The 114,137-nt window shown below is 71.5% G+C and carries 98 protein-coding genes and 2 tRNA genes (2 of these 100 cut by a window edge); 43 read left to right on the top strand and 57 right to left on the bottom strand.

Features of this window, described 5'->3' with window-relative positions; translation table 11 throughout:
- The 4 genes in view from ehuA to ehuB are tightly spaced (at most 47 nt apart) and all read right to left on the bottom strand, a layout consistent with a single transcriptional unit that may run on beyond the window.
- Positions 1-726: the 5' portion of an ectoine/hydroxyectoine ABC transporter ATP-binding protein EhuA gene (gene ehuA / locus EOT10_RS15295; RefSeq protein ID WP_389863554.1), read on the bottom strand. 45 nt of this gene lie to the left of the window's left edge; the window shows 726 of its 771 coding nt (coding positions 1-726); it begins with the start codon at positions 724-726; its stop codon lies beyond the left edge, outside the window.
- Positions 727-760: 34 nt separating this feature from the next.
- Positions 761-1,378 (bottom strand): ectoine/hydroxyectoine ABC transporter permease subunit EhuD, encoded by a 618-nt coding sequence (gene ehuD / locus EOT10_RS15290; protein WP_127828929.1) that lies wholly within the window; start codon positions 1,376-1,378, stop codon positions 761-763.
- A 47-nt stretch (positions 1,379-1,425) separates the two neighbouring features.
- The gene (gene ehuC, locus EOT10_RS15285; protein WP_127828740.1) at positions 1,426-2,169 is read right to left on the bottom strand and encodes an ectoine/hydroxyectoine ABC transporter permease subunit EhuC; all 744 of its coding nucleotides are present in this window, start codon (positions 2,167-2,169) and stop codon (positions 1,426-1,428) included.
- Positions 2,166-3,083 carry an ectoine/hydroxyectoine ABC transporter substrate-binding protein EhuB gene (ehuB, locus tag EOT10_RS15280; protein ID WP_127828739.1) on the bottom strand — a complete coding sequence of 306 codons (918 nt, stop codon included), beginning with the start codon at positions 3,081-3,083 and terminating at the stop codon, positions 2,166-2,168. Before ehuB ends, ehuC begins: the two co-directional genes overlap by 4 nt.
- 109 nt (positions 3,084-3,192) lie before the next feature.
- Between ehuB and EOT10_RS15275 the strand changes: the two genes are divergently transcribed.
- The gene (locus EOT10_RS15275; RefSeq protein ID WP_189491577.1) at positions 3,193-3,693 is read left to right on the top strand and encodes a DUF3830 family protein; all 501 of its coding nucleotides are present in this window, start codon (positions 3,193-3,195) and stop codon (positions 3,691-3,693) included.
- 54 nt (positions 3,694-3,747) lie between these two features.
- Here EOT10_RS15275 and EOT10_RS15270 read toward each other — a convergent pair whose 3' ends face one another.
- Positions 3,748-5,157, bottom strand: a complete 1,410-nt coding sequence (locus EOT10_RS15270; RefSeq protein ID WP_127828737.1) for an amidase — start codon at positions 5,155-5,157, stop codon at positions 3,748-3,750.
- A gap of 43 nt (positions 5,158-5,200) precedes the next feature.
- Positions 5,201-6,148, bottom strand: coding sequence for a D-2-hydroxyacid dehydrogenase (locus EOT10_RS15265; RefSeq protein WP_127828736.1), 948 nt, complete (start codon positions 6,146-6,148; stop codon positions 5,201-5,203).
- A 286-nt stretch (positions 6,149-6,434) separates the two neighbouring features.
- On the opposite strand from EOT10_RS15265, the gene EOT10_RS15260 reads away from it, so the two are divergent.
- From EOT10_RS15260 to EOT10_RS15250, 3 genes are all read left to right on the top strand, one after another.
- Positions 6,435-7,253, top strand: a complete 819-nt coding sequence (locus EOT10_RS15260; protein WP_127828735.1) for a maleate cis-trans isomerase family protein — start codon at positions 6,435-6,437, stop codon at positions 7,251-7,253.
- On the top strand, positions 7,250-7,984 hold the full coding sequence (locus EOT10_RS15255) for a maleate cis-trans isomerase family protein (protein ID WP_127828734.1): 735 nt from the start codon (positions 7,250-7,252) through the stop codon (positions 7,982-7,984). The genes EOT10_RS15260 and EOT10_RS15255 overlap by 4 nt, the downstream gene beginning before the upstream one ends.
- Before the next feature lie 124 nt (positions 7,985-8,108).
- Positions 8,109-9,197: an LLM class flavin-dependent oxidoreductase gene (locus EOT10_RS15250; RefSeq protein WP_127828733.1), complete on the top strand. Its 1,089-nt coding sequence runs from the start codon at positions 8,109-8,111 to the stop codon at positions 9,195-9,197.
- A gap of 40 nt (positions 9,198-9,237) precedes the next feature.
- On the opposite strand, the gene EOT10_RS15245 is transcribed toward EOT10_RS15250, so the two are convergent.
- Positions 9,238-10,989, bottom strand: coding sequence for a putative bifunctional diguanylate cyclase/phosphodiesterase (locus EOT10_RS15245; RefSeq protein WP_127828732.1), 1,752 nt, complete (start codon positions 10,987-10,989; stop codon positions 9,238-9,240).
- A 687-nt stretch (positions 10,990-11,676) separates the two neighbouring features.
- Here EOT10_RS15245 and EOT10_RS15235 point away from each other — a divergent pair.
- Entirely contained in the window at positions 11,677-12,927 is a 1,251-nt protein-coding gene (locus tag EOT10_RS15235) for a M6 family metalloprotease domain-containing protein (RefSeq protein ID WP_127828730.1), read from the top strand.
- A 270-nt stretch (positions 12,928-13,197) separates the two neighbouring features.
- Here EOT10_RS15235 and EOT10_RS15230 read toward each other — a convergent pair.
- From EOT10_RS15230 to EOT10_RS15200, 7 genes are all read right to left on the bottom strand, one after another.
- A tRNA-Lys gene (locus tag EOT10_RS15230) sits at positions 13,198-13,271 on the bottom strand.
- The gene (locus tag EOT10_RS15225) at positions 13,262-13,888 is read right to left on the bottom strand and encodes a bifunctional DNA primase/polymerase (RefSeq protein ID WP_127828729.1); all 627 of its coding nucleotides are present in this window, start codon (positions 13,886-13,888) and stop codon (positions 13,262-13,264) included. The genes EOT10_RS15230 and EOT10_RS15225 overlap by 10 nt, the downstream gene beginning before the upstream one ends.
- A gap of 119 nt (positions 13,889-14,007) precedes the next feature.
- Positions 14,008-14,361: a hypothetical protein gene (locus tag EOT10_RS15220; protein WP_127828728.1), complete on the bottom strand. Its 354-nt coding sequence runs from the start codon at positions 14,359-14,361 to the stop codon at positions 14,008-14,010.
- A 298-nt stretch (positions 14,362-14,659) separates the two neighbouring features.
- Positions 14,660-15,970, bottom strand: a complete 1,311-nt coding sequence (locus EOT10_RS15215) for an AAA family ATPase (protein WP_127828928.1) — start codon at positions 15,968-15,970, stop codon at positions 14,660-14,662.
- 122 nt (positions 15,971-16,092) lie between these two features.
- A complete protein-coding gene (locus tag EOT10_RS15210; protein ID WP_127828727.1) occupies positions 16,093-17,691 on the bottom strand; it encodes a hypothetical protein in 1,599 nt (532 codons plus the stop codon).
- Positions 17,682-18,884 carry a hypothetical protein gene (locus EOT10_RS15205; protein WP_127828927.1) on the bottom strand — a complete coding sequence of 401 codons (1,203 nt, stop codon included), beginning with the start codon at positions 18,882-18,884 and terminating at the stop codon, positions 17,682-17,684. Before EOT10_RS15205 ends, EOT10_RS15210 begins: the two co-directional genes overlap by 10 nt.
- Positions 18,811-19,821, bottom strand: coding sequence for a phosphatase PAP2 family protein (locus EOT10_RS15200; protein WP_127828726.1), 1,011 nt, complete (start codon positions 19,819-19,821; stop codon positions 18,811-18,813). The genes EOT10_RS15205 and EOT10_RS15200 overlap by 74 nt, the downstream gene beginning before the upstream one ends.
- A gap of 282 nt (positions 19,822-20,103) precedes the next feature.
- Between EOT10_RS15200 and EOT10_RS15195 the strand changes: the two genes are divergently transcribed.
- Positions 20,104-20,709, top strand: coding sequence for a histidine phosphatase family protein (locus tag EOT10_RS15195; RefSeq protein ID WP_127828725.1), 606 nt, complete (start codon positions 20,104-20,106; stop codon positions 20,707-20,709).
- A gap of 89 nt (positions 20,710-20,798) precedes the next feature.
- Here EOT10_RS15195 and EOT10_RS15190 read toward each other — a convergent pair whose 3' ends face one another.
- A complete protein-coding gene (locus EOT10_RS15190; RefSeq protein ID WP_127828724.1) occupies positions 20,799-22,196 on the bottom strand; it encodes an NsdA family TPR-like regulatory protein in 1,398 nt (465 codons plus the stop codon).
- Between the two features lie 297 nt (positions 22,197-22,493).
- On the opposite strand from EOT10_RS15190, the gene EOT10_RS15185 reads away from it, so the two are divergent.
- Both EOT10_RS15185 and EOT10_RS15180 read left to right on the top strand, forming a co-directional pair.
- A complete protein-coding gene (locus EOT10_RS15185; protein WP_189491574.1) occupies positions 22,494-22,922 on the top strand; it encodes a hypothetical protein in 429 nt (142 codons plus the stop codon).
- 304 nt (positions 22,923-23,226) lie between these two features.
- Complete coding sequence (locus tag EOT10_RS15180; protein ID WP_127828723.1) at positions 23,227-24,102, top strand: spermidine synthase; 876 nt, start codon at positions 23,227-23,229, stop codon at positions 24,100-24,102.
- Between the two features lie 22 nt (positions 24,103-24,124).
- On the opposite strand, the gene EOT10_RS15175 is transcribed toward EOT10_RS15180, so the two are convergent.
- A complete protein-coding gene (locus EOT10_RS15175; protein WP_431313291.1) occupies positions 24,125-24,664 on the bottom strand; it encodes a hypothetical protein in 540 nt (179 codons plus the stop codon).
- A gap of 132 nt (positions 24,665-24,796) precedes the next feature.
- Between EOT10_RS15175 and EOT10_RS15170 the strand changes: the two genes are divergently transcribed.
- The 3 genes from EOT10_RS15170 (at position 24,797) to EOT10_RS15160 (ending at position 28,522) form a co-directional block, all read left to right on the top strand.
- On the top strand, positions 24,797-25,504 hold the full coding sequence (locus EOT10_RS15170; RefSeq protein ID WP_189491572.1) for a response regulator transcription factor: 708 nt from the start codon (positions 24,797-24,799) through the stop codon (positions 25,502-25,504).
- Positions 25,501-26,910, top strand: coding sequence for a sensor histidine kinase (locus EOT10_RS15165; protein ID WP_127828721.1), 1,410 nt, complete (start codon positions 25,501-25,503; stop codon positions 26,908-26,910). Before EOT10_RS15170 ends, EOT10_RS15165 begins: the two co-directional genes overlap by 4 nt.
- A 130-nt stretch (positions 26,911-27,040) precedes the next feature.
- A complete protein-coding gene (locus EOT10_RS15160) occupies positions 27,041-28,522 on the top strand; it encodes a glycoside hydrolase family 18 protein (protein WP_127828720.1) in 1,482 nt (493 codons plus the stop codon).
- A gap of 17 nt (positions 28,523-28,539) precedes the next feature.
- Here the strand turns inward: EOT10_RS15160 and EOT10_RS15155 are convergent, their stop codons facing one another.
- From EOT10_RS15155 to EOT10_RS15140, 4 genes are all read right to left on the bottom strand, one after another.
- On the bottom strand, positions 28,540-29,955 hold the full coding sequence (locus EOT10_RS15155; protein ID WP_127828719.1) for a GH1 family beta-glucosidase: 1,416 nt from the start codon (positions 29,953-29,955) through the stop codon (positions 28,540-28,542).
- A 99-nt stretch (positions 29,956-30,054) separates the two neighbouring features.
- Entirely contained in the window at positions 30,055-30,918 is an 864-nt protein-coding gene (locus EOT10_RS15150; RefSeq protein WP_127828718.1) for a carbohydrate ABC transporter permease, read from the bottom strand.
- Positions 30,915-31,904: a carbohydrate ABC transporter permease gene (locus EOT10_RS15145; RefSeq protein ID WP_127828717.1), complete on the bottom strand. Its 990-nt coding sequence runs from the start codon at positions 31,902-31,904 to the stop codon at positions 30,915-30,917. The genes EOT10_RS15150 and EOT10_RS15145 overlap by 4 nt, the downstream gene beginning before the upstream one ends.
- 5 nt (positions 31,905-31,909) lie before the next feature.
- Positions 31,910-33,235: an ABC transporter substrate-binding protein gene (locus tag EOT10_RS15140; RefSeq protein ID WP_127828716.1), complete on the bottom strand. Its 1,326-nt coding sequence runs from the start codon at positions 33,233-33,235 to the stop codon at positions 31,910-31,912.
- 299 nt (positions 33,236-33,534) lie between these two features.
- Between EOT10_RS15140 and EOT10_RS15135 the strand changes: the two genes are divergently transcribed.
- Positions 33,535-34,590 carry a LacI family DNA-binding transcriptional regulator gene (locus EOT10_RS15135; RefSeq protein WP_127828715.1) on the top strand — a complete coding sequence of 352 codons (1,056 nt, stop codon included), beginning with the start codon at positions 33,535-33,537 and terminating at the stop codon, positions 34,588-34,590.
- A gap of 64 nt (positions 34,591-34,654) precedes the next feature.
- On the opposite strand, the gene EOT10_RS15130 is transcribed toward EOT10_RS15135, so the two are convergent.
- The 4 genes from EOT10_RS15130 to EOT10_RS42855 form a co-directional block, all read right to left on the bottom strand.
- A tRNA-His gene (locus EOT10_RS15130) sits at positions 34,655-34,727 on the bottom strand.
- A gap of 121 nt (positions 34,728-34,848) precedes the next feature.
- Positions 34,849-35,451, bottom strand: coding sequence for an oligoribonuclease (gene orn, locus EOT10_RS15125; RefSeq protein WP_127828714.1), 603 nt, complete (start codon positions 35,449-35,451; stop codon positions 34,849-34,851).
- Positions 35,452-35,461: 10 nt separating this feature from the next.
- The gene (locus tag EOT10_RS15120) at positions 35,462-36,673 is read right to left on the bottom strand and encodes a helix-turn-helix domain-containing protein (RefSeq protein ID WP_127828713.1); all 1,212 of its coding nucleotides are present in this window, start codon (positions 36,671-36,673) and stop codon (positions 35,462-35,464) included.
- Between the two features lie 389 nt (positions 36,674-37,062).
- Positions 37,063-37,494: a hypothetical protein gene (locus tag EOT10_RS42855; RefSeq protein WP_317617343.1), complete on the bottom strand. Its 432-nt coding sequence runs from the start codon at positions 37,492-37,494 to the stop codon at positions 37,063-37,065.
- A 330-nt stretch (positions 37,495-37,824) separates the two neighbouring features.
- Between EOT10_RS42855 and EOT10_RS15110 the strand changes: the two genes are divergently transcribed.
- Entirely contained in the window at positions 37,825-38,349 is a 525-nt protein-coding gene (locus tag EOT10_RS15110; protein ID WP_127828712.1) for a universal stress protein, read from the top strand.
- 150 nt (positions 38,350-38,499) lie between these two features.
- The gene (locus tag EOT10_RS15105; protein ID WP_127828711.1) at positions 38,500-39,069 is read left to right on the top strand and encodes a GPR1/FUN34/YaaH family transporter; all 570 of its coding nucleotides are present in this window, start codon (positions 38,500-38,502) and stop codon (positions 39,067-39,069) included.
- A 186-nt stretch (positions 39,070-39,255) separates the two neighbouring features.
- Here EOT10_RS15105 and glmS read toward each other — a convergent pair whose 3' ends face one another.
- Complete coding sequence (gene glmS, locus EOT10_RS15100; RefSeq protein ID WP_127828710.1) at positions 39,256-41,073, bottom strand: glutamine--fructose-6-phosphate transaminase (isomerizing); 1,818 nt, start codon at positions 41,071-41,073, stop codon at positions 39,256-39,258.
- Positions 41,074-41,089: 16 nt separating this feature from the next.
- Positions 41,090-41,347 carry a hypothetical protein gene (locus EOT10_RS15095; protein WP_100594082.1) on the bottom strand — a complete coding sequence of 86 codons (258 nt, stop codon included), beginning with the start codon at positions 41,345-41,347 and terminating at the stop codon, positions 41,090-41,092.
- A gap of 212 nt (positions 41,348-41,559) precedes the next feature.
- Between EOT10_RS15095 and EOT10_RS15090 the strand changes: the two genes are divergently transcribed.
- Together EOT10_RS15090 and EOT10_RS15085 are read left to right on the top strand one after the other, a co-directional pair.
- A complete protein-coding gene (locus EOT10_RS15090) occupies positions 41,560-43,143 on the top strand; it encodes a purple acid phosphatase family protein (protein WP_127828923.1) in 1,584 nt (527 codons plus the stop codon).
- A gap of 134 nt (positions 43,144-43,277) precedes the next feature.
- On the top strand, positions 43,278-44,900 hold the full coding sequence (locus EOT10_RS15085) for a beta-N-acetylhexosaminidase (RefSeq protein WP_127828709.1): 1,623 nt from the start codon (positions 43,278-43,280) through the stop codon (positions 44,898-44,900).
- 67 nt (positions 44,901-44,967) lie between these two features.
- On the opposite strand, the gene EOT10_RS15080 is transcribed toward EOT10_RS15085, so the two are convergent.
- From EOT10_RS15080 to EOT10_RS15035, 10 genes are all read right to left on the bottom strand, one after another.
- Positions 44,968-46,740 (bottom strand): IucA/IucC family protein, encoded by a 1,773-nt coding sequence (locus EOT10_RS15080; protein ID WP_127828708.1) that lies wholly within the window; start codon positions 46,738-46,740, stop codon positions 44,968-44,970.
- Positions 46,737-47,312, bottom strand: a complete 576-nt coding sequence (locus EOT10_RS15075) for a GNAT family N-acetyltransferase (RefSeq protein ID WP_127828707.1) — start codon at positions 47,310-47,312, stop codon at positions 46,737-46,739. Before EOT10_RS15075 ends, EOT10_RS15080 begins: the two co-directional genes overlap by 4 nt.
- Entirely contained in the window at positions 47,309-48,571 is a 1,263-nt protein-coding gene (locus EOT10_RS15070; protein ID WP_127828706.1) for a lysine N(6)-hydroxylase/L-ornithine N(5)-oxygenase family protein, read from the bottom strand. The genes EOT10_RS15075 and EOT10_RS15070 overlap by 4 nt, the downstream gene beginning before the upstream one ends.
- Positions 48,555-50,015: a lysine decarboxylase DesA gene (gene desA, locus EOT10_RS15065; RefSeq protein ID WP_127828705.1), complete on the bottom strand. Its 1,461-nt coding sequence runs from the start codon at positions 50,013-50,015 to the stop codon at positions 48,555-48,557. Before desA ends, EOT10_RS15070 begins: the two co-directional genes overlap by 17 nt.
- Before the next feature lie 162 nt (positions 50,016-50,177).
- Positions 50,178-51,047, bottom strand: coding sequence for a siderophore-interacting protein (locus tag EOT10_RS15060; protein ID WP_127828704.1), 870 nt, complete (start codon positions 51,045-51,047; stop codon positions 50,178-50,180).
- A 4-nt stretch (positions 51,048-51,051) separates the two neighbouring features.
- Positions 51,052-52,119, bottom strand: a complete 1,068-nt coding sequence (locus tag EOT10_RS15055) for an ABC transporter substrate-binding protein (RefSeq protein WP_127828703.1) — start codon at positions 52,117-52,119, stop codon at positions 51,052-51,054.
- 169 nt (positions 52,120-52,288) lie between these two features.
- A complete protein-coding gene (locus EOT10_RS15050) occupies positions 52,289-53,449 on the bottom strand; it encodes an acyl-CoA dehydrogenase family protein (RefSeq protein WP_127828702.1) in 1,161 nt (386 codons plus the stop codon).
- 4 nt (positions 53,450-53,453) lie between these two features.
- Positions 53,454-54,410: a hydroxymethylglutaryl-CoA lyase gene (locus EOT10_RS15045; RefSeq protein WP_127828701.1), complete on the bottom strand. Its 957-nt coding sequence runs from the start codon at positions 54,408-54,410 to the stop codon at positions 53,454-53,456.
- On the bottom strand, positions 54,407-56,344 hold the full coding sequence (locus EOT10_RS15040) for an acetyl/propionyl/methylcrotonyl-CoA carboxylase subunit alpha (RefSeq protein WP_127828922.1): 1,938 nt from the start codon (positions 56,342-56,344) through the stop codon (positions 54,407-54,409). Before EOT10_RS15040 ends, EOT10_RS15045 begins: the two co-directional genes overlap by 4 nt.
- Before the next feature lie 68 nt (positions 56,345-56,412).
- A complete protein-coding gene (locus EOT10_RS15035) occupies positions 56,413-58,035 on the bottom strand; it encodes a carboxyl transferase domain-containing protein (RefSeq protein ID WP_127828700.1) in 1,623 nt (540 codons plus the stop codon).
- A 121-nt stretch (positions 58,036-58,156) separates the two neighbouring features.
- Here EOT10_RS15035 and EOT10_RS15030 point away from each other — a divergent pair, with 121 nt between their 5' ends.
- The 4 genes from EOT10_RS15030 (at position 58,157) to EOT10_RS15015 (ending at position 61,990) form a co-directional block, all read left to right on the top strand.
- A complete protein-coding gene (locus EOT10_RS15030) occupies positions 58,157-58,744 on the top strand; it encodes an SACE_7040 family transcriptional regulator (RefSeq protein ID WP_127828699.1) in 588 nt (195 codons plus the stop codon).
- Positions 58,745-58,866: 122 nt separating this feature from the next.
- Positions 58,867-60,024 carry an acyl-CoA dehydrogenase family protein gene (locus EOT10_RS15025; RefSeq protein ID WP_127828698.1) on the top strand — a complete coding sequence of 386 codons (1,158 nt, stop codon included), beginning with the start codon at positions 58,867-58,869 and terminating at the stop codon, positions 60,022-60,024.
- 36 nt (positions 60,025-60,060) lie between these two features.
- Entirely contained in the window at positions 60,061-60,942 is an 882-nt protein-coding gene (locus EOT10_RS15020) for an acyl-CoA thioesterase (protein ID WP_127828697.1), read from the top strand.
- A gap of 46 nt (positions 60,943-60,988) precedes the next feature.
- Entirely contained in the window at positions 60,989-61,990 is a 1,002-nt protein-coding gene (locus tag EOT10_RS15015) for a cation diffusion facilitator family transporter (RefSeq protein ID WP_127828696.1), read from the top strand.
- On the opposite strand, the gene EOT10_RS15010 is transcribed toward EOT10_RS15015, so the two are convergent.
- Both EOT10_RS15010 and EOT10_RS15005 read right to left on the bottom strand, forming a co-directional pair.
- Positions 61,974-62,771, bottom strand: coding sequence for a phosphatase (locus EOT10_RS15010; RefSeq protein ID WP_127828695.1), 798 nt, complete (start codon positions 62,769-62,771; stop codon positions 61,974-61,976). The two genes, EOT10_RS15015 and EOT10_RS15010, sit on opposite strands and share 17 nt — an antisense overlap.
- Before the next feature lie 62 nt (positions 62,772-62,833).
- Positions 62,834-64,351, bottom strand: a complete 1,518-nt coding sequence (locus EOT10_RS15005) for a PucR family transcriptional regulator (protein ID WP_223280980.1) — start codon at positions 64,349-64,351, stop codon at positions 62,834-62,836.
- 189 nt (positions 64,352-64,540) lie between these two features.
- Here EOT10_RS15005 and EOT10_RS15000 point away from each other — a divergent pair, with 189 nt between their 5' ends.
- The 3 genes from EOT10_RS15000 (at position 64,541) to EOT10_RS14990 (ending at position 68,874) form a co-directional block, all read left to right on the top strand.
- Positions 64,541-66,016: a sodium:solute symporter family protein gene (locus tag EOT10_RS15000; RefSeq protein WP_127828693.1), complete on the top strand. Its 1,476-nt coding sequence runs from the start codon at positions 64,541-64,543 to the stop codon at positions 66,014-66,016.
- 76 nt (positions 66,017-66,092) lie between these two features.
- Positions 66,093-67,064, top strand: coding sequence for an agmatinase (gene speB, locus EOT10_RS14995; protein ID WP_127828692.1), 972 nt, complete (start codon positions 66,093-66,095; stop codon positions 67,062-67,064).
- Between the two features lie 136 nt (positions 67,065-67,200).
- Positions 67,201-68,874 carry a thiamine pyrophosphate-binding protein gene (locus tag EOT10_RS14990; RefSeq protein ID WP_127828691.1) on the top strand — a complete coding sequence of 558 codons (1,674 nt, stop codon included), beginning with the start codon at positions 67,201-67,203 and terminating at the stop codon, positions 68,872-68,874.
- A gap of 62 nt (positions 68,875-68,936) precedes the next feature.
- Here the strand turns inward: EOT10_RS14990 and EOT10_RS14985 are convergent, their stop codons facing one another.
- Positions 68,937-69,158 (bottom strand): DUF397 domain-containing protein, encoded by a 222-nt coding sequence (locus EOT10_RS14985; RefSeq protein ID WP_127828690.1) that lies wholly within the window; start codon positions 69,156-69,158, stop codon positions 68,937-68,939.
- Positions 69,151-69,945 (bottom strand): helix-turn-helix domain-containing protein, encoded by a 795-nt coding sequence (locus tag EOT10_RS14980; RefSeq protein WP_127828689.1) that lies wholly within the window; start codon positions 69,943-69,945, stop codon positions 69,151-69,153. Before EOT10_RS14980 ends, EOT10_RS14985 begins: the two co-directional genes overlap by 8 nt.
- A gap of 272 nt (positions 69,946-70,217) precedes the next feature.
- On the opposite strand from EOT10_RS14980, the gene EOT10_RS41930 reads away from it, so the two are divergent.
- Together EOT10_RS41930 and EOT10_RS14970 are read left to right on the top strand one after the other, a co-directional pair.
- On the top strand, positions 70,218-70,397 hold the full coding sequence (locus EOT10_RS41930; protein ID WP_223280979.1) for a hypothetical protein: 180 nt from the start codon (positions 70,218-70,220) through the stop codon (positions 70,395-70,397).
- Entirely contained in the window at positions 70,394-70,768 is a 375-nt protein-coding gene (locus tag EOT10_RS14970; protein ID WP_127828687.1) for a hypothetical protein, read from the top strand. The genes EOT10_RS41930 and EOT10_RS14970 overlap by 4 nt, the downstream gene beginning before the upstream one ends.
- 16 nt (positions 70,769-70,784) lie before the next feature.
- On the opposite strand, the gene EOT10_RS14965 is transcribed toward EOT10_RS14970, so the two are convergent.
- Positions 70,785-71,297, bottom strand: coding sequence for a nucleotidyltransferase domain-containing protein (locus EOT10_RS14965; RefSeq protein ID WP_127828921.1), 513 nt, complete (start codon positions 71,295-71,297; stop codon positions 70,785-70,787).
- Positions 71,298-71,521: 224 nt separating this feature from the next.
- On the opposite strand from EOT10_RS14965, the gene EOT10_RS14960 reads away from it, so the two are divergent.
- The 7 genes from EOT10_RS14960 (at position 71,522) to EOT10_RS14930 (ending at position 79,235) form a co-directional block, all read left to right on the top strand.
- A complete protein-coding gene (locus EOT10_RS14960) occupies positions 71,522-72,031 on the top strand; it encodes a sigma-70 family RNA polymerase sigma factor (protein WP_127828686.1) in 510 nt (169 codons plus the stop codon).
- A complete protein-coding gene (locus EOT10_RS14955; protein WP_127828685.1) occupies positions 72,028-72,759 on the top strand; it encodes an anti-sigma factor family protein in 732 nt (243 codons plus the stop codon). Before EOT10_RS14960 ends, EOT10_RS14955 begins: the two co-directional genes overlap by 4 nt.
- A gap of 101 nt (positions 72,760-72,860) precedes the next feature.
- Entirely contained in the window at positions 72,861-74,393 is a 1,533-nt protein-coding gene (locus EOT10_RS14950) for a YncE family protein (RefSeq protein ID WP_127828684.1), read from the top strand.
- 51 nt (positions 74,394-74,444) lie between these two features.
- Positions 74,445-75,149: a hypothetical protein gene (locus EOT10_RS14945; protein ID WP_127828683.1), complete on the top strand. Its 705-nt coding sequence runs from the start codon at positions 74,445-74,447 to the stop codon at positions 75,147-75,149.
- Between the two features lie 107 nt (positions 75,150-75,256).
- On the top strand, positions 75,257-75,946 hold the full coding sequence (locus tag EOT10_RS14940; protein WP_127828682.1) for a DUF6445 family protein: 690 nt from the start codon (positions 75,257-75,259) through the stop codon (positions 75,944-75,946).
- A 431-nt stretch (positions 75,947-76,377) separates the two neighbouring features.
- The gene (locus EOT10_RS14935) at positions 76,378-77,730 is read left to right on the top strand and encodes an MFS transporter (protein WP_127828681.1); all 1,353 of its coding nucleotides are present in this window, start codon (positions 76,378-76,380) and stop codon (positions 77,728-77,730) included.
- Entirely contained in the window at positions 77,730-79,235 is a 1,506-nt protein-coding gene (locus EOT10_RS14930; RefSeq protein WP_127828680.1) for an aromatic amino acid ammonia-lyase, read from the top strand. Before EOT10_RS14935 ends, EOT10_RS14930 begins: the two co-directional genes overlap by 1 nt.
- A gap of 30 nt (positions 79,236-79,265) precedes the next feature.
- On the opposite strand, the gene EOT10_RS14925 is transcribed toward EOT10_RS14930, so the two are convergent.
- Positions 79,266-80,282 (bottom strand): LacI family DNA-binding transcriptional regulator, encoded by a 1,017-nt coding sequence (locus tag EOT10_RS14925; protein ID WP_127828679.1) that lies wholly within the window; start codon positions 80,280-80,282, stop codon positions 79,266-79,268.
- A gap of 219 nt (positions 80,283-80,501) precedes the next feature.
- Here EOT10_RS14925 and EOT10_RS14920 point away from each other — a divergent pair, with 219 nt between their 5' ends.
- From EOT10_RS14920 to EOT10_RS14905, 4 genes are all read left to right on the top strand, one after another.
- A complete protein-coding gene (locus EOT10_RS14920; RefSeq protein WP_431313290.1) occupies positions 80,502-81,368 on the top strand; it encodes a serine hydrolase in 867 nt (288 codons plus the stop codon).
- A 139-nt stretch (positions 81,369-81,507) separates the two neighbouring features.
- Positions 81,508-85,248, top strand: coding sequence for an ABC transporter ATP-binding protein (locus EOT10_RS14915; protein WP_127828677.1), 3,741 nt, complete (start codon positions 81,508-81,510; stop codon positions 85,246-85,248).
- Positions 85,249-85,346: 98 nt separating this feature from the next.
- Positions 85,347-85,739, top strand: coding sequence for a hypothetical protein (locus EOT10_RS14910; RefSeq protein ID WP_127828920.1), 393 nt, complete (start codon positions 85,347-85,349; stop codon positions 85,737-85,739).
- 109 nt (positions 85,740-85,848) lie between these two features.
- Positions 85,849-87,276, top strand: a complete 1,428-nt coding sequence (locus EOT10_RS14905; protein WP_127828676.1) for a S28 family serine protease — start codon at positions 85,849-85,851, stop codon at positions 87,274-87,276.
- Between the two features lie 89 nt (positions 87,277-87,365).
- Here EOT10_RS14905 and EOT10_RS14900 read toward each other — a convergent pair whose 3' ends face one another.
- The 3 genes from EOT10_RS14900 to EOT10_RS14890 all read right to left on the bottom strand — a co-directional run bounded on the left by EOT10_RS14900 (position 87,366) and on the right by EOT10_RS14890 (position 91,857).
- Complete coding sequence (locus tag EOT10_RS14900) at positions 87,366-89,177, bottom strand: glycoside hydrolase family 3 protein (protein WP_127828675.1); 1,812 nt, start codon at positions 89,175-89,177, stop codon at positions 87,366-87,368.
- A 265-nt stretch (positions 89,178-89,442) separates the two neighbouring features.
- Complete coding sequence (locus EOT10_RS14895; RefSeq protein WP_127828674.1) at positions 89,443-90,243, bottom strand: sugar phosphate isomerase/epimerase family protein; 801 nt, start codon at positions 90,241-90,243, stop codon at positions 89,443-89,445.
- 555 nt (positions 90,244-90,798) lie between these two features.
- The gene (locus EOT10_RS14890) at positions 90,799-91,857 is read right to left on the bottom strand and encodes a LacI family DNA-binding transcriptional regulator (RefSeq protein WP_127828673.1); all 1,059 of its coding nucleotides are present in this window, start codon (positions 91,855-91,857) and stop codon (positions 90,799-90,801) included.
- Positions 91,858-92,043: 186 nt separating this feature from the next.
- On the opposite strand from EOT10_RS14890, the gene EOT10_RS14885 reads away from it, so the two are divergent.
- The 3 genes from EOT10_RS14885 to EOT10_RS14875 are packed head-to-tail and all read left to right on the top strand — an operon-like array spanning position 92,044 to position 95,197.
- Positions 92,044-93,201, top strand: coding sequence for a Gfo/Idh/MocA family protein (locus EOT10_RS14885; protein ID WP_127828672.1), 1,158 nt, complete (start codon positions 92,044-92,046; stop codon positions 93,199-93,201).
- Positions 93,198-94,355 (top strand): dihydrodipicolinate synthase family protein, encoded by a 1,158-nt coding sequence (locus EOT10_RS14880; RefSeq protein ID WP_223280978.1) that lies wholly within the window; start codon positions 93,198-93,200, stop codon positions 94,353-94,355. The genes EOT10_RS14885 and EOT10_RS14880 overlap by 4 nt, the downstream gene beginning before the upstream one ends.
- A gap of 44 nt (positions 94,356-94,399) precedes the next feature.
- Entirely contained in the window at positions 94,400-95,197 is a 798-nt protein-coding gene (locus EOT10_RS14875; protein ID WP_127828918.1) for a sugar phosphate isomerase/epimerase family protein, read from the top strand.
- A gap of 178 nt (positions 95,198-95,375) precedes the next feature.
- On the opposite strand, the gene rbsD is transcribed toward EOT10_RS14875, so the two are convergent.
- Genes rbsD through EOT10_RS14850 form a run of 5 tightly spaced genes read right to left on the bottom strand, consistent with a single transcriptional unit; the run spans position 95,376 to position 101,420 of the window.
- Positions 95,376-95,765 carry a D-ribose pyranase gene (rbsD, locus tag EOT10_RS14870; protein ID WP_127828671.1) on the bottom strand — a complete coding sequence of 130 codons (390 nt, stop codon included), beginning with the start codon at positions 95,763-95,765 and terminating at the stop codon, positions 95,376-95,378.
- The gene (locus EOT10_RS14865) at positions 95,762-96,766 is read right to left on the bottom strand and encodes a ribokinase (RefSeq protein ID WP_127828670.1); all 1,005 of its coding nucleotides are present in this window, start codon (positions 96,764-96,766) and stop codon (positions 95,762-95,764) included. The genes rbsD and EOT10_RS14865 overlap by 4 nt, the downstream gene beginning before the upstream one ends.
- 52 nt (positions 96,767-96,818) lie before the next feature.
- Positions 96,819-98,768: an ABC transporter permease/substrate-binding protein gene (locus tag EOT10_RS14860; RefSeq protein WP_127828669.1), complete on the bottom strand. Its 1,950-nt coding sequence runs from the start codon at positions 98,766-98,768 to the stop codon at positions 96,819-96,821.
- A complete protein-coding gene (locus EOT10_RS14855) occupies positions 98,758-100,356 on the bottom strand; it encodes a sugar ABC transporter ATP-binding protein (RefSeq protein ID WP_127828668.1) in 1,599 nt (532 codons plus the stop codon). Before EOT10_RS14855 ends, EOT10_RS14860 begins: the two co-directional genes overlap by 11 nt.
- Positions 100,353-101,420 carry a LacI family DNA-binding transcriptional regulator gene (locus EOT10_RS14850; protein ID WP_127828667.1) on the bottom strand — a complete coding sequence of 356 codons (1,068 nt, stop codon included), beginning with the start codon at positions 101,418-101,420 and terminating at the stop codon, positions 100,353-100,355. The genes EOT10_RS14855 and EOT10_RS14850 overlap by 4 nt, the downstream gene beginning before the upstream one ends.
- A 253-nt stretch (positions 101,421-101,673) precedes the next feature.
- Here EOT10_RS14850 and EOT10_RS14845 point away from each other — a divergent pair, with 253 nt between their 5' ends.
- Positions 101,674-102,264, top strand: a complete 591-nt coding sequence (locus tag EOT10_RS14845; protein ID WP_127828666.1) for a hypothetical protein — start codon at positions 101,674-101,676, stop codon at positions 102,262-102,264.
- Between the two features lie 22 nt (positions 102,265-102,286).
- On the opposite strand, the gene EOT10_RS14840 is transcribed toward EOT10_RS14845, so the two are convergent.
- Positions 102,287-102,496 carry a DUF4287 domain-containing protein gene (locus EOT10_RS14840; RefSeq protein ID WP_127828665.1) on the bottom strand — a complete coding sequence of 70 codons (210 nt, stop codon included), beginning with the start codon at positions 102,494-102,496 and terminating at the stop codon, positions 102,287-102,289.
- 164 nt (positions 102,497-102,660) lie between these two features.
- Here EOT10_RS14840 and recD2 point away from each other — a divergent pair, with 164 nt between their 5' ends.
- The gene (recD2, locus tag EOT10_RS14835; protein ID WP_223280977.1) at positions 102,661-104,982 is read left to right on the top strand and encodes an SF1B family DNA helicase RecD2; all 2,322 of its coding nucleotides are present in this window, start codon (positions 102,661-102,663) and stop codon (positions 104,980-104,982) included.
- Between the two features lie 116 nt (positions 104,983-105,098).
- A complete protein-coding gene (locus EOT10_RS14830) occupies positions 105,099-106,388 on the top strand; it encodes a citrate synthase (protein ID WP_127828664.1) in 1,290 nt (429 codons plus the stop codon).
- 563 nt (positions 106,389-106,951) lie between these two features.
- Here EOT10_RS14830 and EOT10_RS14825 read toward each other — a convergent pair.
- The 3 genes from EOT10_RS14825 to EOT10_RS14815 form a co-directional block, all read right to left on the bottom strand.
- Entirely contained in the window at positions 106,952-109,288 is a 2,337-nt protein-coding gene (locus EOT10_RS14825; protein ID WP_127828663.1) for a heavy metal translocating P-type ATPase, read from the bottom strand.
- A gap of 108 nt (positions 109,289-109,396) precedes the next feature.
- Positions 109,397-109,714: a heavy-metal-associated domain-containing protein gene (locus tag EOT10_RS14820; protein ID WP_127828662.1), complete on the bottom strand. Its 318-nt coding sequence runs from the start codon at positions 109,712-109,714 to the stop codon at positions 109,397-109,399.
- A gap of 116 nt (positions 109,715-109,830) precedes the next feature.
- Positions 109,831-110,781 (bottom strand): PrsW family intramembrane metalloprotease, encoded by a 951-nt coding sequence (locus EOT10_RS14815; protein WP_127828661.1) that lies wholly within the window; start codon positions 110,779-110,781, stop codon positions 109,831-109,833.
- Positions 110,782-110,951: 170 nt separating this feature from the next.
- On the opposite strand from EOT10_RS14815, the gene EOT10_RS14810 reads away from it, so the two are divergent.
- Positions 110,952-111,986: a zinc-dependent alcohol dehydrogenase family protein gene (locus tag EOT10_RS14810; RefSeq protein ID WP_127828660.1), complete on the top strand. Its 1,035-nt coding sequence runs from the start codon at positions 110,952-110,954 to the stop codon at positions 111,984-111,986.
- Between the two features lie 111 nt (positions 111,987-112,097).
- Here EOT10_RS14810 and EOT10_RS14805 read toward each other — a convergent pair whose 3' ends face one another.
- The 3 genes from EOT10_RS14805 to EOT10_RS14795 all read right to left on the bottom strand — a co-directional run.
- Positions 112,098-112,688 carry a GNAT family N-acetyltransferase gene (locus tag EOT10_RS14805; protein ID WP_127828659.1) on the bottom strand — a complete coding sequence of 197 codons (591 nt, stop codon included), beginning with the start codon at positions 112,686-112,688 and terminating at the stop codon, positions 112,098-112,100.
- A 125-nt stretch (positions 112,689-112,813) separates the two neighbouring features.
- On the bottom strand, positions 112,814-113,011 hold the full coding sequence (locus EOT10_RS14800; protein WP_127828658.1) for a helix-turn-helix transcriptional regulator: 198 nt from the start codon (positions 113,009-113,011) through the stop codon (positions 112,814-112,816).
- 234 nt (positions 113,012-113,245) lie between these two features.
- Positions 113,246-114,137: the 3' portion of a sugar phosphate isomerase/epimerase family protein gene (locus EOT10_RS14795; RefSeq protein WP_127828657.1), read on the bottom strand. It continues 11 nt past the right edge of the window; only the last 892 of its 903 coding nucleotides appear in the window; the start codon falls outside the window, past its right edge — the gene reads right to left on this strand; its stop codon occupies positions 113,246-113,248.

Below are 114,137 nucleotides of genomic sequence, written 5' to 3'. Positions count from 1 at the left end.
GTCGCTGAAGATCTTCTCCGGCGGACCCGACTCGATGACCCGGCCCGCGTCGAACATCAGGACCTGGTCCGAGATGTCCCGGGCGAAGTTCATCTCGTGGGTCACGCAGAGCATGGTGATGTCGGTGGTGTGCGCGATGTCGCGCAGCACGTCCAGGACACCGGCCACCAGCTCCGGGTCGAGCGCCGAGGTCACCTCGTCGAGGAGCAGCACCTGCGGGCGCATGGCGAGCGCCCGCGCGATGGCGACCCGCTGCTGCTGGCCGCCCGAGAGCTGCGTCGGGTACGCGTCGCAGCGGTCGCCGAGCCCGACCATCTCGAGCAGCTCGCGGGCCCGCTCCTCCGCCTCGTCCTTGGACAGACCGAGGACGGTGACCGGCGCCTCCGTGATGTTTCTGAGCACCTTCATGTTCGGGAAGAGGTTGAACTGCTGGAACACCATCCCGATGTTCTTGCGGACCTCACGGATGTGCTTCTCGCCGGCCGGGACCAGGCTGCCGTTCTTCTGCTCGTGCGTGAGGTAGTCCCCGTTGACCTTGATCGTGCCCTCGTCCGGCTTGATCAGGGTCATCAGGAGCCGCAGGATCGTCGTCTTGCCGGAGCCCGACGGGCCGATCAGCGTGACGTGCTTGCCGGAGGCGACGGAGAAGTCGAGCTCGTCGAGGACGGTGTTCCCGCCGAAGCGCTTGACGACCTTGTCGAAGCGGATCAGCTCGCTGCCGTCCACCTTGGGGTTGGGCTGGTCTTTGGTGAGGTTCGGGTCAGCGGACAAGACGTCGCTCCAGGGCTCGGAGGAGGAGGGAGGAGGGGTAGGCGATGACGATGAAGGCGATGCCGACGACCGTCAGGGCCTCCGTGTACTGGAAGGTCTGGGCCGCCTCCAGACGGGACCGCTGCAGCAGTTCGAGCACGCCGATCCCGGCGAGCAGCGGGGTGTCCTTCAGCATCGCGATCACGTAGTTGCCGAGCGCGGGGATCACGCGGCGGATCGCCTGCGGCAGGATCACCGCCGTCCACGTCCTGCGGTACGGCAGGCTCAGCGCGCGCGCCGCCTCCCACTGGCCGGTGGGCACGGCCTCGATGCCGGCGCGGTAGACCTGCGCGGTGTACGTCGAGTAGTGCAGGCCGATGGCGACGATGCCGGTGGTCAGGGCGGAGAACTGGATGCCCCACTCCGGCAGCACGAAGTACAGGAAGAAGAGCTGCACGAGCAGCGGGGTGTTGCGGATGAACTCGGTGACGACACCCACCGGCCAGCGCACGAAGCGCGTCGGGGCGCGGAAGGCGAGGGCCCAGACGAGGCCGACGCTGAAGGAGATCAGCGAGCCGAGGACCAGGATCTTCAGGGTCTCCACGACCCCGTCCCAGAAGTGCGGCATGAAGTCGGCGACGGCCGACCAGTCCCAGGAGCTCGATGCGGTGGTGATCACGCGCCGCCACCTCCCGCGCTGGTGGGAACGGCTGTCTCCGTCGTCCGGCGGATGTCGAGCTTGCGCATGATGCCGATTCCCGGGTCGGGTCGCCGGCCGATGCCGGCCTTGGTCTTGCGTTCGAGCGCGCGCATCCCGCGGGTGAGCAGGAAGGCGATCACGAAGTAGATGACGAGGGTGATCGCGTAGATCTCGGCGCTCGACTGGGTGGCGAGACGCACCAGGTACGCGGCGAACGACACGTCACCGATGCCGAGCAGCGACACCAGGGCGGTGCCCTTGAGCAGCTCGATCAGCAGGTTCGAGAACGGCGGGATCATCTCCGGCACGGCCTGCGGCAGCAGGATCAGCCGCATCCGCTGCCAGGGGGTGAAGCTCAGCGCGACCCCCGCCTCGCGCTGAGCGGGTGCCACGGCGTTCAGCGCGCCCCGCACCACCTCGGCGCCGTACGCGCCGTAGGACAGGCCGAGCGCCAGGACCGCGGCCCACATCGGGACCAGGGACCAGCCGGCGATCTGCGGCAGGACGAAGAAGATCCAGAACATCAGGACGAGCGCCGAGGTCCCGCGGAACACCTCGACGTAGAAGCCGGCGACGAAGCGCACGCTCTTCAGCCGGTGGGTGCGGGCGACGCCCGCGACGAAGGCGACGACGGTCGCGAGGGCCGCGCTGTACACGGTCAGCTGGAGGGTGATCCAGATGCCGGGAAGGACCCAGTGTTGCCACAGTCCCGCTGTCATTTGCACAGCTCCTCTGCGGTCAGTTTCGTCATCTCGGCCTGCGTGAAGCCGAACGGCCGCAGGATGCGGAAGAGTTCACCGTTCGCCTTCATCTTGTGGATCTCCTTGTTGAAGGAGTCGCGCAGCGCGGTGTCGTTCGAGCGGAACGTGAATCCGCCGCCGTCGACGTGCTTCTTGCCTCCGACCAGAGGGGCGAACGGCTCGGTGTGCTCGGCCTTGCGGCTCTTCTTCGTCACCTCACGGGTGGTGAGGGCGGTGCCGGCGAACACGTCGATGCGGCCCGCCTCCACGGCGTTCAGGCCCGCGACCTGGTCCTGGAGGATGACGATCTCGGACTCCTTGTAGCCCGCCTCGACCGCGTACCCGATCTCCGCGTAGCCGGTGCCCGTGCCGATCCGGGCCTTCGCCTTCACGCAGTCCGCGTAGTCGTGCAGGTTCTTCGGATTGCCCTTGCGGACGATGAAGGAGTCGAGCATCTGGTACTCGGGGTCGGCGAAGATGACCTGCTGACAGCGCTCCTTGTTGATGTACATCCCGGCCGACACCACGTCGAACTGCTGGGTCTGCAGGCCGGGGATCAGGGAGCTGAAGTCGGTGGCGACGGGCTGGACATGGCCGACACCGAGCCGTTTGAAGATGACCTTGGCGAGTTCCACGGCCTCACCGGTGAACGCGCCGTTGTCGTCGATGTAGCCGTACGGCACCTCGCCCGCGATGCCGAGGCGCACCGTGCCCGCGCCCTGGAGCCGGGCGAGGGTGTCGCCGTTCGGTACGCGGCTGCACCCGGCGGCGCCGAGAGCGCCCGCCGCGCCGAGAGCGGTGGCGCCGAAGAGCAGAGAGCGTCGGCGTATGCCCCTTCTGTCGCTTGCCTGGCTTCGTGTTCCTTCTGTGACATTCCCTTTAGGTGGAGCCATGGGCGCGCGGCTACCCGGCTCGACACAACCTATGCCCGTCAGTTCAAGCCCCTGTTGCGGGCGGGGCGCCCTTGACCCGAGGGGGAGCAAGGGGTCGAACATGGAGGGCATGGCCGACCGATACATCGAAGTCTCCCTCGCCAAGCGGGGAGTTCAGTGCACGGCAAAGCTGCTCGACGACCGCGCTCCGCTGACCTGTGCGGCGGTGTGGGAGGCGCTTCCGCTGGGCTCGGACGTCTACCACGCGAAGTACGCGCGCAACGAGATCTACGCCCTCTTCCAGGCGTTCGCGGACCGTGAACCGCCCCTGGAGAACCCGACGATCACCCCCATCCCCGGCGACCTCTGCTACTTCTCCTTCAACGGGACACAGCTCGGCACGCCGTCCTACGGCTACGAGGAAGGGGCCGACCTGCGGGCCGGGGCCACCGTGGTCGACCTGGCGCTCTTCTACGAGCGCAACAACCTGCTGCTCAACGGCGACGTGGGCTGGGTCCCCGGCATCGTCTGGGGCCAGGTCGTGGAAGGCCTCGACCGGATGGCCGAGGCCTGCCAGGACCTGTGGCGCGCGGGCGCGCTGGGGGAAACGCTCAATTTCAGGCGAGCTTAGGCGCGACGGCAATGCCCGGGTTCAGGCGAGCGCAGGCCCCGGGGATGCCCGGGTTCAGCCGAGCGTAGGCCCGGGAATTCCCGCGATCCCCGCCTCGTACAGGGTGTGCGCGGCGCGCAGGACCAGCGCGTCCGCGTGCCGCGCACCCACGATCTGCAGGCCGATCGGCAGCCCGTCCGCGTCCGTGCCCACGGGCACGGTGGCCGCCGGCTGCTGCGTCATGTTGAACGGGTACGTGAACGGGGTCCAGCCCGTCCAGCGCCGGAGCCCCGACCCCGCCGGCACCTCGGCCCCCGCCTCGAACGCGGTCAGCGGCAGCGTCGGCGTCACCAGCAGGTCGTACGCCGTGTGGAACCGGCCCATCCGCCGCCCGAGCTCCGCCCGCACGTCGACCGCCGCGAGATAGGCGAGCGCGCTGTACCCGGACCCCTGCGCGCAGATCTCGCGCAGCCCCGGATCGAGCAGGGCGCGCTGCGCGGGCGAGAGATGCTGCGTCACCCGCGCCGCCCCGCTGAACCACAGCGTGTGGAACGCCTCCACCGGATCCGTGACGTCCGGATCGGCCTCCTCGACGTACGCCCCGAGCCCCGCAAGGCCCTCCACCGCCCTGCGGACCGCCGCCGCGACCGCCGGCCGCACCGCGACCTGCCCGCCGAACGACGGCGAGAAGGCGACCCGAAGGCCCCGCACGCCGCCCCGAAGGCCGTCCCGGAAACTGCCCTCGACCGGCCCGAGCTGCGACCAGTCACGCCAGTCCGCCCCGGTGATCACGTCCATCATCAGCGCCGCGTCGGCCGCGTTCCGCGTCATCGGCCCCACGTGCGAGAGCGTCCCGAACGCCGACGCCGGAAAGAGCGGCACCCGCCCGTACGTCGGCTTGAGCCCGAAGATCCCGCAGAAGGACGCCGGGATCCGCACCGAGCCGCCGCCGTCCGTGCCGAGCGATAGAGGCCCCGCACCGAGCGCCACCGCCGCCGCGCTGCCGCCGCTCGACCCGCCCGAGGTGCGCGAGACGTCGTACGGATTGCGGGTCACGCCCGACAGCGGCGAGTCCGTGACGCCCTTCCAGCCGAACTCCGGTGTCGTCGTACGGCCCACGAACACCGCGCCGTGCTCGCGCAGGCGCGCCACGGACGGCGCGTCCTCGTCCCACGCGCCCTCGGCCCGCACCGTGCGCGAGCCGCGCAGCGTCGGCCCCCCGCGCAGCAGCAGGATGTCCTTCACCGACACCGGGACCCCGTCCACCAGGCCCTGCGGCTCACCTCTGCGCCAGCGCCCCGCGCTCGCCTCCGCCTGCCCGAGGGCGGACGCGGCGTCGGTGGCCAGCCGCACGAACGCGTTGACCGCGGGGTCCACCTCCTCGATGCGGCGCAGGACGGCCCGCGTGGCGTCGACCGGGCTGAACTCGCCCTTGCGATAGCCGTCGACGAGCGCTTCCGCGGTCAGCTCGGTGAGGTCGGTCATCCGCTCTCCTCAGGTCGATCCGGGACGTGATCGTGCAGATGGGTCAGTGTCCGGGGACATACCCACGTTTCTTGTCGACCACGTTCGGAAGCGGCTCACCGGACTCCCATTTCTCGAAGAACTCCACGAACTGGCGCGACAGTTCGTCCCGCCAGCCGACGATGTCGCCACTCATGTGGGGGGACACGATCAGCCCAGGCGCGTCCCACAGGGCACTCTCGGCGGGCAGCGGCTCGTGCTCGAAGACGTCCAGTGCCGCCCCCGCGATCCACCGCTTGGCCAGCGCCTCGGCGAGATCGTCCTCGACGACGAGCTGTCCCCGGCCCACGTTGATGAAGCGGGCGGACGGCTGCATCATCCCGAAGAGCCGCGCGTCGAACATGCCCCGCGTGTCGTCGGTCAGCGGCGCCGCGCACACCACCCAGTCCGCGCGGGCCATCAGCCGGCCGAGGTCCGCGGGTCCGTGGACACCGGCCCGCGCGGTGCGGCCGACAAGGGCCGTCGTGATCCCGAGCGCCTTCAGCGTCGCCGCGATCGCCCGCCCGATCGGCCCCGAACCCACCACACAGGCCCGGGTGCCCGCCACACGCTGCGTCTCCCGGTGGCGCCACACCCGCTCGCTCTGCAGTGCGAGCGTGCGCGGCAGGTCCTTGGCCATGGCCAGGACGAGCGCGCCGACGTATTCGGCGATCGGCTGGTCGAAGACGCCCCGCGCGTTCGTCACGACCGTGTCCGACGCGGCGAGTTCCGGGCACATCAGCCGGTCGACGCCCGCGCTCGCGGTGTGCACCCAGCGCGGCCGGGGTCCCTCGCCCGGCCACGCGAGGCGCACCGCGTCGGACAGGAAGTCCCAGACGAGGAGCACGTCGGCGGAGGGGAGCAGTCCGGCGAGCGTCGACTCGTCGGCGTGCACGACGCGCGCCCGTCCGGTGAGTCTGCCGAGGCGCGGCGGGGGGTCGTCGTCGAGTACCAGCAGGGTCACTTCGGGCACGTTCGCTCCGGTCGTCGGGCCGGGTGCAGGGCCGGGAGGGCGGGACTTCGGCTGGTCACGGGGCCGGTCATCGGCAGAAACCGGTTCGCAACAAGTGTCCGCTTCAGTAGTCGGAAAAAGTGCGGATTGACCACGCTGGCACCCGAACCTACCTTCGTCAACAGAGGCACGTTTTCGTCGCCCGCAGAGGCACGTTTCCGTCGCCCGCCCCTGTCCCGACGTCCCGGCCGCCGGCCGGCTCTCCGCTGCATCGTCTCGTACGTCCTCAGAGACTTGGGGCCTGCCCATGGACGTCTCCTTCCTTGGCGGACCGCACCCTCAACGCGGTGTCGGTGTCGTCGCACCCTTCGACTTCGCCCTCGACCGCGAGCTGTGGCGCTGGGTCCCCGACGAGGTGTCGCTGCACCTCACCCGTACTCCGTACGTGCCCGTCGAGGTCAGCCTCGACCTGGCCCGTCTGGTGAGTGAGCACGAGACCCTGGGGGAGGCGGTACGCGCGCTCGGCGCCGCCGAACCCGAGGTCATCGCGTACGCCTGCACCTCGGGCAGCTTCGTCGGCGGCATCGCCGGTGAACGCGCCATGTGCGAGGCCATGTTCCGTTCCGGCGAGCGCCCCTCCGTCACCACGTCGGGCGCGCTCCTGGAAGCCCTCGAAGAGCTGGGCGCCCGCCGGATCGCCCTGGTCACCCCGTACACGCGGTCGGTGACCGAGTCCCTCGAGGAGTATCTGGCCGAGGCGGGCATCACCGTCACGGGCCGGGCCTTCCTCGGACTGACCCGGCACATCTGGAAGGTCCCGTACCGGGACGTGGCAGACATGGCCAGGGACGCAGCGCGCCGGCACGCCGACGCGCTGTTCATCAGCTGCACCAACCTGCCGACGTACGACGTCATCCCGCAGCTGGAGGCCGAGCTGCGGATGCCGGTGATCTCGGCCAATCAGGTCACCGTGTGGGCGGCGCTGCGCAGGGTGGGTACCCGTGCCGTGGGGCCCTATCAGGCGCTGCTCGACGAATCGGCCCGGCACTGGCCGGCCCGTGAGCTGCCGGGGCCGCCGCAGGAACCGGTCGGTGAACTGCCGGAAGAACAGGAAGGGTGGGCATGACCGCAGTCGGATTTCTCTACCCGGGACACTCGGCCGAGGACGACTATCCACGTATCGAAATGCTGATCGACAGCGACGTCAGGCTGCCGCTCGTCCACACCGACATCGGTGAGGACGCGCACCGCGTGGACGCGCTGATCGAGATGGGCTCCCCGGAGCGGCTCGCCGCCGGGGTCGAGGAGCTGCGGCTCTCCGGCGCCGAGGCGGTCGTCTGGGCGTGCACCAGCGGCAGCTTCGTCCGGGGCTGGGAGGGCGCGCACGAACAGGTGCGGGAGCTGGCCAGGGCCGCGGGCCTGCCGGCCTCCAGCACGTCGTTCGCCTTCGCCCACGCCGTACGGGAGGTCGGAGCGAGTGGGGTCGCGATCGCGGCGACGTACCCGGAGGACGTCGCGGCCCACTTCTGCGCGTTCCTGAAGGCCGCGGGCGTCGAGGTCGTCTCGGTGCGCGGCAGCGGCATCATCACGGCGGCCGAGGTCGGTACGTGGGGGTGGCCCGAGGTGCGGGCGCTGGCCGAGGCGGGTGACCACCCGGACGCGCAGGCGGTACTCCTCCCGGACACGGCCCTGCACACGGCGGCCTACGTCCGTGACCTGGAGGAGGAACTCGGCAAGCCGGTCCTGACGGCCAACCAGGTCACCGTGTGGGAGGCGCTGCGGCTCGCGGGGCGGCGGGTGAACGCGCCGGCCCTCGGCGCGCTCTTCACGAAGGAGCCGATCGTGCAGGTGCGATGAGTGCAGGTGCGATGAGTGACGGTGCGACGGGTCCCTCCGGCGGGGGAGTAAAGCGGGGGAATAAAGCGGAGCCATCCTCCGTTAAGTCTCGACGCACACAGCACCGTACTTACAGGAGGACTCCGTGGCCGGTAACGACGAGATCCGGGCAGCCGCCCAGGGCACCGCCCCCGTGCCCCTCTCGGTCCTCGACCTGGTGACCGTGGGCGCCGGCCGGACCGCCACCGACGCCCTCCGCACCAGCGTGGAGATCGCCAAGCTCGCCGAGAATCGCGGCTTCCACCGCTACTGGGTCGCCGAACACCACTCCATGCCCGGCGTGGCCTCCTCGTCCCCGGCCGTGATCCTCGCCCATCTCGCCGCCCACACCGAGCGCATCCGCCTCGGCTCGGGCGGCGTCATGCTGCCCAACCACGCGCCCCTCGTCATCGCCGAACAGTTCGGCACCCTGGAGGCCATGGCCCCGGGCCGTATCGACCTCGGCCTCGGCCGCGCCCCCGGCACCGACGGCGCCACCGCCGCCGCCCTGCGCCGGACGGACCGGCTCAACGAAGGCGCCGACGACTTCCCCCAGCAGCTCGCCGAGCTGACCCGCTTCCTCGACGACGACTTCCCCGACGGCCACCCCTACGCCCGTATCCACGCGGTCCCGGGCCCGATCCAGTCGACGTCCCCCGGCGGCGTGCAGTCCCCGCACCGCCCGCCGGTCTGGCTCCTCGGCTCCTCCGGCTTCAGCGCCCGCCTCGCCGGCGTCCTCGGGCTCCCCTTCGCGTTCGCGCACCACTTCTCCGCGCAGAACACCGTCCCGGCCCTCGACCTCTACCGCGAGTCCTTCAAGCCGTCCGCGGTCCTCGACGCGCCCTATGCCCTCATCGGCGTCTCCGCGCTCGCCGCCGACGAAGAGAAGGAGGCCCGCCGCCAGGTGCTCGCCGCCGCCCTCAACATGGTCCGCCTGCGCTCCGGCCGCCCCGGCCTGGTCCCGACCCCCGAGGAGGCGGAGGCGTACGCGTTCAGCCCGATGGAGCGGGAGTTCGTCGACAACTGGAACTCCAACGTCATCCACGGCACCCCGGACGAGGTCCGCTCCGGACTCGACGACCTCCAGAAGCGCACCGGCGCCGACGAGCTGATGCTCACCGCCAACGCCCACACGGCCGAGATCCGCCTGCGCAGTTACGAACTCGTCGCCGACGCGTACGGGCTTCCTTCCTGAGCCGTCGGGAAGCAGCCGTCAGGCAGCCATCGGCAAGCCGTCAGGAAGTCGTCAGCAGCGCGGAGATACGATCCGGCGCCACCGGCCGCGAGTACAGCCAGCCCTGGCCCGTGTCGCAGCCGATCTGGCGCAGCCGCGCCGCCTGCGCCGCCGTCTCCACGCACTCGGCGGTCACTGTGAGCCCGAGCCGGTGTGCGAGCTGCACCATCGCCTCGACGATCACGGCGTCCGCGGGCGTCGCGTGCTCGCCCCCGTCGTCGTACTGGAAGCCGCGCACGAACGAGCCGTCCAGCTTCAGGACCGACACCGGGAGCCGGCTCAGGTAGGCGAGGTTCGAGTAGCCGGTGCCGAAGTCGTCGATGGCGATGTGCACGCCCATGTCGCTCAGCGACTGCAGGGCCTGGAGAGGGCGGCCCGCCGAGCCCATCACCGCCGACTCGGTCAGCTCCAACTGGAGGAGTTCCGGCGGGAGTCCGGTCTCCGCGAGGACCTCGGCGACATCCGCCACCAGGTCCGAGTCCCACACCTGGCGCACCGCCACGTTCACGCTCACGTAGACCGGCGGCGCCTCCGGGTGCTGCAGCTGCCAGGCCCTCGCCTGCCGGCACGCCGTGCGCAGGATCCACCGGCCCAGCTGCACGATCGAGCCGTCCTCCTCCGCCAGTCCGATGAACCGATTCGGCGACAGCATGCCGAACTGCGGGTGGTCCCAGCGCACCAGCGCCTCGACGCCGCGCAGCACCCCGTCGCCCAGATTCACCAGCGGCTGGTACTCCAGGACGAACTCGCCCCGCTCCACCGCCGGACGCAGGCCGGACGACAGGGCCTGCCGGGTCATCCGGTGCGCGTTGCGCTCCGGGTCGAAGAGCGTCCAGCGCGCCTTGCCGTCGGCCTTCGCCCAGTACAGCGTGGTGTCCGCGGCCTGCATCAGACCCGTCGCCGTCGTGCCCTCCATGTGCCGCTCCACGACCCCGATGGACGCCGACACGGCGAGCCGCTGCCCCGACAGGTCGAACGGTTCCTGGAGCGTGCGCAGCACCGAGTCGGCGAGGCCCGCGAGCTGTTCCGTACCCGCCGAGTCCTCCACGAGCAGCGCGAACTCGTCGCCGCCGAGCCGGGCGACCAGCGGGGCCACCGCGCCCCTGTCGTAGCCGATCCGGTCCGCGCAGCGCGTGAGGCGCTCGGCGACGGCGGCGAGCAGCCGGTCCCCGACGCCGTGCCCGAGCGTGTCGTTGACCGCCTTGAACCCGTCCAGGTCGAGATAGCAGAGGCCGATCCGGCCGGTGCCCGCCCCGTCGTACGCGCCCGCTTCAAGGGCGGCGGAGAGCCGCTCGAAGAACAGCGTGCGGTTCGGCAGCCGGGTCACCGGGTCGTGCATCTGCAAGTGGCGCAGCCGCGCCTGGAGTTCACGGCGGGCGCTGATGTCGGTGAGGGAGAGCAGCACCGTACGGCCGCCGGGCACGGGCGAGACGGTGACCTGGATCCACAGCGAGTGCCCGTCGGGGTGCTTGATCCGGCGGGTGCACGTCAGCCGGGCCTGCCGGCCGCGCAGCACCTCGCGGTAGCTGTGCCAGGTGCGGGAGTCGGAGGCCAGGTCCACCAGCTCGGCCGCGGTGCGCCCTTCGAGCGCGGCGGGTTCGTCGGCGCCGAGCATCGCGCTGAGCGCCGCGTTGGCGGTGACGACCTGGCCCCGGCGGTCCACGACGGCGAGGGCGAGGGGCGCGGCGAGGAAGGCCGAGAGGTAGGGAGCGGGTGGGGCGGCCGGCGGGGGAGGGGGCTCGACACCGAGCACGTCGTGGGGGCGGGTGTCGTGGGGGTGAGGATCGTGGGGGTGGGCGTCCTGGGGGCGGGCGTCCTGAGGGCGAGCCTCGTGGGGGCGGGCGTCCTGGGGCAGGGCTTCGTGGGGTCGGGCATCTTGGCCGGTGCGCGCGCTGTCGGGGGTGGGTGCGTGCGGGGGCGCCGCCACCGCTGCGGAACTCACCGCTGCGGAACTCACCGCTCCGGAACTCTCCGTGACCGCACGGCAGGTGGATTCGGGTGCCGCGCCGGCCGCTGTCGTCGGCCCTTCGGACATTCCGCTCACCGCTCGCTCCCGCAGGTGCAGTCGTTCCGGGGGTCCGGGAGGGTTGCTCCCGGGTCATCACAGTCTGGGTGGCGAACGGCTTTCGCAGCCGGGCCCGCGCAGGAAAGTGTGCCGATCATAGAGCCAGCCCCGAGGCGCGATCCAGCCTTGGCCGCCCGATCCGCCGGTTCGGCGGCACCCAGGGCCATCCGGCAGATCGTTTCTGCTCATGCCTTGCACCGCTTGTGGTGCGCCGCGATCGCAAGTGACGTTCTGTGACCGACCGGGGTGTCGCCGCCTCACTCGCCCGGGTCAGATAAACAGGGCGTAGTACCGCAAATCCCCACACTCTGGGTTGGGTGTCCCGCGTTACCCATCCCGGAGGTCGACTTGCCGCGTCCGCTGCCACTCGGGGGAGTGGAGAGAGACCGCCTGCGTTCCGCCGGCGCGGCCCTCACCGCACTCGCCGCTCTGGCCGCCACATCCCTGGTCGCGGGCCCCGCGGTCGCCGCCCCCTATGCGGGCCCCTGCGCGCTGGAGCGCACGTCCGCCCACCACTCGGAGGGTCTCGACACCTGGAACGGCGCGTATTCGCGTCCGCTCAGGACCCTCAACGCGGTGATGGTCTTCCTCTCCTTCCCGGACTCCCGGCCGATCACCACCCCCGACGAACTCACCGCGGACTACTTCCCCGCCACCACCCAGTTCTACGACCGGGCCTCCTACGGGAAGTTCCACCTGGTCCCGCACCCGCAGCGCCGCTGGCTCCGCATGCCGCACGCCTCGACCTCGTACGCCATACAGCGTGACTGGGACACCGAGCACCGCAGCGCCTATCTGCGCGACGCCCTCGCCACGGCCGACCCGCACATCGACTTCCGCAAGTACGACATCGTGTACTTCGTCGCCGACCCCGACGCCCCCGGCGTCGACTCGGACGCGACGAAGGTGGTCAACTTCGACCAGCCGATGCAGGCCGACGGCACGGACATCCGGCGCGTCGTCACCGTCTTCGAGCGGCACCCGCCCGACCGCAACGTCCTGGCCCACGAGACGGGCCACGTCTTCGACCTGCCGGACCTGTACCACCGGCCCGCCGACGGCAAGGGTGACTGGGACACCTACGTCGGCGACTGGGACGTCATGGGCAGCCAGTTCGGGCTCGCGCCGGACTTCTTCGGCTGGCACAAGTGGAAGCTGGGGTGGCTGGGCCGGCGGCAGGTCAGATGCGTGACGGGTATCGGCAGCCGGCGGCTGACGCTGGAACCCCTGAGCACCGCGCCCGCGCGAGCCGGCGCGACGCCGGGTGCGCCCCGGGCGGCCTTCGGTACGGGGGACGGCGCGAAGCTCGCCGTCGTCCGCACCGGGCGTGACAGCGCGATCGCCCTGGAGGCCCGCGGCGCCGACGGCAACGACGCGGCGACGTGCTCCGAGGGGGTGCTCGTCTACCGGGTCCGCAGCGATTCCGCCTCCGGCGACGGCCCGGTCCAGGTGCTCGACGCGCACCCCCATACGGAGGCGTGCGCGGGCGACTCGGTCTACGCACCGCTCGCGGACGCGCCGGTACGGGTGGGCGAGACGTTCACGGTGCCCGGCGAGAACGTCCGCGTCGAGGTCGAGGGCCGCACGAAATCGGGCTCCTGGACGATCAAAGTCGTCACGGGCTGACCCCGACGGGAACGCAAGAAGCCGCCCGCTCGCGCGCAGGGCCTTGAGCGGGGCGCCGGGGGAGTGCGTCTGCCGCATGCGAAAGGCCCCCCGCTTCCACGGAGGGCCTTCCACTGTCTGTGCGCCGCCAGGGACTCGAACCCCGGACCCGCTGATGCTGCGTCTCCCGGGGGACGACCCCCGGACCCCCGGCCGCCATCGGGGTGCCGGCGAGTGTGCTTGCCGCATGCGAAAGGCCCCCCGCTTCCACGGAGGGCCTTTCACTGTCTGTGCGCCGCCAGGGACTCGAACCCCGGACCCGCTGATTAAGAGTCAGCTGCTCTAACCAACTGAGCTAGCGGCGCCTGCTGACGTCGTAGACCTTAGCATCCTGATCGGCGCCAGGAAAAATCGATATCCGCACCGAGGGTTTGGCGCTCGCGCGGGCCGCGCGGACGCAGGCCCAGAGCATGACCTCGGGCCCCGGCAGCCACGGGTGGCGGGTGTCGGGGGCGACCACCCAGCGTGAGTCGGTGCGCGGTCCGGCGGGCTCGTCGGTGCCGCCGGCCGGGGGCGGGACGGTCACCGCGTCACCGGTGCCGTGACACAGCAGGGGCGGCACGGCGGGGCCCCACTCCTCCCACTCCAGGAGCGACGGCAGCCGGTGGGCGGTGCCGGGGGCCGTGAACAGGAGCATGCGGCCGCGGTGCGCGGCGACCGGGCCCGAGCCGGGCCCGTCCTCCCAGAGGCTGTCTAACATCCGGCGTCCGAACATCGACGGGACGTTCACCACGTCGAAGGTGGTGCCGCACGGCAGCACCACCGGGGCGCCGGGCCGTGACTCCCAGAGCGCGAGGGTGCTGCGCGGGTACGGGCCCGCCGACGCCAGCCACGCGGCGCCCTCCCGGGTGGCGCCCGCGATGTCGAATCGGTCGTACCGGCTCAGCTGTCCGGTGCCGCTGTGGGGGTGTGTGCCGCTCATGGCACCTACATCTACCCGGGGTGAGCGTCCGGCTTCTCAGGGTTGCCAGAAATCGGGACAGGGAGGGGCGGGGTGGAGTATCTTGCCCGGCTGGCATATGCCGTTTGCCCATTCGATCTTTACGGGCGGTTCTCCGCCGGACCGCGCATCAGGTCGCGGCCGAACTCGACCATCTTCTTCGCGTAGTCCTCGGTCCACTGCGCCTGCTCGGCGATCGCCGCGGCCGTCAGGCGGTCGAAGCGGCGCGGGTCGGCGAGCTGGGCCGCCGCGATGGCCTGGAACTCCATGGACCGGTCGGTCGCGGCACGGAACGCGTGGGTCAGCTCCGTGGCGCGGCTGAGCAGCTCGCGCGGGTCCTCGATCGACTCCAGATCGAAGAAGTGCTCGGGGTCGGCGGCGGCCTCCGCCGGCTCGAAGAGCAGCGGGGCCGGGCGCATCCGCCTCTCGGTGGGGGCCCGCTCGGGCTCCGCCATGATGTGTCCTCCTCGTACGGTGTGCAGCCCGGCGTCGCCGCCGGGACCACCTTCCATTCTCCCCGGGCCCGCAAGACCGCCCTCCCCCCTGAGGTCGCCGGACCCGCAAGGGTGCCCCCGATATTCAAGGCGTCCAGGTCACCCGGTGTTCCGCGAGGCGGGCCAGGACCGCGTGATTCGCCTCCCAGCCGTCCGGGGCTGTAGCCCTTGGCCGCCTCCGGCGGCGTGCCGGACTCCGTCCGGCGGATCGGGCGGCGCTGCTGATCGTCCGCCGGACCCGCAAGGGTGTCCCCGATATTCAAGGCGTCCAGGTCACCCGGTGTTCCGCGAGGCGGGCCAGGACCGCGTGATTCGCCTCCCAGCCGTCCGGGAACTTCACCGTCACGCCGAGCTGGACCGGTTCCGTGGAGGGGTGGTCGTCCAGGAGGTCGCTCACGCCCGCGCGGCAGACCACGATGCATGCGTGCCGGTGGCGGGACGCCAGGACGCACAGGCGGCCCGTCTCCAGGTGGAACGCCGTCGCGTCGGGGCGGCCCGACAGCGGGTGCAGGACGACCGTGACGTCGAACTCGCGGCCCTGCAGCCGGTTCGCCGTGTCCACGGTGACGTCCGTGACCCCGAGGTCCGCGAGCGCCGCGCGCACCGCCGCGGCCTGGTCGCGATGCGCCGTGCCGACCGCGATCCGGTCCGGTGTGAGGGGCGTGGGCTCCGGGCCGCGCTCCGAGACCGTGACACCGTCGCGGTCGAGCAGCCGCCGCACCACCAGGGCCAGCGCCCGTACGGCCTCCGGGTCCGTGCGGGGCGTGTGTCCGGCCGGGAGTTCCAGCAGGCCCCAGCCCGCGTCCGCCGCCTCGTCGATCACCCGGTCCGGGCCCGAGCCGTCGGACGCGGCCTTGAAGGAGAGCCGCCGGTCGCCGTGGTCCGTGCCGCTGCGGAACGGCGTGTACGGATAGAACGCGCCGGACACCAGGGGCGCGGCGGAGGCCGGGAGGCGCCAGGACACCGGGAGCCGGTGCTGCGGCAGCTCGGGGTTGTGCGCGAGCAGCGTCGTCACCGCGGACGCCGACGGGTCGTACGACAGGCCCGCCCACTGCTCGGCCCCGACGATCGCGAACGGGTCCAGCTGGCCCGGGTCGCCCACGAACAGGGCTCGCTCGAACAGGCCCGCCACGGCGAGCAGCGCGTCCGAGCGCATCTGGTACGCCTCGTCGACGATGGCGTGCTGCCAGGGGTCGACGTCCTTGACGTGCGCCCACTTCGCGGCGGTCGAGATGACGACCGGGAGCGGGGCGAGGTCGCCGGCCTTGGTCGACTTGCGCACGTTTGCCAGGTCGTCGAGCGCCTTGTCGTACGGGTCGGCGTCGCTGCTGTGCAGACGACCGACCGGCAGTTCGGGGTTCTTCTCGGCGAGCCGCAGGACGAGGTCGTCGACCTGCGCGTTCGTCTGCGCGATGACCATCAACGGGCGGCCCGCGTCCGCCAGTTCGAGCGCGGCGCGCACGACGAGCGTCGACTTCCCGGCGCCGGGCGGCGAGTCGACCACGGTGCCGCGCGCGCTGCCGCGCAGGGTGTCGCGGAGGATGGCGTCGGTGGCGGTGGCTGCCGCCACGGAGGGGGGTTCGCCGTCCGTCGCGCTGAGTCTGCGGGCCGTCGCCGGCTGGTCGCGCCCACGCGGCGGAGCCGCAGATGTCACAGCCCCGCGCTCCTGGAGGGGCGCGTTCTGAACGTCCGTCACAGTAGATCCTCCGAGGTCATGGCATCCGGCGCCTCCGGTACCGGAGCCCCCGCCTCGTCCGTCCGTGGTGGCCCCCCGTGCGTCCACGGCGTCTCCTCCGGGTCCGGGAGTTTCGGGCCGCCCCGCTGCTCGTGCTCGAAGAGCGTGAAACAGACCGTGTCGCCCTTCTCCGGGACGGAACCCGGCTCCGGTTCCTTGCCCCGGCCCATCTTGTCCAGGACGCGCAGGACGACCCCGCCCTCTTCGTCGTAGGACACGAACTCCGCGGCCTGCGGCTTGCCGTCGAGCGAGCGGTACACCATCGTGCGCTCGCCGAGATGCGGGGCGTCGTCGGTGCGGACGGTGATCAGGGGGCGCGGCCGGTTCTTCTCGTTGTACGCCGGCACCGACTCGGTCACCTCGCCCGCGAACGCCTCACCGGTCAGCCGGCGCCCGGCCATGACCAGTGGGTCGTCCAGCGCCTCCTGCGCGTCCAGCCTGGCCTGTTCGCGCTCGCGCGTCGCCAGCTTGTTGGCCGCCGTCACCGCGTCGTCGCGGCGCGGCTGCGGGGGCTCGCCCGCGGCGACGCGGTCCCGGTGACCGGTGAACGACCAGCGGTCGCGCGTCCAGCGCTCCGTGGCGCGCGGCCCCTCGGGGAGCGTGCACAGGGCGTCGAGGCCGCGCCACACCGCGTCCCAGGTGGGCCGGGTCCGGCTCTCGACGAGCGCGTGGACCGCGCGCTCGGCCGCCGCGAGCTCACCCATCCTGATGTCCGCCTCGACGGCGTCCTCGGCGGCGGAGACCGCGGCGCGCGCCTTGTCGTAGCGCTCGATCGCGGGCGCGAGCAGCTGGTTGTCGAAGGCGGGGTCGGTGGCCGGTCCTGCGGGCGGGCAGACGAGCTGGCCGGCCGCGTCCCGCGACAGCTCGGCACGGAGCGCGGCCTCGGCGCCCGACGTGCCGTCCGGGGCCTCGATCCAGGCGAGCAGCGCGCCCAGGTGCTGGTCCTCCAGGGTGGACTGGCCCGTCGCCCAGTGCCGGGACAGCAGGTCCGTCATGGCGAGCAGGAGCGCCGAGCCGGGCACCCTGGCCCGCTCCCCGAAGTGCGTCAGCCAGCGGCCGAGGAGCGGGACGTGCGGCGGCGCGGGATAGGGCGCCTCCGGGTCCTGCTCGGCGGTACGGCGGAAGCGCATCGAGCGCCCGAGGAGCCGGACGAACTCGATGCCGGAACGGCTCGGCACGATCAGCTGCGGCGCGTCCGCGCACAGCTCGACCTCGACCTTGACCCGCTTGCCGGTCCCGGGATCCGTCTCGGCGCGCTCGGCGGTCTCCACCTCGGACGCGAACCCGTCCACGTACGGCAGGACGACCCCGGCGAGCTCGGCGAGGAACGCGAAGCGGAGGTCGCGGTCGCGGGGCTGGGGCACGACCAGGAGCCGGGGCGAGGTCCGCTCCGTGCCGACGAGCGCGCCGAGCGGGGCACCCGCCTCACCCGCGGTGATGAGCGGGACGAGGACGAGGGGGCGCTGCGACAGATGACGGTGCCGGACCGTCGCGACGGCTTGCGCCCGCCCGCTCTGTACGGCTTCGAGGCGGGCCAGATCGGTGATCAGCGACATGCCGGCGCCTCCTCTGCCGACGCCACGTGCCCGAGGCCCGGACCCGGCAACCCCAGTGCCTCCGCCCGTAGTTGAGCCGCTCTGCGCAGGGCGATGACCGCCGGGTCGTGCGGGTCCCCGGCGTGGCCGTGGGCCGCCGCCAGGACCTCGTCGACCGTGGTCAGGCCGCCCAACTCGGCCCGCAGGCCCCGGCCCAGAGACGTCACCGCCCCGGCCGCGCGGGCCCGGTCGCGGCAGTGGAACGCCAGCTCGCACGCGGCCAGGCACTCTGGCGCGTACGTCGCCGGGACCGACTCGACCGCCTCCGTCAGCGCGTCCGCGGAGTGCGTGACGTCGAAGCACGTGCCCTCGGGGAGCGCGTCCGCGATGTCCTCGATGCGGGTGAGCCGGTCCAGCTGCCGCCGCGTCACCGACACCTGCTTGCGTACGTCGACGGCGGACGCCGCCGGAAGGTTGCTGAAGTCCTTGGGGCAGACGAGCAGGATGCGGTGCCCGATGCGCGGCGGCGGGTCGAGGTGCCCGGCCACCCGTTCGAGCGCGAGCACATACACCGCCGCCTGGCGGGCCGCCGCGCCGACCTTCGCCGCGTCCGCGCTGCCGTCGATCATCGGGAAGGACTTGATCTCGACGACCGTCCACGTCCCGTCGGGGTGCACCACCACCGCGTCCGGTTCGAGGAACGCCGGGGTGCCCGCGACGTCCAGGGCGAGCATCGGGTGCTCAAGGAACGTCCACGCGCCCGCGCCGGCCGCCTCCGCCGTCGCCTCGCGCAGCGCCAGTGCCGTACGGGCCGTGCGGCCCTCGGGCCCGGCCGCCGTCAGATCCGGCGTTCGCGCCTCGCCCGGCACCGGCTCCGGGCCGCCGCCGAGGCGCTCGCGCACGAGCCGCAGCAGCTCCGCGCCCCCGTCGGCCTTGACCTTCGCCTCGAACGCGTTCCCCCGCGTCAGCGCGAACTGCGACTGGCCGAACCCGGACGGGGAGCCGAGCGCGTCCGCGAGCTTCGCCTTGTCGACGCCCGCCCCGTCGAGCAGCGCGCGCCGCCGGCACCCCGGGTTCGCCGCGAGCGCGGCCAGCGCCCGCGCGTCGAGCGGACGCGGCGGGGTGTCGGGGCCGCGCAGCTCAGCCAACTGGTGCCGGAGCGCCGTCCCCCGCGTCCGCGGGACGGGCTCCGGGGCCGCCGCCCGGTGCCGCACTGGCCTTGCGCTGTCGGGGAATTCGCTCACCCGTCGAAGTCTGGCACTCTCCACTGACAATCGAGGACGCCACCGGGAAAGACGCCACCGGGAAAGGGGAGGTGGAAGGGGCGTGCCCGTACCCATGTGACCCCGGCGACCCCGGCGCGAACGCGCCCCGCATCCGGTTCCGCAGCATCCCCGCGACCCGCAGCACCGGCCGGCTGACCGCGAATCCGAGGCCGATCACGGCCGCCCCGGCGAGCGCGTCGAAGAGGTAGTGGTTCGCCGTCCCCATCACCACGAACGTCGTGATCAGCGGGTACGCGATCCCGGCCGCCCGGGTCAGCGGCGTACGGCCGTGGCGCCACAGCACGACCCCGCACCACACCGCCCAGCCGACGTGCAGGCTCGGCATCGCCGCGTACTGGTTCGTCATGCCGCCGAGGCCGCGCGGCGCGCTGGCCTCCGAACCCCACCAGCCCCACGAGCTGTACTGCGCCATGGTGTCGACGAAGCCGTGGCCGGGGGCGAGGAGGCGCGGCGGGCAGGTCGGCAGCAGCGTGAAGCCGATCAGACCGATCAGGGTGGAGGTCATCAGCCAGGTCCTGGCGGCGCGGAAGTGGCCGGCGCGGCTGCGGAAGAGCCAGATCAGGATGCCCGGAGTGACGAGGTAGTGCAGGGAGGCGTACCAGAAGTCGGCGGGGACGCCGATCCAGGCCTCGGAGGTGAAGAGACGGTTCAGCGGGTGTTCGAGGTTGAGATGGAGTGCCTTCTCGGCCCGGAGTATCGCGAGGCCGTGGCCGACCGCGCTCGCCGTGTCCCCGCGGACGAGGAGCCGGCCCATGGAGTAGGCGGCGTAGACCACCAGGATCAGTGGGAGCTCGGTCCACCAGCGCAGCCGGTCGCCCGCTGTCGCCGCTGTCGCCGCGGTGGGCGGTGCCTCGGTCTGCGACATCCCGCCGCTCCCCCTTAACCCCTCGTACGGCTGTCCGTGGCCACGTGGCCCACTTCACGGTGTATGTGATCGCCGGGAAGGGGGCTTCTCCGATCCACCAAGACGCCGTGATCGCCCGGTGGGTTGCCTGAACGCGGGGTGAGCGATGATGGAACGAGCGGGCACGCCTGGCCTGACTTGTCGGCACATGGCGTCCCATTTCGCCCGCCGTCGTTCGCCCGTACTCGTTCACCCGCCCTCGTTCGCCCTCCTTCGTTCACCCGCCCTCGGAAAGGCCCCCCCATGGCACCGCGCATCCTGTTGGCCCGGCATGGACAGACGGAATGGTCACTGTCCGGGCGGCACACCGGCAGGACCGACATCCCCCTCCTCGAAGAGGGGCGGCGCGGCGCGAAGCTCCTCGGCGAACGGCTGCACCGGTCCCCGCTCGACGGGCTCCCCGACGCGGAGGTGCGCACCAGCCCGCTCTCCCGCGCGCGCGAGACCTGCGACCTGACCGGCTTCGGGGACCGGGCCACGGAGTGGGACGCGCTCATGGAGTGGGACTACGGCGCGTACGAGGGCCTGACCCCCGCGCAGATCCAGGAGCGGCGCCCCGGCTGGTTCATCTGGCGCGACGGCGTGCCCGAGGGGGAGACCCTGGAGCAGCTGACCGCGCGGGCCGACGAGGTCGTCGCCTGGGCCAGGTCGGCGGACCGGGACGCCCTCGTGTTCGCGCACGGCCACATCCTGCGCTCCATCGGCGCGCGCTGGCTCGGCCTCCCGCTCGACTTCGCGGCCCGCATCCGCCTCAACCCGACCTCCCTTTCGGTCCTCGGCTGGGCCTACGGGGAACCCGCGATCGAGTCCTGGAACGACCTCGGCCACCTCGCGGGCCAGGAGGACTGAGGGCGGGCCAGGAGGGCTGAGGACCAGGAGGACTGAGGGCGGGCCAGGAGGACTGAGTGCGGGCCAGGAGGACTGAGGACCAGGAGATCTCAGTACGCGCGTGGGGCGGAGGCGTGCTGCTCCAGGAACGCCGAGACGCCCGACGCCCTGCGGTGCGGAAGGAGCACGCGCGCGGTGGTCGCCAGCATCGACTGGATGCGGGACGACTGCACCTCCGTCAGCAGGTGCAGGACCCGCATCCCCGCCGACGCGGCCTCGTCCGGGTGGCCCGCGCGTGCCAGGTCGTCGGCGAGTTCCGCCGTGTACAGGGCGATGTTCCGCGTGAAGTGCGGGTCCTGGAGGGCGGCGGCGCGGCGCGCGTGCCGGGCGGCGCGGGCCCAGTCGCCGAGCGCCGAGTAGCACTGCGCCTCCAGGCCCTCGAGCTCCGCCTCGCCGTAGAAACTCATCCACTCCGGGTCGCCGTCCGACGCCCCGCGCGCGAAGAGCGCCTGCGCACGGGCAAGCGCCCGCTCGCAGCCCGTACGGTCCCCGAGCCCCGCCCAGCCGCCGGCCTCGCGCAGCGCAAGCAGGGACAGCAGCCGCGGTGACGCCAGCTGGGCCGCGATCCGCGTGGCCGCCTGCGCCGCCCGCACCGCCTCCCTCGGCCGCCCCGCGTCGCGCGCGAGGAACGCCGTGTTGCAGAACGCGTGCGCCTCCAGGGCCGGGTCGCCCGCCACGCGCGCGGTGGCCAGGGCCTCCGCGTAGTGCGAGCGCGCGTCGTCGAAGCGCCCCGAGTCGTGCGCCAACCAGCCCACGGAGATGGCGAGTTCACCGGCCCCGGCCTGGAGCCGCTCGGCCGTGCCGGGCGCCGCGGTCCCCGCGTCGAGCAGGGCGAACGCGGTCCGCAGCGGGGCGGCGGCCCGCTTGTAGAGCCCGTCGGCGCCGTGCCGGTCGTCGAGCAGCCGGATCCGGCGGATGGCCTCCTCGACCGCGCCGACACCGGCCTCGGGCGCCGTGCGCCCGCCGCGGGCCGCCGCCGGATGTGCCGACGTGTGACCGGCCGGACCGTCGGACGCCAGGCCGAAGGGTGTGAGGGACGCGAGGGCCACGGTGGCCGTCCCTCCCGTCATGAATGCGCGACGCCGCACGTCGCTCTCCTCGTCGTGGTGCGGGAACTCGAACTCGGTGCGCGCGAGGGGTACGGGCTCCGCGGGACATGCCGCTCGGCCGCGGACGGCCGAGCGGGGCGCGAACCCCAGATCCGTGAGCGAGCGGCCCGGGAACATGTGCAGGAACACCCGCTCGTACGCGTAGTTGGGGCAGCGGATCTCGCCTGCCTCCACCCGCCCGATGTACCGCGCGTCGCAGCTGACCCGCTCGCCGATCTCCCGGGCGGCCCGTCGTACCGAGGCCGCGAACTCGCCCGGTGAGCGCTGCCCCCGCAGCCGCCTGAAGGCGAGATTCGGCCGCGGGGACTGCGTTGACGATGCCACCGGTGACGGCGTCATGACCGGGCCCTCTCGTGCGAACCGTGCCGGATCACCGGGGAGTTGGGTGCCATGCGACCCAAGGGCAACCCCTGTTCCGACGGGGCACGAAGGTACCTGCTGTAACGAGTCCGACACGCAGTGTTTGGCTACAAACCGGATATCTCACCCAGCATCTGCCATGAAGTGCCATCCTTTGCGGCGGTGTTCCGCCGTAGCCGTTGACGCTTACGGCCGTTGAACCTTGCGGGGCCGGAGCGGTCGCGTTCCGGTCGTGCCATTCGTGCAACCCGTACGCGAGAGCGAGGAGGGGCTGACGTGTTGGAGGCATCACTTTCCACGGCGCGGCACCGGCCGACTCAGGATCACAGCGCGCCGCCCCGTGACGGCGCTTCCTGCGACGTGGTGACCGTCCCGGCCCGGCAGGGCCTCGAAGCGGTCGACATCCTGCGCCGGGGCGCCACCGAGGCCGTCGGCCCGGTCCTGCACGACGGGGACTGCGACACCCTCGGGTTCCTCGTGCCGCCCGGCACCGCCGACGCCTGGGACGTCCCCGGCAGCGCCTGCACCCACACCCCGCCCGCACCGGGCCGCCCCGGCGCGGGACCCGTGCCGCCCGCCCCGGTCGAGGGCGGCGGCTGGCTCCTCCCGCCCGGCGAGGCCGAGCTGGTCACCGACCCGGCCGTCCTGCGGGCGGCGCTCGACGAGGCGGCCCGCACGATCGAGGCCGCGGACAACTGCCGCTGAAGCCTCCGCCGGGCCTTTCGCCGTACGGTCGCTGAAGCCTCCGCCGGGCCTTTCCCTGTACGTTGCCGAGGCCTCCCCGCTGGGCCTTTCGCCGTACGTCGCCGAAGCCGTCCGGAAGGGCCCTGCGCTGCCGAATCCTCCGGCCGGGCCCGTCGCCATACGGCCGCCGAGACCTCCGACCGGGCCCTTCGCCGTACCGTCGCCGAGGCCGTCCGCCGGGACTCTGCGGCGCTGAGGCGGGCCCCCGGACCCCTCGTCGTACGGCCGCTGCGCCGAGCCGCGCCACCGCGCCGATAATGGACGGATGGCAAGGGCGAAGAGCGGGCGGGACAGGGCGGCACGTGGCGGCCGGGAGGCGGTCGTCGAGGCCGTCGACGGCGGGCTCGCCGAGCTGATCCCCGACCGGGACAGGCCGCGCGGCTGGACGCTGCTCGTGGACGGCGCCCCGCAGTCCCACGTCGACCTCGACGACCCCGGGCACCTCGACTTCGAGTACCAGCGCAGGATCGGTCACGTCATCGATCTCGCCGTGGACAAGGGCCGCCCCGTGCACGCCGTGCACCTGGGAGGCGGCGCCCTCACCCTCGCCCGCTACGTCGCCGCGACCCGCCCCCGCTCCACCCAGCAGGTCATCGAACGCGACGAGGCGCTCGTCCAACTGGTGCGCCGCGAGCTGCCGTTGGACCCGGGTGCCCGCATACGTGTCCGCGCCCTCGACGCCCGCGACGGCTTGGCGAAACTTCCCGACGGGTGGGCGGACCTCCTGATAGCCGACGTGTTCAGCGGAGCCCGTACGCCCGCGCACCTCACCAGCACCGAGTTCCTGGGCGAGGTCCGCCGCGTGGTCAAGCCCGGCGGGGCGTACGTGGCCAACCTCGCCGACGGGCCGCCCCTCGCCCACCTGCGGGGCCAGATCGCCACCGCCGCCGCCGTGTTCCCCGAACTCGCCCTCGTCGCCGACCCGGCCGTCCTGCGCGGCAAGCGGTTCGGCAACGCGGTGCTCGTCGCCTCCGACCGTCCCCTGCCCGTCGCCGAACTGACCCGGCGCGCGGCGAGCGACCCGCACCCCGCCCGCGTCGAACACGGCAGGTCCCTCGCGGACTTCACCGGCGGAGCGACCGCCGTCACCGACGCGGGCGCGGTCGCCTCACCCGCGCCCCCACCGTCCGTCTTCCGGTAGCACCGGAGGAGCCCGCGGGGCGTCAGTACCTGGCGACTTCCACGCTCGGTGCGTGGTCGTGCCACGTGCAGAACACCGACACCTTGTCCGTGCCCGCCGTGAACTCGACGCGGATCCACGTCGAGTCCTTCCACACCTGCACCGACCAGCCCGCGGCCGGCGTCGCCGAGACCAGCGTCGCCGAGTCCTTGCCCAGGTCGAACACGGCCCGGCCGCCGTCCGTCGTATAGCCCTTCACGGTGCCGGACGGCGACGGTCCGGACGGCGACGGTCCGGACGGCGACGGTGACGCGGGCGGCTTCGGCGTGCGGCTCGGGGGCGGCGGGGTGGCCGTGCCCGGCGCGTGGGACGGCTCGCGGGTGCGGGACGGCGAAGGCGACGGGCGGTGCGTGGCGGAGGGCCGCGCGTCGGCGGCGCCCGCCGCGACCGGCACCGCGCGCGGCGGGTCGTAGGCCGTGCCCGCCATCACCGTGTGCACGCCCCACCACGACAGCGTGACGGCCGCGCCGGTGGCCAGCAGCCAGGCCGCCGTGTGAACGAGTCCTCTGCGCAGGCGGTGCATCGCGGCCATACTGCCGCACCCGCCCCACCCGTGTCCCACAGGGACCGGACCAGCCTCGGACCTGGGCGGAAGCGGTACCGGACCTGGGCGGAATCAGGACCGGCGTCGCCCGTATGGCGTACGGTGCCGCCCATGGCAAGTGTGCTCGTGGTCGAGGACGACCAGTTCGTGCGCTCGGCCCTCATCCGGCACCTGACCGAGGCCTCCCACACCGTACGGAGCGTCGGCACGGCCCTGGAGGCGCTGCGCGAGGTCGCCCATTTCCGGTTCGACGTCGTGATCCTCGACCTCGGCCTGCCCGATCTGGACGGCTCCGAGGCGCTCAAGATGCTGCGGGGGATCACCGACGTACCCGTGATCATCGCCACCGCGCGCGACGACGAGACCGAGATCGTACGGCTGCTCAACGACGGGGCCGACGACTACCTCACCAAGCCGTTCTCGCCCGAGCACCTGGCGGCGCGGATGGCCGCCGTGCTGCGCCGGTCCCGCGCCAGCGGCGCCGCCGAACCGCCCTCCCGCCTCCTCCAGGTCGGCGGCCTCGCCATCGACCCGCTGCGCCGCCAGGCCGCGCTGGACGGCGCGCGGCTCGACCTGACCCGGCGCGAGTTCGACCTGCTCGCCTTCCTCGCGGGCCGGCCGGGCGTCGTCGTCCCGCGCAAGGAACTCCTCGCCGAGGTGTGGCAGCAGTCGTACGGGGACGATCAGACCATCGACGTCCATCTGTCGTGGCTCAGACGGAAACTGGGCGAGACCGCCGCCCGGCCGCGCTATCTGCACACCCTGCGCGGAGTCGGCGTGAAGCTGGAGCCGCCGCAGCCGGAGGGCGGGACGGCGTGAGGTGGGCCCTGGTCAAGGTGTGCCTCGCGGTCACCGCCATGGTCGTCGTCGCCTTCGCGGTTCCGCTCGGGCTCGTCGTCAAGGAGATGGCCAGGGACCGCGCTTTCTCCAACGCCGAGCGGACGGCCGCCGCGCTCGGGCCCACCCTCTCCATCACCACCGACCGGGACGAGCTCGCCCGCGCCCTCGCCACCGTGCAGACCGGCGGCGAGGGCCGGATGTCCGTGTACGTCCCGCCCGACAGTGCCCACCCCGCGATCCGGCTCGGCGAGCAGCGCGTCGACGCGAGCGAGCTGGACATCCAGCGGGCGCGGTCCCTCGACGTACCGGGCGGCTCGGTGTGGCTCCAGCCGATCGCCGTGAGCACCGCGAAGATCGCCGTCGTCGAGGTGTACGTCCCCGAGTCCGAGGTCACCAACGGCGTCACGACCGCGTGGCTCGTCCTCGCGGGCGTCGGCATCGCGCTCGTCATCGGCTCGGTCGCGGTCGCCGACCGGCTCGGCGTACGCATGGTGCAGCCCGCCCGGCGCCTGGTGGGCGCCGCGCACGACCTGGGCGAGGGCAAGCTCGGCGCGCGCGTCCCCGAGGACGGGCCGACCGAACTGCGCCTGGCCGCCGTCGCGTTCAACTCCATGGCCGACCAGGTCGTCCAACTCCTCGCCAACGAGAGGGAGTTGGCGGCCGATCTCTCGCATCGCCTGCGCACTCCGCTCACCGTGCTCCGGCTCAACGCCGCCTCGCTCGGGAACGGGCCCGCCGCCGAGCAGACGCGGGCGGCCGTCGAGCAGCTGGAGCGCGAGGTCGACACCATCATCCGCACCGCCCGCGACGCCAAGCCGCAGACCGCCGCCGCCGGGCCCGGCGCCGGGTGCGACGCCGCCGAGGTGATCCGCGAGCGCATGGACTTCTGGTCGGCGCTCGCCGAGGACGAGGGGCGCAAGGTGCGCGTCGCCGGGGTCGAACGGCCCGTACGCATCCCGGTGGCGCGCGGCGAGCTGGCCGCCGCCCTCGACGCACTCCTCGGCAACGTCTTCCGGCACACCCCGGAGGGCACGGCCTTCGCCGTCGACGTGCACAGCGGCGAGGACGCCGTGATCGTGCTCGTCTCCGACGCGGGCCCGGGCATCCTCGACCCGGACGCGGCGATGGCGCGCGGGCGCGGGTCGGGCAGCGACGGCTCCACCGGGCTCGGGCTCGACATCGTGCGGCGCCTCGCGGAGTCGACGGGCGGCGACGTGCGGATCGGGTCCTCGGTGCTCGGGGGGACCGAGGTGCGGATCTGGGTGCAGCTGGACGGGCGCGGGCCCGTGGAGGGGCGGCGGGGGCACCGGGGAGGGACCCGGCGGCGCGTGCCTCTGCGTAACCGGTCGGACCGGCTCCGTTCCGGGATTGGTCTCGACCTTTAATCGGTCCCGATCTCTCCCTTAAGCCCACCCTAAGAACCTCAACGCCCCACCCTGGTACCCCATTTGCCGGGTTCCAGGTCGCTAGCGTGCTGCCGCACCCCCACCCCCGTACAGCTAAGGCAGGCACGCGATGAGCAGCACGCACCGGCGCAGGGTCAGCGGCAGGAACAAGGCGATAGGCGGGCTCGTCGCCGCGGCGGTCGTGGGCGGCGGCGCCCTCCTGTTCTCCGGCACCGCACAGGCCGCGGGCGTCGGCGCCGCGTACACGAAGACCAGCGCGTGGTCGGGCGGGTACACCGCCCAGTACGTCGTCAAGAACGACACCGGCACGCCCCAGAGCGGCTGGAAGCTCGAGTTCGACCTGCCGGCCGGCACTCGGCTCGGATCGCTGTGGAACGCGGAGTCGACCGTGTCCGGGCAGCACGTCACCGTGAAGCCCGCCTCCTGGGACAGCGCGGGCCTCGCCGCCGGGAAGTCCGTGACCGTCGGCTTCGTCGTGAACGGCGACGCCGACCCGACGGACTGCCTCATCAACGGCGCCAAGTGCTCGGTGGACGACGGCGCCACGCCTCAGCCGAGCGGGCGCCCGACGGAGACGGCGAAGCCCACGCCCACGCCCACGTCCAGCGCGACACCGAAGCCGACCGGCACCGCCACCACCTCGCCCGCGCCCACCCCCACGCCCACCGGGACGTCCGGCACCGGTTCCGGCTCCGCCGCCGCGGCCGGCTTCGCCCCGTACGTCGACACGTCGCTCTACCCGAAGTTCGACCTGGTTGCCTCCTCCAAGGCCACCGGCGTCAAGGAGTACAACCTCGCCTTCATCACCTCCGGCGGCGACTGCACCCCGAAGTGGGGCGGCGTCACCGACCTCGGCAGTGATCAGGTCGCCGCGCAGATCGGTGACTTGAGGGCAGCGGGCGGCGACGTCCGGGTCTCCTTCGGCGGCGCCTCCGGCACCGAACTGGCGCAGGCGTGTTCGTCCGCGGGCGACCTGGCGGCGGCGTACCAGAAGGTCATCGACCAGTTCGGGCTCACCAAGGTCGACTTCGACGTCGAGGGCGGCGCCCTGCCCGACACGGCCGCCAACACCAAGCGCGCCCAGGCCATCGCCACGCTCCAGAAGAACAACCCGAAGCTGAACGTCTCCTTCACGCTCCCGGTCATGCCAGAAGGGCTCACCGGGGACGGCGTGAACTTCCTGAAGAACGCCAAGTCCAACGGTGTCTCGACCGGCCTCGTCAACATCATGGCGATGGACTACGGGGCCTCGTACAGCGGCGACATGGGCACCTACGCCGAGCAGGCCGCGACCGCCACACAGGCGCAGATCAAGAGCGCGCTCGGGCTCTCCGACGCGGCCGCCTGGCAGGCCGTGGCCGTCACCCCGATGATCGGCGTCAACGACGTCTCGTCCGAGATCTTCAAGGTCGACGACGCCGCACAACTGGTCGCCTTCGCCGAGGAGAAGGGCCTGGGCGGCCTGTCGATGTGGTCCGCCACCCGCGACAAGGCGTGCGAGGGCGGGGCGTCCAACTCGGCCCAGCCGACGTGCTCCTCGATCGACCAGTCGCCCAACGCCTTCCAGAAGGCCTTCGCCGCCTTCAAGTAAGACGTACAGGTAAGCCATCAGCGCTCCGTGCGGGCGGGCAGCGCGTTCGTGCGGGCCGCCCGCGCGTACCAGCGCGCGCTCGACTTCGGGGTGCGCTCCTGGGTCGCGTAGTCCACGTACACCGCCCCGAACCGCTTCGCGTAGCCGTACGCCCACTCGAAGTTGTCCAGGAGCGACCAGAGGTAGTAGCCGCGTACGTCCGCCCCGTCCGTGATCGCGCGGCGCACGGCGGACAGATGGCCGTGGAGATAGGCGATGCGCTGCGGGTCGTGGACCCGGCCGTCCGCGTCCGGCTTGTCGTCGTACGCCGCGCCGTTCTCCGTGACGTACAGGGGCAGGCCCGGCGCCTCCCGGGTGTAGCGCATGAGCAGGTCGTGCAGGCCTGTCGGGTCGACGCTCCAGCCCATCTCGGTGCGCTCGCCCGGTGACTGGACGAAGGCGACGTCGTCCGCGCCCGGCCAGGGCGAGTGAGCGCCGGCGCCGTGACCGTCGGCCCGGGTCGTCGGTGAGTCCGGGGCCGAGGACACCAGGGACGGGGTGTAGTAGTTCAGGCCCAGGGCGTCCAGGGGCTGATGGGCGGTGACCAGGTCCCCGTCGCGCACGAACGACCAGTCGGTGACCCGGGCGGTGTCCGTGAACAGGTCCGCCGGGTATGCCCCGTGCAGCATCGGACCGTGGAACACCCCGTTGGCCAGACGGTCGATGCGGCGGCGGGCGTCCTCGTCGGCCGGGTCGGCGGAAAGCGCCCTGACCACCGAGGAGTTGAGGCTCACCGCCACGCGCGCGCGGGCCGGCAGGGCGGTGCGCAGCCGCTGCGTGGCCAGGCCGTGCGCGAGGTTGAGGTGGTGGGCCGCACGCAGGGCGGCGACCGGGTCGGTCCGGCCCGGGGCGTGCACCCCGGAGCCGTAGCCGAGAAACGCGCTGCACCAGGGCTCGTTGAGCGTGATCCACAGGTCGACGCGGTCGCCGAGCGCCTCGCCGACGATGCCCGCGTACTCGGCGAAGCGGTGGGCGGTGTCGCGCTCCGGCCAGCCGCCCGCGTCCTCCAGCTCCTGCGGCAGGTCCCAGTGGTAGAGGGTCAGGGCGGGCTGGATGCCCCGGCTCAGGAGCTCGTCCGTCAGACGCCGGTAGAAGTCGAGGCCCCGCTGGACCGCCGGGCCCCGGCCGGTGGGCTGCACCCTCGGCCACGACACAGAGAAGCGGTACGAGCCGAGGCCGAGGTCCCTCATCAGGGCCACGTCCTCGCGGTAGCGGTGGTAGTGGTCCACGGCGATGTCACCGGTGTCACCGCCGGCCGTCCGGCCCGGCGTATGGCTGAACGTGTCCCAGACGGACGGCGTGCGGCCGTCCTCACGTACCGCCCCCTCGATCTGGTACGCGGACGTCGCCGCGCCCCAGAGGAAGCCGTGCGGAAAAGTGGTGGGCCCAGGCATGGAAGCGCTCCCATGAAGTGGTGGTGGGTAACTGAGCAAGTGGTGGTGGGTAACTGACCAGGTGAAGGCAGGGCCGGGACGTCGCCGGCCCCGGGGACGTCAGCCCTTGACCGCGCCCTGCATGATGCCGCTCACGATCTGCCTGCCGAACAGGACGAACGCCAGGAGCAGGGGCAGCGTGCCCAGGAGCGCGCCCGCCATGATCACGGCCTTGTCCGGGATGTAGCCCGTGCCCAGGGAGTTGAGCGCCACCTGCACGGTCGGGTTCGACTGGTTCAGGGCGATGATCGGCCAGAGGAAGTCGTTCCAGGAGAACACGAAGGTCAGCAGGCCGAGGACGGCCATCGCCGGCCGGGCCGCGGGGAACACCACATGCCACACGACGCGCAGACTGCTCGCCCCGTCCACGCGTGCCGCCTCGATCAGCTCCGTGGGCAGCGCCTGCACCAGGTACTGCCGCATGAAGAACACGCCGAAGGCGCTCACGAAGGTCGGCAGGACGACGGACTGCAGCTGGTTCGTCCACTGGAGGTCGGCGATCCACAGGTACAGCGGTACGACGCTCAGCTGCGGCGGCACCATCATCGTGCCGATCGTCAGCAGGAGCAGCAGACCGCTCAGCCTGAACCTCAGCTTGGCGAAGGCGAATCCGGCGATCGTGGAGAACAGGACCGTGCCGACGGTGATGGAGCCCGCCACGATCGTCGTGTTGAACATCGCGTCGCCGAGACTCGCCTCCGTCCAGGCCCGCTCCAGGTTCTTGAACAGGTTCCCGCCGAACCAGAGCGGCGGCGGGGTCTGCGCGAGCCGCGTGCTCGTACGGGACGCCGCAATCGCCGTCCAGACCAGCGGCGCCAGCGAGACCAGTGTGAAGAGTGAGAGCACCGCGTAGGTGACGGGGCCCGCGTGCAGGTGCCGGCCCGCCTTCGGGCGCAGGGTGAGGGACTGGTGGCGGGGCCTCATCCGGACCTCCTCAGGCGTCGGGCGATCAGCAGGTTGAGCGCGGCGACGACCAGCAGGATCGCCAGCATCAGCCAGGCGACGGCGGACGCCCGGCCCAGATGTCCGTTGATCCACCCCTGGTCGTAGAGGTAGAGCCCCAGCGTCTGGAACTGGTGGCTCGCGCCGCCCTTGGAACCGGCGGTCCCGCCGAACAGGAGCGGCTCACCGAAGAGCTGGGTCGCGCCGATCGTGGACACGACCACCGTGAACAGGATCGTCGGGCGCAGCATGGGCACGGTGACATGACGGAACTGCTGCCACCGGCTCGCCCCGTCGAGCGCCGCCGACTCGTACAGGTCGTGCGGCACGGCCTGCATCGCCGCCAGATAGATCAGCGCGTTGTAGCCGGTCCACCGCCAGATCACGATGGAGGACACCGCGAACTGCGAACCCCAGCCGGACTCCCGCCAGTTGACGGGCCCTACGCCGGCGAAGCCCAGCAGCCAGTTCACCATCCCGCCGTCCCACGCGAAGAGCAGCGTGAAGACGAGCGACGCGCTGGCCACCGACGTGGCATACGGGGCCAGCATCGCGACCCGCCACATCGTCGAGCCGCGCAGCTTGTAGTTGAGCAGGTGCGCGACGCCCAGGGCGACAAGGAGCTGGGGGACAGTGGAGAGGACGCCGATGGTGAAGGTGTTGCCGAGCGCGTTCCAGAAGTAGTCGCTCTTCAGGAGGCTCGTGTAGTTGCCCAGGCCCAGCCAGCCGCTGTCGTGCAGATCGGTCAGCTCAAGACGGTGCAGCGACGCCCAGCCCGTGTAGAGCAGCGGGAAGAGCCCGAAGGCGCCGAAGAAGAGGAAGAACGGCGCCACGAAGACGTACGGGCTCGCCTTGACGTCCCAGCGGTACAGGCGGCTGCGCCACGCGCTCCGCCCGCCGGACGCGGCCGGGGCCGCGTCCCCCGGGGCGGGGGACGCGGTGCCGGCGTACTCAGTGCTCTCGGACATCGGGGTCACTGGCCCAGGACATCCTTGATCTCCTTCTCCGCGGCCTTCCAGCCCTCGGCCGGAGACTTGCCCTGCTGCTCCACCTGGAGCACGCCGATGTCCGTGATCGACTGGCCGATCTGCGCGTCCTTGACGCCGTAGACCGCCGACGGGATGTTCCGCGCCGTGTCGCCGAAGATCTTGGTGAGGGGGGCGTCGCTGAAGTAGGCCGTGGTCGTGGGCGACGGCTTCAGGCTGCCGTACACCGACGGCGTGGAGGGGAAGCTGGCCTGCTTGGCGAAGACCTTCGCGAGCTGCTCCGGGCGCGTCAGCCAGACGGCGAGGTCGGTCGCCTCCTTCTTGTGCCTGCCGGCGCTCGGCACGCCGACGAAGGAGCCGCCCCAGTTGCCGTCGGTGGGCGCGCGCGTGACGTCCCACTCGCCCTTGCCCGAGGCGCCCGCCTTCTCCTGGATGTAGCCGGCCATCCACGCCGGGCAGGCCACCGTGGCGAACCGGGCGTTCGCGAAGCCCTGGTCCCAGGTCGGGTCGAACTGCTTGAGCTTGGCGGACATGGTGCTCTGCGCGACCTTCATCGCCGTGTCCCACGCGGCCTTGCGGCCCGCGCTCGTCTCGTAGATCTCCTTGCCGCCCTTGCCGGCCTTGTCGTAGTAACGCTCGCGCGCGCCCGCGAACACCGCGTTGTAGACGCTGGAGGCCGAGTCCACGAACTTCGAGCCCTTGGGCGCCCTCTTCATGTACCGGTCGCCCATCGCCACGTACTTGTTCCAGTCACCGGCCCACGCCTTGGCGAGCTCGTCGCGGTCGGTGGGCAGACCGGCCTTCTTGAAGAGGTCCTTGCGGTAGCAGAGCGCGGTGGGGCCGATGTCGGTGCCGAGCGCGACGGTCTTGCCGTCCGCGGTCGTCGCCTGGTTCCACTTCCAGTCGAGGTACTGGGACTTGTCGACGCCCGCGGCCTTGCCGAGGTCCTCGAACTTGGCGGCCTGCGTCTGCACGACCTCCGTGATGTTGCTGACCTCTATCGCGGTGACGTCGTTGACGCCGGCGCCGGACTGGAGCTGGGTGAGCAGCTTCGGGTAGTAGACGTCGTTGCGCTCGATGACGTTCTCTTTTATCCGGATGTTCGGGTGCGACTTCTCGTACGCGGCGTAGAGCCCTGCCTGCTTGAAGCCGAAGACCCCGAAGGTGCCCACATTGAGGGTGACCTTGCCGTTGCCGCCCCCGGCGCCGTCGCTGCCCGGGTCACTGGAACATGCGGCCAGCAGCCCTGCGGTCAGTGCGGCCACGGCCGTGAGGGCGACCAGCCGGCCGGGCCGGCGGGTACTCGTACGCATTGCGTCCTCCTGTTGCCTGACGTGCCGACCCCCCGGCCAACTGCTCTGCTGGGCCCGTTGGTTCACGCTGCGGCGCGGGCGGGGAACGTGCGGGATGTGTAGGTGACAGGTGCTGTGGGAGCGCTCCCACAAGTGATGGCTTGAAGGGTCGCGCCTAGCCCCGGGGGTGTCAAGGGACCGGGCAGGCATCGGCGTCTTCGGTTATCGGCCCGTTACGGGGTCGCCTGCCCGTCGGCCTGGGGGACGCGGCAGGCCAGGCTGTTAGATTCTCGCCGGGGGCAGTGCGAGGGAGGCGGACGATGGCAGCTCACGGAGCACGGAACCGCGGTGGGGGCCGGCCGACCCTGGAAGAGGTCGCCGCCCGCGCGGGAGTGGGCCGGGGAACGGTCTCCCGGGTGATCAACGGCTCGCCGCGCGTCAGCGACGCGACCCGCGCCGCGGTCGAGGCGGCCGTGGCCGAGCTCGGCTACGTACCGAACACGGCGGCCCGCGCCCTCGCGGCCAACCGCACGGACGCGATCGCCCTGGTCGTGCCCGAGCCGGAGACCCGCTTCTTCGCCGAGCCGTACTTCTCCGACATGCTGCGCGGCGTCGGCGCCCAGCTCGCCGAGACCGAGATGCAGCTCCTGCTGATCTTCGCGGGCAACGACCGGGAGCGGCAGCGCCTGGCCCAGTATCTGGCGGCCCACCGCGTCGACGGCGTCCTCCTGGTCTCCGTGCACGCCGACGACCCGCTCCCCGACCTGCTCAGCCAGCTGGAGATCCCCGCCGTGATCAGCGGCCGCCGCTCCGCACGGGAGACGCTGCCGTCGGTGGACTCCGACAACTTCGCGGGCGCCTACGCGGCCGTCGAGCATCTCCTGGGGCGCGGCCGCCGTGTCATCGCCACGATCGCGGGCCGCCTGGACGTGTACGGGGCCCAGCGCCGCGTCGACGGGTATCGCGCGGCCCTGGAGGCGGCGGGCCGTGAGGTGGACGAGCGGCTCGTCGTGCCGGGGGACTTCACGGAGGAGGGCGGCCGGCGGGCGATGACCGAGCTCCTGGAGCGCTCACCGGAGCTGGACGCGGTGTTCGCGGGCTCCGACGTGATGGCGGCCGGGGCCCGGCAGGTGCTGCGCGAGAGGGGCCGCCGGATACCCGAGGACGTGGCCCTGGTCGGCTACGACGACTCGGCGATCGCCCGCCACATGGATCCGCCCCTGACGAGCGTGCGCCAGCCGATAGAGGAGATGGGCCGGGCCATGATCGACCTGCTGCTCGCCGAGATCGCGGACCGCCGCCCGGCGGCGTCGCGCACGCTCGACGGCCGACAGCTGGTGCTGCCGAACGAACTGGTGGAACGCGCGTCGTCCTGAGCGGCTGTCCCCGGAAACGACTGAGGGCCCCGGTTCTTCCGAACCGGGGCCCTCAGTCGTTCAGGGTGAGTGACGGGACTTGAACCCGCGGCCACCTGGACCACAACCAGGTGCTCTACCAACTGAGCTACACCCACCATGTCCGGTCGTTTGTCGTTCTTCCGACCGGCCGAGAAAAAGTGTACAGGGTCCGAAGGGGTGCTCGCGCACGCCTTTTCCTGAGGCGGTTCGGACCCCGTACACAGGGGCTTACGGGGGTTATTCCGAGGGCGGCGCGTACTTGGCCGCGATGGCCTTCGCCGTCTCGGAGTCGGGGCCGGGCTGCGGGACGAAGACCGCCTCGCGGTAGTAGCGCAGCTCGACGATGGAGTCCCGGATGTCGGCGAGGGCGCGGTGGTTGCCGTTCTTGTCCGGACTGTTGAAGTACGCCCTCGGGTACCAGCGCCGGGCCAGCTCCTTGACCGAGGACACATCGACGATCCGGTAGTGGAGGTAGTCCTCAAGAGTCGGCATGTCCCGCAGCAGGAATCCGCGGTCGGTGCCGACCGAGTTCCCGCACAGCGGCGCCTTGCCCGGCTCCTTGACGTGCTCACGCACGTACGCGAGAACCTGCTCCTCCGCGTCGGCCAGAGTCGTGCCGCCCGCGAGCTCGTCGAGGAGGCCCGAGGCGGTGTGCATCCGCCGCACCACCTCGGGCATGGTCTCCAGGGCCTCGGCCGGCGGGCGGATCACGATGTCCACGCCGTCGCCGAGTACGTTCAGCTCAGAGTCGGTGACCAGTGCGGCCACCTCGATGAGCGCGTCATTCGCCAGCGAGAGCCCGGTCATCTCGCAGTCGATCCACACCATGCGATCGTTCATGCGCCCAACCCTACGGCGCGCTCCTCGGACCGGGCAGACTCGCGCGCCCCGCCGCATACGCGTCCGAGCCCGGTTTGCCTGGTTCTGTCGGCAGTGAGGCGGTGGGGCCCGGGTAGCTGCCGGCCGCCGCGGTCCGCCGTGTCTGCGCCGGGACCGGGGTTTCCGGCCCCGGAACCGCCGCGACCTCCACCGGCTTCTCCTGCTGCGGTCTGCGCGCCCGGTACGCCGCGCGGTACGCGGCCGGGGACGAGCCGAGCTGACGCCGGAAGTGCCCGCGCAGGGCGACCGGCGAACGGAAGCCGCAGCGCCCGGCGACCTCGTCGACCGAGTAGTCGGAGGTCTCCAGGAGCCGCTGGGCCTGCAGCACCCGCTGGGTGATCAGCCACTGCAGGGGAGCGCTCCCGGTGAGTGAGCGGAAGCGGCGGTCGAAGGTGCGGCGGCTCATATAGGCGCGCGCGGCCAGGGTCTCCACGTCGAACTGCTCGTGGAGGTGCTCCAGGGCCCATGAGACGACCTCGGCGAGCGGGTCCGCGCCGATCTCCTCCGGTAAAGACCGGTCGAGATAGCGCTCCTGGCCGCCGCTCCGGCGCGGCGGGACCACGAGCCTGCGGGCCAGCGCGCCGGCCGCCTCGTTGCCGTGGTCCGAGCGCACGATGTGCAGACACAGGTCGATGCCGGCCGCGGTCCCGGCGCTCGTCAGGACGTCGCCGTCGTCCACGAAGAGCTCGCGCGGGTCCACGTGGACCGACGGGTAGCGCTTGGCGAGGGTCGGCGCGTACATCCAGTGGGTGGTCGCCGGGCGGCCGTCCAGCAGGCCGGCGGCGGCGAGTACGAAGGCGCCGGTGCACAGGCCGACGATGCGCGCGCCTTCCTCGTGCGCGCGGCGCAGCGCGTCGAGGGCTTCCTCCGGGGGCGGCGACGTGATCGACCGCCACGCGGGCACGACGACCGTGCCCGCCCGCGAGATCGCGTCGAGCCCGTGCGGCGCGGTCAGCTCGAGACCGCCCGTCGTGCGCAGCGGCCCCTCCTCACCCGCGCTCACGAGCAGCCGGTAACGGGGGACCCCCGCGTCCTGGCGGTCGATGCCGAACACGGAGAGCGGAATGGAACTTTCGAAGATGGGTCCGCCGCTGAACAGCAGCACCGCGACTATTTCCCGGCGGCGTCGCCCGGAAAGCTTCCGAGCTGCGGCCTCCGGCGCAGCAGTGGAGTCGTGGCTCATCCCGCTAAGCCCCCCTCGGTGGTCGCGTCGCCCTTACTCGTGTGACGGGCTTGTCGCTCCAGCACGTTTCCCCTCGGTCCTGCAGAGTCCCCCGCCGATGGACAGTCATGATCGAATCTACTGTGTCCGGTGGTCCCGTCGTGACCAGTTGAGGATCCGGCACATTGTCGACATGGCAACTTGGCGTGAAGCTTTCGATCACGAAGCGTGGCACTGACGGGCCTTGCAGGGAAGTGCGCCTCAACTCGGTGGCCGGTCCCCGTAGGGTGCAAGCGCCTTCTACGGTCCTTTCGGGCCTGGTGGCACGGGCGTTGGGGGGCGATGGCGGCAAGAAATGCACGGCCGGGTGAAGTTGGCTGAAAATGTACGCAGTAGTGCGCGGAATTCAGTCAGTCCCCCGGCGCACATCCCCCGCCACGGCGACCGCCCCCGCGCGCCCCCGGCACCGTCCTTCCCCGCTCGCCCCCGTGGCCGCGCGTCGGCTCCGGACGCGGCCGGGCGGCGCCCCGCTCCGACCGCCGCAGCAGCACCCGGCAGACCCCCGTCACCGCGGCCAGGCCCAGGGCCGCCCCCGCCGCCCCGGCCAGCGAGGTCCCGTACCCCACCAGGACGACCGGCACCAGGACGCAGCTGAACGCGGCCCAGCGGACCACATCGCTCACACTGTCGGGCCCGGCGGGGCCGGCGAGGCCTGGCGTCTCCCGTGCCTCCCGCGGCCGGGGCTCCGTGCCGCAGGCCCGCCCGCCCTCGCGCGCTCCCTCGGGCGGCCGCCGGTCGCTCCGGGCGGGGGCGGACGGGTACACGATGGGCGGTCCGGGCACAGTGCGCTCCCTGTTGCTGTGGGTACGCACGTTCAACGCGTGGTAGTCCGGCCGGTCACTCGCCCGGTCCGGGGCCGCCCGAACCGTACCCAAACCGTCTGTACGAGGCAGCAACCATTGCCATACGGGCGCGGCCTCGGGCATGCTCCCCTGAACGCCGCGGAGCGTGCGCTGAACCATGCAGACGACTCTGGGCAGAGGAGGAGTGTCGCCGTACCCTTGGGGGTATGCGGTTGGGAAGATGATTCCCGGACACAGCTCCGCCGCTCCCTGTCGTCCCTCCACAGAGGATCCGCCGAGGATCCAGAGGAACTAATCGCCGAGACACTCATGGCCGGTCACGAATTCCCTGAACCCGCGGACCGCAAGCGGCAGGTCGCCGATCCCACGGCGACCCCCCAGGCGGCGGAAGAAACACGTCAGTCCTGCGATCCCGCCTTCAAGCACGGGGTGGTCGTCGGCTTCGACGGCTCGACCTCCAGTGAGCGGGCCCTCGCCTACGCCATCGGGATGGCGCACCGCTCGGGCTCCGGCCTGATCATCGTGCATGTCGCGAACCGGCTGCCCACCACGGTGTGGGCCGGCTGCGAGCCGCCGGTCTTCGTCGACGTACCGGACCACCGCACCGAGGTGCTCGGACTCGAACTGGCCTGCGCGGACTATCTGTCCGAAGTGCCCTGGATTCTGGTGGAGCGCGGCGGCGACATCTGCCACGAACTCGAAGAGGTCGGCCGGGAGTACGAGGCCGACGCGATCGTCGTCGGCTCCACGCACGGGATCGTCGGCCGGATCTTCGGCTCGGTCGCGGGCCGGCTGGCGCGGCGCGCCCGACGCCCCGTCATCGTCATCCCGTAACTCCCCGCGCTATCAGGCGAGATGGAAAATCCTACTCGCGCGTAGAGGTGCTTTGTGCCCTTGTGAAGGGTACATAAAGGTCGCTGGACCAAACGCAGGGCCCAGTTACACGCGCGCAGCACAACTGCACCCGCACGAAGGGAGCCCGCCGTGGACAAAGACGTCTCCGCGGGAAGCAACACCTCCACTCTCGGCCATCTCGCCCTCGGACTCACCCTGTTGGCCTTCGGCCTCGGTCACACCGAAGTCATCAGCGGTGTGACGGCCGCGAATGCCGTATCCCTCGCGACGTACGTCGGTGGCGTCGCCCTGTTCGTCGCCGGTCTGCTCGCCTACCGCGCCGACGACGTGTCGACGGGCACGGCCTTCGCCGCGCTCGGCGCGTTCTGGTTCACCTGGGGAGTCACGGCCGGCAACGCCATGTCGGCCAACGCGCAAGGGCTGTTCACGCTTCTCTTCGCGATGCTCGCGCTGAGCCTGACGCTCGGCGCCGCCGGTTCCGGGTCCATGGTGCGGGCCTCGTACGGGGCGCTGTGTGTGGCGCTGCTGCTGATGGCCGTGGCCGATTTCGGTGGCACGGCGGGGCTCGCCAAGGTCGGCGGCTGGTTCGCCGCGGTGGGCGGGCTGCTCGCGTGGTACTCGGCTACCGCCGCGATGGGGCATCTGCCTACGGCCATGCCTGGGCGCGCTGCCGGCCGGGGGGTGACGGCCGCCGGCTGACAGCTGGGGCCGGGTCTGGGCGTCCCGGCCCGCCCATGTAAGAACGGGTCCCCGCACGCTTGGTGGAGCGTGCGGGGACCCGTTCTTGGTTCGGTGTCGGGTGCGGCGGCGTGGGGGCTGGTCGCGCAGTTCCCCGCGCCCCTTATCGGGGCGCCTTGTCGACGGAGCGCCCCGATCACGCCTCTACTACTCCACCGTGACCGACTTCGCCAGGTTGCGGGGCTTGTCGATGTCTCGGCCCATGGCCAATGCCGTGTGGTACGCGAGGAGTTGGAGCGGGATGCCCATGAGGATCGGGTCGAGTTCGTCCTCGTTCTTCGGGACGACGATCGTGTGGTCGGCCTTCGCCTGCTCCTGGTGTGCGACCGCGAGGATGCGGCCCGAGCGGGCCTTGATCTCCTCCAGGGCGGCGCGGTTCTTCTCCAGGAGGTCGTCGTCGGGGACGATCGCGACCGTGGGGAGCGCGGGCTCGATCAGGGCGAGCGGGCCGTGCTTCAGCTCGGAGGCCGGGTACGCCTCGGCGTGGATGTAGGAGATCTCCTTCAGCTTGAGGGAGGCCTCCAGGGCGACGGGGTAGCCGCGCACACGGCCGATGAACATCATCGACTGGGCGCCGGCGTACTCCGCGGCGATCTCCTTGATCTGCTCCTCGGTCTTGAGGATCTCCTCGATCTGCGCGGGCAGCTTGCGCAGGCCCTCGATGATCCGCTTGCCGTCGGTGACGGACAGGTCGCGGACGCGGCCCAGGTGCAGGGCGAGCAGCGCGAAGGCGGTGACCGTGTTGGTGAAGCACTTGGTGGAGACGACGCAGACCTCGGGTCCCGCGTGGACGTACATGCCGCCGTCGGCCTCGCGGGCGATGGCGGAGCCGACGACGTTGACGACGCCGAGGACGCGGGCGCCCTTCCGCTTGAGCTCCTGGACGGCGGCGAGCACGTCGTAGGTCTCACCGGACTGGGAGACGGCGATGTAGAGGGTGTCGGGGTCCACGACCGGGTTGCGGTAGCGGAACTCCGAGGCCGGCTCGGCGTCGGCGGGGATGCGGGCCATGGACTCGATGAGCCCGGCGCCGATGAGGCCGGCGTGGTACGAGGTGCCGCAGCCGAGGATCTTGATACGGCGGATGGTGCGGGCCTCGCGCGGGTCCAGGTTCAGGCCGCCCAGGTGCACGGTGGAGAAGCGGTCGTCGATCCGGCCGCGCAGCACGCGGTCGACCGCGTCGGGCTGCTCGGAGATCTCCTTGTGCATGAACGTGTCGTGGCCGCCCATGTCGTACGAGGCGGCCTCCCACTCGACGGTCTCGGGGGTGGCCGTGGTGGAGGCGCCCGAGGTCGTGTAGGTGCGGAAGTCGTCGGCCTTGAGGGTGGCCATCTCGCCGTCGTCGAGGGTGACGACCTGGCGGGTGTGGGCGATCAGCGCGGCGACGTCGGAGGCGACGAGCATCTCCTTCTCGCCGATACCGAGGATGACCGGGGAGCCGTTGCGGGCGACCACGATGCGGTCGTTGAAGTCGGCGTGCATCACGGCGATGCCGTAGGTGCCCTCGATGACCTTGAGCGCGTCGCGGACCTTCTGCTCGAGGGTGTCGGCCTCGGAGCGGGCGATGAGGTGGGTGATGACCTCGGTGTCCGTCTCGGAGGCGAAGACGACACCGTCGGCCTCCAGCTTGGCGCGGAGCTCCTGGGCGTTGTCCACGATGCCGTTGTGGACGACCGCGACCTTGTTCTCGGGGTCGAGGTGCGGGTGCGAGTTGACGTCGCTCGGGGCGCCGTGGGTGGCCCAGCGGGTGTGGGCGATGCCGGTGGTGCCGGTGAAGCGCTTGGGGACCTTGGCCTCCAGGTCGCGCACACGGCCCTTGGCCTTCACCATTTTCAGGCCGGTGGCCTTCGGGCCGGTGATGACGACGCCCGCGGAGTCGTAGCCGCGGTACTCCAGACGCTGCAGCCCCTCAAGGAGCAGCGGAGCCACGTCACGCTTACCGATGTAACCGACAATTCCGCACATATGTGACTGATCCCCTCTAGCCGTAGACGATGCGCCGGAGCTGCCGCAGGGACAGCTCGGGCGGCGCGACCGCGCGGTACTTCAGGTCCGCCGAGATCCGTTCGAAGATCTCCGCGTTCACCAGGCCCTGGCCCTGGAGCTCGCGGTGGCGGCGACGGACGAACACCTCGGTCGTCTCGTCGAAGTAGGCGAGCACGTCCTGGATCACCCGCAGTGCCTCGCCCCGGTTCAGGGGTGAGCTGCGCGTCAGATGATCAACAAGTTCGTCGTGCACCCGGATGATCCTGGAGGAAGAGGGGACCGTTCGCAAGAATTCTGCCCGATATCGGGCAAGGGTGCGTCATCGAGTGGGGGCGCTGAGCATTTCGGGGCGCCTGTGAGCAAGGTTTGAGCGCCGCCATGCCGCTTGTTCCGCGGGCGTTCACATGGCGTATCCGGCAGGGAAGGGTGACCCGGGCAATTTTTGGGGCCATGGACATTCCCCGCATGGGCGTACCCGAGCAGCTCGCCGACAAGATGAGCATGGCCGAGCAGCACGAGTACCTGCGCAGCAAGTTCTCCCGCCGCACGATGATGCGCGGCGGCGCCGTCACCCTCGGCGCGATCACGGGCGGCGCCTTCGTGCCGGGCGCGGCCCGCGCCGCCGTCCCCGCACAGACCGGGCGGACCCCCGGCTACGTACCGGCCGCCCAGAAGGTCGACGGCGCGCTCGTCGCACCCTTCGCCCGGCACCTCGCCTACGGCACCGACGCCAGTACGGAGATGACGGTCTCCTGGCAGGTCCCGGTCGCCGTCAAGAACCCCTACATCCGCGTCGGCGCCCACCCCTGGGACCTGTCGCGGAAGATCGCGGCCGAGGTCAGGCCGCTCTACACGCCGGCCGGCGTCGGCACGGGCAGCGACCACACCCAGTACTACCTGCACGCCCAGCTGACCCGGCTGCGTCCCGGGACCACCTACTACTACGGCGTCGGCCACGACGGCTTCGACCCGGCGGCCGCGCACCTGGCCGGCACGCTCGGCACGTTCACGACGGCGCCCTCGCGCAGCGAGCCCTTCACGTTCACCGCCTTCGGCGACCAGGGCGTCAGCTACCACGCGCTGGCCAACGACGCCCTGATCCTGGCCCAGAACCCGGCGTTCCACCTCCACGCGGGCGACATCGCCTACGCCGACCCGTCGGGTTCCGGCCAGACCAGTGACACGTTCGACGCCCGGACCTGGGACCAGTTCCTCGCCCAGACGGAGACCGTCGCCAAGCAGGTCCCGTGGATGGTCTCGTACGGCAACCACGACATGGAGGCCTGGTACGCGCCGCACGGCTACGGCAGCCAGCAGGCCCGCTTCACCCTGCCGGACAACGGCCCCGACGCGAAGAACCTGCCCGGCGCCTACTCCTTCGTGCACGGCAACACGGCCGTCATCTCGCTCGACGCGAACGACGTGTCCTGGGAGATCCCGGCCAACCTCGGCCTCTCGGGCGGCACGCAGACCACGTGGTTCGAGGGTCAGCTGAAGAAGTTCCGCGCCGACGGCGACATCGACTTCATCGTCGTCTTCTTCCACCACTGCGCGTACTGCACCGCCTCCGCGCACGCCTCCGAGGGCGGGGTGCGCAAGGAGTGGGTGCCGCTGTTCGAGAAGTACACCGTCGACCTGGTCATCAACGGGCACAACCACGTCTACGAGCGGACCGACGTCCTCAAGGGTGACCGGGTCACCAAGGAGCTGCCGATCGGCGGGACGGCGTACCCCGAGACCGACGGTGTCGTCTACGTGACCGCGGGCGCGGCGGGCCGGAGCCTCTACGCGTTCCCCGTCGAGGACACGTACGAGGGCCACGAGAAGAAGATCGACCCGTTCACGTCGTACGTGGGCCAGCGCGACGGCAGCAAGAAGAACGTCACCGTCGACTGGTCGCGCGTGCGGTACACGAACTACTCGTTCCTGCGGGTCGACGTGGAGCCGGCGCCGGCCGGCCGCACCGCGAAGCTGACGGTGCGCGGCCTGGCCGAGACCGGCGAGGAGATCGACCGCTTCGTGATCGCCCGCAAGGTGCGCCAGGGCTGACGCCCGACGCCGGATTTTCCCCGTCCGCCCCGCGAGGATTGGTCTACACCCTTGACCCCTCGTGGGGCGGACGGTACTCATGGTGACTGCTCCGTTGCACAGATGTACCTCGTCGCTCGTCGAAGGGACTGCCTGTGAGACAGCAACAGAAGCAGCGCCGCAGAACCACCCATCTGTTCGGGTCGCTGCTGCTCGTCGCGGCCGCGGGGGTGTCCGCCGTCGGCGCCGCACCCGCCCAGGACGCGTCCCCGGCGCAGGCCGCCACCCCGCTCGGCCAGGTCGTCCCCGCTCCGGCCAAGGTCGAGGCGGGCGGACCCGGGTACGCGATCACCCCGGACACGCGCATACGGGTCGAGCAGGACTCGAAGGAGGCGCGGCGGGTCGCCGGCTATCTCGCCGGGGTGCTCCGGCCCTCCACCGGCTACGAGCTGCCCGTCATCGGCCAGGGCGGCCCCGACGGCATACGGCTCGAACTCAGCCGTACGGACAAGGACTTGGGGGCCGAGGGCTACCGGCTCGAATCGGGCCCCGGCGCCGTCACCATCACCGCGCACGAGGCCGCCGGCCTCTTCCACGGCGTGCAGACCCTGCGCCAGCAGCTGCCGGCCGCGGTGGAGAAGAAGACCGCGCAGGCCGGCCCCTGGCCGGTGGCCGGCGGCACCATCGAAGACAGCCCCCGGTACGGCTACCGCAGCGCCATGCTCGACGTCTCCCGGCACTTCTTCGGCGTGGACCAGGTCAAGCGCTACATCGACGAACTGGCCCTGTACAAGGTCAACAAGCTGCACCTGCACCTGAGCGACGACCAGGGCTGGCGCATCGCCATCGACTCCTGGCCGAGGCTCGCCACGTACGGCGGGTCCACGCAGGTCGGCGGCGGCCGGGGCGGCTACTACACGAAGGACCAGTACAAGGAGATCGTCCGGTACGCCGCCTCGCGGTACCTGGAGGTCGTGCCCGAGATCGACATGCCGAGCCACACGAACGCGGCGCTCGCCTCGTACGCCGACCTGAACTGCAACGGCGTGGCGCCGCCCCTCTACACCGGTACGAACGTCGGCTTCAGCTCCCTGTGCGTCAACAAGCCGATCACGTACACCTTCGTGGACGACGTCATCCGTGAACTGGCCGCCCTCACCCCGGGCAAGTACATCCACATCGGCGGCGACGAGGCCCACTCCACCAGCCACGACGACTACGTCACCTTCATGAACAAGGTGCAGCCGATCGTCGCCAAGTACGGCAAGACCGTGGTCGGCTGGCACCAGCTGACCGCCGCCACCCCGATCAAGGGCGCCCTCGCCCAGTACTGGGGTCTCGACGGCACCAGCGCCGCCGAGAAGGCGCAGGTCGCGGCGGCCGCGCGGGCGGGCACGGGAATCGTCATCTCGCCCGCCGACCGGACCTACCTCGACATGAAGTACAACAAGGACACCAAGCTCGGTCTCGCCTGGGCCGGGTACGTCGAGGTCCAGCGTTCCTACGACTGGAACCCGGGCAACTACCTCCCGGGCGCGCCCGCGTCGGCCGTGGCAGGCGTCGAGGCGCCGTTGTGGGCCGAGACGATCTCCACGTCCGCGGACATCGACTACATGGCCTTCCCGAGGCTGCCCGGTGTCGCCGAACTCGGCTGGTCGCCCGCGGCCACGCACGACTGGAACACGTACAAGGTGCGGCTCGCGGCGCAGGGTCCGCGCTGGGACGCGCTCGGCATCGGCTACTACAAGTCGACGCAGGTGCCCTGGCCGGCGAGCTAGGACACCGGCAGGCGAGTGGGGCTCCCCAGGGACCGCCCTGGGGAGCCCCACTCCGTCCATGAGAGGGCTACGCGATCGGGTTCCGCAGTGTCCCGGCCAGCTGGAGCGCCCCCGACGGGTCCGCGAGGTCGACCATCTGCTCGTTGTTGCGCAGCTGGAGCCGGTTGAGGCAGGACAGGGTGAACTCCGGTGCGAACAGGTCGTACTGCCGGAATCTGTCGGCCAGTTGGGGTGCCGAGTCCTGGTAGTCGCGAACGCACTCGGCGACCGCGTCCCAGAACGTGTCCTCGTCGAGGACGCCCTCCGTCACCAGGTTCGCCGCCAGGAAACGGAAGAAGCAGTCGAAGACGTCCGTGAATATGGAGAGCAGTTTCCGGTCGTCCGGGACCTCGACGCGGATGCGGTCCACTCCCGGCGGAAGCACCGCGTCCGGGTCCATCACCGCGATCTCCTCGGCGATGTCCTTGAAGATCGCCCGCCGCGCCGTGCCGTCCTCGCCGAGTACGAGGATGACGTTCTCGCCGTGCGGCATGTACACGAGGTCGTACGCGTAGAAGCTGTGCAGCAGCGGCGTGAGGTACGACCGCAGGTAGGGGCGCAGCCACTCGGCGGGTGTGAGGCCCGAGCGTTCGATCAGGGCCGCCGCGAGCGAGTGGCCGTCCTCGTCCACGTGCAGCAGTGACGCCATCGTGGCGAGCCGTTCGCCCTCGGCCAGGGACGGGACCGGGGACTCGCGCCACAGGGCGGCGAGCATCTTCCGGTAGGGCGAGTAGCGGTCGGTGGCGGCCTCGTACTCCAGGTGCCGGTAGCCGACGGCGGCGCGTTCGCGGATGACGGTGAGGCCGGTCGCCTTCAGGACGGGGTCGTTCTCGACGAGCTGCGCCAGCCAGTCGTTGATCGCGGGGGTGTCCTTCATGTACGAGGCGGACAGGCCACGCATGAAGCCCATGTTGAGGACGGACAGGGCGGTCTTCACGTAGTGCTTGGCCGGGTCGCTGGCGTTGAAGAACGTGCGGATCGACTGCTGGGCCAGGTACTCGTCGTCGCCCTCGCCGAGCAGGACGAGGCGGCGCTCCGCGATCTCGGCAGCGAAGGTGACCGACAGCTTGTTCCACCACTGCCAGGGGTGGACGGGGATGAGGAGGTAGTCGTCGGGGTCCAGGCCCTGGCCGGTGAGGGTGGCGGCGAAGCGCGCCAGGGTCTCCTCGGCGAGCTCCGCGCGCAGCAGGGACTCGTAGGTGAGGCCGGCGCCCGCCGTGAACGCGGCCCGCTCGCGGGTCGCCGCCAGCCAGATCAGCCGGACGGGGCTCGCGGTCTCGGGGGCGTACGACAGGTACTCGTGGACGCCGAAGCCGAGCCGGCCGTTGTTGGCGACGAAGCAGGGGTGGCCCTCGGTCATGCCCGTCTCGATGTCCTGGAAGGAGCCGTCGCGGGCGAGCGACGCGGACGTGACGGGCGGCTTGGCGAGCTTGTAGCAGGTGCCGGAGAGCGTGGAGGAGATCTCTTCCAGATAGACCGGCAGGATCGCGTCGCTCAGGCCCAGGGAGGTCCGGAACTCGGTGAGGAACTCCAGGGCGTCCAGGGGGAGTTCGGTGCCGTCGCGGTGGCGGGTGACGGAGTCGGCGGCGACCTGCCAGTGGTCGAGGCGCAGGCGGCGCGCGGCGAAGCGGTACTCGGTGGCGCCGTCGTCGGAGCGCACGGCGTACCGGCCGTCGCCGAGCGGCTCGGGCGTCAGGAGCCGCTCGTGGGTGAACTCGGCGAGTGCTTTGCGTATCAGCAGGCGGTTGGCCCGCGCCCAGCGCTCGGGGGAGAGGTGGGCGACGGTGTCGGCGAAGGTCATGCGGCGCTCCTTGCGGTGGCGCTCGCTGCGGTGGCGGCCTCGAACTGCTCGCGCGTGCAGAAGCTCAGCAGCGCATTCTTCTCGGGCTTCTGGATCTCGCGTTCGGGCACGAAGCCGACGGCCTCGTTCAGGGCGTGCACGGCTTCGTTGCGCACGTCGGGCTCGACCACGACGCGCCGCACGGACGGGTCCGCGAACAGGTGGGCCATGACGGCCGTGATGACGGCGCGCGTGAAGCCGTGGACGGGTGTGTCGGTGGGGGCGACCAGGAAGTGCATGCCGATGTCGCCCGGCTCGGGCTCGTACAGGCCCACCAGTTCGACGTGCGCCGGGTCGTAACGCTCCATCAGGAAAACGGGCACGCCGTCGAGTTCACCGATGTACGCGTCATGGTGGGCGGCCGCGGATATCGCCATGTACTCGCGTTCCACGTCCTGCAGTCTCGCGTCCTGCATCAGCCAGAACGCGGCTCTGGGGTGGGTGACCCAGCCGTGGACGAGCTCGGCGTCCTTGAGGGGGTCGAGGGTGCGGACGGCGAAACCCGAAGGGCTCGTGCGGCTCGTGCGGCTCATGCGGCGAACTCCTGGAACGCGATGGTCTTCTCTACGGGGTAGTACTCGGTGCCGAGCAGCTCGCCGATGATGTACGCGTTGCGGTACGCGCCCATGCCGAGGTCCGGCGAGGTGATCGAGTGGGTGTGCACGCCGGCGTTCTGCACGAAGACGCCGCGGCCCGTGGTGTCGACGGAGTAGTTGCGGGCCATGTCGAACCGGCCGCGGCTGTCCCAGCGCAGCCGGTCGCGGACCGGTTCGAGGAAGGCGGGCGTCTCGTACCGGTAGCCGGTGGCGAGGATGAGGCCGTCGGTGCGGAGCTCGAAGTCCTTGCCCTGCTCCTCCTGGCGCAGCCCGAGCGTGTACGTGCCGTTCTCGTGACGCGCGCTGGTGAGCGCGGAGTTGGTGAGCAGGCGGGTGGGGACGGGGCCTGCCAGGTTCTTCTGGTAGAGCAGGTCGAAGATCTCGTTGATGAGGTCGCCGTCGATGCCCTTGAAGAGGCCCTTCTGCTGGGTCTCCAGGCGGTAGCGGGTCTCCTCCGGCAGCGCGTGGAAGTAGTCCACGTACTCGGGGGAGGTCATCTCCAGGGTCAGCTTCGTGTATTCGAGGGGGAAGAAGCGCGGGGAGCGGGTCACCCAGTTCAGGCGGTAACCGTGGACGTCGATCTCGCCGAGGAGGTCGTGGTAGATCTCGGCGGCGGACTGGCCGCTGCCGACGAGCGTGATCGAGTCCTTGCGCTGGAGCTCCGCCTTGTGGTGCAGATAGCGGGAGTTGTGGATCGCGTCGCCGCCGAGGTCCCGGCATGCCTCGGGAATGTGCGGCGGGGTCCCGGTGCCGAGGACGAGGCGGGGTGCCCGGTAGGTCGCGCCGCCTTCGGTGCGGACGACGTAGAGGCCGTCGGCGTCGTCGTAGGTCACCTGGGTCACGGTCGTGCCGAAGCGGACGCCGGTGAGCTTGGCCGCGGCCCAGCGGCAGTAGTCGTTGTACTCGGTCCGCAGCGGATAGAAGTTCTCGCGGATGTAGAACGAGTACAACCTCCCTGATTCTTTCAGGTAGTTGAGGAAGGAGTACGGGGACGTCGGGTCGGCGAGCGTGACGAGGTCCGACAGGAACGGGGTCTGGAGGTGGGCGCCTTCGAGGAACATCCCCGAGTGCCACTCGAAGTCGGGCTTCGACTCGAGGAAGACGCCGTTCAGTTCGGCTATCGGTTCGGTCAGGCAGGCGAGGCCGAGGTTGAAGGGGCCGAGCCCGATACCGATGAAATCAACTGGCGCGGTCAAGGATGTCTCCCAGGTACTGCTCGGCGTGGTCGGCGATCAGGTCGAGGACCGCGGAGATGTCGTCCACGGTGGTCTCGGGGTTGAGCAGGGTGAACTTCAGGTAGTGGCGGCCGCCCACCCTGGTGCCCGCCACGATGGCCTCGCCGGAGGCGAACAGGGCCTTGCGGGCGTACAGGTTGGCGCGGTCGATCTCGGCGGGGTCGGTGACGCCGGCCGGGATGTGGCGGAAGACGAGGGTGGAGAGCCTCGGTTCGACGACGACGTCGAAGCGGGGGTCGGCGGCGAGCAGTTCCCAGGCCCGCCCGGCCAGGTCGCACACCTCGTCGAAGAGCTGCCCGACGCCGTCGGCGCCCATCACGCGCAGCGTCATCCACAGCTTGAGCGCGTCGAAGCGGCGGGTCGTCTGGAGGGACTTGTCGACCTGGTTGGGGATGCGCTCGGTGACCATGCGGCGCGGGTTGAGGTAGTCGGCGTGGTACGTCGCGTGCCGCAGGGTGGCCGCGTCGCGGACCAGGACCGCGCTCGAACTCACGGGCTGGAAGAAGGACTTGTGGTAGTCGACGGTGACGGAGTCGGCGCGCTCGATGCCGTCGAGGAGGTGCCGGTTCCGGACGGAGGCGAGCAGCCCGCAGCCGTAGGCGGCGTCGACGTGCATCCAGGTGCCGTACCGGTCGCACAGCTCGGCGATCTCGGGGAGCGGGTCGATGGAGCCGAAGTCGGTGGTGCCGGCGGTGGCGACGACCGCCATGGGGGTGAGGCCGTTCTCGCGGCAGCGCTCCAGTTCGCGCGCGAGGGCGACGGTCTGCATGCGCTTGTCGCGGTCGACGGGGATCGTGACCACGGCGTCGGGGCCGAGCCCGAGCAGGGTCGCGGACTTCTTGACGCTGAAGTGGCTGACCTCGGAGGCGAACACCCGCATGTTCGTAGGGCGTTCGGCGTGGTCGCCGCGTCCGGATTTGGTCTCCTCGCGGGCGAGGAGCAGCGCCTGGAGGTTGGACTGGGAGCCGCCGGAGGTGAAGACGCCGTCGGCGGCGGGGCCGAGGCCGATGCGTCCGGTGGTCCAGTCGATGAGCTTGCGCTCGATGAGGGTGCCGCCGGCGGACTGGTCCCAGGTGTCGAGGGAGGAGTTGACCGCGGAGAGGACGGCCTCGCCGAGTACGGCCGGGATGACGACGGGGCAGTTGAGGTGGGCGAGGTAGCGCGGGTGGTGGAAGTAGACGGCGTCGCGGAGGTAGACCTCTTCGAGCTCGTCCAGGGCGGCCGTGGTGTCCAGGAGGGGAGTGTCCAGGTCGACGGCGTCGATCCGGTGCGCGAGGTCGTGGACGGTGATTCCGGTGAACGGCCGGTCGGTGGTGGCGAGTTTGGCCGCCACCCGCTCGATTCCCTCGGTCACGGAACAGCGGTAGTGCTCCGCGGTCGTGTCGTTGAGCAGGTGCGAGCGCATGGACGGTCCTCCGGGTGGGGGCGGGAATGCGGGTGGGAGGGGCAGCGTGCGGACGGGGCGGCGCGGGAAAGGGGCGAGGCCGGAACGCTGTATTTAGGTTAGCCTAACCTAAGTTACGCGTGCGACCCCGCCCCTCACCCCTGGCCGGAACCTGCCGTCCGCTCAGCCCTCCGTGGCCGCCTCCCGTGCCCCGGCGACGCGCAGCCCGTCCTCACTGAGCCCCTTGCGCCAGTAGCCGACGAACGTCACCGACCGCTTGTCGTAGGCGCGTTCACGCACGAGATGGCGGCGCAGCTCCTTCATCGCCCCGGACTCGCCCGCGAGCCAGGCGTACGGGCTTGCGGCATGCGGGAGTTCGGCGGCGCTGATCGCCTCCAGGGCCGAGGGCGGATGCTCGTCCCGTACGAGCCAGGTGACGCGGGCGTGGTCCGGGATCTTCACGTCCGGGATGTCCGCGCGGTGCGGGACCTCCAGCCAGGCGTGCGCGGGCAGGTGCGCCGGGAGCCAGGCGAGGATGCCGAGGGCGGCGGGCATGGCGGTCTCGTCACCCCACATGAGGAGGTGGTCGGCGCCCTCGGGGGGCCGGCAGCGCACGGCGGTGTTGTCGGCGACCGCCGGGCCGAGCACCGTCACGCGGTCGCCGGCCCGCGCGGCCCCGGCCCATACGCAGGCGGGCCCGGCGCCGCCGGGCCCGTCGTGGTGCAGGACGAAGTCGATGTCGAGTTCTTCCGGGTCGCGGCGCTGCGCGCTGACCGTGTACGAGCGCATCACCGCGCGCACGTGGTCCGGCAGTGCCCGGTACGCGCTGTGCCAGGCGCGGCCGTCGTCGCCGGGTTCGACCGGTGGCAGCACGGGGGCGCTCTGGCCCGGCCGGGGCAGGAACAGCGACAGGCTCTGGTCGCGGCCCCCGGCGTGGAATTCCGGCAGGCCGGGACCGGTGAAGGTGACGCGCTGGAGCGACGGGCCGAGCCGCCGCGTCCGCTGTACCTGGAGGTCGAAGAACCGGAACGGGGCGGGCTCGGTGGCCGTCATGACGTCAGCCGACCTTCCTGGCCTTCTCGATGGCCTCGGCGAGGTCTTCGAGGACCGGGGCGCACTTGGCGTAGGAGTAGATGGGCTCGGTGACGCGCGGGACGACCTGGCCGGCCCTGACCGCGGGCAGCTTCCTCCAGGTGGCCTTGTCCTTGTCGAGGTCGGCGGGCTGGATGGTGGCCGTGCGGTTGTCCATCATGATGACGTCGGCCGGGTACTTGTCGATGTTCTCCCAGCTCAGGTTCTCGAACCAGCCGCCGGACGCCTTCTTCGCCGCCTCCGACGGCTCGACGAAGTTCACGCCGAGCGACTTGAAGTACTCCAGGTCGGCGGAGAGGTTCGTGCCCGAGACGTAGAAGATGTCCTGGCTCGCGGAGCCGACGAGGACCCTGATGCCGGGGTTCGCCTTGGCGGCCTTGCGCAGGCGGGCGGCCGCCGCCTCGAAGCGCTGTTTGGCCTTGACGACCTTGGCGGCCTTGACGTCGGCGCCGAGCGACTCGGCGAGCGCGAGCAGGCGCTCCAGGGGCCGCGTCATCTGGCGGTCGTAGACGGAGATACCGACGCTCGGGGCAAGCCCGAGGATCTTGTCCTTGGAGTCCTCGGGGACGGACCACAGGGTGCCGGCGGTGTCGTACACGGTGGTGACGAGGAGGTCGGGGGCGAGGCCCGCGTACTTCTCGATGTTGAACTGGCCCCAGGCGTTGCCGAGGATCGTCACCTTGTCGACGTCGATGTCGCCGGCCTGGACGTCGGCCTTGCCGTCCTTGGTCCTCGTCGGGCCGAAGACGCCCTTGCACTCGATGCCGTAGTCCCACAGGGCGGCGGCGACGCTGGTGAACGCGGCGATGTTCGCCGGGACCTTGTCGGCCTTCGCGGTCTTTCCGCGGTCGTCCTTGAAGGACCAGGGGCCGGACCTGGCGCCCTTGCCGGCTCCGGTGCCTGCGCCGCCGTCCTTGGAGCCGCTGTCTTTGGAGTCGGCGCCGCACGCGGCGAGTGCGGCGCCGAGGCCGAGTGCGCCGCCCGCGGCGAGGATGCCGCGTCGTGAGGGGCTGGTGAGACGGGCTCGGTGCATGACGGTGGCTGCTTTCGTGACGAACGGAGGCCAGGCCGCTGGCCGGGATGACTTAGGTTAACCTAACCTAAGTTGATCCCGGGTTGTCCAGCGGCCCGCCTCAGCCCGAGCCCTTCACTGTGCTCGCCGTGAGCCCTTCGGCGCGTCAGCCCGTAAGCCCTTCAGCGCGTCAGCCCGTAAGCCCCAACTCCCGTGCGATCAGCATCCGCTGCACCTCGCTCGTTCCCTCGCCGATCTCCAGGATCTTGGAGTCACGCCACATACGGGCCACCGGATACTCGTTCATGAACCCGTAGCCGCCGTGGATCTGCGTGGCCTCGCGCGCGTTGTCCACCGCGACCGTCGACGAGTAGAGCTTGGCGAGCGCCGCCTCCTTCTTGAACGGCTCCCCGCTCACCAGGCGCGACGCCGCGTCCCGCCAGGCGAGCCGGGCCGTGTGCGCCTTCATCTCCATGTCGGCGATCTTGAACTGGATGGCCTGGTACGAGCCGATGTTCCGGCCGAACGCCTTCCGCTCCTTGGCGTACTTCACCGACTCGTCGACGCAGCCCTGCGCGAGCCCCGTCGCGAGCGCCGAGATCGCGATCCGGCCCTCGTCCAGGATCCGGAGGAACTGCGCGAATCCGCGGCCCTGTTCGCCGAGGAGGTTCGCCGCCGGGACCCGGACGTCGGCGAAGGACAGCTCCCGCGTGTCCGACGCGTTCCAGCCGACCTTCGAGTACGGCGCCGCGACCGTGAAGCCCGGCGTTCCCGACGGCACGATGATCGAGGAGATGTGCGGCTTGCCCTCGGGCGTGCGGCCGGTGACCGCCGTGACCGTGACCAGACCCGTGATGTCCGTACCGGAGTTGGTGATGAAGCACTTCGTGCCGTTGATCACCCACTCGCCGGTCGACTCGTCGATCCGGGCCGTCGTCCGCGTCGCCCCCGCGTCCGAGCCGCCGTCCGGCTCGGTCAGGCCGAACGCGCCCAGGATTTCACCAGAGCACAGCCGTGGCAGCCACTCCCGCTTCTGCTCCTCGGTCCCGAACAGATGGACCGGCATCGCGCCGAGGGAGACCCCGGCCTCCAGTGTGATCGCCACCGACGAGTCGACCCGCGCCAGCTCCTCCAGGGCGATCCCGAGAGCCAGATAGTCGCCGCCCATCCCGCCGTACTCCTCCGGGAACGGCAGCCCGAACAGGCCCATCCGGCCCATCTCCCGCACGATCTCGTACGGGAACTCGTGGCGCTCGTAGAAGTCGCCGATCTTGGGGGCGACGACGTCGTGCGCGAACTCCTCGACGGTGCGCCGGAGTTCTTCGTGCTCGCTGCTCAGACGGTGGTCCATCGTTCTACTGCTCCTGGTGGGAGAGGGCACGGACGGTGCGGGACGGGCTCGGCCGGCCCAACTGCTGGGCCATCCACGCGCTGGTGGCGGTGAGACGGCCGAGGTCGACCCCGGTCTCGATGCCGAGGCCCTGAAGCATCCACACGAGGTCTTCGGTGGCGAGATTTCCGGTGGCGCTCTTCGCGTACGGGCAGCCGCCGAGGCCGCCCGCGGAGGCGTCCACGGTGGTCACTCCGTGCTGGAGCGCCGCGAGCGTGTTGGACAGGGCCTGGCCGTACGTGTCGTGGAAATGCACGCCGATCGCGTTCGTCGGCACACCCTCCTCGTTCAGCTCGGCCAGGAGCGTCTGGACGTGGCCCGGCGTCGCGACGCCGATCGTGTCGCCGAGGCTCAGCTCGTCGCAGCCCATGTCCATCAGGGCCTTGGCGACCCGGACGACCTGGTGGACCGGGACGGCGCCCTCCCAGGGGTCCCCGAAGCACATGGACAGATAGCCGCGCACATGCGCCCGCCCGGCCTTGGCACGCGTCACGACCGGCTCGAACATGGCGAGCGCGTCGTCCACCGTCCGGTTCAGATTGGCCTTGGCGAAGGACTCCGTGGCGCTGGCGAACACGGCGACGCGGCGCGCCCCGAGCGCGAGCGCCCGGTCGAGGCCCCGCTCGTTCGGCACGAGGACGGGCAGGTGGGGGCGGGACCCGATGTCCTGGATGAGCGGGAACAGGGCCTCCGCGTCGGCCAGTTGGGGCACCCACTCGGGGTGCACGAAGCTGGTCGCCTCGATGGTGGTGAGCCCCGCGTCCGCGAGCCGGTGCACGAACTCGGCCTTCACCTCCGTGGGGACGATCGCCTTCTCGTTCTGCAGTCCGTCACGCGCGCCGACCTCGTGGATCCGCACGCGGGCGGGCAGGTCCTGGGCGGGCACGACCATGGGCAGGGCGGTGGGTACGGGGGCGCTCATGCCGTCATCTCCTCGTGCGGGGCGACGACCGCGAGGATCTGGTCCATCGCGACGGTCGTCCCCGGTGTGACGTCCAGCTCGGCGACCGTGCCGGCGTGCGGGGCGGAGATGACGTGTTCCATCTTCATCGCCTCGACCACCAACAGGCTCTGCCCGGCCGCCACTTCGTCGCCGACGGCCACCTTCACCACGGTGACCGTGCCGGGCATCGGCGCGGTGAGGGAGTCCGCGCCCGAGTGTGCGGCGCCGGTCAGCGAGTCGGCCACCGGGTCGAAGTCCCGCACGTGCCAGGCGTCGCCGTCCCGGCCGAGCCAGTCACCGGCCCGGTGGAAGGTGTGGGTGAGCCCGTCCACGTGGACGGTGACCCGGTCCGCGGTGACGGTGTGGGTGCCGCTCGTGCCCTGTCTGACGGGTTCGTGCCCGGGCACCCTGAGGTCGAAGGCGAGCGGCGCGGGAGTGCCGCCCAGGCGCCAGCCGTTCGGCTGCGAGAAGGGGTCGGTCCAGCCGGATCCCGACGGCGTGAGGGCGCTCTCGCGAACCGCGGCGGCGGCCTCGTACACCTCCGCCGGCACCTCGCTCACGACCAGGCCGTCCACCTCGCGCTCCACGAGCCCGGTGTCGAGCTCGCCCGCCACCACGGCCGGGTGGGCGAGCAGCCGCCGCAGGAACCCGGCGTTCGTCGGCACGCCGAGCGTCACCGTGTCCGCGAGCGCCGCGCGCAGCCTGCGCAGCGCCGTCGCACGGTCGGGCCCGTACGCGATGACCTTCGACAGCATCGGGTCGTACAGGCTGCCGACCTCCGTGCCCTCGCTCAGGCCCGAGTCGGTGCGCACCCCGTCGCCCTGCGGCTCGCGCAGCGAGACGACCGTGCCGCCGGAGGGAAGGAACCCGCGGGAAGGGTCCTCCGCGCAGATCCGGGCCTCGACCGCATGCCCGGTGAGCGTGATGTCGTCCTGCGTGTACGGCAGTTGCTCACCGGCCGCGACCCGCAGCTGCCACTCCACCAGGTCGATGCCCGTGACCATCTCGGTGACGGGGTGCTCGACCTGGAGGCGGGTGTTCATCTCCATGAAGTAGTACGACGACGGGTCGTTGCCCGGCACGATGAACTCCACCGTGCCCGCGCCCCGGTACCCGCACGAGCGGGCCGCCTGCACGGCCGCCTCGCCCATCGACGCGCGCGTGGGCTCGTCGAGCAGGACGCTGGGCGCCTCCTCGATGATCTTCTGGTGGCGGCGCTGGAGCGAGCACTCGCGCTCCCCGAGATGGATCACGTGCCCGTGGGCGTCGGCGAGGACCTGGATCTCGATGTGCCGGGGGCGGTCGACCCAGCGCTCCACCAGCAGCGTGTCGTCGCCGAAGGAGGCGCGCGCCTCGCGCCGCGCGGCCGCGATCTCGTCGCCGAGCAGCGCTTCGTCACGGACCAGACGCATGCCCTTGCCGCCGCCGCCCGCGGACGGCTTGAGCAGCACGGGCATGCCGATCTCCCGTGCCGCGTCGGCCAGTTGGCCGTCGCTGAGCCCGCTGCCGGAGGAGCCGGGCACGACCGGGACGCCGGCCGCCTTCACGGTCTCCTTGGCGCGGATCTTGTCGCCCATGAGGGAGATCGCGTCGGCGGAGGGCCCGATGAAGGCGAGGCCGGCGTCGGCGCAGGCCCGCGCGAATCCCGCGTTCTCCGCGAGGAACCCGTAGCCCGGGTGGACGGCCTGCGCGCCCGTGCGGGCCGCCGCGTCGAGCAGGCGCTCCACGGACAGATAGCTCTCGGCGGCGGGCGGCGGCCCGATACGGACCGCGGTGTCGGCCTCCCGCACGTGCCGGGCATCCGCGTCCGCGTCGCTGTACACGGCGACCGAACGGATACCGAGGGCCCGCAGCGTACGGATGACGCGGACGGCGATCTCGCCGCGGTTGGCCACAAGAACGGTGTCGAACATGCTCGTGTTCATCGGGGTGCTCATCGAGGTGCTCAAGGTGCTCAAGGTGCTCATTGGGGTCCCTCCCCTCACATCCGGAAGACGCCGAAGCCGCCGGACTTCTCCGGCAGCGGCGCGTGGGCACAGGCGGTCAGGGCGAGGCCGAGGACCTGCCGGGTCTCCAGCGGGTCGATCACGCCGTCGTCCCAGAGCCGGGCCGTCGCGTAGTAGGCGTTCCCCTGGTGCTCGTACTGGGCGCGGATCGGCGCCTTGAACGCGTCCTCGTCCTCGGGGGGCCAGGTCTCGCCGCGCGCCTCCAGCTGGTCGCGCTTGACGGTCGCGAGGACGGAGGCGGCCTGCTCGCCGCCCATCACGGAGATCTTGGCGTTGGGCCACATCCACAGGAAGCGCGGCGAGTAGGCCCGGCCGCACATCGAGTAGTTCCCCGCGCCGTACGACCCGCCGACGACGACGGTCAGCTTCGGTACGCGGGTGCTGGCGACGGCCGTGACCATCTTGGCGCCGTGCTTGGCGATCCCGCCCGCCTCGTAGTCCCGGCCGACCATGAAGCCGGAGATGTTCTGCAGGAACACGAGCGGGATGCCGCGCTGGTCGCACAGCTCGATGAAGTGCGCGCCCTTCTGGGCGGACTCGGAGAACAGGATGCCGTTGTTCGCGACGATCCCGACCGGGTGGCCGTGGATCCGGGCGAAGCCGGTGATGAGCGTCTGCCCGAACTCCGACTTGAACTCGGCGAACCGTGAGCCGTCCACCACGCGCGCGATGACCTCCCGCACGTCGTACGGGGTGCGCGAGTCGACCGGCACCGCCCCGTAGAGCCCGGCCGGGTCGACCTTCGGCTCCACCGCCTGCGTCACCGACCAGGGCAGCGGGCCGCGCTCCGGGAGCGTCGAGACGATCGTGCGCACGATGCGCAGCGCGTGCGCGTCGTCCTCCGCGAGATGGTCCGTGACGCCCGAGACGCGGGAGTGGACCTCGCCGCCGCCCAGCTCCTCCGCGGTCACGACCTCGCCGGTCGCCGCCTTCACCAGGGGCGGGCCGCCCAGGAAGATCGTGCCCTGATTGCGCACGATCACGGCCTCGTCGCTCATCGCCGGGACGTACGCCCCGCCCGCGGTGCACGAGCCGAGGACCGCCGCGATCTGCGGGATGCCGGCGCCGGACATCCGCGCCTGGTTGTAGAAGATCCGCCCGAAGTGCTCGCGGTCGGGGAAGACCTCGTCCTGCATCGGCAGGAAGGCGCCCCCGGAGTCCACCAGGTACACGCACGGCAGCCGGTTCTCCAGGGCCACCTCCTGCGCGCGCAGGTGCTTCTTCACCGTCATCGGGTAGTACGTGCCGCCCTTGACCGTCGCGTCGTTCGCCACGATCACGCACTCGCGGCCGCTGACCCGGCCGATCCCGGCGATCACCCCGGCGGCCGGGGCCTCGCCCCCGTACATCCCGTCGGCCGCGAGCGGCGCCAGCTCCAGGAACGGGGAGCCCGGGTCGAGCAGGGTGTCCACGCGGTCGCGCGGCAGCAGCTTGCCGCGCGCGGTGTGCCGGGCGCGGGCCCGCTCACCGCCGCCGAGCCGGGCCGCGGCCAGCTTGCCGCGCAGCTCGTCGGCCAGCGCCTCGTGCGCCGCCTCGTTGGCCTTCCAGGCCTCCGACGCGGGATCGGCCGCGCTCGTCAGCTCCGGTGCCTCCTGCATCGCGCAGTCCCCTCGTTCGGCTCGCGCATCGGTTCGCTTCGGCGCTCCCGCTCGGTTAATGAGCGTTAACGCGTTTCCTTCAGGTTAACGACCGCTAACGTCGCTGTCTAGAATTACGTCCATGGCCACCAGAACCGACGCCCCCACCCGCCGCGAGCAGATCCTCAAGGAGGCCGCGCGGCTCTTCGCCGAGCGCGGGTTCCACGGGGTCGGCGTCGACGAGATAGGTGCCGCGGTCGGCATCAGTGGACCCGGGCTCTACCGGCACTTCGCCGGCAAGGACGCGATGCTCGCCGAACTCCTCGTCGGCATCAGCGGCCGGCTCCTGACCGGCGGCAAGCGCCGCGTCGCCGAGTCCGACGGCGGCGACCCGGGCGCGCTGCTCGACTCGCTCATCGAGGGGCACATCGACTTCGCCCTCGACGACCGCCCCCTGATCACCCTGCACGACCGTGAGCTGGACCGCCTGCGCGACAGCGACCGCAAGCTGGTGCGCCAGCTCCAGCGCCAGTACGTCGAGCTGTGGGTGACGGCGGTCCGCGAGGCGTATCCGGGCCTGCCGGAGCAGCCCGCGCGGGCGGCCGTGCACGCCGTCTTCGGCCTGCTCAACTCGACCCCGCACCTGGGCAGGCCCGGCGCGCTGCCGGGCCGCGAGGCGACGGCGGGCCTGCTGCACCGCATGGCGAGGGGAGCCTTCGAGGCGGCCTGAGGGTCCTGCCCCGGCGTGACGCACGTCTCTGGACGCTCCCGCTAACTGGCGGGTAACGTAAGTCTGAGCAAGCGCTTAGTCGTGCAGTGATGCCGTTGCAGCCGTACCCGAAGGAGCAGGTCGTGCGCCGTACCGTTTTCAACGAGGACCACGAGGCGTTCCGGGACACCATCCGCGCCTTCATCGAGGCCGAGGTCGTGCCCGTCTACGACGAGTGGTTCGCGGCCGGACAGGCCCCGCGCGACTTCTACTACAAGCTCGCCGAGCTCGGCGTCTTCGGCATCCGCGTGCCCGAGGAGTTCGGCGGCGCCGGCATCGACTCGTACAAGTTCGAGGCGGTGATGTACGAGGAGACCTCGCGCGCGGGCGTCCAGTTCGGCGGCTCCGGCGTGCACGTGCTGCTCGGCCTCCCGTACATCAAGATGCTCGCCACCGACGAGCAGAAGAAGCGCTTCCTGCCGAAGTTCGTCTCCGGCGAGGAGATGTGGGCCCTCGCGATGACCGAGCCGGGCACCGGCTCCGACCTCGCGGGCATGAAGACCACCGCCAAGCTCTCCGAGGACGGCACGCACTACGTCCTCAACGGCGCCAAGACCTTCATCACCGGCGGCGTCCACGCCGACAAGGTGATCGTCTGCGCCCGCACCGACGCGCCCACCGCCGAGGACCGCCGCCACGGCATCTCCCTCTTCGCGGTGGACACCAAGTCCGAGGGCTACTCCATAGGCCGAAAGCTCGACAAGCTCGGCCTGAAGACCTCAGACACCGCCGAGCTGGCGTTCGTCGACGTGAAGGTCCCCGTCGAGGACCTCCTCGGCGAGGAGAACAAGGGCTTCTACTACCTCGGCCACAACCTCGCCTCCGAGCGCTGGGGCATCGCCTTCGGCGCCTACGCGCAGGCCAAGGCCGCCGTCCGGTTCGCCAAGGAGTACGTCCAGGAGCGCACCGTCTTCGGCAAGCCCGTCGCCTCCTTCCAGAACACCAAGTTCGAGCTGGCGGCCTGCCAGGCCGAGGTGGACGCCGCCGAGGCCGTCGCCGACCGCGCTCTCGAGGCCCTCGACGCGGGCGAGCTGACCCCCGCCGAGGCCGCCAGCGCCAAGCTGTTCTGCACCGAGGTCGCGCACCGCGTCATCGACCGCTGCCTCCAGCTGCACGGCGGCTACGGCTTCATGAACGAGTACCCGATCGCCCGCCTGTACGCGGACAACCGCGTCAACCGCATCTACGGCGGCACCAGCGAGATCATGAAGACGATCATCGCGAAGGACATGGGCCTGTAACCCGCCCGTCCCTCCGCCTTCTGTAGAACTGGCTGTATGAATCAGGCACTGAAGTCCCTGCTCGATCTGCTCGACCTGGAGCAGATCGAGCAGGACATCTTCCGCGGGCAGTCCCGCTCCGCCGTCGTCCCCCGGGTCTTCGGCGGCCAGGTCGCGGCCCAGGCGCTCGTCGCCGCCGGCCGCACCGTCCCCGCGGAGCGGCACGCGCACTCGCTGCACGCGTACTTCCTGCGCCCCGGCGACCCCGGCGCGCCCATCGTCTACACGGTCGACCGGATCCGCGACGGGCGCTCCTTCACCACGCGCCGCGTCGTCGCCGTCCAGCACGGCCAGCCGATCTTCCACCTCTCCGCGTCCTTCCAGACGTACGAGGACGGGCTCGAGCACCAGGCCGCCATGCCGCCCGCGCCCGACCCGGAGACGCTGCCCACCGCCGCCGAGATCCTGCCGCGCTACGCCGACGCGTTCGTCGAGCCCGGCGTCGCCGAGCGCCTCCTCGAAGCGCGCGAGGCCGTCGACCTGCGGTACGTGGACGCCCCGCCGTTCGGCAGCGTCGGCACCCCGAAGGAACCGCGCTCGCAGGTCTGGTTCCGCACCAACGGCAAGCTCGACGGCGTCATCGACGAGCCGCTGCTGCACGTCTGCCTCGCCACGTACGTCTCCGACATGACGCTCCTCGACTCCGTGCTGCTCGCGCACGGGCGCGGGGGCTGGGCCGTGGGCGACGTCGTGGGCGCCTCGCTCGACCACGCGATGTGGTTCCACCGGCCGTTCCGCGCGGACGAGTGGCTCCTGTACGACCAGGAGTCGCCCTCGGCGTCGGGCGGGCGCGGCCTCGGCCAGGCCCGCATCTACACCCGCGACGGACAGCTCGCGATCTCCGTGATCCAGGAGGGCGTGGTCCGCGTACCGCGCTGACCCCGCGTGGTCGCGTCCCATACCGATCGGACATACCGTCACCTGCATGGGCACGAGCGCTGAGCGGACGACCGGGACGGCCGGCGACACGGGTGGGAACGGCGGCGGCGAGAGCACTTTCACCGTCATCGTGGCGGCGGTCGCCAACCTCGGGATCGCCCTCGCGAAGGGCGTCGCCGGCGTCATCAGCGGGTCGAGCGCCATGCTGTCGGAGGCCGCCCATTCGGTGGCCGACACGGTCACCGAGGTCCTGCTGCTCACCGCCCTCAAGCGCAGCGAGAAGCCCGCCGACGAGGACCACCCCCTCGGCTACGGTCCGGAGCGCTACATCTGGGCCATGCTCGCCGCCGTCGCCACGTTCGTGGGCGGCGCCGTCTTCTCCCTCTACGACGGCATCCACACGCTGGCGGCAGGGGAGGAGCTCGGCGACCCGCTCGTCTCGTACATCGTCCTCGCCGTCGCCTTCCTCCTGGAGGGCCTCTCCCTGCGCACCGGCATGCGGCAGGCCCGCGCCGAGGCCGCCCGGCTCGGCGCGCCCATGGGCAGATACCTGCGCCGGACGCCCGACACCGCCGTCAAGGCCGTCGTCATGGAGGACTCCGCGGCCCTCGTCGGCCTCGTGCTCGCCGCGGGCGGACTCCTCGGCGGCCAGCTCACCGGCTCCGGCGTGTACGACGCCGTCGCGTCCCTGTGCATCGGCGTACTGCTCCTGTACGTCGCCTGGGTCCTGGGCCGGTCGAACGCCGAACTCCTCATCGGGCGGCCCCTTCCGGAACCGGTCCGGCAGGAGATCCGCGGGATCATCGCCGGGGTCGAGCACGTCGAGGCCGTCCTCGAACTGACCACCCTCGTCCAGGGCCCGCGCGAGGCCCTCGTCGCCGCGAAGGTCGACTTCCGCGACGCGTCCACCGCCGCCCAGATCGAGTGGGCCTGCGAGGAGGCCGCGCGGCGGCTTCGGGAGCGCTTCCCGCATGTGCGCCGGGTCTACCTGGACCCGACGCCGGGGTTCGCGCAGCGCCGCGAGGAAGGGCTCAGCCCGTGGGGCTGAGGCCCGCCGCGTCCAGGAGGTACGCCGTCATCGGGTCGTAGTGGCGCGGGCTCGTGACGTGGTCGTCGAGGGGCACCGTCACCTGCAGCGTGCCCTCGGCCTCGCCGATGAACAGCGCAGGGTCGTTGCTGTCCGCGTAGCCGACGGAGTCGATGCCGCGCTGCCCCGCGCAGCCCGCCCAGCCGTGGTCCGCGACGACCAGGTCCGGCAGCGGGCGGCCCTCGCGCTCCAGGCCGTCCAGGATCCGCGCCATCGGGTCCGGGGAGTGCGTGTGCCACAGCGTCGCGCCCCGCTCCAGGACCGCCACGTCCGCGAACTGGAAGACCATGCCCTCGTCCGTCGCTAGCCCCTCCGGGATCACGACGATCTCGCAGCCCGCCGCGCGCAGCGCCGCCGCCGTCGCCCGGTGCACGTCGAGCAGCCCGCCCGGGTGGCCCGTAGCGAACAAGACACGCTCCTCGCCGGCCGCCGCCTTGCGCAGGCGCGCCGCCATCCGCTCCAGGGCGTCGACCGTGAGCTCCGGGTCGATGGTGTCCTGGCCGAAGCGGAACTCGTGGTCGTCGTTCACGCCGCACCGCTCCGCCATCACCGCGAGGACGTCCTGCTCGTCGGTCCAGCGATCGCCGAGTTCCAGGCCGAGCCAGTAGTGGCGGTCGCCGTTCGCGAGCCTGCGGTAGTGGGCGAGGTTGTTGTCGCGGGGGGTGGCCACGTCGCCCGCGATGCGGGTGCGGATCAGATGGTCGACGAGCGCGGCGCGGCTGGGGATCCCGGATATCGGCATGGGATCCATTGTGCCGCCGGGAGATCGTCGTGGACCCGGCGTCCCGGAGGGTGGGACGTGCGTCACTCTGCGTGGCGCAGCGCGAACCACAGCTCCATGCGTACGTCGGGGTCGTCCAGGTCGACGTCCAGAAGCGTCGCGCACTTCGCGATGCGCTGACGGACGGTGTTGCGGTGGACGGCGAGCGCGGTGGCCGTACGGTCCCAACTGCCGTGCAGGGAAAGCCAGGTGCGCAGGGTCTGCGGCAGGGCCGGCGTATGGGAGATCGGCGCGAGAAGCGCCCGCGAGTGGGCCGCCGCCTCGCCCGGGTCGACGAGCGCGGCGAGGCCCCGCGCGTCCGCGCGGTGGTGCAGGAGCGGGGTGCGGGTCGCCTTCGCGCGGGCCAGGGCGCGGGCCGCCTGCGCGTCGGCCGCCGGCAGCGCGTCCGTCGGCGCGGCGGCGCTCACCCCGAGACACCAGCCCTCCTGGACGACGACCTCCTGGTCGGCGGGCAGCAGGGCGCGTATGAGGGAGTCGGTGGCGTCGAGCAAGGGCGTGCCGAGCGCGACGGGCGGCGGACCCGCCCGGTCGGGGGCCGCGTGGACCACCCGCCATGTGCCCTCTCCGAGGAGCGGCGCCACGTCCGCCGGGCCCTCGCCGAGGAGGAGCCGCACCAGAGCGGCCGAGCGCGCCGACTCGGCCGTCGTCTGGTGCTCCCCGGTCAGCAGCGACAGCAGCACGACGGCGACGCCCGCGATCGTGTGGCCGCCCGGGTCCCGGTGGCCGACCGCCGTCCCGAGGGCGTACCCCTGGCCGCCGCCCAGCGCGTACGCCGCGAGATGCGTGCCGCCCACCGTGTCCGCCGCCGACGTGGGGGAGGGGAAGAGACGGGTCTCGCCGGGGCGCACGATCCGCATCAGCTGGGCCATCGCCGCCGTCACCTCGGGCCCGGGCGCGGGGCCCGCGCGGCCGACCTCCGTGCCGTCCGGCGCGGTGAGCTGGGCCCAGCCGCCGGTGCGCTGGGCGAGCTGGCGCAGCACGGCGGGCACCGGGTCGGGCCGCGCCGCCGCCGTGGCGAGGCCCTGCTGCGCCTCGCTGACCCGGCGCAGCTCGGCCATGCGCGCCTGCGCCATGAGCTGCCAGACCGCGCGCGCGACCTCGCTGAACGTGGTGCGGGGCGGCACCTCGAAGAGCGGCAGGCCGTGCCGCTCACAGGCCTCGACCAGGGCGCGCGGCACGGTGTCGTGCACCGGCGCGACACCGAAGCCGAGCGCCGCGCCGCCCGCCTCGACGACCCGCGCCACGTAGTCGTCGTAGTAGGGCCCCGTCCCCGCGGCCTCCGTCGCGTGCACCCCGGCGGTCAGCAGCAGCTCGCCGCCGAGCAGATACGGGTACGGGTCGGCCATCTCGGACGTGTGCGCCCAGTGGATCACCGTGTCGGGGCCGACGGCCGGGCCCGCGATCTGGCGCAGGCCGAGGTCCTCGCGGGCGAGCAGCGCGACGAGCGGCACCGGCGGCGTCGGCGGGACGGCCGGTGCGGGTGGGCCTGCGGGTACGGAGGGTGCTGACGGGCCCGCCGTCGACCGGGTTGCGTCCGGCATGGTGGACGATTTCTCCATCCAGTCGCGAGAGAGTGGATAAAAAGTACACTTCAGCGTTGCTTTCAGGCCACCTAAGGTCGTGCCGACCGCAGGCCGCGGGTACGGGCGGATGTCCCCACGGCCGGTCCACCCCCATCTCCACACCCCCATCTGCACGACACGCCACCGAGGTGCGCGAAGGAGGGCCCTATGGCCGTCGACTACACAGTGATCGTCCTCTACTTGGCCGGCATGCTCGCCATGGGCTGGTGGGGCATGCGCCGCGCCAAGTCCAAGAGCGAGTTCCTGGTGGCGGGCCGCAGGCTCGGCCCGATGATGTACTCCGGCACCATGGCCGCGATCGTCCTCGGCGGTGCCTCCACCATCGGCGGCGTGGGCCTCGGCTACCAGTACGGCCTGTCCGGCGCCTGGATGGTCTTCACCATCGGCCTCGGCCTGCTCGCCCTCTCGGTCTTCTTCTCGGCGCGCATCGCCCGCCTGAAGGTCTACACCGTCTCCGAAATGCTCGACCTGCGGTACGGCGGCCGGGCCGGCGTCATCTCCGGTGTCGTGATGTGGGCGTACACGCTGATGCTCGCCGTCACCTCGACCATCGCCTACGCCACGATCTTCGACGTGCTGTTCGACATGCCCCGCACGTTCGCGATCATCCTGGGCGGCGCCATCGTCGTCGCCTACTCCACGCTCGGTGGCATGTGGTCCATCACCCTCACCGACATGGTGCAGTTCGTGGTGAAGACCATCGGCGTGCTCCTGCTTCTCCTGCCGATCGCCGTGATCAAGGCCGGCGGCTTCAGCGAGATGAAGGCCAAGCTGCCGACCACCTACTTCGACCCGCTGGGCATCGGCGGCGAGACGATCTTCACCTACGTGCTCATCTACACGTTCGGCATGCTGATCGGCCAGGACATCTGGCAGCGCGTGTTCACCGCCCGCAGCGACAAGGTCGCCCGCATCGGCGGCACCGTCGCCGGCACCTACTGCCTCCTGTACGCCATCGCCGGCGCCGTCATCGGCACCGCCGCGAAGGTCATGTACCCGCACCTGTCCAGCCCCGACTCCGCGTTCGCGACCATCGTCAAGGACGAACTCCCCATCGGTGTGCGCGGCCTCGTGCTCGCCGCCGCGCTCGCCGCCGTCATGTCGACCTCGTCCGGCGCGCTGATCGCCTGCGCGACCGTCGCCAACAACGACATCTGGTCGCGGCTGCGCGGCGTCATCAAGCCGTCGGGCGCGAGCGGCGACGAACCGCACGACGAGGTGAAGGGCAACCGCCTCTTCATCCTCATCATGGGTGTCGCGACGATCTGCATCGCCATCGCGCTCAACAACGTCGTCGAGGCCCTGACCGTCGCCTACAACCTGCTCGTCGGCGGGCTCCTCGTGCCCATCCTCGGCGGCCTGCTGTGGAAGCGCGGCACCGTGGCCGGCGCCCTCGCCGCCGTCATCGTCGGCGGACTCGGCGTCATCGGCCTGATGGCGGGCTACGGAATCCTCGCCAACGAGCCCGTCTACTACGGCCTCGTGCTGTCCCTCGCCGCGTACGTCATCGTCTCGCTCGCCACCAAGCCGACCGACGCCGCGGTGCTCGCCACCTGGCGCGAACGGCTCGCCGGGCGCGGGGCCGAGGCGGACGCCGACGAGCCGGTCGGCGCCACCCAGTAATCCCGGAAGGCGCGCGTGGCCCCACCCAGGGCCACGCGCGCACGACGCAACAAGCGTAGGAAAGAAGGCAATTCGCATGAGCAGCAACGAGACGCCCCGCGGTCCGGTCGACTCCTCCCGCGTCCCGCGGTACGCCGGTCCCGCCACCTTCGCCCGCCTGCCCCGCCTCGACGAGGTCGGCACCGCGGACGTGGCCGTCGTGGGCGTGCCCTTCGACACGGGCGTCTCGTACCGCCCCGGCGCCCGCTTCGGCGGCAACGCGATCCGCGAGGCGTCCCGCCTCCTGCGCCCCTACAACCCGGCGCAGGACGCCTCCCCGTTCGCCCTCGCGCAGGTCGCGGACGCCGGTGACATCGCGGCCAACCCGTTCAACATCAACGAGGCCGTCGAGACGATCGAGGCCGCGGCCGACGACCTGCTCGGCACGGGCGCCCGCATGATGACGCTGGGTGGCGACCACACCATCGCTCTCCCCCTCCTCCGCTCCGTCGCCAAGAAGCACGGCCCGGTCGCGCTGCTCCACTTCGACGCGCACCTCGACACGTGGGACACCTACTTCGGCGCCGAGTACACGCACGGCACCCCGTTCCGCCGTGCCGTCGAGGAGGGCATCCTCGACACCTCCGCGCTCTCGCACGTCGGTACGCGCGGCCCGCTGTACGGCAAGCAGGACCTCACCGACGACGAGAAGATGGGCTTCGGCATCGTCACCTCGGCGGACATCTACCGCCGCGGCGCCGACGAGGTCGCCGACCAGCTCCGCCAGCGCATCGGCGACCGTCCCCTCTACATCTCCATCGACATCGACTGCCTCGACCCGGCGCACGCCCCCGGCACCGGCACCCCCGAGGCCGGCGGCATGACCTCGCGAGAGCTCCTGGAGATCCTGCGCGGCCTGTCCTCCTGCAACCTCGTCTCCGCCGACGTCGTCGAGGTCGCCCCGGCCTACGACCACGCCGAGATCACGGCGGTCGCGGCCTCCCACACGGCGTACGAACTGACGACGATCATGTCCCGCCAGATCGCGGCCGAGCGCGCGGCGAAGTAGGACCCCCGTCTGGTCGGGTTGTGGGCAGGCGTTCCGCTGGGGGTCCCCCCAGGTCCTTCAGACACTGGGGGAGGAACGGGTGGGCACAACCCGACCACCGGCCCGCACCCGACCACCACGCCCAGGGGACCCGAACATGACCCACGACCACGACCTGGAACTGCTGCCCACCCCGGCGCAGACCGAGGCCGCCCTCACCCCGCCCGCCGGGCGCAACGGCGGCGACCTAGTCGTCGAAACCCTGCACGGCCTAGGCGCAAGCACCGTCTTCGGGCTCCCCGGCCAGCACGCCCTAGGCATGTTCGACGCCCTCCGCCGCTCCGACCTGCGCTACGTGGGCCTGCGCGTCGAGAATAACGCCGGCTTCGCGGCGGACGCCTACGGCCGGGTCACCGGCGAGGTGGCCCCGCTCCTCCTCTCCACCGGCCCCGGCGCGCTGATGTCGCTCGCCGCGCTCCAGGAGGCGGCCGCCGCCTCCGCGCCCGTACTCGCCATCGGCAGCCAGATCCCGGTCGCAGGGCTCGGCGGCGGACGCCACGGCTACCTGCACGAACTCCGCGACCAGCAGGCGTCGTTCCGGGACGTGGTCAAGTCCGTCCACACCGTCCGTACGCAGTCCCAGATCCCGTCCGCGATCGCGGCGGCCTGGGAGTCCGCGCTGACGGCGCCGCACGGCCCGGTCTGGGTGGAGATCCCGCAGGACGTGCTCCTCGCGGAGACGACCCTCCCGGTCGTCACGGCGATGGACGCGACGCCGCGGGACCTGGTCCCGCGCCCCGAACTCACCGCGGTGGCAGCCGACTTGCTGTCACGCGCCGAGCGCCCCGTGATCATCGCGGGCGGCGGAGTCGTACGGTCGGACGCGAGCGGCAAACTGCTGGCCCTCGCGGAGAAACTGTCCGCCCCCGTCGTCACGACCTTCGGCGGCAAGGGCGCGTTCCCCTGGGAGCACCCGCTCTCGCTCCAGTCCTGGATGGAGGACCGCCACACGACGGACCTCCTGGAGGACGCGGACGTCCTGCTCGTCGTCGGCTCGGGCCTGGGCGAACTCTCCTCGAACTACCACACGTTCGCGCCGCGCGGCCGGGTGATCCAGATCGAGGCGGACGCCGGAAAGCTGGAGTCCAACCACCCGGCGCTCGGCATCCACGCGGACGCGCGGCTCGCGCTCTCGGCGCTCGTCGAGACGGTCACTGAGCGCGTGGACCCGTCGGCCCCCGAGCGGGTCGCCGCCCTCCTGACCGCGGTCCGCGAACGCCTCGACGGCCAGGACCTGGCTTTCGAGCGCCAGATCCTGAACTCCGTACGCGAAGCGCTCCCCGCCGCCTCCCCCTCCTTCTGGGACATGACGATCCTGGCCTACTGGGCCTGGTCGGCGTGGCCGGGCGCGCTGCACTCGGCGCAGGGCGCGGGCGGCCTCGGCTACGGGTTCCCGGCCGCGCTCGGCGCTGCCGCGGCCGACCCGTCGAAGCCGGTCCTCGCGGTGTCCGGCGACGGCGGCGCGATGTACTCCATCGCGGAACTGGCCACGGCGAAGCAGTACGACCTGCCGGTGACCTGGCTGATCGTCGACGACGGCGGCTACGGCATCCTGCGCGAGTACATGACGGACGCGTTCGGCGAGGCGACGGCGACGGAGCTCTCCCGCCCGGACTTCGTGGCACTGGCGGAGTCCTTCGGGGTCCCGGCGGTACGGACCTCCCCGGAGACCCTCCGCGACGACCTGGCAAAGTCCCTCGCGGAACCGGGCCCGTCGGTGGTCGTACTCCCGGCGCTCCTGAAGATGTTCGCGCCTACGCATCTGGGCTGACAGGCTTGGCAGTTCACGGCCTCCGGGACATGTGCTCCCGGAGGCCGTCGGCGTTTCTTGCCTCAGACGGACAGCTCTCCGGCCCTGACCGCCGCAACGAACGACGCCCAGCCGCCCGAGGGAAACACGAGCGCAGGGCCGCCGGGGTTCTTGGAGTCACGGACGGGGACGCCGGCGGGGTGGCCGTCGAGGACTTCGAGGCAGCTTCCGGCGTTGTTATCGCTGTGCGACGACTTGCGCCAGCCGCTCAGCGCGGCCGCGTCCTGGATGGTGCGCTCAGTCATGGTGTCCGTACTCCTTCGCGGTGGCCCTGAGCAGGGCTAGTGAGTCCTTCAGCGGCATTGCGTTGCTCAGCGCAAGATCGTAGCGATGCTGCAACTTCCGGACCATGGAAGGGGAATCGTGCAACTTCCCCGTGCCACCGCCTTCGCTGTATGCGAGCGGGGGCTGGTCTTCGAACCACATCAACGTGAGCATGCTGTCCACCAGCGGATGATGACCCCCGCCGAACGGCATCACATGCACTCGGATGCGCCCGGTCTCGGCAAGGCGAACGACATGCATGACCTGCTCGGCCATGACATCTTCGCCGGTCACAGGGCGTCGCAATAGCGTCTCGTCGAGCAGTGCCCACACTACGGGCGTCACCGGGTCTTCGAGGATCCTCGCACGCTCAAGGCGTGTGACAACGCGCCTGTCACACTCCTCTTCACTCACCGGGGGGAACGCGGTGCCCAGAAGGGCACGCGCGTACCTTTCCGTCTGGAGGATGCCGGGAAAGTAGGCCAGGGCGAACTCGCGGATCATCACCGCTTGTTGTTCGAGTACGCGCACTGCCTCGAAGTAGTCGGCTGCCGCGACGTCGTCCTCCGGCAGGAAACTACTCAGCACATTCCCCGTGTTCAGCGCCCTGTCCAGCCGCCGCGCGTCCTCCTTCGACGGCACGCGGCGCCCCGCCTCGATGTGCGCGATGTGCGAACGCGTCATGACGGCCGACGTTGCCAGGTCCTGCTGCGTCAAGCCGGCGGCCTCGCGTTGCGCCTTCAACCATTCCCCATAGGTGTTGCTCATCGTCAACTCCCGTGTGACAGATGCCTTGTCACCTCGTACCCCCTGGCGAGCCTAGCTTCGGCCGTCTCACTCTGTGAGCAGATCGCTACACGGCGATGTCCTGACGCAGAGGAACTGATGACGTGTTGAACCTTGTCTCCCGCCTCGTCGAGCCCCTGCTGCGGTGGGTGTGGCCGGCCTCCGGGTGCCACCGGCAGAGCGGGGGCGGGCCTGTCGGCCCCGTAACCGCAGACTTCGCACATGCGCCTCCGTCACGCCGTCCCTCCCCGCACATGGCCCCCCTCCGAGGCGAGGACTCCCGGCTCGTCCGCCCTTACGTCCTGGCCCACGAGCAGCGCGCGCGGCGTGAGCAGGAGAAGCGGCAACGGGCCCGCCGGCGCGCCCTCTGGCTCGCTGTGCACGGCGTGGACATCGGCCCGCGCTACATCCACGGTGTCGAGGTGACCGCATGATGTTCCATGGCTACGAGGCCGCGACTGCCCGCCGGCCCAGGCTTCTGCCCTGGTCCAGCCTCGAAGGGAACCCCTGCTACCTCGTGAGCGACGACACCGGCGACAGCTATCTCTCCCGCGTCGCCGACAACGTCGAGTCCGTCCAGCTCGGAATGGCCGAAGACCTCCTATCTCACGCCGCCGACCTGCTCGGCAACGGCCACGGCAAGGCCACCGAGCCCCAACTCCACTTCCTGGCCTCACGATTGGCAGAATCCCTGCGCGACGTGCACCGCATCGCCCGCAGTCGTGGCGCCCGCCTTCACGTCCCCGACGGCAATGACGACGAGTCCTCCGACTTCACTCCCGCGTCGCGCCCCGACAGCTGTTGACCGCTCACCGCTTGGATTAGCTGGTGCGATACGACTTGGGCACGGGAAGCCCGAATCGGGCGCAAAGCTGCGTCACGTCAGAGAAGTCAACTGCGCGTGGGGTATATCCGGTGTGGCATCGCAGTGCCCACTCCGGGGCCTCGCAGCGCACGACCGTATCGAGGATCTGGCCTACGCCACCGAGGTCGGCCGTAGTGAACTGATGTCCGTTCACGACGCTCCCGTAGTGAACGACTCCGTTGGCGAGCTCCTCGTACAAGTGAAGATCGACTCGCAGGTGCTCACCATCGTGCAGCACGAAGTTCCACGGCCTGTCGCCGCCCCAAGGCAGCACGCGGTCGATGCCGAGCCTGGAAAACGCGGCGATCAACGGGTCAAGGTCAGCGGCTGGAAGCCAGAGGTCGAGGTCGGAATGTTCGCGGGTTTGGATGCCCAAGAGCGCGTCAACGGCCCATCCGCCTCCGACACAGGCTCGTACTTCGTGAGCATCAAGCTCTGCGATCACTGACAATGCCGACTCAGCTGTCATGACGTGCTTGTGCATCCGCCGCCTCCGATCTGCTCGGGGTTCTGTGAGCGATGACGCGGCGTGGTTGATGACCGCACGATCGCGGGCATTCTGCCTCACCGGACTCTACCGACTGCGCTCCCGGGGGCAGCAGGCGTTTTCGGGGCCGGCGGATGTGAACCGTGGGCGCCCGCGCGACGTACACCCGCCCGGTGACCCGATGATCAGCGGAGCGGAAGTGGGCTATGACGGCGGATGAGGAGTTGCTGCGCGCGCTGTACGACGAACACGCCGGAGTCCTGCACGCTTTCGTGCTGCGTTATGTTTCCGACCGGCAGCGCGCGGAGGACGTCGTCCAGGAGACGCTTCTGCGGGCGTGGCGGAACCTGGACGCCATCGACCGGCAACACGGCAATCCGCGCTCCTATCTGTTCTCGGTGGCGCGCAACATCCTGACCGACCAGTGGCGCGCCGAGCAGCGCCGGCCGCGGCTGGTGCAGAACGACGAGGCGATGGCGTCCGCGGCGGTCGGCGACGACCTGGACCGGATGCTGGACGGCTGGCTCGTCAGCGAGGCGCTGGAACGGCTCTCTCCCGAACACCGGGCGACGCTCGTGGAGTTGTACTACGGAGGACGCAGCGTCGCCGAGGCCGCCGCGCAGCTCGGGATACCGGCGGGGACGGTGAAGTCCCGTGCGTACTACGCCGTGCGCTCGCTGCGGACGGTGCTGGAGGAAATGGGAGTGGTGCGGTGAGGGAGAGCAACGAGCGGCACGAGGGGCGGCCCGAGGAGCGGCATGACGAGCTGCGGGCGCTGCTCGGTGCCTATGTGCTCGGCGGTCTGAACACGGAGGACCGGCAGAGGCTGGAATCCCATCAGGCGGGCTGCGACTCCTGCCGGCGGGAGCTGTCCGCGTACGCCGTGCTGCCCGGGCTCCTCCGCCAGGCGGGGCCGCCGCCGCAGCCCGGCCCGCCGCCGGACCACCTGTGGGACGGCCTGATCGCGGCCGCCCGATCCGAGCGTGCGGAGAGTGAGGGGCAGGACTCCGTTCGCCGCGGGCCCTGGTTCCGGCGCCCACGCCTCGCCCTGGTGGCCGCGGCCGTGGCCGGTCTGCTGCTCGGGGGCGGCGCGGTCGGCGTCGTCGCGTTGAACGGTGACCGGACGGAGGTGTCCGCGGGGCCGGGACCGGACGGCAAGCCGCTGATCGCCATGGCGGGCAGTTCGGCGAGCGGTCACGGGGGGCTCGAAGCGCGGGCATGGGGGACCGAGATCGCCCTGCATGTCCAGGGCATGCCGCGGGGCGAACACTTCGTGGCGTGGGTCGTCGACCGGCACGGGCACCGCGAGCAGGCCGCCGAGTGGTCCTCCACGCCCAATGGCGTCGCACGGCTGCGCGGTGCTTCCTCGATCCCGCGCGACCAGGTCGCACTGCTGCGCGTGGCGACCTCGGACGGCAGGCCGCTACTGCAGATGCGTCCCTGAAATTTCGAGGACGGGTGGTTCCGTTTTTCTTTCGCCACTCATGAACCGACCTCCAACTCCCGTCGTACACGTCCTTGTTACGGGCATCGGAGGAGGTCGGAGTGGGAGTGAACAGGTTCCGCAAGGCCGCCGTCGCGGCATCGGCGGCGGTCGCGGTCGTGGCGGCGGGAAGCGTCGGGATGGCGCTGGCGGACGGCGGCGACGGCGGTGACGGCGGGGCGTCCCGGGGAGGCGGCAGCCACGGCAGCACCCCGGCGGTGGCACGGCAGAACGGGCCCGTCCAGGCGCCCGCGCTGCCGGGCGCGCAGCCCATCTCGTCGGCGGACCGCGTCTATACGGCCGATCAGACGTCGAACACCGTCTCCGTGATCGACCCGTCGACGGACCGGGTCCTGGGCACCCTCGCCCTTGGCTCTGAGCGACTCGGGGGAGTCCTGGGAGCCCAGTACCTGAAGGAGGTCGGCGTCCACGGACTGGGGTTCTCCCGCGACGGGCGCCGGCTCGGGGTCGTCAGCGTCACCACGAACTCGGTCGTCGTGATCGATACGGCGACCAACGAGGTGGTCTCCAAGACGTACGTCGGCCGGGCCGCCCACGAGGGGTTCTTCAACGCCGACGGCAGCGAGTTCTGGGTCGCCGAGCGCGGGCGGGACACGGTGGCCGTCGTCGACGTCGAGCGAGGGATCGTCAAGAAGCGGATCCGTACGGCACAGGGCCCGAGCAAGGTCCTGTTCAGCCCGGACGGGAAACGCGCCTACGTCAACCACATCGGCGCCGCCGAGGTCGACGTCATCGACACCGGCAGCCAGGAGGTCGTGCAGCGCATCGGCGGCATCGGCGACGTCTTCTCCCCGGACGCCGCGCTCTCCCCGGACGGCCGGGAACTGTGGGTCGGCCAGAAGAAGGCGGGCCGGACGACCGTCGTCGACGTGCGGGAAGGGCGCGTCCTCACCGTCCTCGACACCGGCCCGGAGACCAACCACATCAACTTCGTCACCACGCCGGAGGCCGCGTACGCGTACGTCACCGTCGGCGGCCTGGACCAGACGCTCGTCTACGAACGCCACGGCGCCGAGCCCAAGTTGGTGGACCGCATCCACGACTCCGGCTCCACACCGCACGGCATCTGGCCGAGCCCGGACAACAGCAAGGTCTATGTGGCCTTGGAGCGCGGCGACGGCGTGGACGTCATCGACACCCGGACCCGCCGCGTGGTGAAGACCCTTCACGTGGGGCAAGACCCGCAGGCTCTTGTCTACGTGGCACGGTCCACGCCCGCCGCGACCTCCGGACTCGGCCGTCAGGGCCTGGCCGCCGCCACCCGCGACGTGCCGGTGGATGTCCCCCGGGACGCCGGCAGTGATGTCGAGGCGACCGTCCGCCCCGTCGACGGCCTCGACCAACTCCTGTTCTCCGCCCGTGGCTTGGCCCCTTCCACCCAGTACACCCTCTACGGCCGGCGCGACGGCGAGCGCACCCCGCTGGTCGACTTCACCACCGACGCGAAGGGCGGGGCACCCCAAGTACTCGTCTTCGCCCGCTTCACCGGCGTGTACGACGACCGGCTGGTGGTGCAGCGCACGCCCGCGCACGCGAACGGCACGGCCCATGCGGCACATAAGCACAGCGACTGACTCCCGACCACGACACCTCCCAACTCACAACTCCCTGAGGAGAACAAAGACATGAGACTCAAGCTGTCCAAGCGCAAGCTGTTCATGGCCGGTGCCGCCGGAGTGGTCGCGGCGGTCACGGCGGTGGCGACCGCGGTGGCGACTCCGGAGCGCGCCGGTGCGCACGGAGGGGACGACACCCCTGTCGAGGTCGAGGTGCACGCCCCGGCCCGCGGCGATGTGGCGGGAGCGGAGGGCAAGGGCTGGTTCGTGGACCTGGAGGTCGACTATCCCGGCGGCCAGGACGGTCTGCACAAGGCCGGGTTCAGCGGCCTGCAGCTGACCGGTCCGGCCGGGCACAACAACGTGCCCCCGTTCCCCGGGACGTTCTCGCCGGGCAAGGACGACCGCCTCCCCGGCCTGGTCGTCCTCGGCTCGACGACGGTCAGCAGGCCGGGCACCAAGTTCGCCGGCCCCGGCACGAACCTGGCCAACCTGTTCAACATGACGGGCGTCACCGACCGCACAGCCGACGAGACGGAGCTCTGGGACACCTGGATCGTCGGCGACTCCATCCTCGGCAAGGACGTCGACACCGTCCTGACCGTGGCCGTGGTCGACGACCTCGACCACAACGGCGTGTACGACGACGCCCCCGACACCGTGACGGACGAGAACGGGGACGGCCGCGTGGACGCCGCGGACCTGAAGGCTTTGGGTGTGGCGTCCGAGGTCGAGAAGGTCCCCTTCCACCTGAATGGCAACCCCGCGTCCTGAACCCCACGCGTCGCGCATCGCGGTCAGGAGTGGGTCACGGCAGAGCTTGGGGGAAGATTGACCTGCACATGATCCTTCCCAGCCATGCCGGCTCCTAGGTTCTGGGCATGCCGATGAGCCCACCCCACAAAAACACGGGGCTTCCGATCCTTCCGTACCGCAAGCCCACACGAGGCCGGGACTACTGGGTGCTGGACGACGTCCTGCCGGACCCGGGCGCGGTCCGCGAGCGCTGCCTGGCCACGGACGACTGGACGCAGGGATATCCGCACCGGCCCGAAACCTGGCCGGGCCTGCGCACGAAGCCGGGCCTTGAGCCCGGGGAGCTGGCCCGGGTGGAGAGCCTCGTCAGGAAGGCGACCGGGGCCCGCAGGATCTGGGCGCTGGAGTCGGCCGCGGGCGGAGCCACCGACCACAACTGCGTCCAGGTGGTCGGCGAGGGAGAGTCCGAGCCGCGGCCCCACACCGACTCGCGGGCCGTGTGCCGGTACGCGGCGGTGCTCTACCTCACCCCCACCGCGCCCAAGCGATGCGGCACCGGTTTCTACCGCCAGCTCCTGCCCGGCGGAACGCTGGGCGGCAACACGGTGGCGGCTCCGCACAACAACCTGGTGGACGCGCTGGGGACGCGTTTCGTCCCGCCGGACTCGTTCACCGAAGACGTCACCGTCCCGTACCGCTACAACCGGCTGCTCCTCTACACCGCCAACACCATCCACAGCGCCAGCGGTTACTGCGGAACCACGCTGGAGGACAAGCGGATGACGGCGGTCTTCTTCTGGATGGCGGAGCGCTAGGGCGCCACCGAAGAAACCCGGACACGGTGATCGCCACGATCCAGAAGCTCCCCGTCAAGGTCCGCGGTCTCTGAAGATCGTCAGGGGATCGGCAGGGGATCGGCAGGGGATCGTCAGGGGATCGGCAGGGGATCGTCAGGGGCTTCCTGCCCGATCACGCCCGACCCCGCGCCCGGCCTCAGGTCCCAGGACCCGAGGCCGGGTCTCTTTTTTTGTCTGTCCTGCCCGCGCGTTCCCGTCGCCCCAGGGGGTTGACCACTCGGCGTTTAATCGCTTCACTGAACCGCATCACTGAACCGCATCAGTGATGCGCATCACCAGCGTGCATCGCTCGTGCGCTCCCTGACAGAATCACGCAGCGCGTTGCCACTCCTCCAATGGCTCTCTCCGTGGCATCCGCGTGCCCATCCACCCGTGCCGGGAGGCGCCCCATGACGATCGAAGCGACAGTCCGGAACGGGACGGCAGCCGGCATACCCAAGGAACAACCCAAGGAGCCACTCACCAGGTTCCACCTGAGAGTGACCGCCACGACGTTCGGCGCGAACTTCTCCGACGGCTTCGCGCTCGGCGTCATCGGGGCCGTCCTGCCGGTCCTGTCCACCTCGATGCACCTGAACGGCGTCTGGCAGGGGCTGCTCGGCGCCTCCGCCCTGATCGGGCTCTTCTTCGGCAGCGTCATCCTCGGCCGCGTGGCCGACGCCATCGGACGGCAGAAGCTCTACCTGTACAACTTCGTCCTGATCGCGGTCGCCTCCGCCGCCCAGCTGTGGGCGCACGACCCCTGGACCCTGTTCGTCCTGCGCCTGCTGATCGGCTTCGGGCTCGGCGCCGACTACGCCGTGGGCCCGACCCTCCTCTCCGAGTTCTCGCCCCGGCGCCTGCGCGGTCTGCTGCTCGGGTCCCTCACCGTCCTGTGGACCGTCGGCTACGTGGTGGCCAACATCCTCGGCACCTACATCTCCCTCAGCGACTCCTCCGCCCATCTGCTGCTGGCCGCCGGCGCCCTTCCCGCGGCCCTCGTCCTGGTCCTGCGGATCGGCACCCCCGAGTCGCCGAGCTGGCTGGAGAGCCGGGGCCGGGGCGCCGAAGCGGACGAGATCCGGCGCCGCTACCTCGGGGAGGAGCCGGAACCCCGTGTTGAGGAGGGCCAGACCCCGGCGGCGCGTGTCACCCCGAGCTACAGCGCACTGTTCGCCCCCGGCCAGCGCCGCAACACCTGGTTCGGCGCGGTCTTCTACAGCGCGCAGGTCCTGCCGTACTTCGCGATCTACACCTTCATGTCGACGATCCTCGCGTCCCTCCACGTCTCGGACGCGAACACGCAGAACACCCTCCTCAACCTGTTCCTCCTGCTCGGCGGCGTCGTGGGACTGTGGCCGGTGCAGCGCATGGGCCGCCGGCCCTTCACCATCTGGACCTTCGCGATCCTGGCCGTCTGCCTCGCCGCGATGGCCGCGCTGCACGACACCTCCGGCCTCGTCCTGATGGTGCCGTTCGTCATCTACACGTTCGTGATGTCGGCCGCGTCCAACATCACCCAGGTCTACCCGCCCGAGCTCTTCCCGACCGAGCTGCGCGGTGCCGGTGTCGGCTTCCTCAACGGCGCGAGCCGGGTCGCCTCCGCGGTCGGCACGTTCATCCTGCCGATCAGCCTGGACGCGCTCGGGGTCGGCTGGTCGATGGCCTGGCTGGCCGGCGTACTCCTGCTCGGCACCCTGGCCAGCATCGCGTGGGCGCCGGAGACCAAGGACCTGGTGACGACGGAAGGCTGGCACCACTGATGACCGCTCCCCACCCGGAAGCCGTCTGCTTCGACGGCGCCTCGCTGACCGCGAGCCAGGTGACCGCCCTGGCCCGCACGTCGCGGCCCGTCCACCTGGACCCGCAGGCCAGGGCGCGCGTGACCGCGGCCCGATCGGCCGCGATCCAGGCCACCACCCGGCGCCCGGTCTACGGCCATTCCACCGGCGTCGGCGCCAACCGGACCACCACGCTCGACGAGGACGCCACCCGCGACTTCGGCCTGCGCCTGCTGCGCAGTCACGCCGGCGGCATCGGCCCCCTCGTCCCGGTCGAGCAGAGCCGGGCCATGCTCGCGGTGCGCCTCAACCAGCTCCTGGGTGCGGGATCCGCCATCGACGGAGCCGTGGTCGACGCGCTCGCACAGGCCCTCACCACCGGCCACGTTCCCGAGATCCACGCACTCGGCTCGATCGGCACCGCCGACCTGACCGCGCTGGCCGAACTCGGCCTCACCCTCGCCGGTGAGCAGCCCTGGCACCCCGGCACGGGCCTCGGGTCCCCGCCCGGCCCGCTCACCCTGAGCTCCTGGGACGCGTTGCCGCTGCTGTCCAGCAGTGCGCTGACCATCGGCCAGGCCGCTCTCGCGGCTACCGATCTCCGTACCCTCCTTGACCGCGTTCCGCTGGTCGCGGCCCTGTCGCTCACCGCCGTGCACGGCTCCCTGGAGCCGTATGCCGCAGCCGTCCACGCGCGCCGGCCCCACCCGGGCGCGCAGCAGGTCGCCGCGCGCATGACCCGGCTCCTGGACGCCGCCGACTGGAGTCCGTCGCTGGTCCAGGACCCGTTCGGATTCCGCTGCCTGCCCCAGGTCCACGGCGGCGCGGTGGACGCCTGGAACGCGCTCGACCGCGTCCTCGCGGTGGAGCTCAACGCGAGCGCCGAGAACCCGCTCCTCGACGGCGACGAGTACTACCACCACGGTGGGTTCCACCAGGCCCCCCTGGCCCTCGCCCTGGACCAGATGCGGCTTGCCCTCCTGGGCACCGCGCAGCTCACCACCGCCCGGCAGGGCGCGCTCAACGAACCGGCGTTCACCGGCCTGCCGCCCTTCCTGGCGGAGGCGGAGAACGGGAGCAGCGGCCTGATGGCCATCGAGTTCGCCGCGCACAGCGCCCTCGCCGAACTCCGGGGCGGCGCACAGCCGGTGACGCTCGGTCACTCCGTGATATCGCGGGGGGTCGAGGAACACGCCAGCTTCGCCGCCACCGCCGCGCGCCGTCTGACCGAAGCGGTGGACCACTTCGGCCTCGTCCTGGCCTGCGAGCTCGTCGCGGCCGTGCGCGCCCTGCGTATGCTGGAGCGCACCCCGTCCGGCGACGGTGAGCTGTCCCTCTTCCACCACGCGGCCGCGGCCGTTCTCGACCCCGATCTCGCCGACCACAAACTGACCGCGGACGTCCACGCGGCGGCGGCACTGCTCCGCTCGGCGGATCTGGACCTGTCCATGGCCGCTCCGGCCGTGGTGCCGGTCCAGCCACGGTAAAGCGGTAGAACGGGCCAGGCTCGGTTCAGGTCACCCGGCCGAGTCGCGCGGCCTCGCGATCGAGCCGCGCAACTGCACGGTCGGCGGCAGCACTTTGCGCCGGCTGTGCCTGCCGTCCTCGATGGCCTTCACGGTGCGTTCGACGATGAGGTCGAGCAGTTCCTCCACGGGCCAGCGGTAGCTGGACAGCGGCGGGGTCAGCAACCGGGAGAGGGGCTGGTCGTCGTAGCCGAGGACGGACACGTCGTCGGGGATGGTCAGACCGAGTTCCTGCGTGGCGGCGTACACGCCGTAGGCCATCGAATCGCCGAGGCACAGGAAGGCGGTCGGGCGGTCCTGCCCCGTAAGTACCGTGCGTGCCACGGCGGTTGCGCCGTCCAGGTCGTACGGCGAGGTGTGCAGCGTCACCGCGAGGCCCAGCTCGGCCGCCACCCGGTGGACCACGCCTTCGGCCGGCCGGTCCGGGGTGCCCGGCAGGTTCGGCGTGACCACCGCGATGGTGTGGTGGCCCGCCGAGGCGAGCCGGCCCAGCGCATCAGTGACGCCGAGGTCGTTGTCGAACACCACCTCGGCCGCCGTGGCCGCTCCGGGGAGGCCGTCGCCGATGGAGATCAGCACCGTCTGCCGGCCGATCTCCTGCCAGTGCGCGGCGCTGGGGTCGACGGGCAGCACGATCAGCGCGTCCACCCGCTGGGCCGCCAGATGTGCGGCCACCTGGGCCTCCAGCTGCGGATCGTTCGAGGCGTCGACGATCAGGGCGTGCCGGCCGGTGGCCAGCAGCCGGCGGCCGAGCGCGGCCGCGAGGCCCTGCTGCCACACGTCGGACAGCGACTGGCACAGCACCCCGACGGTGTCCGTGCGGCCGGAGGCCAGCGCTCTGGCTATCGGGTCGACCCGGTAGCCGAGCCGGTCCGCCGCCTCGCGCACCCGCTGCTGGGTCTCCTCCGGCACCTGCAGGCCGCGCAGGGCATAGGACACCGCGGCGGGGGAGAGGCCGGTGTCCTTCGCGATATCTCGCAGGGTGACGCGTCGTTGACGATTGGGCACGCGCACAGCTTATGAGTTCGCGGGCCGGCCCCGCGCACCCCGGAACTGACGACGGGTCTCCCGCACGCGTACAACCATCCACCCCCGTCCAGGAGTCATGTGAGGCGAGTGCGCCGCCGCAGGCGTGTTCGTTCCGTTCCAGGGGGGACCACCCACATGACTCATCACCACATATCCCCGCGCGCCCGTGTGCTTCCGGCGGCCCTCGTCGCCGCCGGGATGCTTGTGCCGGTCGTCGCGGGGGCCGCGCCCGCCTCCGCCGCCACCACCCCGCAGGTCACCTGCACCTCCGACCAGGCCGGGCTCGCCGCCAAGCTCCAGAAGGACATCACCGCCGCCCTCGCCACCCGCTCGGGCACCGTCGCCGTCGGGCTGCGCGACCGCACCACGAACACCACGTGCAGCCTGCGCGCCACGTCCTCGTACGACTCGGCGAGCGTCGTGAAGGTGACCGTTCTCGCCACCCTGCTGTGGGACGCCAAGAAGACGAACCGGTATCTGACCTCGCGCGAGGCGAGTCTCGCCACCGCCATGATCACCAAGTCGGACAACGCGGCCACCACGACCCTGTGGAAGCAGCTCGGGGTCACGAAGATCAAGGGCTTCCTCGCCGCCGCCGGCATGACCCGCACCGTGCCGGGGTCCGGGGGTTACTGGGGGCTCACCCAGATCAACGTCACCGACGAGCAGCGGCTGCTCTCGCTGATCACCGCGAAGAACACCGTCCTCAGTGACAACTCCCGCGCCTACATCCTCAAGCTCATGGGCAACGTCATCTCCTCCCAGCGCTGGGGCACCCCGGCCGGCGCGCCCTCGACCGTGTCCGTGCACGTCAAGAACGGCTGGCTGCAGCGCGCCACGCACGGCTGGCGCGTCCACAGCATCGGCGCGTTCCAGGGCGGCGGCCACGACTACACGATCTCGGTCCTCACGCACGGGAACAGCACGATGAGCTACGGCGTGAACACGATCCAGGCCGTGGCCAAGGTGATCCACCGGGATCTCGTCCCGGCCGCGCCCGCCGCTTCCCGCTACACGCCGACCACCACGCCCAAGGAGGCCTACGTGGCCGTGCCCCAGGGCTGACACGGCAGGGACCGGGACCTGAGGACCAGGCCGGCTCGGACCTTCGTCCCGGTTCCGGCCCCGAATTGTTGCGGCGGGATGAAATCCGCCGCTCTCCGCGTTGGGCCTCTCGGCAGGTCAGGTCGACGGGAGGCATGTGGTGGCGGAGCAACGGGGATGGGGCCGGCGACTCGCCGGGTACGCGTGGCGGTACCCGAAGGACGTCGTGCTCGCGCTCGGCGCGTCCCTCGGCGGCATGGCCGTCATGGCGCTCGTCCCTCTGATCACCAAGGTGATCATCGATGACGTGGTGGGGGACCACACCCGCTCCATGTGGCCCTGGGCGGGAGCCCTGATCGGCGCCGCCCTCGTCGTCTACGCCTTCACCTACATCCGCCGCTACTACGGCGGCCGTCTCGCCCTCGACGTCCAGCACGACCTGCGCAACGAGATGTTCGGGACGATCACCCGGCTCGACGGCCGGCGCCAGGACGAGCTGTCCACGGGCCAGGTCGTCGGCCGGGCGACCAGCGACCTCCAGCTCATCCAGGGCCTGCTCTTCATGCTGCCGATGACCATCGGCAACGTGCTGCTCTTCCTGATCTCCCTCGTGATCATGGCGTGGCTGTCCCTGCCGCTCACCCTCGTCGCGCTCGCCGTCGCCCCCGCCCTCTGGTTCATCGCCAAGCGCAGCCGCTCCCGCCTGCACCCCGCCACCTGGTACGCGCAGGCCCAGGCCGCCGCCGTCGCCGGGGTCGTCGACGGCTCCGTCTCCGGCGTCCGCGTCGTGAAGGGCTTCGGGCAGGAGGACCAGGAGACCGGGAAGCTCAGGGACGTCGGGCGCAGGCTGTTCGCCGGGCGGCTTCGCACCATCCGGCTCAACGCCAAGTTCACGCCCGCCCTCCAGGCCGTGCCCGCGCTCGGCCAGGTCGCGATGCTCGCGCTCGGCGGCTGGCTCGCGGTGCGCGGACAGATCACGCTCGGCACGTTCGTCGCGTTCTCCAGTTACCTCGCCCAGCTCGTGGGCCCCGTCCGCATGCTCGCCATGGTCCTCACCGTCGGCCAGCAGGCCCGCGCGGGCGTCGAGCGCGTCCTGGAACTCATCGACACCGAGCCGTCCATCGAGGACGGCACGAAGGAACTCCCCGCCGACGCCCCCGCGACCGTCGAGTTCGACGACGTCTCCTTCGAGTACGCGGGCTCCGAGCGGGCCGTCCTCGACGGGCTGTCCTTCGAGATCCGCGCCGGCGAGACCCTCGCCGTCGTCGGCTCCTCCGGCTCCGGCAAGTCCACCGTCTCCCTCCTGCTGCCGCGCTTCTACGACGTGACGCGCGGCGCCGTCCTCGTCGGCGGCCACGACGTGCGCGAGCTGACCCTCGACTCGCTGCGCTCCGCCATCGGCCTCGTGCCCGAGGACTCCTTCCTCTTCTCCGACACCATCCGCGCGAACATCGCGTACGGCGTCCCCGGCGCGAGCGACGAGCAGATCGAGACGGCGGCCCGCGCCGCCCAGGCCGACCGCTTCATCGCCGAGCTGCCCGACGGCTACGACACGACCGTCGGCGAGCACGGCCTCACGCTCTCCGGCGGCCAGCGCCAGCGCATCGCGCTCGCCCGCGCCATCCTCACCGACCCCCGCCTCCTCGTCCTCGACGACGCCACGTCCGCCGTCGACGTGCGCGTGGAGCACGAGATCCACGGGGCCCTCAAGCAGGTGATGGCGGGCCGCACCACGCTGCTCATCGCCCACCGCCGCTCCACCCTCGGCCTCGCCGACCGCATCGCCGTCCTGGACGGCGGGCGCCTCGCCGCGATCGGCACGCACGAGGAGCTGGAGGCGGGCTCGCCGCTCTACCGGCGCCTGCTCACCGACCCCGACGAGCTCGGCGGCGTCTCGCCCGGCCATGTCCCGCCCGCGCTGCCCGACGAGGACACCTCCGTACGGGACGAGCTGGACGCCGAGTTCGACGCCGAGCGCGGCATCACGCCGATCCTGTGGACGGGGGACCGGGAGGCGAAGAACGCCGAAGACCCAGCGCTCGCCGGGATGCCCGCGACGCCCGAACTGCTCGCGCAGGTCGACGCGCTGCCCGCCGCGACCGACACCCCGGACGTCGACGAGGCGCGCGCGGTGACACCCGAGGAGTCGTACGGGCTCCGCCGGCTGCTGCGCGGCTTCGGCCTGCCCCTGCTGATCAGCCTCGTCCTCGTCGCCCTCGACGCGGGCATGGGCCTGCTCCTTCCGGTGCTGATCCGGCACGGCATCGACAAGGGCGTCACGCAGCTCGCGCTCGGCGCCGTGTGGGCGGCCTCCGGGCTCGCGCTCGCCGCCGTCCTCGTGCAGTGGTGCGCGCAGATCGGTGAGACCCGGATGACGGGACGCACCGGCGAGCGCGTCCTGTACTCGCTGCGCCTGAAGATCTTCGCCCAGCTCCAGCGGCTCGGACTCGACTACTACGAGCGGGAGTTGACCGGGCGCATCATGACCCGGATGACGACCGACGTGGACGCCCTGTCGACGTTCCTCCAGACGGGCCTCGTCACCGCCTTCGTCTCCGTCGTCACCTTCCTCGGCATCATGGGCGTCCTCCTCGCGCTCGACGTCCAGCTCGCCCTGGTCGTCTTTGCCACGCTGCCGCCGCTGATCATCGGCACGTTCTTCTTCCGCCGCGCCAGCGTGAAGGCGTACGAACTCGCCCGCGAGCGCGTCTCCGTGGTCAACGCCGACCTCCAGGAGTCCGTGGCCGGGCTGCGGATCGTGCAGGCGTTCCGGCGCGAGCGCTCGGGCGCCGAGCGGTTCGCCGAGCGCAGCGGCGCCTACCGCAGCGCCCGTATCCGCGGCCAGTGGCTGATCTCCGTGTACTTCCCGTTCGTGCAGCTCCTGTCGTCGGTCGCCGCGGCCGCCGTCCTGATGGTGGGCGCGGGCCGGGTCGAGGCGGGCACCCTCACGACCGGTGCGCTCGTCGCCTACCTCCTCTACATCGACCTGTTCTTCGCGCCCGTGCAGCAGCTCTCGCAGGTCTTCGACGGCTACCAGCAGGCCACGGTCTCCCTCGGCCGGATCCAGGAACTCCTCCAGGAGCCGACGTCCACGAAGGCCGCCGACGAACCCCTCGAAGTCCTGTCGCTGCGCGGCGAGATCGCCTTCGAGGACGTGGACTTCGCGTACGGCGCCTCGGACGGCGCCGAGGCCGCGCTCAGCGACGTGGCGCTGCACATCCCCGCCGGGCAGACCGTCGCCTTCGTCGGCGAGACCGGCGCCGGCAAGTCGACGCTCGTCAAGCTCGTCGCCCGCTTCTACGACCCGACGGCGGGCCGCGTCACCGTCGACGGCACCGACCTGCGCGCCCTCGACCTGACGAGCTACCGCCACCGCCTCGGCGTCGTCCCGCAGGAGGCGTACCTCTTCCAGGGCACCGTGCGCGACGCCATCGCCTACGGGCGTCCCGACGCCACCGACGCGCAGGTGGAGGCGGCGGCCCGCGCTGTCGGCGCGCACGAGATGATCGCGACCCTGGAGGGCGGCTACCTCCACGAGGTCGCCGAGCGCGGCCGCAACCTGTCCGCCGGGCAGCGGCAGTTGATCGCGCTGGCCCGCGCCGAACTCGTCGACCCCGACATCCTGCTGCTCGACGAGGCCACCGCCGCGCTCGACCTCGCCACCGAGGCCCAGGTCAACCAGGCCACCGACCGCATCGCGGGCAGGCGCACCACCCTCGTCGTCGCGCACCGCCTCACCACCGCGGCCCGCGCCGACCGGGTCGTCGTGATGGCCGACGGGCGGGTCGCCGAGGACGGCACGCACGACGAACTCCTCCTGCTCGGCGGCCGGTACGCCGAGCTGTGGCGGACCTTCGCGGGCGAGCCCGAGCCCGAGGCGGAGATCAGCTCCTCGCGCTGACGCGAGCAGTTATTGCGCAACCACCGGCCCTGCGTGTCGCGTCCGTACACCAGTACGCTGTGCCAGATGTGACGGGAGGGGCGACGGTGGGTGGAGGCATGGGCGCGGGCGGCATACGCAGACGGCTGACGGCCACGGCGGCCGTACTGACCTCCTCGGCGCTGCTCGCCCTCGCGGGTCCGGCCGTCGGCACCGCGCAGGCCGCCGCGCTCTGCCCGGGCCACAAGGTCCGTACCCTGCCCTTCTCCACGGGCAGGACGGTCGTCTACCGCAGCGGCGGCTACCTCTGCGCGGTCACCCTCCCCGAGCGCGCCGGCGTCCGGCAGAAGATGGCGGTCAGCGTGCAAGCGCGCGGCAGCCGGCCGGTCCGGGACACCGGGAACTACACGCACCACGCGGGCCCGGTGACCGTGCACGCCGGACATCGCTGCGTGTGGGTGCGGGGCACGGTCGGCCGGGCGTCGGTGAGCTCCGGCTGGATCCTCTGCTGACCACATGTCCCACTCGCCCTACGCGCCCACCGAACATCAAGAACCCCTGACAGAACAGATGTTCCTCGGCTAGGTTCCGTGCGCATCTGTGTTCTAAAGGGGAGTACGCATGCGCAATGCGCTCAGATGGCTGCTCGCGCTCGTGGTGCTGATAGGCACCGCGACGACGGCCACAGCGGCCACCGCCGCTCAGGCCCGGCCGGCAGCCGCCGACACCGAAACCGACATCAAGGACCGGCTCCTCGCCGTACCCGGCATGAGCCTGGTGGAGGAGAAGCCGTACACCGGCTACCGCTACTTTGTCCTCAACTACACGCAGCCGGTGGACCACCGGCACCCGTCCGAGGGCACCTTCCAGCAGCGCATCACCGTGCTGCACAAGGACGTCAGCCGCCCCACGGTCATGTTCACCAGCGGGTACAACGTCTCCACGAACCCCGGCCGCAGCGAGCCGACCCGCATCGTCGACGGCAATCAAGTCTCCGTGGAATACCGCTACTTCACGCCGTCCCGACCCGCCCCGGCCGACTGGTCCAAGCTCGACATCTGGCAGGCGGCCAGTGACCAGCACGCCATCTACCAGGCCCTCAAGCCCATTTACGGCAAGAACTGGCTGACCACCGGCGGCTCCAAGGGCGGCATGACCGCCACGTACTACGAGCGCTTCTACCCGCGCGACATGGACGGCGTCGTCGCGTACGTCGCGCCCAACGACGTGGTGAACAACGAGGACTCGGCGTACGACGACTTCTTCAAGACCGTCGGGCCGAAGGAGTGCCGCGAGGCGCTGCAGAACGTGCAGCGCGAGACGCTGGTGCGCCGCGACGCCCTTGAGGCGAAGTACGCGGACTACCTGAAGGCCAACAACTACACGGTGGACACGGTCGGTTCGCTGGACAAGGCCTACGAGGCCACGGTCCTCGATCTGGTGTGGGGCTTCTGGCAGTACCAGCCGTCCCAGACGGCGTGCGCCCAGGTGCCGGACGCCGCGACGGTCTCCGACCAGGCCCTCTTCGACTACGTCGACGAGGTCGGCGGCTGGTCCTCGTACGCCGACCAGGCCCTGGAGCGGTACACGCCGTACTACTACCAGGCGGGTACGCAGCTCGGCTCGCCGGACATCAAGCAGCCCTGGCTGGGCGACCTGTCGCGCTACGGCTACCAGCCGCCGCGCAACTTCGTGCCGCGCTCCATCCCGATGACGTTCCAGCCGTCGGCGATGCGCGACGTGGACACCTGGGTCCGCCACCACGCGACGCGGATGCTGTACGTCTACGGCTCCAACGACCCGTGGGGCGCCGAGCGCTTCCGCCCCGGCCAGGGTTCGGTGGACTCCTACGTGCTGACCGCCCCCGGCGCCAACCACGGGGCGAACGTCGCCGGACTCAAGGCCGACGACAAGGCGTTCGCCACGGAGCGGATCCTGAAGTGGGCCGGTGTCTCCGCGCCCGCCGTCCAGGCCGCCAAGCCGCTCGCGCCGTACGACGCGAAGCTCGACAAGCGGGACGTGAAGCGGGACCTGTCGCTCCGCCCGTAACCGCTGCCTGACCGCACCCCCGGCGTGTGTCGCCGGGGGTGCGCGCGTTTTCCGGTACGAAAGCCCGTGCCCAGTACGAGAGTCCGCGTCTAGTACGAGAGCCCGTAGCCGATCGGGTACAGCTCCTGCGACGGGTCGTCGGCGCGCTGCACCGGCACGGGCAGCTTGCCCACCGGCCTCGCCCGGCCCGCGATCACCCGTACCGCGGCCCGCAGTTCGACGTCCGTCCACGAGTACGCGGCGAGCGACGCGCCCACGCCGGGCACCTGCGCGATGTCGTACGGGTTGCGGATCGCGACCGCGACGACGGGGACGCCGGTGGCGACGAGCGCCTTCACGAGCTTCTGCTGCGCGCTGCCCGCCCCGACGTTGTACGTGCCGACGAGGACCGCGTCCTTGCCCTGGGCGGCGGCGACCGCCTGGTCGACCTTCGCCTGCGTGGGCGCGGTGCCGGTCGGCAACACCGTGACGGAGAAGCCCAGTTCGGTCAGGGCCTGGCCGAGCGTCGTCGTCGGCGGACCCGTGGTGCCGGACGGCGAGGCCGGGTCGGCGCCGGCGACGAGGATGCTGCGGTGGGTGAGGCGCGACAGAGGGAGCAGCCCGTCCCTGTTGAGCAGCAGCGTCGTGGTGGCCTCGGCGATCCGGTCGGCGGCCGCGAGGTGGGCCGGGGTGCCGACGGTCTTGTCGACACCGCCCTGGGTGACGTACGGGTCGTCGAAGAGGCCCAGCTTCGCCTTGAGGCGGAGCACGCGGAGTATCGATTCGTCGAGGCGTGCCTCCGTCAGCTCACCGCTCTTCACGGCGTTCAGGACGGCGTTCCAGGACACCTCCAGGGAGGGCGGGTTGAGCAGCTGGTCCACGCCCGCCTTCAGTGCGAGCACAGGGACGCGGTCGTCGCCGTACTTGTCGCGCACGCCCTGCATGCCGAGGGAGTCGGTGACGATGACGCCCTCGAAGCCGAGTTCCTGGCGCAGGATGCCCGTCATGATCGGGTGCGAGAGTGTCGCCGGGTCGCCCGAGGCGTCGAGGTCGGGGACCATGATGTGCGCGGTCATGATCGAGTCGATACCGGCGGCGATCGCGGCCTTGAACGGCGGGGCGTCGATCTCCTGCCACTGCTCGCGCGTGTGCGTGATGACGGGGAACCCGAAGTGGCTGTCGGTCGCGGTGTCGCCGTGGCCGGGGAAGTGCTTGGCCGTGGAGGCGATGTCGGAGCTCTGGTAGCCCTTGACCTCGGCGGCGACCAGGCCCGCGACGGCCTCGGGGTCGGCGCCGAACGAGCGGACGCCGATGACCGGGTTGGCCGGGTTGATGTTCACGTCGGAGTCGGGCGCGTAGTTCTGCCGGATGCCGAGGGCGCGCAGTTCGGCGCCGGCGATCCGGCCCAGGGTGCGGGCGTCGGAGCGGGAACCGCCCGCGCCGATCGCCATGGCGCCGGGGAACAGCGTCGCGGGCTCGCCGACGCGGCAGACGATGCCGTGCTCCTGGTCGGTGGAGATGAGCAGCGGGATGTGGCTGGGCTGGGCGAGGCCCGCGCGCTGGATGCCGTTCGAGAGGTCCGCGATCTGGTGCGGCTCGCGGGTGTTGTGCGCCCAGGCGAAGTAGATGATTCCGCCGAGCTTGTACTTGCCGATCAGCTCGGCCGCGGTGCGGACGCCGATCTCCTTGAGGTTGGCGTCGATGTCGGCCTGGTCGGGATCGGTGGCGGAGTGTCCGTAGACCCGCATCACGAAGAGCTGGCCGACCTTCTCCTCGAGGGTCATCCCGGCGATGATCCGCTTGAGTCGGTCGTCCTTGTCCGTGCGTGACGCGTCGTCGGCCCGGGCCGGGACGCCGGTCAGGGTGACGGCGGCGGTGCCCGCGGTGGCGGCGGCGAGCAGGGTGCGTCTGGAAAGGCTCATGTGGCTCGTGGCTCCTTGGATTCCCGCAGCGACCTGGGGAGCGCCCGCCGAGTTCCCGGACACGCCCCACGGCGTGGATGCCCTGAAAGAAACTTCCGAGGGTCACGAATATCCGGAAAGTTTCTGCCAGTCAAGGGTGTGCGCGGCCATGGAGACAGCTGCCCGGCGGGAGGCGGGCAGCGGGAAGTCCCGGCCCTTCAGGGCCGGGAGGACGTCAGATCCCCGGATCCCTGGTCACGAGATCCCCAGATACCCAGATCCCCGGTCACGCCGACTCGTTGAGCAGCCGGGCGAGATGCTCCCGCCCGGCGCCCAGGATCCCGGGCAGCGGCGCGGCCTGCGGGTACCAGCGCTTCTCGTACTCCCAGCACAGCCACCCGTCCCAGCCCTCGCGGCACAGCACGTCCACGACCTCGGTCAGCGGCAGCACCCCCGCGCCGAGCGCGAGCGGCGTCGTGTCGTCGGTGCCGGCGATGTCCTTCACCTGCACATAGCCCAGGTGCGGGGACAGCGCCGCGTACGACTGCACGGGCTGTTCGCCGCCGAGCCAGGTGTGCATGACGTCCCACAGCGCGCCCGCCTGCCGGTGCCCGACCGCTCCGAGCACCCGCGCCGCGTCGGCTCCCGTGCGGTGCGAGTCGTGGGTCTCCAGGAGTACGCGGACGCCCAGGCCGGCGGCGTACTCGGCGGCGGTGGCGAGGCGCCGGGCGGCCGTGGCGTCGGCCTCGTCGCGGCTCTGCTCCACGGCGCCGCCGGGGAAGACGCGTACGTAGGGGGCGCCGAGGTCGTGGGCGAGTTCGAGGAGTGACCTGATCTCCGCGGCGACGGGCTCGTCCTCGCCCGGGGCGGCCACGCGCGCGTACCCGGCGAGGCCGAGGACCTCGACCCCGGCGTCCTTGAACACGGCGGCGGCGCCTGCCCGTTCGGCGGGCCCGAGGCCCGGGTGGACGGGTTCCTCGGGGTGCGCCCGCAGCTCGACACCGTGATACCCGTGATCGCCGGCGAGCCGGACGACGTCGGCAAGGGGAAGCCCGGGAACGCCGAGCGTGGAGAAGGCCAGTTTCATGGCGGGGACCCTATCCGGCCTCCGCCCCCGGTCAAGGGCGCGCGGGGCGCGGGTGGGGCAGCCGGGTGACGCGGTCCGCGCGAGCCACGTCGGCCGGGTCAGCCTGGGTGACGCGGTCCGTGCGAGCGTCGTCGGCCGGGTCAGCCTGGGGGACGCGGTCCGTGCGAGCGTCGTCGGCCGGGTCAGCCTGGGTGACGCGGTTCGTGCGAGCGTCGTCGGCCGGGTCAGCCTGGGTGACGCGGTTCGTGCGAGCGTCGTCGGCCGGCGCGTGACTCTGCCGGCCCGGATCGCGTGGCTCTGCCGGCCCGGATACGGGGGCGGGAACCGGCCGGGTTCGGCTCCCTCATCCGCGCGCGGCGGCGGCGCTCCGGCCGAGTTGGGGCGACCAGGCCGTGAGGGGGTCGCCCCGGCCGGGTTCAGCCCCCTCACCCGCACGCAGGGGCGGCGCTCCGGCGACCGGGCCGTGAGGGGGCCGCCCGGTGACGGGCCACCGCGTGAGCCGAGCCGGGCGACGCCTTCGCGTCGGCGCGTGGCACCCGGAACCTGCCGTCCCGCCTATCCGTCCGCCCCAGGGCGCGGCACGCCCGTGGATCCTCGCACCATCAACTCCCCCTGGACCACGGCCATCCCCCCGGCGGGAGCCGCCTCACGCCCCATCGCGATCCGCCCCGCCCGGGCCCCCGCCTCCGTGAGCGGCAGCCGTACCGTCGTCAGGGCCGGGACCGCGTCCACGCTGAACGGGAGGTCGTCGAAGCCGGCCACCGACACGTCCCCCGGAATGCTCAGGCCCGCCTCCCGCAGCGCGGCGCACGCGCCGAGTGCCACCGTGTCGTTCGCGCCGACGACAGCCGTCAACGTCGGTTCACGGCGCAGGAGTTCGACCGTAGCCTCGTACCCGGAGCGCCGGTCGTACGGGCCGTGCACCGTCCATGCGGCGTCGTCCGGCACGCCCCGCGCCGCGAGCGCCGCGCGGTGGCCTTCGAGGCGGTGCCGCGTCGTCGTGCGCTCCTCGGGGCCCGCGATGTAGCCGATCCTGCGGTGGCCGAGGTCGAGCAGATGGTCGGTGAGGGCCCGGCCGCCGCCGCGGTTGTCGAAGGCGAGCGCGACCGCGTCCGCGTCGGGCACGGGCGGCCGGCCGCACAGGACGACCCGGGTCCCCGCCTCCGCGAGGCGCCGCAGCTTCGCGGCGATCGCCGCCGCGTGCGCGGTGTCCTCGATGGCGCCGCCGGTGAGGACGACGGCCGCGGCCCGCTGGCGCTGCAGGAGCGTCAGATACGTGAGTTCGCGCTCGGGCGACCCGCCGGTGTTGCACACGACCGCGAGCCGTTCGCCGCCCGCTCGCCCGCCGGGCCCCACTATCTCGGACTGCACGGCCGCGGCCATGATCCCGAAGAACGGGTCGGCGATGTCGTTCACGAGGATGCCGACCAGGTCGGACGTGGCGGCGGCGAGCGCGCTCGCGGGCCCGTTCAGCACGTAGTCGAGGTCGTCCACCGCACGCAGCACCCGCTCGCGCGTCGCCGCGGCCACGGGGTAGTTGCCGTTCAGCACGCGGGACACCGTGGCGGGGGAGACCTGGGCGCGCGCCGCCACGTCGGCCAGGGTCACGGTCATCGCATCATCCTCCGGTCGGCCGTCGCGGGCGGCCGTCGGACGTACGGCCTTGCCATCCCGTTTCATCAGCCCCCGGTCTTGTCCGACCGGCCGTACAGAGGCTAGCTTCTTCCCGGGTAGAAAGCGCTTGCTACGTCGAGCGTGTTCTTCATCGGCGGCTGTACGAAGGTGTACGAAGGGACTCACGTGACACGTAAGACGGTGCGCATCGCCATGAACGGGGTGACGGGGCGCATGGGCTACCGCCAGCACCTCGTCCGCTCCCTCCTCGCCCTGCGCGAACAGGGCGGCCTCGACCTCGGTGACGGCACGGTGCTGTGGCCGGAGCCCGTGCTCGTCGGCCGCCGCGAGCACGCCCTGCGCGCCCTCGCCGACCAGCACGGCCTCGACCCCGCGAACGTCTCCACCGACCTCGACGCCGTCCTCGCCGACGACAGCATCGACATCTACTTCGACGCGCAGGTCACCTCCGCCCGCGAGGACGCGCTCAAGAAGGCCATCGCCGCCGGGAAGCACCTCTACACGGAGAAGCCCTCCGCGACGGACCTGGCGGGCGCGCTCGAACTGGCCCGCCTGGCGAAGGCGAAGGGCGTCAAGCACGGCGTCGTCCAGGACAAGCTGTTCCTGCCGGGCCTGCTGAAGCTGAAGCGCCTCATCGACGGCGGCTTCTTCGGCCGGATCCTGTCCGTGCGCGGCGAGTTCGGCTACTGGGTCTTCGAGGGCGACTGGCAGGAGGCGCAGCGCCCGAGCTGGAACTACCGCTCCGAGGACGGCGGCGGCATCGTCGTCGACATGTTCCCGCACTGGGAGTACGTGCTCCACGAGCTGTTCGGCCGGGTCACCAGCGTCCAGGCGCTCGCCTCCACGCACATCCCGCAGCGCTGGGACGAGAACGGCAAGCCCTACGACGCTACCGCCGACGACTCGGCGTACGGGATCTTCGAACTGGAGTCGGGTGCCGTCGCGCAGATCAACTCCTCCTGGTCGGTACGGGTCAACCGGGACGAGCTCGTCGAGTTCCAGGTGGACGGCACGGAGGGCTCCGCCGTCGCCGGGCTGCGCAACTGCCGTGTCCAGCACCGCAGTTCGACCCCGAAGCCGGTCTGGAACCCGGACATCCCCGCCACGTACTCCTTCCGCGACCAGTGGCAGGAGGTCCCCGACAACCAGGAGTTCGACAACGGCTTCAAGGCGCAGTGGGAACTGTTCCTCAAGCACGTGTACGCCGACGCGCCCTACCGCTGGGACCTGCTCGCCGGCGCCCGCGGCGTCCAGCTCGCCGAGCTGGGCCTGAAGTCGTCGGCGGAGGGCCGCCGCCTGGATGTCCCGGAGATCACCCTGTGACGGCGATCCGACTCCCGGGCGCCGACGGCACGTTGCGCACCTACGCCCCGCGCGCCGAGCCCGCGTCCTTCACCACCGGCGCCTCCCTCGCCTCCCGTACCGTCTTCTCCGCCGCGCACGTCGTCGCCGACCCGTTTGTCGACATCAGCCCCGACTCGCCCGCGGCCGTCGACTGGGACGCGACGCTCGCGTTCCGCCGCCATCTGTGGGCGCACGGACTCGGCGTCGCCGAGGCCATGGACACCGCGCAGCGCGGCATGGGCCTGGACTGGGCGGGCGCGGCCGAACTGATCCGGCGCTCGGCGGCCGAGGCGAAGTCCGCCGGCGGCGCCATCGCGTGCGGGGTGGGCACCGACCAGCTGACCGGGCCCGCCACGCTCGCCGAGGTCCGCGGGGCCTACGAGGAACAGCTCGCGCTCGTGGAGGGGACGGGCGCGCAGGCGATCCTCATGGCCTCGCGGGCCCTCGCGGCCGCGGCGGCGGGACCCGAGGACTATCTCGACGTGTACGGGCACCTGCTGCGCCAGGCCGCCGAGCCCGTCATCCTGCACTGGCTCGGCCCGATGTTCGACCCGGCCCTGGACGGCTACTGGGGTTCGCCCGACCTCGACGCCGCCACCGGCACGTTCCTCGATGTGATCGCCGCGCACCCGGACAAGGTCGACGGAATCAAGGTCTCGCTCCTGGACGCCCGGCGCGAGGTCGAACTGCGCCGCCGCCTCCCGCAGGGCGTGCGCTGCTACACGGGCGACGACTTCAACTACCCCGAGTTGATCGCCGGCGACGAGCAGGGCTTCAGCCACGCGCTACTCGGCATCTTCGACCCGCTGGGCCCGCTCGCGGCGGACGCGGTGCGCGCCCTCGACACCGGCGACCGCACGAAATTCCGCGAACTCCTCGACCCGACCGTCGAGTTGTCCCGCCATCTCTTCCAGCGGCCCACCCGGTTCTACAAGACAGGCGTTGTCTTCCTGGCCTGGCTCGCGGGCCACCAGTCCCACTTCACGATGGTCGGCGGCCTCCAGTCGGCCCGCTCGCTCCCCCACCTCGCGCGAGCCTACGAACTCGCCGACGGCCTCGGCCTGTTCCCGGATCCCGCCCTCGCCGCGACCCGCGTGAAAACCCTGCTCAGCGTGTACGGAGTCGACCAGTGAGCCACAGCGACAGCGGCAGCCTCGACTGCTTCTCCATCAACCAGATGACCGTCAAGCAGCTCGGCCTCGAAGAACTCGTCGCCGCCTGCGCCGAGTCGGGCGTCCCCGGCGTCGGGTTGTGGCGCGAGCCCGTGCAGGCGTACGGGGTCGAGGCCGCGGCGAAGCTCGTACGGGACGCGGGGCTCGCCGTCACCACGCTGTGCCGGGGCGGCTTCCTCACCGCGATCGACCCGCACGCGCGCGTGAAGGCCATCGACGACAACAGGGCCGCGATCGAGGAGGCCGCGACCCTCGGCACGGACACCCTCGTCCTGGTCTCCGGTGGTCTGCCCGAGGGGAGCAAGGACCTGCACGGGGCGCGGGAGCGCATCGCCGAGGCGCTCACGGAGCTCGGCCCGTACGCGGCCGAGCGCGGCGTCCGGCTCGCCATCGAGCCGCTGCACCCGATGTTCGCGTCCGACCGCTGCGTCGTCTCGACCCTGGCCCAGGCCCTCGACCTGGCCGAGCGCTTCCCGGCCGAACAGGTCGGCGTCTGCGTGGACACGTACCACGTGTGGTGGGACGACCGGGCGCCCGCGCAGATCGCGCGCGCGGGGGCGGGCGGCCGTCTGCACGCGTTCCAACTGGCGGACTGGACCACGCCGTTGCCGGAGGGCGTCCTCAACGGGCGCGGCCAGCTCGGCGACGGCGCGATCGACCTGCGGGCGTGGCGCGGCCTGGTCGAGGCGGCCGGGTACACGGGCCCGATCGAGGTGGAGCTGTTCAACGACGAGCTGTGGGCCAGGAACGGCAGAGAAGTCCTGGCGGAGACGGCGGAGCGCTTCACGACCCACGCGACGTGACGCCGGCGCCCTGACGAGAGAGGGAAGCCGCGAGGGGCCCGGTCGACCGACCGAGCCCCTCACTGTCCTGCGTGCAGGCGTATTCGGCCTGTCCATGAGCTGCCTCCCGGATGGAGTCCCGCAGGCGCCGGGCGCTGGCCGGGAGCGCGTCAGGCAGATGGTCTCCTGGCACGAGACCTCAGAAGAACACCCCGCACCTCAGCAGGACGTTCGCGTACGGGCGGGCCTCGCCGGTGCGGACTATCAGGCGGGCGTCCCGGGAGAGGATCTTCAGGTCGTCGTGGGTGACGTGGGTCAGGTGCGGGAGCCGTCCGGTGAGCAGGCGGGCCGCTTCCGGGTTGGCGGCCTGCATCTCCAGGGCGGCCGTCGCTCCCTCCACGACCAGCTCGTCCAGGAGCCCGTCCACGACCTCGGCGAACGACGGGACCCCGGCCCGGAACGCCAGGTCCACGACGCGCGGTCCTGCCGGGATCGGCATGCCCGCGTCGCACACGAGCACGCCGTCCCCGTGGCCCAACTCGGCGAGCGCGCCCGCCAGATGGCGGTTGAGTATTCCGGCCTTCTTCACTTCGGTTCACCTCGCCATGAGGCCCCGGGAGCGCTGCCCGGCTCGTTCGTCCGGCCGGGGGTCCGGGGGTTGTCCCCCGGGACGGCACGGCACAGCGCAGCGACCTCGTCGGCCGTGGGGAACGACGCCTGCGCGCCCTCCTTCGTGACCGCCGCCGCGCCGACGCGGGCCGCGAAAGCCGCCGCGTCCGCGAGGCTCTCGCCCGCGCCGAGCCGCCACGCGAGGGCCGCGGTGAACGCGTCACCCGCGCCCGTCGTGTCCACGGCGTCGACCTTCACGGCCGGCACCCGGCACGTCCCCGTACCGTCCGCGACCAGCGCGCCCTCGCCGCCCAGCGTGATCACCACCGAGCGCGGGCCGAGCGCGAGCAGCGCCCGCGCCCAGTCCTCGGGCTCGCCCGTGACGTCCGTACCGAGGACGACCCGCGCCTCGTGCTCGTTGACGATGAGCGGGTCGCAGGCCGCCAGAACCTCCCCGGGCAAGGGAGCGGGCGGCGACGGGTTGAGGACGAACCGGCTCCCGGGGGCGAGACTCCGCACGACCTCCGCGACCGTGTCGAGCGGGATCTCCAGCTGCGTCGAGACCACGCGGGACGTCGCGAACAGCGCGCCCGCCTCCTGGACATCGCCCGGAGTCAGCCGGGCGTTGGCACCCGGTGACACCACGATGCTGTTGTCCCCGGACGGGTCCACCGTGATCAGGGCGACCCCGGTGGGCGCCCCGCCGACGAGGACGCCGGCCGGGTCGACCCCCGCAGACCCCAGCGAGTCGAGCAGCAGCCGCCCGTGCCCGTCGTCGCCGACGCGGGCGAGCAGCGCCGTACGGGCCCCGAGGCGCGCGGCGGCGACGGCCTGGTTCGCGCCCTTGCCGCCCGGGTGGACGACCAGGTCGGAGCCGAGGACGGTCTCGCCGGCGTCCGGGCGCCGCTCGACGACGGTCACCAGGTCGGCGTTGGCCGACCCCACCACCAGCAGGTCGTACGCGAACTCGTACTCGTCCATGCGCTGCCACTCTCTCCGTTCACAAACCGCGCGGGGTACTACGCGCGGGGTACTACTTGAAAGCCGCGACGTTCTTCGAGGTGACGACCTTCACCGGCACCTTGACCATCTGCGCGACCTTCTTGTCCTTCGCCGCAAGGACCGCGTTCTGCACGGCGATCCGGCCGAGCTCCTTGGGCTGCTGCGCGACGGACGCGTACAGCGTGCCCGCCTCGACGGCCTTGAGCCCGTCCGGCGTGCCGTCGAAGCCGACGACCGCGACGGACTTGCCGGCCTTGGCGCCGAGCGCCTTGATCGCGCCGAGGGCCATCTCGTCGTTCTCGGCGAAGACACCGTCGACGCCCGCGTTGGCCTGGAGCATGTTCGTCATGACGTCGAGGCCCTTGGTGCGGTCGAAGTCCGCGGGCTGCTCGGCGACGACCTTGATGCCGGGGTACGCCTTGATGCCCTCGGCGAAGCCCTGGCCGCGCTCACGGCTGGCGGACGTACCGGCCGTGCCCTGGAGGATCACGATCTTGCCGCTGCCGCCGAGCTTGTCGGCGAGGGTCTTCGCGGCCTGCCGGCCGCCCGCGATGTTGTCGGAGGCGACGAGCGTCGCGGTCCTGGCCTTGTTGACGCCGCGGTCCGCGGCGACGACGGGGATGTCCGCCTTGTTGGCGCCGCGCACGGCCGGGCCCACCGCGTCGGAGTCGACGGGGTTCACGATGACCGAGCTCATGCCCTCACTCGTGAAGTTCTGGAGCTGGTTGGCCTGCTGCGACGCGTCGTTCTGCGCGTCGGTGACGGTGAGCCGCACGCCCTCCTTCTTCGCCTCGGCCTGCGCGCCCGCCTTCATCTGGACGAAGAAGGGGTTGTTCAGGGTCGAGACGGACAGGCCGAGCTTGGTCGTCGTCGGACTCGAAGAGCCGTTGTTCCAGAGGGAGATGCCGCCGATGACCGCCGCGGCGACGACGGCCGCGATCACGTACTGGGCGGCCTGCTTCCCCTTGAAGCCGCCCGGGCCCGACGAGGCACCCGCGGCGGCCGGGGTCGCGCCCGCCTTGCGGCGCACGGTGTCGAGGAGCACGGCGAGCGCGATCACGACACCGATGACGACCTGCTGCCAGAACGCGGACACGGAAAGGAGGTTGAGGCCGTTCCTGAGCACCGCGAGGATCAGCGCGCCGATGAACGTGCCCGACGCCTTGCCGACGCCGCCCGAGAGCGACGCGCCGCCGATGACGACCGCCGCGATGGCGTCCAGTTCGTAGCCCTGCGCGGCCTGCGGCTGCGCGGAGGTCAGACGCGAGGCGAGGACGATGCCCGCGACGGCGGCGAACAGGCCCGACAGGGCGTAGATGACGACCTTCTGCCGCTTGACGCGCAGCCCGGAGAGCCGCGCCGCCTCCTCGTTGCCGCCGATCGCGAACATGGACCGGCCGATGAACGTACGGCCCAGGATCAGCGCCGTGATCAGCCCCATGACGACCATGACGATGACCGGCACGGGCAGCCAGCCGCCGAGCGTGTCACCGACGCGCGAGACCGACTGCGGGAACGGGATCGGGCTGCCCTGCGAGATGACGAGCGACAGACCACGCCCCACCGACAGCATCGCGAGCGTGGCGATGAACGGCGGCAGCTTCCCGTACGAGACGAGCGCGCCGTTGACGAACCCGCAGGCGATGCCGGTGACGACGGCGAGGATCACGGCGATCCACACCGGGACGCCCGCACTGGTCGCGGCCCACGCGAGGACCGTCGCCGACAGGGCCGCCACGGAGCCGACCGACAGGTCGATGCCCGCCGAGACGATGACGAACGTGACGCCGAACGCGAGGATCGCGGTCACGGCGGCCTGCACACCGACGTTCAGCAGGTTCTGCGTCGTCAGGAAGTCGCCGGACAGCAGCGACATCGCTATGACGAGGACGACCAGGGCGCTCAGCGCGCCGTTGTCGAGCAGGACGCGGCGCAGGCCCCCCGCGCCGGCCGTGCTGCTCTTGAGCGTGTCAGTGGCCACGGGAGCCCTCCACTTCGTTGTGTACGGGGGTGGTTTCGGGGGATGCCGGGGAGGCGGCCGTGCTCACGGCGAGCGCCATCACGGAGTCCTGGGTGGCGTCCTCGGCGGCGAGCTCACCCGCGATACGGCCTTGCGCCATCACCAGCACGCGGTCGCTCATGCCGAGCACCTCGGGCAGATCGCTGGAGATCATGAGCACGGCGTGCCCGGCCGCGGTGAGTTCGTTGACGAGCTGGTAGATCTCGACCTTCGCGCCGACGTCGATGCCGCGCGTCGGCTCGTCCAGGATCAGGACCCTGATGTCGGCGAGCAGCCACTTGCCGATGACGACCTTCTGCTGGTTGCCGCCGGACAGGGTGCGCACATGCTGGCCGAGCCCCGCCATGCGCACGCCGAGCTGCTCGGCCATGCCGGCGGCCGCGGCGCGCTGTGCCTTGCGGTCGACGAGGCCCGCGCGGGTCGCCGAACGCAGCGTGACGAGGCCCAGGTTCTCCTCGACGGAGGCGTCCAGGAGCAGGCCCTGCCCCTTGCGGTCCTCGGGCACGAGCCCGACCCCGGCGGCCATCGCGGCGTTCACGTCGTGCCGCGGAAGGCGCGCGCCCGCGACCTCGACCGTCCCCTCGTCGTACGGGTCGGCGCCGAACACGGCACGGACGACCTCGGTACGGCCCGCGCCCACGAGCCCCGCGATGCCGACGACCTCACCGGCCCGCACCTCGAAACTCACGTCGTGGAAGACACCGTCCCGGGTGAGCCCCTCGACCTTCAGCAACGCGCTTCCGGTGTCCGGGCGTTCGCGCGGGTACTGCTGCTCGATGCTGCGGCCCACCATGAGGCGTACGAGCTCGTCCTCGGGGGTGGACGCGGGGACCTGGCCGACGCTGCGGCCGTCGCGGATGACGGTCACGCGGTCGCCGAGCGCCGCGATCTCCTCCAGGTGGTGGGTGATGAAGACGACGCCCACGCCGTCCTCGCGCAGCGCGCGCACGATCGCGAAGAGCTTGTCCACCTCTTCCGAGGTGAGCACGGCCGTCGGCTCGTCCATGATCAGGACGCGCGCGTCCAGGCTCAGCGCCTTGGCGATCTCGACCATCTGGAGCCGGGCGATGCCCAGTTCGCGTACGCGGGCCCGCGGGGACACCGTCAGACCGACGCGCCGCAGCAGCTCCTCGGCGTCGGCCTCCATCCGCTTCCGGTCGATCATGCCGAAGCGGCGCGGCTGGCGGCCCAGGAAGATGTTCTCGGCGACCGTCAGGTCGGGTACCAGGTTGAACTCCTGGTAGATCGTGGCGATCCCGAGGCGCTCGGCGTCCTGCGCCCCGTGGATGCGGGCCTCCTCGCCGTCGACGAGGATCCGTCCCGCGTCGGGCCGGTAGGCGCCGGAGAGCATCTTGATGAGGGTGCTCTTGCCCGCACCGTTCTCGCCGAGGAGGACGTGCACCTCGCCCCGGCGCAGGTCGAAGTCGACGCTGTCGAGCGCGACGACGCCGGGGAACGTCTTGCGTATCCCCTCGATGCGCAGCAGCTCGGCCGGCGGCTCGGGCGACCGGCCCTGCTGCTTGTCCGGCTGCTCGTCCGGGTTGCTCACGGGTTCCTCCTCGTTGAGGTCGTGGCGGTGGGGGTGGCGGTGGGGGTCGGGGTGGCGGTGGGGGAAGGCGGCTCCGGTTCGCCGCAGGAACGGCGTACGACCAGGCGCGCCGGCAGCGTCACCGACTGCGGGGGCCTGCCCTCGATCCGGTCGATCAGGGCCCGTACGGCGGCCCGGCCGAGTTCCTTGGTCGGCTGGGCGATCGCCGTGACCGGCGGGTCGGTGTGCACGAACCAGGGGATGTCGTCGAAGGCCGCGAGCCCGATGTCGTGCGGGACGCGAAGCCCGGCGGCCCGGATCGCGTCGAGCGCGCCGAGTGCCATCAGGTTGTCGGCGGCGAACACGACCTCGGGCGGCTCGGGCAGCGCGAGGAAGCGCTCTGTCGCCCGCCGTCCGCTCTCCGCCTGGAAGTCGCCCTGCCCGATGTAGGCGTCCGGCAGCGCGATCCCGTACGCGGCGAGCGCCTCGCGGAACGCCTCGACGCGTTCGCTGCCGGTCGTGGTGGCGGCGGGCCCCGCGATGATGGCGAGGCGGCGGTGGCCGAGCGCGTGCAGATGGGCCACGAGGTCGCGTACGGCGGCGCGCCCGTCGGAGCGGACGACGGGCACGTCCACGCCCGGGATCCAGCGGTCGACGAAGACCATCGGCGTACCGGCGCGGGCCGCCTCCAGCATCAGCGGGGAGCCGCCGTCCGTGGGGGAGACCAGGAGGCCGTCGATGCGCCGGTCGATGAGCGTACGGACGTGGTGGTCCTGGATCTCCGGCTGCTCGTCGGCGTTGCCGATGATCACGCTGTAGCCGAGCGCGCGGGCCTCCTCCTCGACGGAGCGGGCCAGCTCGGTGAAGTACGGGTTGAGCACGTCGCTGATCACCAGGCCGAGGGTGCGGGTCTGGTGGGTGCGCAGGGAGCGGGCCACGGCGTTCGGGCGGTAGCCGAGCGACTCGACCGCGCCGAGCACACGGGCACGCGCGTCCGGGCTCACGGACGGGTGGTCGTTGAGCACCCGCGAGACCGTGGCGACGGAGACACCCGCCGCGGCCGCGACGTCCTTGATGCTCGCCATCGCAGGCCCACCTCCTTGTGGCTGCATGGTCCGAAACCGTCATGGAATCGATTACACGGAGGATTGGAATCGATTACACGGCCTCTTGGCAACCCCCGCTCCGCTGGTCGAAACCGGATCGTGATGTCAGCGGCCACGTATCGGATACGTGTCGGCTGCGTATGAGGCGCAGGGGTCGTGTCAGTGCCGCGTGAGACGCTGGCGGACGTCAGCGAGTACTTCACGTCAGCCGCACGGAAGGGGCGTACCGCCCGTGAACCACGCACAGCTCACCGCGCTCGGCCGCGCCCTGCGCCTCCTGGGCGAGCACGGCGAGGGCCTCGGCGCCGACACCCCGGACGGCAAGCTGCACGAGATGAAGCAGGACGTGAAGCGGGCCCTGGAGCTCATCGAGGAGTCCGTCACGGGCGCCCCGCCCACCACGCGCTGCCCCGAGCATCCGAACGGGCCGGTCGACGAGAACGCGCAGGACCTGTGCCTGCTCTGCGAGACGCGCCGCCGCGTCGCCCGCCGCTCCGAGATCAACGGCACGTACGCGGCCAGACCCCGCCCCGGCGAGAACGCGGACGTCACCGTGTCGATGTCGCGCTACGGCACCAGGGAGGACCGCCCGCAGCCCCAGCAGCGCTGGCTCCCCGAGCTGTGGACCGGCCAGGTCTGGCAGCTGTGCGGCACCCCGCGCCACGACCGCCAGGAGGCGGACCGCTACCTGGCGGCGCAGCGCCGCCGCCCGGACGCGGCGATGGCCTACCGCCTGGTCCACGAGTTCACGGACTACGAGGTGGTGCGGGTGTGGGGCACGCCACTGCGGGTGGACCCGGAACCGATGGGCGGGTTGTCCTGACACCCCGGCGCGCCGCCAGGCCCTAGCCCTGGCGCGCCTCGGTCAGTGTCGCGGCCACCAGCGCGTTCGCGTGCCCGTGCCCCAGGCCGTGCTCGGACTTCAGCCAGGCGACCAGTTCCATGTGCTTCGTGAGCGGGGAGCTGCGGATCAAGTCCTGCCAGTGGGAGATCGGTTGGCCGTACTTCTTCTCGATGGAGGGGAAGTAGCTGGCGGGGCCCTTGGTGGCGGTCATCGTGTTCCTCGTCAGGGGGGTCGTGAGTTCGTGGGGTCGTGAGTTCGTGGGTTCGAGTGCGGTCACCGGTACGACCAGAGTCGCATCGGAAAATCATCGGTGACGGAGCCGCGGGTCCCCCGGACCGGCGGGGAGCTGTCACTGCCGCCCGGTACCGTCGATTCATGCCGAACCCGGGGATGGCGGTGCTCGAAGGGGTCCTTGAGCGGATCACGTACGCGAACGAGGAGAGCGGGTACACGGTCGCTCGTGTCGACACAGGGCGCGGCGGCGGAGACCTGCTCACCGTCGTCGGCGCGCTGCTCGGCGCGCAGGCCGGGGAGTCGCTGCGCATGGAGGGCCGCTGGGGATCCCACCCGCAGTACGGCAAGCAGTTCACCGTGGAGAACTACACGACGGTGCTGCCCGCCACCATCCAGGGCATCCGCCGCTATCTCGGCTCCGGCCTGGTCAAGGGCATCGGCCCGGTCTTCGCCGACCGGATCACCCGTCACTTCGGCCTGGACACGCTCGACATCATCGAGCAGGAGCCGAAGCGCCTGATCGAGGTGCCGGGCCTCGGCCCCAAGCGCACGAAGAAGATCGCGGACGCGTGGGAGGAGCAGAAGGCCATCAAGGAGGTGATGGTCTTCCTGCAGTCGGTCGAGGTGTCGACGTCCATCGCCGTGCGGATCTACAAGAAGTACGGGGACGCGTCGATCGGCGTCGTGAAGAACCAGCCGTACCGGCTGGCCGCCGACGTCTGGGGCATCGGCTTCCTCACCGCCGACCGCATCGCCCAGTCCGTCGGCATCCCGCACGACAGCCCCGAGCGCGTCAAGGCGGGCCTCCAGTACGCGCTGTCGCAGTCCACGGACCAGGGCCACTGCTTCCTGCCGGAGGAGCAGCTGATCTCCGACGCCGTCAAGCTCCTCCAGGTCGACACGGGTCTTGTCATCGAGTGCCTGGGGGAGTTGGCGGGGGAGGAGGAGGGGGTCGTACGGGAACGGGTGCCCGGTCCGGACGGCGGGGAGGAGATGGTGACCGCCGTCTACCTCGTCCCCTTCCATCGTGCCGAACTCTCCCTCTCCGCCCAGCTGTTGAGGCTCCTCCGTACGGACGAGGACCGGATGCCCGCCTTCCGCGACGTCGCCTGGGACAAGGCGCTGACCTGGCTCGCGGGGCGTACGGGGGCCGAGTTGGCGCCCGAGCAGGAGGAGGCGGTGAAGCTCGCGCTGACGAAGAAGGTCGCCGTGCTCACCGGCGGACCGGGCTGCGGCAAGTCGTTCACGGTCCGCTCGATCGTCGAACTGGCCCGCGCCAAGCGGGCGAAGGTCGTCCTGGCCGCCCCCACGGGCCGCGCCGCCAAGCGCCTGGCCGAGCTGACCGGCGCCGAGGCGTCCACGGTCCACCGCCTCCTCGAACTCAAGCCCGGCGGCGACGCGGCCTACGATCGGGACCGGCCGCTCGACGCCGACCTGGTGGTGGTCGACGAGGCGTCGATGCTGGACCTGCTCCTCGCCAACAAGCTGGCCAAGGCCGTGCCGCCGGGCGCCCATCTGCTCTTCGTGGGCGATGTCGACCAGCTGCCGAGCGTCGGCGCGGGCGAGGTGCTGCGCGACCTGCTCGGCGACGGCAGCCCGGTCCCGGCCGTGCGGCTGACGCGCATCTTCCGCCAGGCCCAGGAGTCCGGCGTCGTCACGAACGCGCACCGGATCAACTCCGGTCAGCACCCGCTCACCCAGGGTCTCAAGGACTTCTTCCTTTTCGTCGAGGAGGAGACGGAGGAGGCGGGCCGGCTCACCGTGGACGTCGCGGCCCGCCGCATCCCCGCCCGCTTCGGTCTCGACCCGCGTCGCGACGTGCAGGTCCTCGCCCCGATGCACCGCGGACCGGCCGGCGCCGGCACGCTCAACGGCCTGCTCCAGCAGGCGATCACGCCGTCCCGCCCCGACGTCCCCGAGAAGCGCTTCGGCGGCCGCGTCTTCCGCGTAGGGGACAAAGTCACCCAGATCCGTAACAATTATGAGAAGGGGGCTAATGGGGTCTTTAACGGGACGGTCGGCGTGGTCACCGCCCTCGACACGGACGAGCAGAAGCTGACCGTCCTCACCGACGAGGACGAGGAAGTCGTATACGAGTTCGACGAACTGGACGAGCTGGCACACGCCTACGCGGTGACGATCCATCGCTCCCAGGGCAGCGAGTACCCGTGCGTCGTGATCCCTGTCACGACCGGCGCCTGGATGATGCTGCAGAGGAACCTCCTCTACACGGCGGTCACGCGCGCCAAGAAGCTGGTGGTTCTGGTGGGTTCACGCAAGGCGCTCGGCCAGGCGGTGCGCACGGTGTCGGCGGGAAGGCGCTGCACGGCCCTTGGTTTCCGCCTCTCCGGTGGTACATCCTTCGGTTTGGTAACTTTTGATCGATCAAATGAGTCGGAAAGCTCACACGGGCTTTCCGGAACCGGGGCGATGGGGGCAGGATGGGCAGGCTCGCGGCACTGAGTGCCGCGAATAGACCCAATGGGCGACCCCGAGTGCACTCTGCTGGGCCAAGTGGGGGATGGTAGAGAACAGTCAGGGCACCTCGAAGAAGAGGCACTACGTCGGTGAGGGATGACGTGAGCGACAACTCTGTAGTACTGCGGTACGGCGATGGCGAGTACACCTACCCGGTGATCGACAGCACCGTCGGCGACAAGGGCTTCGACATCGGGAAGCTCCGGGCCCAGACAGGTCTGGTGACCCTCGACAGCGGATACGGCAACACGGCCGCCTATAAATCCGCGATCACCTATCTCGACGGTGAGCAGGGCATCCTCCGGTACCGCGGCTACCCGATCGAGCAGCTGGCCGAGCGCTCCACCTTCACCGAGGTGGCGTACCTGCTGATCAACGGCGAGCTTCCGACCGTCGACGAGCTCTCCAGCTTCAAGGGCGAGATCACCGGGCACACGCTGCTGCACGAGGACGTCAAGCGGTTCTTCGACGGCTTCCCGCGTGACGCCCACCCGATGGCGATGCTGTCCTCCGTGGTCAGCGCGCTGTCGACGTTCTACCAGGACAGCCACAACCCGTTCGACGAGCAGCAGCGCCACCTGTCGACGATCCGGCTGCTCGCCAAGCTGCCGACGATCGCGGCGTACGCGTACAAGAAGTCGATCGGCCACCCGTTCGTCTACCCGCGCAACGACCTCGGCTACGTCGAGAACTTCCTGCGCATGACGTTCTCCGTGCCGGCGCAGGAGTACGACCTCGACCCGGTCGTCGTCTCCGCGCTCGACAAGCTGCTCATCCTGCACGCGGACCACGAGCAGAACTGTTCGACGTCCACCGTGCGTCTGGTCGGCTCCTCGCAGGCGAACATGTTCGCCTCGATCTCCGCCGGCATCTCCGCCCTGTGGGGCCCGCTGCACGGCGGCGCCAACCAGTCCGTCCTGGAGATGCTCGAGGGCATCCAGGCGAACGGCGGCGACGTCGACTCCTTCATCCGCAAGGTGAAGAACAAGGAGGACGGCGTCCGCCTGATGGGCTTCGGTCACCGGGTGTACAAGTCCTTCGACCCGCGCGCCAAGATCATCAAGGCCGCGGCGCACGATGTCCTCTCGGCCCTCGGCAAGTCCGACGAGCTGCTCGACATCGCGCTCAAGCTGGAGGAGCACGCGCTCTCCGACGAGTACTTCGTCTCGCGCAACCTCTACCCGAACGTCGACTTCTACACGGGTCTGATCTACCGGGCCATGGGCTTCCCGACCGAGATGTTCACGGTCCTGTTCGCCCTCGGCCGCCTGCCGGGCTGGATCGCCCAGTGGCACGAGATGATCAAGGAGCCGGGCTCGCGCATCGGCCGCCCGCGCCAGATCTACACGGGCGAGGTTCTCCGCGACTTCGTTCCGGTCGAGGGTCGCTGAGTCCCGACTCTTTCGGCTGGGGCTCGCTGAGTCCCGCGCCGTGCGCCCGCGCTGCGTGACCGCACACCACGCAGCGCACCCCCGCCTCCGGCGGGAGCAGTACCGGAAAAGCGGAAAGCGCCCCGCTGCCAGTCCCCCCACGGGCCGGCAGTCGGGGCGCTTTCCTGTGTCCCGGTTCGGATTCCCCCCACGGGATCCGTCCGGGCGTCTTCGGTTGCGGTCTGCCGGGACGCGCACATACGAGAGGGCCGCTCAAGCTCCCCGTGGCACGTGTCCCGGCCAAACGCTGTCGGGTCCGTCCCCCAAGACGGCCCCGGTCAACACAGAAACGCCCCCCAAGACGTTTCTGCATCGCCTCCTTAGACTCACGAGAACCTCAAAGGGTTACGTTCACATCACTGTGATCTGCGTCTCTTGCATATGTCCTGAACGTACGCAAGGGACCCCATATGTAGATCGAGATTCGAGCGTGAGAATACTGCGGTCCTGATGTGAGGCGAATGTGAAGACACCTCGATGATGGGCCAGACCGGGGCCGGATGTGAAGTCCTCCAAGGCAAGGGCTAGGAAAAGCTCCGCAACCGGAGGCTGTTCGTCACGACGAAGACGGACGAGAAGGCCATCGCGGCACCGGCGATCATCGGGTTCAGGAACCCGGCCGCGGCCAGCGGCAGCGCGGCCACGTTGTAGCCGAACGCCCAGAACAGATTGCCCTTGATGGTGGCGAGGGTGCGGCGGGAGAGCCGGATCGCGTCGGCCGCCACCCGCAGGTCCCCGCGTACGAGCGTCAGATCGCTCGCCTCGATCGCGGCGTCCGTACCCGTGCCCATCGCGAGCCCCAGGTCGGCGGTGGCGAGGGCGGCCGCGTCGTTCACACCGTCGCCGACCATCGCGACCGTGCGGCCCGTGGCCCGCAGGCGCCGGACGACCTCGACCTTGTCCTGTGGCAGGACCTCCGCGTACACCGCGTCCGCGGGGATCCCGACGGCCCGCGCCACGGCCTCGGCGACGGTCCGGTTGTCGCCGGTCAGGAGCACCGGGGCGAGGCCCAGGGCGCGCAGCTCCGCGACGGCCTGCGCGCTCGTCGGCCGGACCGCGTCGGCGACCGCGATGACACCCCGTGCCACCCCGTCCCACGCGACCGCGACAGCGGTACGGCCCGCGGCCTCGGCGGCGGTCTTGGCCTCGGTGAGGGCGGGCGGCAGGGCGATCCCGTGCTCGGCGAGCAGTCGCTCCCGGCCGACGAGTACGTCGTGCCCGTCGACGGCGCCCCGCACGCCGAGCCCCGCGACGCCCTCGAAGCGCTCCACGCCCGGCAGCGTCCCGGCCCGGTCGGCGGCACCGTCGGCGACGGCGCGGGCCACGGGGTGCTCGGAGGCGTGCTCCACGGCCCCCGCGAGGCGCAGCAGCGTCTTCTCCTCGACGCCCTCACCGGCGTACACGTCATGGAGCGTCATGCGCCCCGTCGTCACCGTGCCGGTCTTGTCGAGGACGACGGTGTCGACGCGGCGCGTGCTCTCCAGGACCTCGGGGCCCTTGACGAGGATGCCGAGCTGGGCGCCGCGTCCGGTGCCCACCATGAGCGCGGTGGGCGTGGCGAGGCCGAGCGAGCAGGGGCAGGCGATGATCAGTACGGCGACGGCCGAGGCGAACGCGGTGGTCGCCGCGCCTCCCGCGAGCAGATGCCCGGCGAAGGTGCCGAGCGCGATGACGAACACCACCGGCACGAAGATTCCGGCGATCCGGTCGGCGAGGCGCTGCACGTCGGCCTTGCCGGTCTGCGCGTCCTCGACGAGGCGCGCCATGCGGGCGAGCTGGGTGTCGGCGCCGACGCGGGTGGCCTCGACGACGAGCCGCCCGCCCGCGTTCACGGTCGCGCCCGTCACGGTGTCGCCGACGGTGACGTCCACGGGCACGGACTCGCCGGTCAGCAGGGCGGCGTCGACCGCGGATGCGCCCTCGACGACGGTGCCGTCGGTCGCGATCTTCTCGCCGGGCCGCACGACGAAGCGGTCGCCGGGCCGGAGTTGCCCGACCGGTACGCGTACTTCCGCGCCGGAAGCGTCAAGGAGGCCGACGTCCTTGGCGCCGAGTTGGAGCAGGGCGCGCAGCGCGGTGCCGGCGCGGCGCTTGGAGCGGGCCTCCAGGTACCGGCCGAGCAGGATCAGGGTGACGACCCCGGCGGCGACCTCCAGGTAGATCGTGGAGGAGGCGTCGGCGCGGTCGACGGCGAACGTGAACCCGTGCCGCATGCCGGTCTTCCCCGCGTCGCCGAGGAACAGGGCCCACAGCGACCAGCCGAACGCGGCGAGCGTCCCCACGGAGACGAGCGTGTCCATGGTGGCCGCGCCGTGCCGCGCGTTGGTCCAGGCGGCCCGGTGGAAGGGGAGGCCGCCCCAGACGGCGACGGGGGCGGTGAGGGTGAGGGAGAGCCACTGCCAGTTGTCGAACTGCAGGGCGGGCACCATCGCCATCAGCACGACGGGCAGGGACAGCACCGCACAGACGAGGAGCCGCTGACGCAGGGGGGCGGTGGGGTCGGTGGGGTCGGTGAGGCCGTTCCGGGAAGCGACCGGCGCACCCACGCCCACGCCCACACCCGCGTCAGGCTCGGCGCCGACAGGTTCCGGCTCGGGTGCGGCAGTGGTCGGTTCGGGTGCGGCCACCCGTTCCGCCGTGTACCCCAGCTTCGTCACCGTCGCGATCAGGTCGGCGACCCCGACCCCCGGCGCGTACGAGACCTTCGCCTTCTCGGTCGCGAGATTGACCGTCGCCGTCACGCCGTCGAGGCGGTTGAGCTTCTTCTCGATGCGGGCCGAGCAGGAGGCGCAGGTCATTCCGCCGACGGCGAGCTCCACCTCGGAGAGCGGCCCGGTCGTGGTGTCCGTGGGCGTCGTCATCGCGGTTCTTCCAGGTGCATACGGGGCCGTACGGGGCCAGGGGGTGTCCGACCCGAGCGTACGGCCACGGGCGCCGGGCCGTGGTGGGCGGCCCGGCGCTCCCGGGGGTCAGGCCTTGCCGACCAGCTCGTAGCCCGCCTCGTCGACGGCGGCGCGGACGGCCTCCTCGTCGAGGGGCGCGGCGGAGACCACGGTGACCTGGCCGGTGGAGGCCACGGCCTTCACCGACGTGACGCCGGCCAGCTCGGAGATCTCGCTCGACACGGCGCCCTCGCAGTGGCCGCAGGTCATGCCCGTCACCTGGTAGACGGTCGTGACGGCGCCCTCGGTGGCCCCGGCGGAGTCCGAGTGGCACGAACCGCTCGGCGAGCAGCAGGAACCGGTCGACTCGGCGGCAATCTGGGGGAGCTCGGTCTGGGCGCTCATGTCGTTCTCCTTGTCGAGGGCCGCGGTGGTCCCGGTCTGTGCGGGCGCGCGGCGTACCGTGCGAGTGAGGCTCCGGGACACCCCCGGGACCTCCTGACACTCCCGACTGTATACCCCTAGGGGGTATTTCTCCAAGAGGGGTCGATGCGGGCCAGCGAACGCACCCAGGCGATCCCCGCGAGCGAGATGATCACGAGCCCGCCCACCGAGAAGAGCGTGAAGAGGTGCTTCTGGGCGTCGGTCGGCTGCGGGATGTAACCCTGCGCGAAGAGCGCGAGGGGCAGATCCGAGGCGGTGAGCCGGGCGACGATCCAGATCGCGATGCCGTGCATGGAGTCCCAGAGGGCGTGCAGCAGGGAGACGCCCAGATAGGTGAGCAGTACCGGCGCCGCGAGGCGATAGCGCCCGTTCGGCCTGCGGAAGTGCAGCAGGACCGCCCCGGAGATAGCCGTCCACAGGCCGTGCCCGAAGGGCGCGAGCAGTCCGCGCAGCACCTCGGTCTCCAGGAGTGAGCGCAGGTCGATGCCCTGCATGCCGACGGCCGCGTTGAAGGCGTAGCCCGCGCTCTCGAAGGCCGCGAAGCCGAACCCCACCGACGCGCCGAGGACGAGCCCCGCGCGCAGCCCGCGCACCCGGGGCTGTCTGCGCAGCACGTACATCAGGGCGGCGAGCTTGACCGCCTCCTCGATCAGGCCGACCCCGACGAACACCCACAGCGAGGGGTGCAGCAGGTAGTACTCCATGACCGAGGCGCCGAGCACCCCCAGGATGCCGCCCACCACGAAGCAGCCGAGGATCAGGCTCACGCCCAGGTCGCGCCCGTGGCGCTCGTACGCCCACAGGGCGAACGCGGCCGGGACGAGGAAGCTGCCGAGCAGGATCAGTGTCGGCAGCAGGGTCGTGTTCCTGGTCGCGTACGTCACGGCCGCGGTGAGGACCCACAGGGTGAGCCCGCCCCACAGCCAGCGTCTCCACAGCCCCGCGGGGATCCGTGGATGCGAGGGCGGGGGCTGCTGGGGGCCGGGGATGCGGGCTCGGGGCGCGCCGGGCGGCTGTGCATGCGTCACGGCAATTCCCTCTGAGTGGGGGAGATTTGTTCGGAGTTTATGTAGATAGCCGTTATGTCGCAGCCTGGGGCGTGCGCTCGTCGGGGCCCCGGAGTCGTGGCGACCCGGCTCCGGGCCTACGTTCGACGCAGTGGATGTCGACCGGCGGCAGTGAGGCAGGGGCGAGAGCGATGCGGGCTGTGGTGTTCGAGAGGTTCGGGGAGCGGGCCGAGGTGCGGGACGTGCCCGACCCGGTGGCCGCGCCGCACGGCGTCGTGGTGCGGGTCGAGGCGACGGGCCTGTGCCGCAGTGACTGGCACGGGTGGATGGGCCACGACTCCGACATCCGCCTTCCGCACGTCCCCGGGCACGAACTCGCCGGTGTCGTCGAGGCGGCCGGCGACCTCGTCACCGGCTGGCGGCCCGGCGACCGGGTCACCGTCCCCTTCGTGTGCGCCTGCGGCACCTGCCCCTCCTGCGCTGCCGGTGACCAGCAGGTGTGCGAGCGCCAGACGCAGCCCGGGTTCACGCACTGGGGTTCGTTCGCCGAGTACGTCGCCCTGGACCATGCCGACGTGAACCTGGTCGCCGTCCCCGACGGGCTGTCCTACGGGACGGCGGCCGGGCTCGGCTGCCGGTTCGCCACCGCGTTCCGGGCCGTGGTCGCCCAGGGCAGGGCGGCGGCGGGCGAGTGGGTCGTCGTGCACGGGTGCGGCGGCGTCGGCCTGTCCGCCGTGATGATCGCGGCGGCGGGCGGGGCCAGGGTCGTCGCGGTCGACGTCTCGCCCGAAGCGCTCGCCCTGGCCCGTAAGTTCGGCGCGGCCCACTGTCTGGACGCGTCCGGGGTGAGTGATGTGGCGGAAGCGGTACGGGAGTTGACCGGAGGCGGCGTGCATCTGTCGCTGGACGCGCTCGGCTCGCCGGTCACCTGCGCCAACTCGGTGAACAGCCTGCGCAGGCGCGGCCGCCACGTACAGGTCGGTCTGCTGCCGAAGGACCCGATCGTGCCGATGGCCCGTGTGATCGGCCTCGAACTCGAACTCCTCGGCAGCCACGGGATGGCCGCGCACGCCTATCCGGCGATGCTGGAGATGGTCGGCTCCGGTGCCCTGCGCCCCGACCTCCTGGTGACCCGGACCATCCCGCTGGACGCCGCGCCCGCCGCCCTGGACGAGATGGGGCGGACCCCGGGCGCCGGGGTGACGGTCATCGAGCCGTGGGCGTGACCACCCGTTGCCCGACCGGAGTTCGAGCAGGCTGATGTCCGCCGGGGCGCCGCCCCGGACCGGCGGCCCGACGAAGCCCTCTACGTCACGAACGGCGCGGTCAGACCCTCTTTAGGGCCTGACCGGCCGCCCGCGGTGTTTCGCCCAGTCCGGGGCGAGGATCGACATCAGCGTCGCGTCATGGCGCTCCCCGTCCCGCAGCACCGACTCTCCGGTCACGCCCGCCTCGGTGAAGCCCACCTTCTCGTAGACGTGGCGGGCCCGGTGGTTGTGGCTGTACACGTCCAGGTCGATGCGGTGAAGCCCGAGCCGCTCGAAACCGTGGCCGACGATGAGGCGGACGGCCTCCGTGCCGATGCCCCTGTCCCGGCCCGTGGGACCGATGAGGGTGCGGAAGGTACAGCTGCGGCGCGCGGGGTCCCAGTCGTGGAGGACCGCCTCACCGAGGAGTTCACCGGTGGCGCGGTCGGTCACCGCGAGGTCGAGACGGTCGGGCTGTGCGTTGCGGGAGCCGTACCAGGACCGCAGGAAGTCCGGGGTGAGGTCGTTCGGTGAGTCCCCGGTGAAGCGGAGGACCTCCGGATCGTCGATGATCTCGGCCATCGTGTCCGCGTCCGCGGCGGTGAAGGGCCGCAGGACGGTCTTCTCACCGGTCAGCACCGGTTTGAGGGAGAAGCCGGCGGCCGGGGGTTCGTGGGTCATCCGGGGATTGTCGGGAGGGCGGGCGACGCGGGGCAATCGAATATCGCGGCACCGGGGGGCGTGCGCCGCCCCCCGCGCGGTGGCATGCGCGGGGGCGGCGGGGCAGTGGGGGCAGCGGCGGGTGGTCATTCGCGCAGGCCGCGGTTGCGGGGGCGGGAGGCGACCCAGGTGCGGACGGTCTCCGGGTACCAGTACGGCTTGCCCGCCTCCACGTGGTCGGGCGGGGGCAGGAGACCGTGCTTGCGGTACGAGCGCACGGTGTCCGGCTGGACGCGGATGTGCGCGGCGATGTCCTTGTACGACCAGAGCCTTCGGTCGGTCATCAGTGGCTCCTTGCTGCGGGCGTCGCAGCGGCGGCTCGGGGTGGCCGTCGGGGGAGCTGCGGCGCGAACGCTGGCGATCAGTCAGCCTGTGCCCGGACAACGACACCCGAAGAGCCGGGGGTAGCCCCTGTCGACGGGGTGTGACGCAAGACCCGCGTATACGGGACATGTGTGACAGGAACGGGGTCTTTGTGACACGAGTGACGCATTTGGCGTGCCCTTCCAGACCCCGCCCTAGACCCCGCACGACCTGAGGTACTGCCGGGTGCGCCGGGCGATGGGCAGCGGGCGGTCCGGCTCGCACGGGTACATGTCCTGCTCCACGATCGCGAACAGGTCGACGCCGAGCCGGCTCGCCGCGGCGATCACCGGCTCCAACGCGGGCTCTCCGGCCGGGGGTTCGCACATCACCCCGCGCGCCACGGCCGGGCCGAACGGGACCCCGCCCGCGCGGACCCCGGCGAGCACGGCCGGGTCGACCTGCTTGAGGTGGAGGTAGCCGATGCGTTCGCCGTACGTCTCGATGAGCTTGACACTGTCGCCGCCGCAGTACGCGTAATGCCCCGTGTCGAGACACAGGGAGACCAGGTCCGGGTCGGTGGAGTCGAGGAAGCGGGCGACGTTCTCCTCGGTGTCGATATGGGTGTCGGCGTGCGGGTGGACGACGGTCCGCAGGCCGTACCGCTCGCGCACCTCGCGCGCGAGCCGCTCGGTCTGGACGGTCAGGTCGCGCCACTGCGCCGCCGTCAGCGAGGAGTCCTCGATGACCTCGCCCGTCTTGTCGTCGCGCCAGAACGCGGGGATCACGACGAGATGCCCGGCGCCGGTCGCGCGGGTGAGTTCCGCGATCGCCGAGACGTGCTCCCAGGTCGCGTCCCAGACGCCGGGGCCGCGGTGCAGGCCCGTGAAGACGGTGCCCGCCGAGACCTTGAGGCCGCGCTGCTCAGTCTCCCGCGCGAGCACGTCGGGGTCGGTGGGCAGATAGCCGTACGGGCCGAGCTCGATCCACTCGTAACCCGCCTGGGCGACCTCGTCGAGGAAGCGCCGCCACGGGACTTGGCGGGGGTCGTCGGGGAACCACACGCCCCACGAGTCGGGGGCCGAACCGATGCGGATACGGGGCGAC

The organism is Streptomyces antnestii, from assembly GCF_004005495.1.
GTDB classification, from domain to species: domain Bacteria; phylum Actinomycetota; class Actinomycetes; order Streptomycetales; family Streptomycetaceae; genus Streptomyces; species Streptomyces antnestii.
The sequence above is the reverse complement of the archived record's forward strand: the minus strand, read 5'-3'. Positions and strand labels throughout refer to the sequence as shown.

Bases quoted from the DNA above. Each gene is read 5' to 3' on its own strand.
- ehuD (WP_127828929.1), bottom strand. From the start codon at position 1,378: ATGCCGCACTTCTGGGACGGGGTCGTGGAGACCCTGAAGATCCTGGTC.
- ehuC (WP_127828740.1), bottom strand. From the start codon at position 2,169: ATGACAGCGGGACTGTGGCAACACTGGGTCCTTCCCGGCATCTGGATC.
- ehuB (WP_127828739.1), bottom strand. From the start codon at position 3,083: ATGGCTCCACCTAAAGGGAATGTCACAGAAGGAACACGAAGCCAGGCA.
- EOT10_RS15275 (WP_189491577.1), top strand. From the start codon at position 3,193: ATGGCCGACCGATACATCGAAGTCTCCCTCGCCAAGCGGGGAGTTCAG.
- EOT10_RS15270 (WP_127828737.1), bottom strand. From the start codon at position 5,157: ATGACCGACCTCACCGAGCTGACCGCGGAAGCGCTCGTCGACGGCTAT.
- EOT10_RS15260 (WP_127828735.1), top strand. From the start codon at position 6,435: ATGGACGTCTCCTTCCTTGGCGGACCGCACCCTCAACGCGGTGTCGGT.
- EOT10_RS15255 (WP_127828734.1), top strand. From the start codon at position 7,250: ATGACCGCAGTCGGATTTCTCTACCCGGGACACTCGGCCGAGGACGAC.
- EOT10_RS15225 (WP_127828729.1), bottom strand. From the start codon at position 13,888: ATGAGCGGCACACACCCCCACAGCGGCACCGGACAGCTGAGCCGGTAC.
- EOT10_RS15220 (WP_127828728.1), bottom strand. From the start codon at position 14,361: ATGGCGGAGCCCGAGCGGGCCCCCACCGAGAGGCGGATGCGCCCGGCC.
- EOT10_RS15210 (WP_127828727.1), bottom strand. From the start codon at position 17,691: ATGTCGCTGATCACCGATCTGGCCCGCCTCGAAGCCGTACAGAGCGGG.
- EOT10_RS15200 (WP_127828726.1), bottom strand. From the start codon at position 19,821: ATGTCGCAGACCGAGGCACCGCCCACCGCGGCGACAGCGGCGACAGCG.
- EOT10_RS15195 (WP_127828725.1), top strand. From the start codon at position 20,104: ATGGCACCGCGCATCCTGTTGGCCCGGCATGGACAGACGGAATGGTCA.
- EOT10_RS15190 (WP_127828724.1), bottom strand. From the start codon at position 22,196: ATGACGCCGTCACCGGTGGCATCGTCAACGCAGTCCCCGCGGCCGAAT.
- EOT10_RS15180 (WP_127828723.1), top strand. From the start codon at position 23,227: ATGGCAAGGGCGAAGAGCGGGCGGGACAGGGCGGCACGTGGCGGCCGG.
- EOT10_RS15175 (WP_431313291.1), bottom strand. From the start codon at position 24,664: ATGCACCGCCTGCGCAGAGGACTCGTTCACACGGCGGCCTGGCTGCTG.
- EOT10_RS15170 (WP_189491572.1), top strand. From the start codon at position 24,797: ATGGCAAGTGTGCTCGTGGTCGAGGACGACCAGTTCGTGCGCTCGGCC.
- EOT10_RS15160 (WP_127828720.1), top strand. From the start codon at position 27,041: ATGAGCAGCACGCACCGGCGCAGGGTCAGCGGCAGGAACAAGGCGATA.
- EOT10_RS15155 (WP_127828719.1), bottom strand. From the start codon at position 29,955: ATGCCTGGGCCCACCACTTTTCCGCACGGCTTCCTCTGGGGCGCGGCG.
- EOT10_RS15150 (WP_127828718.1), bottom strand. From the start codon at position 30,918: ATGAGGCCCCGCCACCAGTCCCTCACCCTGCGCCCGAAGGCGGGCCGG.
- EOT10_RS15145 (WP_127828717.1), bottom strand. From the start codon at position 31,904: ATGTCCGAGAGCACTGAGTACGCCGGCACCGCGTCCCCCGCCCCGGGG.
- EOT10_RS15140 (WP_127828716.1), bottom strand. From the start codon at position 33,235: ATGCGTACGAGTACCCGCCGGCCCGGCCGGCTGGTCGCCCTCACGGCC.
- EOT10_RS15135 (WP_127828715.1), top strand. From the start codon at position 33,535: ATGGCAGCTCACGGAGCACGGAACCGCGGTGGGGGCCGGCCGACCCTG.
- orn (WP_127828714.1), bottom strand. From the start codon at position 35,451: ATGAACGATCGCATGGTGTGGATCGACTGCGAGATGACCGGGCTCTCG.
- EOT10_RS15120 (WP_127828713.1), bottom strand. From the start codon at position 36,673: ATGAGCCACGACTCCACTGCTGCGCCGGAGGCCGCAGCTCGGAAGCTT.
- EOT10_RS15110 (WP_127828712.1), top strand. From the start codon at position 37,825: ATGGCCGGTCACGAATTCCCTGAACCCGCGGACCGCAAGCGGCAGGTC.
- glmS (WP_127828710.1), bottom strand. From the start codon at position 41,073: ATGTGCGGAATTGTCGGTTACATCGGTAAGCGTGACGTGGCTCCGCTG.
- EOT10_RS15090 (WP_127828923.1), top strand. From the start codon at position 41,560: ATGGGCGTACCCGAGCAGCTCGCCGACAAGATGAGCATGGCCGAGCAG.
- EOT10_RS15080 (WP_127828708.1), bottom strand. From the start codon at position 46,740: ATGACCTTCGCCGACACCGTCGCCCACCTCTCCCCCGAGCGCTGGGCG.
- EOT10_RS15075 (WP_127828707.1), bottom strand. From the start codon at position 47,312: ATGAGCCGCACGAGCCGCACGAGCCCTTCGGGTTTCGCCGTCCGCACC.
- desA (WP_127828705.1), bottom strand. From the start codon at position 50,015: ATGCGCTCGCACCTGCTCAACGACACGACCGCGGAGCACTACCGCTGT.
- EOT10_RS15060 (WP_127828704.1), bottom strand. From the start codon at position 51,047: ATGACGGCCACCGAGCCCGCCCCGTTCCGGTTCTTCGACCTCCAGGTA.
- EOT10_RS15055 (WP_127828703.1), bottom strand. From the start codon at position 52,119: ATGCACCGAGCCCGTCTCACCAGCCCCTCACGACGCGGCATCCTCGCC.
- EOT10_RS15050 (WP_127828702.1), bottom strand. From the start codon at position 53,449: ATGGACCACCGTCTGAGCAGCGAGCACGAAGAACTCCGGCGCACCGTC.
- EOT10_RS15045 (WP_127828701.1), bottom strand. From the start codon at position 54,410: ATGAGCGCCCCCGTACCCACCGCCCTGCCCATGGTCGTGCCCGCCCAG.
- EOT10_RS15040 (WP_127828922.1), bottom strand. From the start codon at position 56,344: ATGTTCGACACCGTTCTTGTGGCCAACCGCGGCGAGATCGCCGTCCGC.
- EOT10_RS15035 (WP_127828700.1), bottom strand. From the start codon at position 58,035: ATGCAGGAGGCACCGGAGCTGACGAGCGCGGCCGATCCCGCGTCGGAG.
- EOT10_RS15030 (WP_127828699.1), top strand. From the start codon at position 58,157: ATGGCCACCAGAACCGACGCCCCCACCCGCCGCGAGCAGATCCTCAAG.
- EOT10_RS15020 (WP_127828697.1), top strand. From the start codon at position 60,061: ATGAATCAGGCACTGAAGTCCCTGCTCGATCTGCTCGACCTGGAGCAG.
- EOT10_RS15015 (WP_127828696.1), top strand. From the start codon at position 60,989: ATGGGCACGAGCGCTGAGCGGACGACCGGGACGGCCGGCGACACGGGT.
- EOT10_RS15010 (WP_127828695.1), bottom strand. From the start codon at position 62,771: ATGCCGATATCCGGGATCCCCAGCCGCGCCGCGCTCGTCGACCATCTG.
- EOT10_RS15005 (WP_223280980.1), bottom strand. From the start codon at position 64,351: ATGCCGGACGCAACCCGGTCGACGGCGGGCCCGTCAGCACCCTCCGTA.
- EOT10_RS15000 (WP_127828693.1), top strand. From the start codon at position 64,541: ATGGCCGTCGACTACACAGTGATCGTCCTCTACTTGGCCGGCATGCTC.
- speB (WP_127828692.1), top strand. From the start codon at position 66,093: ATGAGCAGCAACGAGACGCCCCGCGGTCCGGTCGACTCCTCCCGCGTC.
- EOT10_RS14990 (WP_127828691.1), top strand. From the start codon at position 67,201: ATGACCCACGACCACGACCTGGAACTGCTGCCCACCCCGGCGCAGACC.
- EOT10_RS14985 (WP_127828690.1), bottom strand. From the start codon at position 69,158: ATGACTGAGCGCACCATCCAGGACGCGGCCGCGCTGAGCGGCTGGCGC.
- EOT10_RS14980 (WP_127828689.1), bottom strand. From the start codon at position 69,945: ATGAGCAACACCTATGGGGAATGGTTGAAGGCGCAACGCGAGGCCGCC.
- EOT10_RS41930 (WP_223280979.1), top strand. From the start codon at position 70,218: ATGGCCCCCCTCCGAGGCGAGGACTCCCGGCTCGTCCGCCCTTACGTC.
- EOT10_RS14970 (WP_127828687.1), top strand. From the start codon at position 70,394: ATGATGTTCCATGGCTACGAGGCCGCGACTGCCCGCCGGCCCAGGCTT.
- EOT10_RS14965 (WP_127828921.1), bottom strand. From the start codon at position 71,297: ATGACAGCTGAGTCGGCATTGTCAGTGATCGCAGAGCTTGATGCTCAC.
- EOT10_RS14960 (WP_127828686.1), top strand. From the start codon at position 71,522: ATGACGGCGGATGAGGAGTTGCTGCGCGCGCTGTACGACGAACACGCC.
- EOT10_RS14945 (WP_127828683.1), top strand. From the start codon at position 74,445: ATGAGACTCAAGCTGTCCAAGCGCAAGCTGTTCATGGCCGGTGCCGCC.
- EOT10_RS14940 (WP_127828682.1), top strand. From the start codon at position 75,257: ATGCCGATGAGCCCACCCCACAAAAACACGGGGCTTCCGATCCTTCCG.
- EOT10_RS14935 (WP_127828681.1), top strand. From the start codon at position 76,378: ATGACGATCGAAGCGACAGTCCGGAACGGGACGGCAGCCGGCATACCC.
- EOT10_RS14930 (WP_127828680.1), top strand. From the start codon at position 77,730: ATGACCGCTCCCCACCCGGAAGCCGTCTGCTTCGACGGCGCCTCGCTG.
- EOT10_RS14920 (WP_431313290.1), top strand. From the start codon at position 80,502: ATGCTTGTGCCGGTCGTCGCGGGGGCCGCGCCCGCCTCCGCCGCCACC.
- EOT10_RS14910 (WP_127828920.1), top strand. From the start codon at position 85,347: ATGGGCGCGGGCGGCATACGCAGACGGCTGACGGCCACGGCGGCCGTA.
- EOT10_RS14905 (WP_127828676.1), top strand. From the start codon at position 85,849: ATGCGCAATGCGCTCAGATGGCTGCTCGCGCTCGTGGTGCTGATAGGC.
- EOT10_RS14900 (WP_127828675.1), bottom strand. From the start codon at position 89,177: ATGAGCCTTTCCAGACGCACCCTGCTCGCCGCCGCCACCGCGGGCACC.
- EOT10_RS14895 (WP_127828674.1), bottom strand. From the start codon at position 90,243: ATGAAACTGGCCTTCTCCACGCTCGGCGTTCCCGGGCTTCCCCTTGCC.
- EOT10_RS14890 (WP_127828673.1), bottom strand. From the start codon at position 91,857: ATGACCGTGACCCTGGCCGACGTGGCGGCGCGCGCCCAGGTCTCCCCC.
- EOT10_RS14875 (WP_127828918.1), top strand. From the start codon at position 94,400: ATGACCGTCAAGCAGCTCGGCCTCGAAGAACTCGTCGCCGCCTGCGCC.
- EOT10_RS14865 (WP_127828670.1), bottom strand. From the start codon at position 96,766: ATGGACGAGTACGAGTTCGCGTACGACCTGCTGGTGGTGGGGTCGGCC.
- EOT10_RS14850 (WP_127828667.1), bottom strand. From the start codon at position 101,420: ATGGCGAGCATCAAGGACGTCGCGGCCGCGGCGGGTGTCTCCGTCGCC.
- EOT10_RS14840 (WP_127828665.1), bottom strand. From the start codon at position 102,496: ATGACCGCCACCAAGGGCCCCGCCAGCTACTTCCCCTCCATCGAGAAG.
- recD2 (WP_223280977.1), top strand. From the start codon at position 102,661: ATGCCGAACCCGGGGATGGCGGTGCTCGAAGGGGTCCTTGAGCGGATC.
- EOT10_RS14825 (WP_127828663.1), bottom strand. From the start codon at position 109,288: ATGACGACGCCCACGGACACCACGACCGGGCCGCTCTCCGAGGTGGAG.
- EOT10_RS14820 (WP_127828662.1), bottom strand. From the start codon at position 109,714: ATGAGCGCCCAGACCGAGCTCCCCCAGATTGCCGCCGAGTCGACCGGT.
- EOT10_RS14810 (WP_127828660.1), top strand. From the start codon at position 110,952: ATGCGGGCTGTGGTGTTCGAGAGGTTCGGGGAGCGGGCCGAGGTGCGG.
- EOT10_RS14805 (WP_127828659.1), bottom strand. From the start codon at position 112,688: ATGACCCACGAACCCCCGGCCGCCGGCTTCTCCCTCAAACCGGTGCTG.
- EOT10_RS14800 (WP_127828658.1), bottom strand. From the start codon at position 113,011: ATGACCGACCGAAGGCTCTGGTCGTACAAGGACATCGCCGCGCACATC.